At 51.7% G+C, this 115343-nt stretch carries 86 protein-coding genes and 1 tRNA gene (2 of these 87 running past the window's edge); 49 read left to right on the forward strand and 38 right to left on the reverse strand.

What is annotated here, in order from left to right; genetic code table 11:
- On the forward strand, nucleotides 1–337 hold the end of the coding sequence (locus SH302x_RS26055; protein ID WP_479365971.1) for an ATP-binding protein. The gene continues 1958 nt to the left of window position 1, outside the view; the window shows 337 of its 2295 coding nt (coding positions 1959–2295); the start codon falls outside the window, past its left edge; the stop codon is at nucleotides 335–337.
- Between the two features lies 1 nt (nucleotide 338).
- Here SH302x_RS26055 and SH302x_RS26060 read toward each other — a convergent pair whose 3' ends face one another.
- Entirely contained in the window at nucleotides 339–1517 is a 1179-nt protein-coding gene (locus SH302x_RS26060) for a hypothetical protein (protein ID WP_479365973.1), read from the reverse strand.
- 135 nt (nucleotides 1518–1652) lie between these two features.
- On the opposite strand from SH302x_RS26060, the gene SH302x_RS26065 reads away from it, so the two are divergent.
- The gene (locus SH302x_RS26065; protein WP_479365975.1) at nucleotides 1653–1787 is read left to right on the forward strand and encodes a hypothetical protein; all 135 of its coding nucleotides are present in this window, start codon (nucleotides 1653–1655) and stop codon (nucleotides 1785–1787) included.
- 115 nt (nucleotides 1788–1902) lie between these two features.
- Entirely contained in the window at nucleotides 1903–2604 is a 702-nt protein-coding gene (locus SH302x_RS26070; protein WP_479365977.1) for a zinc metallopeptidase, read from the forward strand.
- Nucleotides 2605–2619: 15 nt separating this feature from the next.
- Here SH302x_RS26070 and SH302x_RS26075 read toward each other — a convergent pair whose 3' ends face one another.
- Nucleotides 2620–3651 carry a DUF6807 family protein gene (locus SH302x_RS26075; protein ID WP_479365979.1) on the reverse strand — a complete coding sequence of 344 codons (1032 nt, stop codon included), beginning with the start codon at nucleotides 3649–3651 and terminating at the stop codon, nucleotides 2620–2622.
- 391 nt (nucleotides 3652–4042) lie between these two features.
- Here SH302x_RS26075 and SH302x_RS26080 point away from each other — a divergent pair, with 391 nt between their 5' ends.
- The 6 genes from SH302x_RS26080 (at nucleotide 4043) to SH302x_RS26105 (ending at nucleotide 12539) form a co-directional block, all read left to right on the forward strand.
- On the forward strand, nucleotides 4043–5806 hold the full coding sequence (locus SH302x_RS26080) for a permuted SH3 domain-containing protein (protein ID WP_479365981.1): 1764 nt from the start codon (nucleotides 4043–4045) through the stop codon (nucleotides 5804–5806).
- Between the two features lie 48 nt (nucleotides 5807–5854).
- A complete protein-coding gene (locus SH302x_RS26085; protein WP_479365982.1) occupies nucleotides 5855–6670 on the forward strand; it encodes an ABC transporter ATP-binding protein in 816 nt (271 codons plus the stop codon).
- Nucleotides 6671–6767: 97 nt separating this feature from the next.
- Entirely contained in the window at nucleotides 6768–8090 is a 1323-nt protein-coding gene (locus SH302x_RS26090) for an ABC transporter permease (protein WP_479365983.1), read from the forward strand.
- Nucleotides 8091–8220: 130 nt separating this feature from the next.
- Nucleotides 8221–9438, forward strand: coding sequence for an arsenate reductase/protein-tyrosine-phosphatase family protein (locus SH302x_RS26095; protein WP_479365984.1), 1218 nt, complete (start codon nucleotides 8221–8223; stop codon nucleotides 9436–9438).
- Between the two features lie 10 nt (nucleotides 9439–9448).
- A complete protein-coding gene (gene rpiB, locus SH302x_RS26100) occupies nucleotides 9449–9925 on the forward strand; it encodes a ribose 5-phosphate isomerase B (RefSeq protein WP_479365986.1) in 477 nt (158 codons plus the stop codon).
- Nucleotides 9926–10052: 127 nt separating this feature from the next.
- Nucleotides 10053–12539: a M48 family metalloprotease gene (locus tag SH302x_RS26105; RefSeq protein WP_479365988.1), complete on the forward strand. Its 2487-nt coding sequence runs from the start codon at nucleotides 10053–10055 to the stop codon at nucleotides 12537–12539.
- Between the two features lie 42 nt (nucleotides 12540–12581).
- Here the strand turns inward: SH302x_RS26105 and SH302x_RS26110 are convergent, their stop codons facing one another.
- Nucleotides 12582–15665, reverse strand: a complete 3084-nt coding sequence (locus SH302x_RS26110) for a family 43 glycosylhydrolase (RefSeq protein WP_479365989.1) — start codon at nucleotides 15663–15665, stop codon at nucleotides 12582–12584.
- 190 nt (nucleotides 15666–15855) lie between these two features.
- Between SH302x_RS26110 and SH302x_RS26115 the strand changes: the two genes are divergently transcribed.
- Complete coding sequence (locus SH302x_RS26115; RefSeq protein ID WP_479365991.1) at nucleotides 15856–16467, forward strand: Uma2 family endonuclease; 612 nt, start codon at nucleotides 15856–15858, stop codon at nucleotides 16465–16467.
- On the opposite strand, the gene SH302x_RS26120 is transcribed toward SH302x_RS26115, so the two are convergent.
- Complete coding sequence (locus SH302x_RS26120) at nucleotides 16464–17903, reverse strand: UdgX family uracil-DNA binding protein (protein WP_479365992.1); 1440 nt, start codon at nucleotides 17901–17903, stop codon at nucleotides 16464–16466. The two genes, SH302x_RS26115 and SH302x_RS26120, sit on opposite strands and share 4 nt — an antisense overlap.
- Nucleotides 17904–17921: 18 nt before the next feature.
- Nucleotides 17922–19184, reverse strand: a complete 1263-nt coding sequence (locus tag SH302x_RS26125) for a putative DNA modification/repair radical SAM protein (protein ID WP_479365994.1) — start codon at nucleotides 19182–19184, stop codon at nucleotides 17922–17924.
- A 222-nt stretch (nucleotides 19185–19406) separates the two neighbouring features.
- Here SH302x_RS26125 and SH302x_RS26130 point away from each other — a divergent pair, with 222 nt between their 5' ends.
- A complete protein-coding gene (locus tag SH302x_RS26130) occupies nucleotides 19407–20246 on the forward strand; it encodes a phosphoenolpyruvate hydrolase family protein (RefSeq protein ID WP_479365996.1) in 840 nt (279 codons plus the stop codon).
- Complete coding sequence (locus SH302x_RS26135) at nucleotides 20243–21445, forward strand: Tm-1-like ATP-binding domain-containing protein (RefSeq protein ID WP_479365998.1); 1203 nt, start codon at nucleotides 20243–20245, stop codon at nucleotides 21443–21445. The genes SH302x_RS26130 and SH302x_RS26135 overlap by 4 nt, the downstream gene beginning before the upstream one ends.
- A 70-nt stretch (nucleotides 21446–21515) precedes the next feature.
- On the opposite strand, the gene SH302x_RS26140 is transcribed toward SH302x_RS26135, so the two are convergent.
- The 5 genes from SH302x_RS26140 to SH302x_RS26160 all read right to left on the reverse strand — a co-directional run bounded on the left by SH302x_RS26140 (nucleotide 21516) and on the right by SH302x_RS26160 (nucleotide 28053).
- Nucleotides 21516–22061 carry a rhodanese-like domain-containing protein gene (locus tag SH302x_RS26140; protein WP_479366000.1) on the reverse strand — a complete coding sequence of 182 codons (546 nt, stop codon included), beginning with the start codon at nucleotides 22059–22061 and terminating at the stop codon, nucleotides 21516–21518.
- Between the two features lie 204 nt (nucleotides 22062–22265).
- The gene (locus tag SH302x_RS26145; RefSeq protein WP_479366002.1) at nucleotides 22266–23426 is read right to left on the reverse strand and encodes a response regulator; all 1161 of its coding nucleotides are present in this window, start codon (nucleotides 23424–23426) and stop codon (nucleotides 22266–22268) included.
- 30 nt (nucleotides 23427–23456) lie between these two features.
- Nucleotides 23457–25079 carry a sensor histidine kinase gene (locus tag SH302x_RS26150; protein ID WP_479366003.1) on the reverse strand — a complete coding sequence of 541 codons (1623 nt, stop codon included), beginning with the start codon at nucleotides 25077–25079 and terminating at the stop codon, nucleotides 23457–23459.
- A gap of 12 nt (nucleotides 25080–25091) precedes the next feature.
- The gene (locus SH302x_RS26155; RefSeq protein ID WP_479366005.1) at nucleotides 25092–26243 is read right to left on the reverse strand and encodes an HD domain-containing phosphohydrolase; all 1152 of its coding nucleotides are present in this window, start codon (nucleotides 26241–26243) and stop codon (nucleotides 25092–25094) included.
- Nucleotides 26236–28053, reverse strand: a complete 1818-nt coding sequence (locus tag SH302x_RS26160) for an ATP-binding protein (protein ID WP_479366006.1) — start codon at nucleotides 28051–28053, stop codon at nucleotides 26236–26238. The genes SH302x_RS26155 and SH302x_RS26160 overlap by 8 nt, the downstream gene beginning before the upstream one ends.
- 386 nt (nucleotides 28054–28439) lie before the next feature.
- Between SH302x_RS26160 and SH302x_RS26165 the strand changes: the two genes are divergently transcribed.
- From SH302x_RS26165 to SH302x_RS26175, 3 genes are all read left to right on the forward strand, one after another.
- Nucleotides 28440–29681 carry a PQQ-binding-like beta-propeller repeat protein gene (locus tag SH302x_RS26165; RefSeq protein ID WP_479366008.1) on the forward strand — a complete coding sequence of 414 codons (1242 nt, stop codon included), beginning with the start codon at nucleotides 28440–28442 and terminating at the stop codon, nucleotides 29679–29681.
- An 11-nt stretch (nucleotides 29682–29692) separates the two neighbouring features.
- On the forward strand, nucleotides 29693–30715 hold the full coding sequence (locus SH302x_RS26170; RefSeq protein ID WP_479366009.1) for an aldo/keto reductase: 1023 nt from the start codon (nucleotides 29693–29695) through the stop codon (nucleotides 30713–30715).
- A 205-nt stretch (nucleotides 30716–30920) separates the two neighbouring features.
- Entirely contained in the window at nucleotides 30921–31841 is a 921-nt protein-coding gene (locus SH302x_RS26175) for an alpha/beta hydrolase (protein ID WP_479366010.1), read from the forward strand.
- A 75-nt stretch (nucleotides 31842–31916) separates the two neighbouring features.
- On the opposite strand, the gene SH302x_RS26180 is transcribed toward SH302x_RS26175, so the two are convergent.
- Nucleotides 31917–35396 (reverse strand): protein kinase domain-containing protein, encoded by a 3480-nt coding sequence (locus SH302x_RS26180; RefSeq protein WP_479366011.1) that lies wholly within the window; start codon nucleotides 35394–35396, stop codon nucleotides 31917–31919.
- Nucleotides 35397–35424: 28 nt separating this feature from the next.
- The gene (locus tag SH302x_RS26185; protein ID WP_479366013.1) at nucleotides 35425–37089 is read right to left on the reverse strand and encodes a DUF8689 domain-containing protein; all 1665 of its coding nucleotides are present in this window, start codon (nucleotides 37087–37089) and stop codon (nucleotides 35425–35427) included.
- 294 nt (nucleotides 37090–37383) lie between these two features.
- On the opposite strand from SH302x_RS26185, the gene SH302x_RS26190 reads away from it, so the two are divergent.
- The 4 genes from SH302x_RS26190 to pncA all read left to right on the forward strand — a co-directional run bounded on the left by SH302x_RS26190 (nucleotide 37384) and on the right by pncA (nucleotide 41536).
- A complete protein-coding gene (locus tag SH302x_RS26190) occupies nucleotides 37384–38529 on the forward strand; it encodes an EAL domain-containing protein (RefSeq protein ID WP_479366015.1) in 1146 nt (381 codons plus the stop codon).
- Nucleotides 38530–38701: 172 nt separating this feature from the next.
- Complete coding sequence (locus tag SH302x_RS26195; protein WP_479366017.1) at nucleotides 38702–40198, forward strand: nicotinate phosphoribosyltransferase; 1497 nt, start codon at nucleotides 38702–38704, stop codon at nucleotides 40196–40198.
- On the forward strand, nucleotides 40195–40881 hold the full coding sequence (locus SH302x_RS26200) for an NUDIX hydrolase (RefSeq protein ID WP_479366018.1): 687 nt from the start codon (nucleotides 40195–40197) through the stop codon (nucleotides 40879–40881). Before SH302x_RS26195 ends, SH302x_RS26200 begins: the two co-directional genes overlap by 4 nt.
- Nucleotides 40871–41536: a bifunctional nicotinamidase/pyrazinamidase gene (pncA, locus tag SH302x_RS26205; protein ID WP_479366020.1), complete on the forward strand. Its 666-nt coding sequence runs from the start codon at nucleotides 40871–40873 to the stop codon at nucleotides 41534–41536. Before SH302x_RS26200 ends, pncA begins: the two co-directional genes overlap by 11 nt.
- 133 nt (nucleotides 41537–41669) lie before the next feature.
- Here the strand turns inward: pncA and SH302x_RS26210 are convergent, their stop codons facing one another.
- Nucleotides 41670–42311 carry a glycosyltransferase family 2 protein gene (locus tag SH302x_RS26210; RefSeq protein ID WP_479366022.1) on the reverse strand — a complete coding sequence of 214 codons (642 nt, stop codon included), beginning with the start codon at nucleotides 42309–42311 and terminating at the stop codon, nucleotides 41670–41672.
- Between the two features lie 294 nt (nucleotides 42312–42605).
- Between SH302x_RS26210 and hisI the strand changes: the two genes are divergently transcribed.
- Both hisI and SH302x_RS26220 read left to right on the forward strand, forming a co-directional pair.
- Nucleotides 42606–43016: a phosphoribosyl-AMP cyclohydrolase gene (hisI, locus tag SH302x_RS26215; RefSeq protein ID WP_479366023.1), complete on the forward strand. Its 411-nt coding sequence runs from the start codon at nucleotides 42606–42608 to the stop codon at nucleotides 43014–43016.
- 603 nt (nucleotides 43017–43619) lie between these two features.
- Nucleotides 43620–43934, forward strand: coding sequence for a hypothetical protein (locus tag SH302x_RS26220; protein WP_479366024.1), 315 nt, complete (start codon nucleotides 43620–43622; stop codon nucleotides 43932–43934).
- Nucleotides 43935–43963: 29 nt separating this feature from the next.
- Here the strand turns inward: SH302x_RS26220 and SH302x_RS26225 are convergent, their stop codons facing one another.
- Complete coding sequence (locus SH302x_RS26225) at nucleotides 43964–45133, reverse strand: GNAT family N-acetyltransferase (protein WP_479366026.1); 1170 nt, start codon at nucleotides 45131–45133, stop codon at nucleotides 43964–43966.
- Between the two features lie 177 nt (nucleotides 45134–45310).
- Nucleotides 45311–45856, reverse strand: coding sequence for a peptide-methionine (S)-S-oxide reductase MsrA (msrA, locus tag SH302x_RS26230; RefSeq protein ID WP_479366028.1), 546 nt, complete (start codon nucleotides 45854–45856; stop codon nucleotides 45311–45313).
- 171 nt (nucleotides 45857–46027) lie between these two features.
- Between msrA and hisH the strand changes: the two genes are divergently transcribed.
- Entirely contained in the window at nucleotides 46028–46645 is a 618-nt protein-coding gene (gene hisH, locus SH302x_RS26235; protein ID WP_479366029.1) for an imidazole glycerol phosphate synthase subunit HisH, read from the forward strand.
- 136 nt (nucleotides 46646–46781) lie between these two features.
- Here hisH and SH302x_RS26240 read toward each other — a convergent pair whose 3' ends face one another.
- Nucleotides 46782–48464, reverse strand: a complete 1683-nt coding sequence (locus SH302x_RS26240) for a M28 family peptidase (protein WP_479366031.1) — start codon at nucleotides 48462–48464, stop codon at nucleotides 46782–46784.
- A gap of 198 nt (nucleotides 48465–48662) precedes the next feature.
- Here SH302x_RS26240 and SH302x_RS26245 point away from each other — a divergent pair, with 198 nt between their 5' ends.
- Nucleotides 48663–49238, forward strand: coding sequence for a hypothetical protein (locus SH302x_RS26245; protein WP_479366032.1), 576 nt, complete (start codon nucleotides 48663–48665; stop codon nucleotides 49236–49238).
- A 283-nt stretch (nucleotides 49239–49521) separates the two neighbouring features.
- Here the strand turns inward: SH302x_RS26245 and SH302x_RS26250 are convergent, their stop codons facing one another.
- Nucleotides 49522–51498 (reverse strand): S9 family peptidase, encoded by a 1977-nt coding sequence (locus SH302x_RS26250; protein ID WP_479366034.1) that lies wholly within the window; start codon nucleotides 51496–51498, stop codon nucleotides 49522–49524.
- 120 nt (nucleotides 51499–51618) lie between these two features.
- On the opposite strand from SH302x_RS26250, the gene SH302x_RS26255 reads away from it, so the two are divergent.
- Entirely contained in the window at nucleotides 51619–52554 is a 936-nt protein-coding gene (locus tag SH302x_RS26255) for an archaemetzincin (RefSeq protein ID WP_479366036.1), read from the forward strand.
- Nucleotides 52555–52579: 25 nt separating this feature from the next.
- On the opposite strand, the gene SH302x_RS26260 is transcribed toward SH302x_RS26255, so the two are convergent.
- From SH302x_RS26260 to SH302x_RS26270, 3 genes are read right to left on the reverse strand one after another with little or no spacing between them, the layout of a single operon-like run.
- Complete coding sequence (locus SH302x_RS26260) at nucleotides 52580–53563, reverse strand: hypothetical protein (RefSeq protein ID WP_479366037.1); 984 nt, start codon at nucleotides 53561–53563, stop codon at nucleotides 52580–52582.
- Between the two features lie 48 nt (nucleotides 53564–53611).
- Nucleotides 53612–54094, reverse strand: coding sequence for a hypothetical protein (locus SH302x_RS26265; RefSeq protein ID WP_479366038.1), 483 nt, complete (start codon nucleotides 54092–54094; stop codon nucleotides 53612–53614).
- A complete protein-coding gene (locus tag SH302x_RS26270; protein WP_479366039.1) occupies nucleotides 54091–55311 on the reverse strand; it encodes a hypothetical protein in 1221 nt (406 codons plus the stop codon). The genes SH302x_RS26265 and SH302x_RS26270 overlap by 4 nt, the downstream gene beginning before the upstream one ends.
- A 333-nt stretch (nucleotides 55312–55644) precedes the next feature.
- Here SH302x_RS26270 and SH302x_RS26275 point away from each other — a divergent pair, with 333 nt between their 5' ends.
- Nucleotides 55645–56460 (forward strand): 3-keto-disaccharide hydrolase, encoded by an 816-nt coding sequence (locus tag SH302x_RS26275; protein WP_479366040.1) that lies wholly within the window; start codon nucleotides 55645–55647, stop codon nucleotides 56458–56460.
- A gap of 15 nt (nucleotides 56461–56475) precedes the next feature.
- On the opposite strand, the gene dgt is transcribed toward SH302x_RS26275, so the two are convergent.
- The 4 genes from dgt to SH302x_RS26295 all read right to left on the reverse strand — a co-directional run bounded on the left by dgt (nucleotide 56476) and on the right by SH302x_RS26295 (nucleotide 63106).
- Nucleotides 56476–57612 (reverse strand): dGTP triphosphohydrolase, encoded by a 1137-nt coding sequence (dgt, locus tag SH302x_RS26280; protein WP_479366042.1) that lies wholly within the window; start codon nucleotides 57610–57612, stop codon nucleotides 56476–56478.
- A complete protein-coding gene (gene lnt, locus SH302x_RS26285; RefSeq protein ID WP_479366043.1) occupies nucleotides 57596–59425 on the reverse strand; it encodes an apolipoprotein N-acyltransferase in 1830 nt (609 codons plus the stop codon). The genes dgt and lnt overlap by 17 nt, the downstream gene beginning before the upstream one ends.
- A gap of 80 nt (nucleotides 59426–59505) precedes the next feature.
- Nucleotides 59506–62448: a phosphoribosylformylglycinamidine synthase subunit PurL gene (gene purL, locus SH302x_RS26290; protein ID WP_479366045.1), complete on the reverse strand. Its 2943-nt coding sequence runs from the start codon at nucleotides 62446–62448 to the stop codon at nucleotides 59506–59508.
- Nucleotides 62449–62749: 301 nt separating this feature from the next.
- Nucleotides 62750–63106 carry a hypothetical protein gene (locus SH302x_RS26295; RefSeq protein ID WP_479366046.1) on the reverse strand — a complete coding sequence of 119 codons (357 nt, stop codon included), beginning with the start codon at nucleotides 63104–63106 and terminating at the stop codon, nucleotides 62750–62752.
- Nucleotides 63107–63657: 551 nt separating this feature from the next.
- Between SH302x_RS26295 and SH302x_RS26300 the strand changes: the two genes are divergently transcribed.
- Complete coding sequence (locus tag SH302x_RS26300; RefSeq protein WP_479366047.1) at nucleotides 63658–65184, forward strand: PAS domain S-box protein; 1527 nt, start codon at nucleotides 63658–63660, stop codon at nucleotides 65182–65184.
- 19 nt (nucleotides 65185–65203) lie between these two features.
- Nucleotides 65204–66574, forward strand: coding sequence for a sigma-54-dependent transcriptional regulator (locus tag SH302x_RS26305; RefSeq protein ID WP_479366048.1), 1371 nt, complete (start codon nucleotides 65204–65206; stop codon nucleotides 66572–66574).
- Nucleotides 66575–66578: 4 nt separating this feature from the next.
- Here the strand turns inward: SH302x_RS26305 and SH302x_RS26310 are convergent, their stop codons facing one another.
- Nucleotides 66579–67451: a prephenate dehydrogenase gene (locus SH302x_RS26310; protein ID WP_479366049.1), complete on the reverse strand. Its 873-nt coding sequence runs from the start codon at nucleotides 67449–67451 to the stop codon at nucleotides 66579–66581.
- 152 nt (nucleotides 67452–67603) lie between these two features.
- Here SH302x_RS26310 and SH302x_RS26315 point away from each other — a divergent pair, with 152 nt between their 5' ends.
- Nucleotides 67604–68098, forward strand: coding sequence for a hypothetical protein (locus tag SH302x_RS26315; RefSeq protein ID WP_479366051.1), 495 nt, complete (start codon nucleotides 67604–67606; stop codon nucleotides 68096–68098).
- Between the two features lie 317 nt (nucleotides 68099–68415).
- On the opposite strand, the gene SH302x_RS26320 is transcribed toward SH302x_RS26315, so the two are convergent.
- Nucleotides 68416–69708: an outer membrane beta-barrel protein gene (locus SH302x_RS26320; protein WP_479366052.1), complete on the reverse strand. Its 1293-nt coding sequence runs from the start codon at nucleotides 69706–69708 to the stop codon at nucleotides 68416–68418.
- Between the two features lie 592 nt (nucleotides 69709–70300).
- On the opposite strand from SH302x_RS26320, the gene SH302x_RS26325 reads away from it, so the two are divergent.
- Complete coding sequence (locus tag SH302x_RS26325) at nucleotides 70301–70594, forward strand: membrane or secreted protein (RefSeq protein ID WP_479366053.1); 294 nt, start codon at nucleotides 70301–70303, stop codon at nucleotides 70592–70594.
- 255 nt (nucleotides 70595–70849) lie between these two features.
- Nucleotides 70850–72061 (forward strand): DUF1559 family PulG-like putative transporter, encoded by a 1212-nt coding sequence (locus SH302x_RS26330; protein WP_479366054.1) that lies wholly within the window; start codon nucleotides 70850–70852, stop codon nucleotides 72059–72061.
- Nucleotides 72062–72116: 55 nt separating this feature from the next.
- Here the strand turns inward: SH302x_RS26330 and SH302x_RS26335 are convergent, their stop codons facing one another.
- Entirely contained in the window at nucleotides 72117–74777 is a 2661-nt protein-coding gene (locus tag SH302x_RS26335) for a hypothetical protein (protein WP_479366056.1), read from the reverse strand.
- A gap of 167 nt (nucleotides 74778–74944) precedes the next feature.
- Here SH302x_RS26335 and SH302x_RS26340 point away from each other — a divergent pair, with 167 nt between their 5' ends.
- The 5 genes from SH302x_RS26340 to SH302x_RS26360 all read left to right on the forward strand — a co-directional run bounded on the left by SH302x_RS26340 (nucleotide 74945) and on the right by SH302x_RS26360 (nucleotide 81072).
- Nucleotides 74945–78103 carry a hypothetical protein gene (locus SH302x_RS26340; protein ID WP_479366057.1) on the forward strand — a complete coding sequence of 1053 codons (3159 nt, stop codon included), beginning with the start codon at nucleotides 74945–74947 and terminating at the stop codon, nucleotides 78101–78103.
- 79 nt (nucleotides 78104–78182) lie between these two features.
- A complete protein-coding gene (locus SH302x_RS26345; RefSeq protein WP_479366058.1) occupies nucleotides 78183–79244 on the forward strand; it encodes a tetratricopeptide repeat protein in 1062 nt (353 codons plus the stop codon).
- Nucleotides 79245–79347: 103 nt separating this feature from the next.
- Entirely contained in the window at nucleotides 79348–80109 is a 762-nt protein-coding gene (locus SH302x_RS26350; protein WP_479366059.1) for a MotA/TolQ/ExbB proton channel family protein, read from the forward strand.
- A 24-nt stretch (nucleotides 80110–80133) separates the two neighbouring features.
- On the forward strand, nucleotides 80134–80577 hold the full coding sequence (locus SH302x_RS26355) for an ExbD/TolR family protein (protein ID WP_479366060.1): 444 nt from the start codon (nucleotides 80134–80136) through the stop codon (nucleotides 80575–80577).
- A 9-nt stretch (nucleotides 80578–80586) separates the two neighbouring features.
- Nucleotides 80587–81072: an ExbD/TolR family protein gene (locus SH302x_RS26360; RefSeq protein ID WP_479366061.1), complete on the forward strand. Its 486-nt coding sequence runs from the start codon at nucleotides 80587–80589 to the stop codon at nucleotides 81070–81072.
- A 31-nt stretch (nucleotides 81073–81103) separates the two neighbouring features.
- Here the strand turns inward: SH302x_RS26360 and SH302x_RS26365 are convergent, their stop codons facing one another.
- From SH302x_RS26365 to SH302x_RS26375, 3 genes are read right to left on the reverse strand one after another with little or no spacing between them, the layout of a single operon-like run.
- Nucleotides 81104–82189, reverse strand: a complete 1086-nt coding sequence (locus SH302x_RS26365) for a methyltransferase (RefSeq protein WP_479366062.1) — start codon at nucleotides 82187–82189, stop codon at nucleotides 81104–81106.
- Nucleotides 82189–84129 carry an ABC-F family ATP-binding cassette domain-containing protein gene (locus tag SH302x_RS26370; protein WP_479366063.1) on the reverse strand — a complete coding sequence of 647 codons (1941 nt, stop codon included), beginning with the start codon at nucleotides 84127–84129 and terminating at the stop codon, nucleotides 82189–82191. The genes SH302x_RS26365 and SH302x_RS26370 overlap by 1 nt, the downstream gene beginning before the upstream one ends.
- Nucleotides 84130–84148: 19 nt before the next feature.
- Nucleotides 84149–84613: a RidA family protein gene (locus SH302x_RS26375; RefSeq protein ID WP_479366065.1), complete on the reverse strand. Its 465-nt coding sequence runs from the start codon at nucleotides 84611–84613 to the stop codon at nucleotides 84149–84151.
- Nucleotides 84614–84759: 146 nt separating this feature from the next.
- On the opposite strand from SH302x_RS26375, the gene SH302x_RS26380 reads away from it, so the two are divergent.
- From SH302x_RS26380 to SH302x_RS26420, 9 genes are all read left to right on the forward strand, one after another.
- On the forward strand, nucleotides 84760–85038 hold the full coding sequence (locus SH302x_RS26380) for a hypothetical protein (RefSeq protein WP_479366066.1): 279 nt from the start codon (nucleotides 84760–84762) through the stop codon (nucleotides 85036–85038).
- A gap of 22 nt (nucleotides 85039–85060) precedes the next feature.
- On the forward strand, nucleotides 85061–85870 hold the full coding sequence (locus tag SH302x_RS26385; RefSeq protein WP_479366067.1) for a TatD family hydrolase: 810 nt from the start codon (nucleotides 85061–85063) through the stop codon (nucleotides 85868–85870).
- Between the two features lie 429 nt (nucleotides 85871–86299).
- Nucleotides 86300–87415 carry a DNA polymerase III subunit beta gene (gene dnaN / locus SH302x_RS26390; RefSeq protein WP_479366068.1) on the forward strand — a complete coding sequence of 372 codons (1116 nt, stop codon included), beginning with the start codon at nucleotides 86300–86302 and terminating at the stop codon, nucleotides 87413–87415.
- A gap of 52 nt (nucleotides 87416–87467) precedes the next feature.
- Nucleotides 87468–88436 carry a deoxyhypusine synthase family protein gene (locus SH302x_RS26395; RefSeq protein ID WP_479366070.1) on the forward strand — a complete coding sequence of 323 codons (969 nt, stop codon included), beginning with the start codon at nucleotides 87468–87470 and terminating at the stop codon, nucleotides 88434–88436.
- A gap of 98 nt (nucleotides 88437–88534) precedes the next feature.
- Nucleotides 88535–89101 (forward strand): sigma-70 family RNA polymerase sigma factor, encoded by a 567-nt coding sequence (locus tag SH302x_RS26400; RefSeq protein ID WP_479366071.1) that lies wholly within the window; start codon nucleotides 88535–88537, stop codon nucleotides 89099–89101.
- Entirely contained in the window at nucleotides 89098–90750 is a 1653-nt protein-coding gene (locus tag SH302x_RS26405) for a LamG-like jellyroll fold domain-containing protein (RefSeq protein WP_479366073.1), read from the forward strand. Before SH302x_RS26400 ends, SH302x_RS26405 begins: the two co-directional genes overlap by 4 nt.
- A gap of 74 nt (nucleotides 90751–90824) precedes the next feature.
- A complete protein-coding gene (locus tag SH302x_RS26410; protein WP_479366075.1) occupies nucleotides 90825–92042 on the forward strand; it encodes an alpha/beta hydrolase in 1218 nt (405 codons plus the stop codon).
- A 38-nt stretch (nucleotides 92043–92080) separates the two neighbouring features.
- Nucleotides 92081–93445, forward strand: a complete 1365-nt coding sequence (locus SH302x_RS26415) for an alpha/beta hydrolase (protein WP_479366077.1) — start codon at nucleotides 92081–92083, stop codon at nucleotides 93443–93445.
- Between the two features lie 570 nt (nucleotides 93446–94015).
- Nucleotides 94016–94672, forward strand: coding sequence for a hypothetical protein (locus SH302x_RS26420; RefSeq protein ID WP_479366079.1), 657 nt, complete (start codon nucleotides 94016–94018; stop codon nucleotides 94670–94672).
- Between the two features lie 144 nt (nucleotides 94673–94816).
- On the opposite strand, the gene SH302x_RS26425 is transcribed toward SH302x_RS26420, so the two are convergent.
- Nucleotides 94817–95104 (reverse strand): hypothetical protein, encoded by a 288-nt coding sequence (locus tag SH302x_RS26425; RefSeq protein WP_479366080.1) that lies wholly within the window; start codon nucleotides 95102–95104, stop codon nucleotides 94817–94819.
- 62 nt (nucleotides 95105–95166) lie between these two features.
- Nucleotides 95167–95478, reverse strand: coding sequence for a hypothetical protein (locus SH302x_RS26430; RefSeq protein WP_479366081.1), 312 nt, complete (start codon nucleotides 95476–95478; stop codon nucleotides 95167–95169).
- 290 nt (nucleotides 95479–95768) lie between these two features.
- On the opposite strand from SH302x_RS26430, the gene SH302x_RS26435 reads away from it, so the two are divergent.
- Together SH302x_RS26435 and SH302x_RS26440 are read left to right on the forward strand one after the other, a co-directional pair.
- Nucleotides 95769–97076 carry an esterase gene (locus SH302x_RS26435; RefSeq protein ID WP_479366082.1) on the forward strand — a complete coding sequence of 436 codons (1308 nt, stop codon included), beginning with the start codon at nucleotides 95769–95771 and terminating at the stop codon, nucleotides 97074–97076.
- A gap of 126 nt (nucleotides 97077–97202) precedes the next feature.
- Nucleotides 97203–99293: a DEAD/DEAH box helicase gene (locus tag SH302x_RS26440; protein WP_479366083.1), complete on the forward strand. Its 2091-nt coding sequence runs from the start codon at nucleotides 97203–97205 to the stop codon at nucleotides 99291–99293.
- A gap of 383 nt (nucleotides 99294–99676) precedes the next feature.
- Here the strand turns inward: SH302x_RS26440 and SH302x_RS26445 are convergent, their stop codons facing one another.
- From SH302x_RS26445 to SH302x_RS26455, 3 genes are all read right to left on the reverse strand, one after another.
- Complete coding sequence (locus SH302x_RS26445) at nucleotides 99677–102517, reverse strand: hsp70 family protein (protein ID WP_479366084.1); 2841 nt, start codon at nucleotides 102515–102517, stop codon at nucleotides 99677–99679.
- A 104-nt stretch (nucleotides 102518–102621) separates the two neighbouring features.
- Entirely contained in the window at nucleotides 102622–104106 is a 1485-nt protein-coding gene (gene tig, locus SH302x_RS26450; RefSeq protein WP_479366085.1) for a trigger factor, read from the reverse strand.
- 109 nt (nucleotides 104107–104215) lie between these two features.
- Nucleotides 104216–104288: transfer RNA gene (locus SH302x_RS26455), tRNA-Gly, on the reverse strand.
- Between the two features lie 343 nt (nucleotides 104289–104631).
- On the opposite strand from SH302x_RS26455, the gene carA reads away from it, so the two are divergent.
- The 3 genes from carA (at nucleotide 104632) to SH302x_RS26470 (ending at nucleotide 112969) form a co-directional block, all read left to right on the forward strand.
- Nucleotides 104632–105762 carry a glutamine-hydrolyzing carbamoyl-phosphate synthase small subunit gene (carA, locus tag SH302x_RS26460; RefSeq protein WP_479366086.1) on the forward strand — a complete coding sequence of 377 codons (1131 nt, stop codon included), beginning with the start codon at nucleotides 104632–104634 and terminating at the stop codon, nucleotides 105760–105762.
- 485 nt (nucleotides 105763–106247) lie between these two features.
- Entirely contained in the window at nucleotides 106248–111383 is a 5136-nt protein-coding gene (locus tag SH302x_RS26465; protein ID WP_479366087.1) for a DUF1549 domain-containing protein, read from the forward strand.
- Between the two features lie 116 nt (nucleotides 111384–111499).
- Nucleotides 111500–112969, forward strand: a complete 1470-nt coding sequence (locus SH302x_RS26470) for a DUF1501 domain-containing protein (protein ID WP_479366089.1) — start codon at nucleotides 111500–111502, stop codon at nucleotides 112967–112969.
- Between the two features lie 211 nt (nucleotides 112970–113180).
- Here the strand turns inward: SH302x_RS26470 and SH302x_RS26475 are convergent, their stop codons facing one another.
- The 3 genes in view from SH302x_RS26475 to SH302x_RS26485 are tightly spaced (at most 17 nt apart) and all read right to left on the reverse strand, a layout consistent with a single transcriptional unit that may run on beyond the window.
- A complete protein-coding gene (locus SH302x_RS26475) occupies nucleotides 113181–113966 on the reverse strand; it encodes an SDR family NAD(P)-dependent oxidoreductase (protein ID WP_479366091.1) in 786 nt (261 codons plus the stop codon).
- Nucleotides 113967–113983: 17 nt separating this feature from the next.
- On the reverse strand, nucleotides 113984–115117 hold the full coding sequence (locus tag SH302x_RS26480) for a hypothetical protein (RefSeq protein WP_479366093.1): 1134 nt from the start codon (nucleotides 115115–115117) through the stop codon (nucleotides 113984–113986).
- Nucleotides 115117–115343, reverse strand: the end of a protein-coding gene (locus tag SH302x_RS26485) for a 6-bladed beta-propeller (RefSeq protein ID WP_479366095.1). It continues 901 nt past the right edge of the window; only the last 227 of its 1128 coding nucleotides appear in the window; its start codon lies off the right edge, out of view; it ends in the stop codon at nucleotides 115117–115119. Before SH302x_RS26485 ends, SH302x_RS26480 begins: the two co-directional genes overlap by 1 nt.

Genomic DNA, 115343 nt, shown 5'->3' on the forward strand with positions numbered 1-115343 from the left:
ATCGAGGGGCTTACTCACGGCAGCCGAAATCGAGCCGTCTTCAACGCCACGCCACGAGTTCGCAAAGCTGGAAGAGCAATTGCAAACCATCCTCATGGAACAACTGCCAGAAGAATTGGAAATGATTGACGCAGCTTATCGTACTCAGGATTACGATACGATTCGCGTGGTGTCACATCGCGTACGTGGAAACGCCGCCAATGCTCGAATGGATTCGATTGCGAGTGTTGCTTTGCAACTTGAATCTGCGGCGACGGAAGGCCAGTCGGCGGCAGTAGGGCGCGTGATCCATTCGCTTCACGATCAATACGCTCAACTACGATCCGGTCGGGAATAGATCAGTGGGTCGTGCCGGCGAATCGTCGTTCGTAGTAGATGCGTAAGCCCTTGAGTCCATGATATAGCCCGCCGCATTCGAGCGGTTGGTCTTTGGTTGCTTCCAGCATTTCACACAACCGAACAACGGCACGCTCTAGCCACGCTGCGTCGATCTCATCATCCCCAAGCGCATAGGCCGCGACTTCGATCTGATGTCCGGTTGCAGATATCATCAACGATAGATCGGCGGAGGTACCTGGTCGTTGAAAGTAATTTGCCGACAAGCTGCCATCGCTGTTTTGAAATCGCTTCATCGTCGAAAGCGCGTTTTGAAGTGCTTTCTCGGCTGCTTGGAATGCAGGCCGATCGGCGTAGTTGTATTGCCTGGCGCTTTTAACAGCACGAGCCAAGCCCATCAATCGATGCGAACCGCCGCAAGCACTTTCGTTGATGTCCTGTTCCGCTTCAAATTCGACCAGCGTATCGATGTCTACGGTTGTGTTGTCGATAGCAACCCAAGTTTGCTTCTCGGGACGATACATTGCCGCAGCAGCCAACGTCCATGAGTATTCGTCCATGGGATTATTGGTGACATCCAACAGCGTTTGATCAATCCAGTCTGCAAACGTATGCTCGCGGCCGGCAACCATAATCTTTCGATCCAGCGGAACATCGACCTGAGCCAAATACCCTATCCACTGATCGACATGGCCTTGGCTGCGATACCCTCCGGCTTCCAAACGCGCTCGCACACCAACACGACCATCGCCCAGCGGAGTTCCTGGATAGAGTTCCCAGCCCGCTAGTTCGCCGCCGTCTAACAGATAGTCGAGCGCTGAAACGCGTTGATCGCCCACTTGCAGCGGCAAATCGGCCCCGTAGGCGACCAAACCATGCAGGACTTGCCAAGCGGCATTCCGATCGACCGACAACAAGCGGTGATTCAAGTTGTACTGCAGCGTAGCGGCGACTAGATCTCGCACGTTGGCCTCTGGCGAGGTCGACCGCGTGGCCGCAGCAACCGGTCGCTCTGACTGCGTTTGCGTTTGCGACGACGAATCTGGACTGCGCGAGCAACCAAAGCTGCAAAGCGCTAACAACGTCAATAGACTGCCCGTGCAAGCGACACGGGACTGAGCAAGTCGGCCGCTAAAAACGCGGCGGTTATGACGCTTCCGAACATTTCGACTCGTGAACATTTGGCAAACTGGACGGGTGAAAGTTAGTCGGATGAAAGGCAGGTGTGGTCGCTTCCTGGACATCGGCATGAAACGCTCGTACGAACCGCCAAGACCCAACGATAAGCCAGTCACTGAATTTCGCAAGCGTGCAAAATGGCAATTCGAAAGATTCGCGTCCTGTCGGCTAAACTCGATGGAAAAACGCAGGCGATGCCTGCCAAAATTGCGGCATGCCGATTGCTATTTAAGGTTCGCTGGTATCCGTCGCAGTTAGACTGCGTTGCGTAGCACCATTTGTTTTTGAAGTAGTGGACAAACCGCTATGATGCAGTGCACGTAACATTAGCAAAATCCTCCGTGGCAAAGTTGTCTTCAGAGAAAATTTAGAAAGTTTGGTAGTCGAATGATTTTTGATCCGCTATTGATGATCATGTTGGCGCCGGTTCTATTGCTGGCGTTTGCCGCTCAGGCGTTGGTGAAGAGTCGATTTGCGTGGGCGTCGCAGATTGCGGCTAGGATGACGGGAGCTCAGGCGGCGCGGCGAATTCTGGACGCTCATGGGCTGCATGATGTTCAGATTGAAGCAGTCGCTGGTGAGTTGTCGGACCACTATGATCCACGCACGAAGGTGGTTCGGCTGAGCTCTGGCGTGTATGGCACCAACTCGATGGCAGCGGTTGGAATTGCCGCGCATGAAGTTGGACATGCTTTGCAAGACGCTAGAAATTATGCCCCCCTGGTGATCCGAAACTTGGCTGTCCCGGCTGCTAATTTTGGCGGCAACCTAGGCTCGATTTTCCTGATGATCGGGATGACCATGTTGATCAGTGGTATGCCGCTGGGTCGATACGCAATGTTGTTGGGCATTGTCATGTTTGGCGCGACCGTCGCGTTTCAACTGATCAACTTGCCAGTGGAATTCAATGCCAGTTCACGAGCCAAGACGGAGCTTGTTTCGCTGGGTATCGTATCAGGACCTGAACTCGGAGCGGTGAGCAAAGTGCTTAATGCCGCTGCTTTGACTTATGTTGCCGCCACCTTGCAAGCAGTCATCACGCTGCTCTACTACATCATTCGTTTTTCGCAGTACTCCGATCGGCGTTAGGCCGATTGAGGTCGGCTATTTATGCCAAGCGTTCCATTGTTCATCCAGCCAAGCTCGATCAATCGGCTTGGCCGTGGTGAGGTAACGATATTTGGCCTTATAGGGCCGCTCCTTGGTTAATTCAAAGGGGGCTTCTACGCAGGGCGAGAAACAGAAATATGGTTTGGTAGGGTGCAGTCGGACCGCTTGTGGTGCGCGAAAGTTGCCGATGTGAGAGAGGACTGCAATCGTGGCGACCTGGTCGTCTGACGCGGTCGGCTTGCCGTCGGTATCGAGCGATACTCCTTGGATAGCCACCCATTTGGTATGCGTATGGTTACCCTCAATACGATCCTGCATAGCATCGTTCACCATGTTTGCGCCGTAATAGGAAAAGCTTGGATTTGATTTCGCAAAGCCATCTTCGGGTTGCAGCCAAGCGACTGGTCCTCGATACGCTTGCCCTCCGTAGATGTACTGCTCAATTTCCAGCGGCAAGGGCGTGAGTGCCGTTTGAGTAGACTCGATATCGAAGTAAAAATAGTCCGCGTGACTTGCGTAGGCCGTGATGATCCAGTGTTCTCGCAAAACGTCGACCATCGGTTCACCCATTTTCTGGTGCAGCAGATCGACTTCGATTCGTACCTGAGTTGGCGTTTGGTCGATACCGGTCACTTTTTCGTGAGAGACCCGGCCGGTACGTTTGGCCAAATTCCAGAAATCGACCTCTTGGCCATCGTAGCGCGTTTTGGTCCAAGCGGAAAAGATGCCCTGTTGGTGTTCGTGATCGGCAGGAAAGCTGGCCGTGACACAGGCCCCGTCGGGCGTGAGGACGGGGTGCAGAAAGCCGCTGCGTTCAAAGATCGGATCGACGCTTGGCGGAGCTGCGGGGGAGGCGATGTTGTAGGTAAATACCTGCTGGTCGTCGGCGTAAACTGTAATCGAACGATCATCTTGCTTTACACGTAATGATTCAGCGGTCGCAATTTGCGGGAGGATGGCGGCCAATAGCAGGCTAAAGACGCCCGTGATTGGAGCCATGAGGAAGTTGGATTGCAAGGTTTCCATTGGGAACTCCAGGTTGGTAGAGAACGGGCGTTTCTACACTGATTTCAACGATTCGAGCGATTCTTGGAGCGCGACGGCACGTCACGCGAAACTATTAAAGCCGCCACGTGTTGTGAAGCCCATTGTACACGGGGAGCGGACAGTTGTTTCACGAATGACAAACTTCCGATGTAGCAATGGGTTCCCGGTGAGTTATACTTTTAGTGTGAAGTTTCCAGGTCGCTGGCAATCGTTGGTCCTGCGACTTCCGCCCGCCTAAACGCAAAACTGGTCGCTGCCAGCAAACGAGCTTGCCGCCTGTAGACAGCATTGCTCCCGATGTTGCCCCCCGAAAGCGGCGGACGAATGAAGATTTCCCCCACCTTATAAAATCAGTCTTAGAATGATTCACATGTTATACACAGACAATCGTAACCGAAACGGTGGCACACTTTTAGTCGTCCTTGCTTTTGTCGTGGTCTCGGCGATTGGCATAGGTGGCTGGATTTACTACCGCCAGATGGACGGTTACACCGCGATGGAAAACGTTCCCATCACAGAACGCGCCATCATCGGCCCGTTCGACCATATTGTCTTGGAGCAGGGCGAAGTCGAAAGCAGCAGCAACAACGAAGTCAAGTGCTTGGTGAAAGCACGCGGCAGCACGGGCACGCCCATCCTCTGGGTCATCGACGAAGGGTCCTATGTGAAGAAGGGTGACAAGCTGTGCGAACTAGATTCCTCGGCCCTCGAAAACGAAATGAAGGGGCAGCGTATCGTGGTAGGCGCTTCGGAAGCTTTAGTAATCAGCAGCAATGCTGCGCTGCAGCAAGCAGAGATCTCCAAACAAGAATATTTGGAAGGTACCTATGAAACGGAACGTCGTCTCATTGTTAGCGAGATTGCAGTAGCTGAACAAGAGATGCGCAAGATGGAATTGTCGCTCGCCAGCGCGGAACGACTGGCCGCAAAGGGCACCTTGCGACCGCTGCAAATCCAAGCGGAACAATTTGCGGTCCAGAATGCGAAGAACGTGCTTGAGTCTGCTAAGGCTCGCCTGGATGTTTTGGAAAATCTGACCAAGAAGAAAATGTTGGTGCAACTGGAAAGCACCATTGAAACCGCTCGTGCCAAGCTTGAATCCGACCGCAGCACGTTGCTGGAAGAGCAGCAGAAACTGGACGAACTGAAACAGCAAATCGCCAACTGCACCATTTACGCTCCTGCCGAAGGCCAAGTTGTTCATGCGAACCAACGTGACCGCCGCGGTGGTTCGGAATTTGTTGTCGATGCCGGCGCAATGGTACGCGAGCTACAAACGATCTTCCTACTGCCAGATCCATCTCGCATGCAGATACGTGCCAAGGTCAACGAGTCGCGAATCACGTTGATTCGCGAAGGCATGCCTGTAAAGATTGCGGTTGGTCAGCAGCAATTGGTCGGCCGCGTCAGCAAGGTCAACAAGTACGCTGAAGCAGGCGGCTGGATGACCACTTCTGTGAAAGAGTATGCAACATTGATCGAGATTATGGATCCGCCTCCCACGATTCGCACCGGCATGACCGCCGAAGTACGCATTTTCGTCGAACAGATCGAAAACGCCCTGCAAATTCCTGTGCATGCGATCTATGAAACCAAAGGCCATTATGTTGTCATCAAGCAGTTGTCAAAAGACAAGTACGAAGCTGTCGAAGTGGAAATCGGAGCCACCAATGATCGTTTTGTGACCATCAAGTCGGGACTCCAAGAGAACGACCAAGTTGTCTTGAACCCGCGCAAGCACCTGAACTTGGTGGTGATCCCTCAGTTTGAAGAAGTTTCCGACCGTGAGCAACTGCTGAAGATCGGCCAGTCGGCTCCTCCACCATCGGCGACTGATGGCGAACCCGTTGTCGGCGGACCTGGCGCTCGTGGCCCTGGTGCTGGTGCGGGTGGAGCAGGCGGACCTGGCGCCGGTGGAGCAGGCGGACGTCGCGACCCTGCCCAGATCGTCGAGATGATTATGCAACGCGTCGATGTGGATGGCGATGGCAAGATTTCCCGAGACGAAGCAGCCGCTGATGATCGCATGTCGGCCCGCTTTGATGAACAAGACTTGAACAAGGACGGATTTTTGGACAAGGCGGAACTGACTTCCAGCATGCGATCCTTTGGTGGTGGACCGCCACGGCAATAGGCCATCGTTCCTTCATTCCCCGACGTCCCACTTCCTTTAGTGCCACCCATGCCAACCACTACGACAGCCGCCGCCAAATCCACCGCTCAGGCGACAACTCCTGCCGCGCAGGATTCTGTGACGAAGTACGCATGTCGCGTTCGTGACTTGCAGAAAACTTATGTGCTAAAGAGCGAGACCGTTCGCGCGTTGCGGACGGTGACGTTCGATGTGCCTGAAGGCGACTATGTGGCCATCATGGGCCCTTCTGGATCTGGGAAAAGTACCCTTTTGAATTTACTTGGTTGCCTCGATACTCCCTCGGCAGGCTCGTTGCTTCTCGGCGACGACGACGTGGCGAAAATGAGCGATGACCAGTTGGCCGAGATTCGTTCACGCCGAATCGGCTTTGTCTTCCAAGCTTATAATTTGATTCAGCAATTGACCGTGGTTGAGAACATCCAAGTGCCGTTGTTCTACCAAGGCAAACTTGGACCAGCCGAAATGAAACGCTGTACGGAACTCGCTCGCATGGTGGGTTTGGAAGGTCGCTTAGGCCACCGTCCAGCACAGTTGAGCGGGGGGCAACAGCAGCGTGTCGCGATTGCTCGATCGCTGATCAATAACCCTTACTTCATTCTGGCGGACGAACCAACAGGAAACTTGGATTCCCGTACGACCGAAGAGATCTTGCAGTTGTTTAAGCGATTGAACGATGAAGGACGTACGATCATTTTGGTCACTCACGAAGATGAAGTGAGCCGCCGAGCCAAGCGGGTGATTCGACTCAAGGACGGGTTGCTGCAATCGGATATACAGAACTCGGAAGAATCGCGAATTGCAGCAGCCGAACACGCCTTTGCGAACTTGCCGCCGGAAATCTAGCTCAACTTGGTTAGAGCTTGAACCAACGAGTCGAGCTCGCATTCATCCCCCCACCCCCATTCGACGTACCAATTAAACCCAAGCCTGCGACAATACTATGATTTGGCTTCGAACATTAAGCTTAGGTATCAAGAGTTTGTGGCTGCATCCTATGCGTTCGCTGCTGACGGTACTTGGTATCTTCATTGGCGTGGCGAGCGTGATTTGGCTGTTGGCCATCAGCAAAGGCATTGGCGATGAAGCGCGTCGCCAGATTGAAGCTTTGGGTGCTGACACCATCATGGTGCGCTCGGTGAAACCGCCTTCTGAAAAGATGGCCACGGAAGGAATTACTCCTTACGGTTTGACGCGCGACGAATTCGACATGCTGGTTACGACGATTCCAACGATCCAATCAGCGATCCCCATTCGCGAGATGCGTCGACAGTTCCAGTACGGCAACAAGATCATGGACGGCAGGCTGGTCGGTTGCACGCCAGAGTATGCTGAAGCGAGCAAGCTGAAGATAAGCCGCGGGCACTTTATCACCGACGCAGAAAACTTTCAGATGGCGACGGTGTGCGTATTGGCTGCGAAAGTTGCCGAACGACTGTTTCCGCTGGAAGATCCGATTGGCAAACGCGTCTACTTACCCGAAAGCACCGACTACTACCTTGTGGTAGGAATTCTAGAACCGAAGAATGCTTCCGCAGCGATCGGTGGTTCGATGTCCGCTCAGGATTTTTCGAACGACATCTACATCCCAATCCGGACGCTGCAGCAACGTATTGGCGACATGGTCGTAACGCGTCGGTCCGGTTCGATGGATGGCGAGATAGTCGAATTGAATCAGATCACGTTACGCGTGGGCGACGTCGGGGACGTCAAACGTACGGCAACGTTGGTCGAACAAGCCTTGTCGTTTCATGATCGAATGGAAGACATCGCGGTGGTGGTTCCCTTGGAGCTGCTGGAACAAGCTCGCACGACGCAAGCGATGTTCATGGTTTTCATGGGTATGATCGCAGCCATCTCCCTGTTGGTTGGCGGTATAGGCATTATGAATATTATGCTGGCCACCGTTACGGAACGGACTCGCGAGATTGGAATCCGGCGAGCGTTGGGAGCCAAACGCGCCGATATCGTGCGGCAGTTCTTGATCGAAACGAGTGTACTGAGTGTTGTGGGCGGGATCAGTGGCATCCTGTTCGGGTTACTGTGCGGGCCGGCGATCCGACTTGCGCGTTGGCTGGTTGGCGAGTTCGCTCCGAACACCCTTGCGGCCCTTCCTGATGTGGTCCGAACCGTGCAGCCAACTATTGTGCCGGAATCAATCCCTGTCGCTTTCTATATCTCGCTGGTGGTCGGGATTTTGTTTGGCATTTACCCAGCGATTCGCGCCGCACAAATGAATCCAATCGAAGCACTTCGCCACGAATAATCCGATCCGGCTTGCGCTGCTAGACAATCTTGCTATCCTGTAACGGTCACCGTGTTGCACCGGGAAGCCGCTGAAATGACCGCGAAGCTTTGCCCGTGCATTGTTACCGCCCATTTAGAAAACAGGATTCATGGCGAAGGTACTCGATTGGAAAAAATCCGATGACGTCCGCGACATTGTTCACTTGAGCGTACAGGCCTTGGCGGAAGGCCATGTGGTCATTTTACCTACATGCACTACGTACGTGGCTGCGGCCTTGGCCACCCATGGCCCTGCGATGGACGCTTTGGCGGCCATAGGTGCCTCTCAAGCGACTGGGGGTCGAGATGTGGTCAACAACCTCATGGTGCCTAAAGCGGCCTTGGTTGTCCGAAATTCACAGGAAATGTTGGACTTTAGCCCCAGTGCGTGCGCCACAGCCCAGCGGATCGCCAAACGAGTGTGGCCGGGCCCCACGCATATTCTAGCTCCGGGCACCCACGTCGATTCATTGCTCCGTCGACTTGCGGACCAGACCTTAGATTTGATTGCCAACCAGTCTGGCGAGGTTCGCTTGTGCCAACCGGCTCATCAAGCGATTCAAGAAGTAGCCAGGATGTCCGCTGGCCCTCTTGCTATTCTGCCGCTGACAAACCCTAAGGACGGAAGTCTGGCGGTAACTTCCGAATCGGTCGCGGGCAGTGCTGCAGCAATCCTGGTAGATAGTGGTCCGTCGAAATACCAAGGTCGCCCCACGGTAGTTCGTATTTCCGCAAATCAATGCCAGGTCATCCAAAGCGGCGTAACGTCTCAGGCCGAATTGCAAAGCGTAAGTCGTTTCTTTGTCATGCTGGTTTGCACGGGAAATACTTGCCGGTCTCCGATGGCCGAAAAGATGCTTGAAGCGAAGATTCGAGAGACTTTTGCCCGGTCAGAAAAACAAGCGGCAGAAAAACACGTGGCGACCAAGCCCAACACTAGCAAAGACGACCAGTTTTTGCCCGTTTACGTCATGTCAGCCGGCATTGCGGCTGGTGGCGGCCCGGCGTCTCCGCAAGCCATTGCCGCCATGCAGGAGCGAGGACTGGACCTTCTGGACCACCAGAGCTGCGCCGTGACGGAAAAAGAAATTGGGTCGGCAGACTTGATTTTGGCGATGACTCGCAGCCATTTGCAGACGATAATAGCTCGTTGGCCAACCGTAGCGGATAAAGCTTTTTTGCTTTGTACCGACGGTATCGATGTAACCGATCCGTTTGGCGGTCCGGTTTCCATCTACCGCGATTGCGCCGACAAAATTAGCGAGTATTTAGACAACTGGATAGAACGATTATCTTCTATGCCATTGCCCAAGTGGCGAGAAGCTTAACAGGGACATCATGCGAATTGCATTAGGTAGCGACCACCGCGGTTACCAAGTCAAAAACAAACTGATCAGCTTGTTGCAAGGCGATGGCCATGAGGCAGTCGACTTTGGCACGCAGAACGACCAGTCTGTGGATTACCCCGATTACGCATGCGAAGTTGCGAAAGAAGTCGCTTCTGGCCGCGCCGAACGAGGCGTGCTGATCTGCGGCAACGGCATTGGCATGGCGATTGTCGCTAATAAATTCGTAGGTGTCCGCGCCGCAGCTTGCTGCGACGAAGTCATGGCGGAAATGAGCCGTCGGCACAACGATGTCAACATTCTTTGTTTGCCAGGTGACTTGATTGGCGACCGCCCAATTGTCGACTTGGTACGTATTTGGCTAGCGACCGAGTTTGAAGGTGGACGGCACCAACGCCGCATTGAAAAGATTGTTCACCTAGAGAGCGAACTTTCCGATCGCAATCAAGAGACGACCCGCGTTCTGTAAACCTTGGCTGTGGTAACTAGCGACTGATGAAAAATCACGCCGTTATGGCCTAGTGAATCGCCCGAGCTGAGCGATTACAATTGCACGAACCCACGAAAGTGATTTTCGTTTGCAAAGGTTTAACGCCATGATCGCTACTCAATGTCCAGGTTGCTCCAAACAGTATCAGGTGAAACCGGAACTGGCGGGCAAAACCGCAAAATGCAAAAGCTGCGGCACTCGTATCAACATCCCAGCTTACACTGCGACTTCTGATGACGGAAATTTCGTGCCTGCAGGGGCTGATTTCATGGCCAACGCTCGCCCCACTGGAGAGGTAACACGAGCTACGTTTGCGCCTCCGGCAGAGACGGTTGCAACCGCTTGTCCCAATCCGTCAAAGGAACGATCGGTCGCCAAGCTATCAATCCCGTCAGTCCAACCTGTCAGCGATCCGCCATCGCTTGGCCAACAAGAATTGATTGCAGCGATCCAACAACCGATCGCAAAAGTCCGGGTCACGACACAGTATCGCGTTGGACTTTTTCTAGCAGCAATCCTAATGGTAATCTTACCACTAGTTTACCTAGGACTGGTTGTGGCAGTGAGCTATGGCGTTTATTGCCATGCTGTTTACAACACGGTGATCATGCAAGCCAACGTTCGCGGTAAAGGCTCGTTTATACTATTGCTACTTTACGCGGGCCCATTGGTCGCGGGCGTGCTTCTAGTGATCTTCATGATCAAGCCCTTGTTCGCTCGATCTGTCAATATTGAAAAACGCCGCTCGCTCACTCGGCAAGCTGAGCCGAAACTGTTTGCCTTTGTTGATCGCTTATGCGAATCAGTACATGCACCCAAACCAACGCGTATCGATGTCGATTGCAATGTGAATGCGTCCGCTTCGTTCCGTCGTGGCATGTTAAGCATGTTCGGGAATGATCTGGTATTGACCATTGGTATGCCATTGGTCGCTGGCTTAAACGCTCGAGAGTTCGCTGGTGTACTGGCGCATGAGTTTGGGCATTTCTCGCAAGGGTTCGGAATGCGTTTAAGCTACATCATCCGTTCGATCAATTTTTGGTTTGTAAGAGTCGTCTACCAGCGGGACTCATGGGACCAGCACTTGGATGACTGGGCACGTGGAACCGACATTCGGATTGGTATCATTTTTTACTTAACGCAAGCCATGGTTTGGGTCACGCGACGCATCCTGTGGTGCCTTATGATGCTAGGGCATATTGTTTGTTCCTTCTTGATGCGCCAGATGGAATACGATGCGGACTTGCATGAATGTCGCTTTGCCGGCTCCGATACATTTGAATCCACCGCGAAAAAACTGCGGTTGATTTCAGTAGCCTTTGAACAGTCGATGTCGGATCAGCGTGAGTTTTACTTGGATGGCAAACTGTGCGATGATATACCGGGTTTAACGAGGCTGAACTTCGACGGATTAGACCCTTCGCTGACAGCGAAACTGGAAACGCTTGTAGCGAACGAACGGACCGATTGGACGGCCACACATCCCAGCGACAAAGACCGAATCGCAGCCGCTAGAAGGGAAAATGCGCCAGGCATTTTTCGGTTAACTTCCGTCGCGAGCGACCTCTTCTCTCACTATACGGCCATCTGCAGAGGTGTAACTCAGGACTTCTTGTCGACGACCCTGGGGCGATCCTACAACCCAAAGATGATCGTCGAATTATCAAAATTGACCGGGCAAAAAGCTCAATCGCAGAATAGCTACCAGGCGCTCGGCGAAATGATTGGTCGAGGATTCCGCGTGTTACGGCCACTCGATTTCTCTGCTATTCAAAGCGAGCCCAAACCGTCTGCTCAAGAGTCCTTTGAACGCCTTAAATTGGCTCGCAAAACGATGTTAGAGCACCGCGATGATTACTTAGTCTTCTCCAAAAAACTAGATGAATTCGATGACCAATGGATCTCGGTCAATCAAGCGGTAACCTTTTTAGAACTGGATGCGACTCTAAACCAGAAGAACTATCCGTTTTCCGTCGCTTCTGCTGCTGCCGCTCGGGACAGCGAGAACACGATTCGAAATAAGCTCCGCGAGATCTCGACCCAAATGCGATCGTTCGAAGCGACACTGGTTGATCGCATTCTGTCTGCCGTTCGTTTGATGAAGGCTAAACAAGTGCAGGAGAGACTAACAGATGCGCACGCCATGTTCCAGTCCGCTCACAAGGCCATGGATGCTTTATCAGAATTGCAAAGCCAAATTGCCAACTTCTTTTTGGCACGCAATCAATTCTCATCCATGGCCCCAATCTTAAGTGCGGTGGCGGCCGAGGAAGTATCTGCGGAGGTGTCAAGCAAGTTGCTCAGCCAGAGCCGACTTCTTTGTGAAACAATGATGACGATGTCGCGATCCTTGCAGCAGTCGATGTTTCCATTTGAGCATGCCGACGGCGAAATCCCTTTAGCGACCTATCTTATTCCCAACGTGCCCAAAAGTGACGATCTCGAAAGTGTGGCCAACGATGTCCAAAAACTGCTGGAGCAATTCCAATTCTTGTATTTCCGATGTGTCGGAACATTGTGCTCCATTTGCTTAAATGTCGAAGATGCGCTGGGCCTGGAGCGTCATCCGCCGATTGCTGAGCCGGCCCCATAGGCGTTGGGCCCTGCTGACCTCAACAATCAAGTTCCGCAGAAATCACTCTAGTTCTCGGATGCTCAGATCGGTGAATGTCGCATGCGCATCGACAACTCGAAAACCTAACAGCCCTGAATCATAGGTTGAATCGCTGGCCAGCAAGACTTCGCGACCGTTGTGAGTCACCTTCACATTCGAACCCTTTAGGTCCACTTTCAACCGTTGTGGCTGAACAACGTCGATATCCGCCGATGCTCTCGCCAACTCAGTCCACGCCAGACCATTCGTCTTGCCAAAGATGACGAGCTTTGTTTTCGGTATCAATCCAACAAAGTAGCCACGCTGCGCATCGTACCCAATCGAGTTGCCCGTGGTGCGCAACAACACGCCTGCGTCACGTGCATCGACGACTCCACGAAAGTCAATGGTAACTTCCACGGCAAAATCCCTTGGTAACTTGCGATCAAGAATAACCTTCTCGCCACTACGAAAAGCATTGATGGGGTCTTTTGGCCTACGCCCCAAATGCAGACCATCGTCTCGCCAAGCAATCATCTGATGATGGCCATAGGGGGACCATTCGGAGTCCTCCGGATTGCTAGTCGTAAGCTTGCTTTGGTAGGGAAGTTTCGCTTCTTTCAGTTGCATCTCGCCGGAAGGTCGCTCCAGAGGCACTCCCGCTTCCACCGGGCTATTGAAATTTGGATAGCCATCGGAGTCTAGCTTCATCGGTTGCACGAAGATAGCGCGTGCCCAACCAGGTTGCCGATCTCGTTTCGCGTGAAAGACATGCCACCATTGCAATCGGTCCGGTGATTGGACAAAGCACGAATGGCCAACGCCGTACGTTGCTTCGGTCGATTCAAAGACGGGCTGATTGTGTTTCGTCCAGTGATTTGGATCCAACGGATTGCTGCCAGTCAACTCGAGCCTACCAAGCTTGTAAGTAGGCAGCCACGAAGCCGCACATGAGTAGATGACAAAGGTGCGATTATTTGTTTTCAGTACTTGTGGCCCTTCATTCAGTCCACGTCCTCTGCCCGCATTCTCAGTGAACTCCCAGGGGAAATCGTCATTGGAGCAAATCTTGACGCGAATCGAACTTAACTCCGTGGGGGACTTCATTTCGGCAACGTACAAATATTGTCGATCGCTACCTGGTTGGTCCCATCCCGACCAAATCGCATAGCGCTTGCCTGCATGCTCCAACACGGTCATATCGATTGCCCAGATAGGTTGCCCGGCCTTGTCGCCGGTTTGAAATGGGCCAGCCAAAGAGTACTCACCTAACGGATTATCATCTTTAGAAACCAACACGTAAGCGAGATGGTTCTCGTTCTTGCCATCGGAAGCAGCAAAGTAAATATGCCATTTACCATCCAAGTAATGCAATTCGGGAGCCCAAACCTCACGCGAATAAGGACCAGACTCAGGAGCTTGCCAAACGGTATGCTTTGTTCCCAACGACGTTAATCGGTCACTGGAACAAATGCTGATCGCGCGGTTGCCTTCAGAAAAGCACCATAAATATCTTTCGGCGTTTGGATCTCGCACCACCCAAGGGTCAGCTCCTTCGCCGATCGGATTCACAAACTGCGATGCCGCCAGGGCTGCAGTTGAATCTGTTTGTGTATTAACAAAGCTTGGATCGCCTGCGTCTTTTGGCAGATTGGCATTCCAATCCAATACTGCGACTCGCAAACGCTGAGCTTCCTTCGCGTTTCGGGAAGCAAGATTAACCGATTCGGAGGGATCAGCCTGCAGATCATACAGTTGCGGGCGACTGCCATCGTAGTTCATTAAGAATTTCCAACGTCCATCGCGAACAGCCAAATCGGGATTATCCCCTGCTTCAGTCTCGGGCGCATCACCCGGCCGATCAGGCGGCCTGCGGAAAAACAACGGTGCTGCTCTTCCTTCCACCGAGTGGCCAAGCAACGTTTGAGACACATCTTCACCATCCAGCACGTGGTCCTCTGGCAGTGCTATTTTGCCTATGGCATACAATGAGCGATTCACATCCATCGCACTGAGGACTGAGCGATCATTCACAGTCCCAACCGCGCTTGAATTGACAAGGCCTGGCCCCCAAACAATCAAAGGAGAACGAATTCCACCTTCAAACAGCCACGCTTTATGGCGTCGCAGTGGATCGCTTTGCCCCGCACCTGGCTCAGGACCATTGTCTGAACAGAATACAATCAAAGTATTATTCACCAGCCGCTCGTCATTGCGAATACGATCAAACAATACACCCAACTGCTGGTCCATTGCTTTTAAGACGCCTTGGTAAAGTTGCCGCTTGCCGTCGCCCCATTGATTCAGTGGTGGGAAAAAAGGTGAATGCACATCGTCAGGCCAAAGGTTGACGTAGAAGGGCTGGTCTTTCACTTGGGCATGATCGATAAACTCAATTGCTTCTCGAACGAATCCTGAAGTAATCTCCGAACGTTGCATCCAAGTAAAGGGCTGACCAAGATTCTCCGCTGCTTCCCAGATGCGTCCTGGCATGTCGTCTCCCGGCTTTAACGTTAGCGGCAGCAGTTTGGCCCCCATGCCTTCGAAGTTGGTGAGGCTGCGATCAAAGCCGTATTTCTCAATCGGCGGCGCATCGTCGACGTCACGCTGGCCACCCATATGCCATTTGCCAAAGTGACCTGTCGCATATCCGCTAGCTTGCAGTCCTCTTGCAACCATCGGAGCGGCAGGATCCAGCCACGGCTCGACACCTCGATCTCGATTGCGCTGACGATTGTCGAGATAGGAAGTAATCTTCCATCGCTGCGGGTACTGTCCGGTTGATAGCGCTACTCGAGATGGTGAACAAATCGGCGAATTGACATAGAACTGTGTGAACCTCAGGCCTTCCGCTGCCAATCGATCAATGTTCTCTGTCTTGACCGCTTGGCCGCCGAAGCACGATAAATCAGACCATCCCATGTCATCGATAAATACGACTACAATATTGGGTTTGGCGGCTAACGAAATCGAGCCTGTAAGCAACAACAAACCAATGGAGAGAATGAAACGCATGATGTTGGGCTCAATGTGGAGAGGCAAAGCGACCACTGGACGACCAGCGGATGCAGAAGAACGAAACAGTCCACTATATCCTAACTGCCAGTAGGCAATCGGCTCAACCACTGAACTTATTGGCCTTCCTACGATTTTGCGTCAATGTGGTCGTGGAAAATTCGCAACTGACTACCACCGTCTGCAAATACTCAGTACGACCATCCATCACAAAGCGGACTTTGGTTTTCCTGGCCAGCGGCAAGCAAATGGCTATAATCTAGATAATGCGTTAGAGAAACCAGCCACCAAGGGTCTTTCAATGAGTTCTGCTGAAGTACCTAAGTTCGCAACGGTCGACAAGTATCTCGCTGAAGAAGAAGCGGCTTTGACCAAGCATGAATACATCGACGGTTGGGTGCGGGCCATGATAGGAGCCACGGTACGCCACAATCAAGTGAAGACGAGCTGTTTAATTCAGCTTGGCATGCAATTGCGGGGTCAACACTGTCGGCCGTTCGACTCCGACATGAAGCTTCGAGTTCGCCATCAGGGTTCCAGCAGGTACTACTACCCCGATCTTCAAGTTGTCTGCGATTCAAGTCCACCTAGCGCTGTTTACCAAGAATTTCCAGTGCTGATCATCGAAGTACTTTCCTCTTCCACCCGACAAATTGACTTGGATGAAAAGATGAATGCGTATCTGCAGATTTCATCTTTGGACTACTACATCGTGCTTGAGCAACATCAGCCGTTTGCGATTCTTCTGCGCCGCACACCGGCTGGCTTTTTGCGCGAGGTCTATGCAGGGCTCGAGGCACAAATCGAATTGCCGATTCTTGGTTGCTCACTAAAACTGAGCGATGTTTACGAAGGTATTGAATTTACGCCAACCTGCGTCCAAGAACCCGAGCCTGAGTATGAGACCTCTTAGGCATCTACGCAAGCTCGAAGGTCCGCAACCAGATGATCGAACATCTGTTTGGCTTTGTCTTTGTCAGGAACTCGCAAGATAGCCGAAGGATGGTAGGTTGCGAGCGTTGATTCGCAGTATTGGGTGGCAAGCATTTGCCCACGCTGCCGTGTGATAGAAAAGTCCCGACCAATCACCGCTTGCGCAGCGGTTGCGCCCAAGCAGACCAATCGCTGGGGCTTGATCAATCGCAGTTCCTCCACTAACCAAGGCTTGCAGGCGGTGATCTCGCGTGCCCCCGGCTTGGCATGCAATCGCATCTTTCCTCGCTGCTGAAATTTAAAGTGCTTGACCGCGTTGGTCAGGTAAACGTCGTTGCGATCGATGCCCGCCAGTTCAAGAGCTTGGTTGAGGACCTCGCCAGCGGGCCCGACAAAAGGCTCGCCCGCTAAATCCTCTTTATCGCCAGGCTGCTCACCGACCAGCACAATCCTAGCTTGGGGGCTTCCGACGCCGAAGACGGTCTGCGTTGCTGGCTCGTACAGCGGGCAGCCTTTGCAACCAGCAGCCGCCGATCGTAATTGTTCAATCAATTGTGCTTCTGGCGGAATAAAATCGCGAGCGGAGTTACGAAACCCTTCACTGTTTTTGAGCATTGCTTCTACCCGTTGCGGAGCCTCTGCCAACATGTCTTCAATGATGGCTGTTTCTGGCAACGTCGGCCAGTGCCGCACCGGCATCTCCTTGACCATCGCTTGCCACTTGAGCCGCGCAGGATTAAAGATCGACCGATAGTACGTCAGCCAAATAGACTCCAAATCATCCTCTTGGCTTGCAACATACGATGCAACTCCAGGACCAAAATGCAATTGATTCAGATCCCATGAAACGCTTGCATCGGGCGTTAATATCGTCCAACGCATGCAACGAAAGCGATCTGCGAAAAAGGGAGCCACACGGCGGACGATGAAGTGATCTGGCCGATGGAATGCAATATAGTGCTCTACATCGTCGATTCTCGCGCTACGAAACCGAACGAAGGCTTTCATTTTATGCGCATCGCGAGTCACCGCCTTTTGCATCCTTCGAAGCTTAAGGATGTCTGAGTCCGATTCGATTTGCAGCAAATGCGGTTGCTCGTACGCGATTCGCCACAGTACTCGATACATCAAGTTCCACCGCGATGCGTCTCGATGGATAGACACATCCGTAAGCAGCTCCAACAAGGCTTGTGGCACACCAATCGTTCGCGAATCCAACGATACGTTGCCATTCAACAGCTCATCTAGCCTCTCGATGCATGCTTGACGATCAAACAGCGATGCTTGGCTCAAGCTGTCAACGGTAAAGTGGACTGCCATTGGTTCGACTTGTGTTTGGAGCAGTTTACGCGACACAGACCGCCAAGCTTCAAAGTCATCCACTTGAAACACATACAATGCATTACTGGGTTTCATCGCAAACAGCCTCTGCACTTACACTTCGCCAGAGACTGCCGAAGAATGCGCGTCAAATAGCAGCAACTGCTGTGGCTTGGAAGTCAACTTTTTGGAAAGATCCAGTCGATCTAGGTCGCGCGTGGCACCGTTCCAATCACTTGTCAAAACAAAGGGGGCAACCTTTGACCATGAAATCCGTAAACGCTTAAGGTCGTCCATGGTTAACGCATGAAAACGTCGAATCTTCAAGATTCGATCGACGCTGCGAATCCCCAATCCGGGTACGCGCAGCAACTGCTCGCGCGTAGCCTTATTGATATCGATCGGAAAGAAGCCGCGATTGTATAGAGCCCATGCTGTTTTGGGATCGACGCTCAGATCTAGGTTCGGAAGGGAATCGCTTACGATCTCGTCGACTTGGAAACCATAAAACCGCAACAGCCAATCCGCTTGATACAAACGATGTTCACGAATCAATGGTGGTGTCTGTCCCGGCAAGCGTGAGTCCGCATGGGGGATGGGGCTGTATGCAGAATAGTAAACGCGTTTTAGATGGTGAAGGCCGTACAGTTGGTTCGCGGTTTTCAGAATGTCGGCGTCGGTTGAAGCTGTCGCACCCACGATCATTTGCGTCGATTGGCCCCCAGGAGAGAATCGCGGCGCTTTGATCCCTTTGGCGTGATCGGCCCGATTTTCTTCGACGCGTTCTTTAATGTGCTGCATCGCGCTTTCAATTTCCGGTCGCTTCTTTTCCGGTGCTAGCGTCTGCAAGTCCACTAACGTCGGAAGCTCGACGTTCACACTCAGCCGATCCGCGTACAATCCTGCTCGATCAATCAAGTCTTGAGATGCATTTGGGATGGTTTTAAGGTGGATGTAGCCACCAAAAAACTCTTCTTCTCGCAGCTTCCTGGCGACTTCGACCAGTTGCTCCATGGTATAGTCGGGAGACTGGATGATCCCTGAGCTTAGAAAGAGACCTTCGATATAGTTTCTCTTGTAAAACTCGATCGTCAGAAAGACAACTTCGTCGACGGTAAACCGAGCTCGTGGCGTGTTGCTGGTAATGCGATTGACGCAATATTGGCAATCATAAATGCAATAATTGGTTAGCAGCAATTTAAGCAGAGAGATGCAGCGTCCATCGGGGGCATAGCTGTGGCAGATACCGATAGCGGTTGTACTGCCTAGCTTGGCTTCCGGCCGCTTGCCCGTACTGCCGCTTGAAGCACAGGAGGCATCGTACTTGGCTGCGTCCGCGAGCACCGCCAGCTTTTTAGTAAGCTCGTCATGAATCATGGCAATGCTGACACCATAGCAATTCTATCTACCTACGATCGAAAACAGAACCGTCCTTAACCGCAGTTCGCAAGCTCGCATAACAGACCTTTCTGATAACCCGAGCGGATGTCAAATGCAGGCCTCGTCTTCTGGCAGGACTTGGATTCTAATACGAGGGCCGTCATTGATTGCATGCTCCGAAGCGAGCGAGTTTGTTTTCCAGATCTTGATTCAACCCCTATGAGTACAACCACTTCGAAACGACAAACGATCTTAGAAACACTTCGAGCCAAACGAGCAGCGAATCTGCCCATTATCGGCGCTGGCGCAGGAACAGGCATTTCGGCAAAATGCGAGGAAGAGGGCGGCGTTGACTTGATCGTAATCTACAACTCCGGTCGCTATCGCATGGCAGGTCGTGGGTCCTTGGCAGGCCTGCTTGCCTATGGCAACGCTAACGAGATCGTAAAAGAGATGGCTCATGAAGTTCTAACCGTTGTCAAGAAGACACCTGTCTTGGCCGGTGTCAACGGCACTGATCCTTTCATGCTGCGTGATCACTTTTTGAAAGAGTTGCGAGATATGGGTTTCGCAGGCATCCAGAACTTCCCCACGGTGGGCTTGATCGACGGAGTCTTTCGCCAGAATCTGGAAGAGACCGGCATGAGCTATCAACTGGAAGTTGACTGTATCGCGGCCGCTCGCCAACTTGATTTGCTAACCACACCCTACGTGTTCCAGGTGGAAGATGCACGGCAAATGACCAAAGCAGGAGCCGATATCATCGTAGCGCATATGGGACTAACCACCAGTGGCACGATTGGTGCGCAAACCGCTAAGACGCTTGAGACTTGCGTCGCGGAGGTCCAAGCCATCATCGATACCTGCAAATCGATTCGACAAGATGTACTTGTGCTCTGCCATGGGGGGCCGATCGCAGCACCGGATGATGCGTTGTACATGTTTGAACGATGCAAGCAGCTCGATGGATTCTATGGTGCCAGTTCAATGGAACGTCTACCTACAGAGATTGCCTTAACCGCTGAGATCCGAAAGTTCACTTCGTTGAGGCTGCCATGAAGACGATTGCAGTTATCGGAACACTCGACACCAAGGGTGCGGAGCATCAGTTCCTGGCCGAGCAAATTCGGGATTTAGGCCACAAAGTGCTTCTGATCGACGTTGGCACACTTTCAGAACCAACCGTTGCACCGCATGTTAAAAGGCATGAAATCCTCGGCAAAGAATCCTCATTTGCCGATCGTGGCCAAGCGATTGAAGCGATGTCCGCGAGCCTACCAAGCTTTCTGCGTACACTGTTTGATGCAGGAAAGTTTCATGGTGTGATCGCGATGGGGGGAACTGGCGGAACAGCCATCGGTACCGCTGCCATGCGTGCGCTTCCCCTGGGTGTTCCAAAGATCATGGTATCGACGGTAGCCAGCGGTGACGTATCCCGCTATGTCGATATCAGCGACATCGTGATGATTCCAAGCATCGTGGACGTGAGCGGACTGAACCGCATTTCGCAGACTGTGTTTCGCCAATCGGCGGCCGCAATCGTTGCAATGGTGAATAGCTCTAGCAATTTACCGACATTAGAACAGCCTAAGCCTTTGGTCGTCGCTTCCATGTTTGGGAACACCACCCAGTGCGTCGAGCGAGCGAAACAAAAACTAGAACTGCTGGGCTATGAGGTATTGGTATTCCACGCAACAGGCACCGGTGGACGCACGATGGAAGCACTCATTGATTCGAGACAAGTATCAGGTGTGCTCGACATTACCACTACGGAGTGGGCTGACGAACTGGTAGGAGGAATATTACGCGGAGGTCCTAACAGGCTGGAAGCGGCGGCTCGCGTCGGCATTCCAGCGGTTATCGCGCCCGGGTGCCTCGACATGGTCAACTTTGGCCAACGAGCAAGTATTCCTGAAAAGTTTCGCCATCGCTTGTTCTATCAACACAATCCGCAAATCACCTTAATGCGAACGACACCGGAGGAATGTCAGCAGTTGGGACGGATCATAGCTGACAAGCTTAATCGGTCGACGGGTCCCGTCCGGTTTCTCTTTCCGACCAAAGCGATCAGTGTTATATCTGCACCCGGACAGCCCTTTCACGACCCACAGGCCGATGCAGCCCTGCTGGATTCTCTGAGACAACATCTGCGGGAGGACATCTCCCTTGATGTTTTAGATCTGGAGATCAACGACCCACGCTTTGCCGACCACTGCGTCGAGACTCTACAGAGTTTAATATCGCAGCCAAGTCATTAATCCATGTTCGCTGAAGCCAAACTATCATTCATTGGCGTCGCGAGACAGCTTCAAGCTGGAAGGTTTGATTCTACGAAGTTTTGCAACTTGCCGATTGGCTCTGATTCCACGGCATCTTTGCCAACAGATTAATCATCATGCAGATATCTGTCACGCCTGCGAATAACAACCCAGCGCCAACAAATCCTGAAAGCAAGAAGAAATACTGACTGACCGTGAAGCCAAGCAGAACTCCAATCAATACTAAACTGCCAGCGATCATTCGCATCTGCCGATCAAGCGATATGGATTTCTGACCACGTACGACAGGGAATCCTGCTGCGACCCATGCGCTCGTGCCTCCCTCCACATTGACAACATTGTCGAAGCCGGCATCCATGAACTTCTTACATGCCATGCTGCCTCGAGATCCGCTTTTGCAAATCACATAGAGAGGTTCGGACGTCGAATCGTTACGAGCAGACATTACACTGGCGGGATCCAAGGAGTCCAAAGGGATATTCTTGGCTATCGGCGCATGGACTTCTCGAAACTCAGGCGGCGTGCGCACATCAATGAGATCAATCGTGGAACGATTCGTGATGTCTTGAAGCTCTGATACAGAGATAGTTTTCATGTTGATTGCCTTCCGCGTACGATCCGAATACTAATTTCAATATATCGGCTTCTCCTCCATCGGCAACGCAGGATCGATCCATAGCAAAAAACAACCAAAAGTATTGAATCCGTCCGTCAGCACCAACGACGAACCAGAAACAGCTTGGCAACCAAGACGACGCGGCCCGGCGAACAGTAGCTTTTGGGCATCATCCTATCGCCTCTAGATGAGGCTTTCGTAGACGCTCTGCGCCGCCCCAGAGGAACCGGCAGGCAACTCTCGTTGATTGACGATGAGATCTGCTAGGCACACCGTTTCTACTGGACCGAAGGCCTCTGATGTTAGCACCGAGATGTCATGATGCAGTTCAACAGCGGAGACAACTTGGCTAGGTAGCCCCCACAATCGGAGCAAATACGCGCCGAGTTGCGCATGATTGAAGCCAAATAGATCCTTTTCAATGATGTCAAGCGGTTCGTGATACGCATTTGTCAACTGAATCAACGTTTCGTAGCCATCTGGGTCGCATTCAAGCTGAACAACTTTGCCCAGGTCATGCAAAATGCCCGCTGTCGTAGCAGCCGACTTCCAGCCAGCGCTGTGGGGCTGCCCTTCCGCAATCGTGTTCGCGATTTTCCCGCATTGGAGACTATGATTCCACATCGCCTCTATTGCATTCTGCGTTCGGATCGAATCGGAATTGGTGCGAAAGACGCCAGCGGCCAGTGCCACATGCTTGATCGTATCGATCCCCAAGTATTGTACCGCACTAAAGATGTCCGATACGCTGTACATTCGGCCGAAGAACGAGGAATTTGCCAACTGCATTACTTTGGCAGATAGGGCCGGGTCAGCAGAGATTATTTCATCAACTTGCTTCAGCGTGCAAGATTCTCTTTCGGCGCAATCCTGTAGCTGAGAATAAACGTGAGGCAGACTTGGCAGATTTCGCAAGCCCCCGATGTAGCGTTTAATAGCGAAATCGAACGGGCATTTGTCAACTAAGTTGACGGCATCCTCTAACTGCGATCGGATTGCTTCGTGCGAAATGGGTTTATGCAAAAACTGGTGCACGAGGTTGATCGCTTTGGCTGCAGACTGGCGATCAGCGTAGCCCGACAAGACCAACCGAATCGCTTCCGGTCGAACGCGTGCAGCATGCTCCAATACAGCAGCGCCATCGATGCCCGGCATCATCATGTCACTGACGATGATATCGTAAGTCGTTGTATCCAGCTTTTGAATTGCTTCTTTTCCCGAAGCGGCGAAATCTAATTCCCATCGCGTCGCATCCTTGCGAAACATGCGCCGAATGGAATTCAAGACATCCAACTCGTCATCGACGAAAAGGATCCGAGGTAATATGGCTTGTTGAATCTGCATGGTTTCACGTCATTTGAGAAGCGGGGAGTTTTAGACATTTGAGACAGTATTGATGAGAGCTGGGGAAACGATTGAACCGACAACTGCTTTAGGAAAGCTTTCGCCTGTTGGTTTTTGTATCGGTAGCTCTAGGATAAAGCTTGCACCTTGGTCGACGCCATCACTGTGCACCGAAAGGCTTCCATCCAGTTCCTTGGCTGCTAATGCTCCACTGTGCAACCCAAAACCATGTCCGGTACGCTTGGTGGTAAAGCCATGAGTAAACATCTTTGGCAAGTTCTCTTGGGCGATCCCAATTCCGGTATCTGTGACGTGAATCTGTATAGTTCGGCTGTCTCGCCGGATGAGATCAACGCGTATCTCGCGTTTTGTTACCCCTTCATTACATACCGACTCTTTCGCATTCTTAATCAGATTCACGAGAATTTGCAGCACTTTGTGTTTATCGGTCACGATCTCTGGCACTTGTTCAAACTTCGTCTCCAATTTCACATGGTGTCGCATAAGCGACGTATCGTTAATCTTGATTGCGTCGTTGATCAGTTCGCATAGCCTGACTGGCTCATGCAAGCTGGACGAGCAGGCGAAGTTCTGCTGCATACTGACGATGCGCTTGATATGATCTACGCTTTCCAGAAGCGACTGCAATTCGCTGCGCACCTCTGTGGCGTCCTCTTGCAAAGTATGAGCAATCTTCTGCAAGAACTCAGGCAGTTTCTTGCCGCGAGGATCTGCGGCAAAGAAGGCGGGCAAGTCAGACTGGGCAAGCAGCAAATCTGATATCTTCGTGATGGTTTGAGCACGATCGTTCTTCAATCGATCACCGATCACTTGAGCGGATATCTTCACGCTGTTTAAGATGTTACCCACGTTGTGCAATACTCCTGTCGCGACTTCCGCCATTCCGGCAAAGCGAGAAACCGAAGCCAGTTCACTGTAAAGCACTTCGCGCTCTTTCTGATTGCGTTTTTGTTCGTCAAGTACCCTTTCTAACCATTCCTGAGTCATTTCAAGTTCGTCGGTTCGCTCCCGAATGTACGCTTCTACCGCAGCATGTTCCGCATGCCGTCTGCGCCTTGATGCAAACAACTTTTTGACTAAGTTGTTTCTGCCAAGACTCGTTCGATAGATGGTGACATAGCCTAAAATAGCGATGAGGAGAACTGCGACATTACCGTACCCGACCGCTTTGCCATGGGAGAAGGCCTGCATCACAAACAATGCTAGCAGGCCAAGGAAGACGCCGCGGATAATCCACTTCAGTTGCAACGGAGAACTAAACTGAGACAGCGCCATGACAACGACGTAATACTGCAACGCCGGGATGAGTAAACTATTCGAATAGCAGTTCAGTGAAACAGGCGTCGCGATCACAAAAGCCCCCAAAGCGCCGATTTGGAATGGGAGCCTTCGTGCAAGCATCCCGCCAACGGCGGCCGAAGCGGCAACAGCTAACGCCACGAAAACATGGTTTATGCTGTGGCTAGAAATGGATAACGTGGCACCCAACCATTGAAGACAAAGTATCACGCCGCAGGTTGATAGCAGTAAGGTAATCAGACGCGTTTGCCTCGGACTCACCGACTGCCGATAAAAGCGGTTCAGCAAATTGATAACTTCCGACTGTTGAACAGCTTGACTTTCTTTTGTCATTTACAAAACCCTCTAGAGATTCATACTCTCATGGTAGCGGACGGAAATTGGCTCGCGAACGCCGCGTCCTCGTGAGAAGCCCAGCAGTTTTTCGATCAGGGCATGATTCAAAATGCGACCCGCCGGGATCAAGATATCGCCATGAGAACTTGTGACATCTGCATCCAGAATCATGCCCGTTCGCAGTTCGCGAACGCCGACTACGGCATGCTGAATTCTCAAGTTAAATATCTCAGCCAGGTAGCGAACCAAGGCGGGGTCATACAAATTGGCAGAAGTCTGAATCCTTTCTAAGGCGGAAGCTTGATTCCCAAAATGATGACATGCAAGATCGAAATCAAACGCGATCTTTAGGATCCGAGCCCCAATGGGAATCTTGTCGCCCACGGGACCATCGCTCGTATAGCCCGAACCGTCATAACTTTTATGTTGTAAGCGAATGATCTCACTGACACGATTTAGGCGTGGGATTCGTGCTACTAAGCGACTGCCCGTCTCCGCATGCTGATAAAATGCGTCGGGGGCCGAGTTCAGATCAATATCCCCTGACAAGTACTGCTCAACCAACGAACTTGGTGTAGCGATAAAGCCAAGCTGACAAAGGCAGGCTGCAAGCTCAATCTCCCATCGATGCTCTGGCGTCAGCCGATCACAGAACTGACCAACTAACTGACGAGCATTACTCGTGCGTCCAAAGACATCTGGCCGAACGATACTCAAGACATCCGACATCACACCGACGCTAGCGGCCAGCGTACTACTCAGCAGTTCCTTCTCGCTAACAAGCATTTGGTGGTAGCGCAGCGACTCATTCAGCACTTTCGTAAGCTGATCGGTATCTACTGGCTTGTTCACAAATCGAAAAATGGAGCCCTCATTAACCGCACTGACAGCCGTCCGCTGGTCAGCATTCCCTGTAAGCATTACGCGGACAGAATCCTTGGCTACCTTGCGAACCTTCGCCAAGAACTCAAGACCATTCATATTGGGCATCTGCATGTCTGAGACGACGACCCCATACGGGCCCTTCTTCTCTATCAACTGCAGGGCTTCCGCACCACTATTAGCCGTATCCACCTGAAATGTTTTTCGCAGCGTCCGTTTGTTTCCGTCCAACAACAATGGTTCATCATCCACGAATAGAACGCATTCCGAGTTATTCATGGGAAACCTCCTGCAGTCGTGTTTCTTCGAATCCGCCTTGCGCATTCTGATCGGCAGGGATCGTCTTCCTCAACGGCAGTGAAATGAAGAATGTCGTGCCATCGTCGGGATTGGATTCAAACCAAATATTCCCTTGATGCTTGTCTACAATAACTGACCGTGCGATCGCCAAACCCTGGCCAGTGCCTTTACCAACCGGCTTGGTTGTAAAGAAAGGATCAAAGACCCGATTTTGAATCGATGCTGGTATCCCGGCCCCAGAGTCCTTTATGGTGATCCAGACGTCATCTGTCCGCAGTTTCGTTTCGATTCGAATTCTTCCTTTGCCACCCGATTTGACTTCCGCTGTCTCTGCAATTGCGTGAGATGCATTGATTATCAAGTTGACGAATACTTGATTGAGATCCGCAAGCAGGCAAGGCACTGATTCAATGTTCGGATCAAAGCTGGTCTCAATCGTGGCGACGTACTTCCATTCGTTCTGCGCAACAATCATGGTTGACTCGATCGCTTGGTGGATATCCGTCAGTTGCTTCTCCTCGGTACCAGGATGAGAAAACTGCTTCATCGCATTCACAATTTTCGCAATGCGTTCTACGCCAGATAACGTCTGCGTTAGAGTCTTGGGAATCTCCTCTTCGAGATACTCAACATCCAACGAATCAATCAGTTCTCTGATAACCGCAGTTTGTGGTAGAAGATCTGATTTAAGCTCGCAACCAACCAACAATTCCAACAATGATGATTGGATTTTCTGAAGATCTGCGAAACTGCTTTCCAAGAATCGTAGATTGTCTGCAACGTACTGCGTTGGGGTATTGATCTCGTGGGCAACACCGGCTGCTAATTGTCCAACTGCCTCTAGCTTTTGCGCTTGAGTCAAATCGCAGCGCATGCGTTCTCGCTCGGTTTCGTCGCGCACGATAATGGTAAAGCTTCGATTGCCATCGACTTGCACCTCGCCAATCGTCCAATGCATTGGAAATTGCGAACCATCACTCCGTACGCCTAGAAGGTCCATCGACAATGGATAGCTCGACCCTTGGCCGCCCAACAGATTTTCCAGCGTTGTCGGTGCAGTTTGTCGAGGCGTTTCGATTAGCTTGAGGACCGAGCCGCTGAGCAATACCTCGTCGCTGTAGGCGAATAACTTCAAAGCGGCTTGGTTGATTGTTTCGATCAAGCCATTTTCAGAAACAGTGAGGATGCCATCGGGAGCTGTACTCAAGATCGCTTGCAAGCGACGTTCGCGTTCTTCCATGCCCGCTGCGCAGTCGGTGACTTCATACTCCAAGGCCGATATCTTCTCGCCTAGCTGGTCTGCCAAGCGACGTTTCTCTACTAATGCAGCAGCAAGCTGGCACACTTCAGCATTGTCAAACGGCTTTTTAAGCACTAACCATCGATCGTTGTTGCCAAGCCGGCCTACCACCTCGTGCCATGAGTAGTCAGAGAATGCGGTGCATATCACAACATGCAGATGAGGATCTGCTTTCCATAACCGTTCAATGGTTTCTAGCCCATCCCATCCTGGCGGCATACGCATATCGACAAATGCAAGTGCGAAGGGCTGCTCGCGATCAATAGCATTCTGGACCATCGCGAGCGCTTCCTGTCCTTGGTAAGCCGAGAATAGCTCATAGGTCGGAGACTCTTCTGTTTCCGCGGAATCATCGCCAAAGAACTCTGAAGCAAGCGCGTCAAGTTCCGCGTTCCCGCGTTCTCCGCCAAGCACTTTCTGATAATCTTTGTGAATTGATTCGTTGTCATCAACAAGAAGGATCCGGCGATTGTTTGGCGTCTTTTGCATGGCGAGAGCAATCGGATAAAGGCATGATTTGTGACGCGCTCTTGCGCTTCACCATTGAAATCCATAAGTTTCTTTCCCTTGGGTTTCCTCCATGTCTTTCTGGAAGCTGCGCGGATTTCAACCGATCAGCAGCAGCAGTAGCGATCATTCCGATTCTGCGGGCGAGGAGCCCTTCAGTGCGACTTTCGCTATCTTTAAGAGCATCTAAGGAGAAATTAACGCGATTTGGTTTTGGCGCTTTTTCCGAGTCACTGCAAGGAATTCGCAGCTTATGGGCTGCTACAAGACAGTCGCATCCCTGATCGTTGTGGCGCGTAGCCCAACCGCGACAGTCAATTTTGTTTACAATCAAAGCGACATTTCATTATCTTTATTGGGTCCCTCATATGAAAATTTCAACTCCACTAATTGCCGCGATCTGTCTGTCGGTTCTCAGTTCTTCGCTTTGGTCCGATGACTGGACGCAGTGGCGTGGCAATCAGCGCGATGGCAAATCTGCTGAAACCGGTCTCCTGGATGCTTGGCCTGCTGCTGGTCCGAAGCTGTTGTGGCAAACGAACGATCTTGGGAGTGGCTATTCAACTCCAGCATCCGCCAATGGCCTGGTCTATCTCATATCGAACCAAGGAAATGAGTTTGAAGAACTGATCTGCCTGACGCTTGCCGATGGTTCAATTCATTGGCGTCGCAAGATTGGTGCAGTCGGTATTAACAAAGGTCCGCAATATCCTGGCAGTCGCTCGACTCCCTCGATTGTCGATGGCGAACTATTTGCATTAGGCTCAAGTGGCGATTTGGTTTGTTTGGAAGCGAGTTCCGGCGAACTCAAATGGAGCGTCAATATCCAACAGCAATTCAGTGGTAGCCCTGGAGCTTGGGCATATACCGAATCTCCGTTGGTCGATGGAGATCGAATCATTTGCACTCCTGGTGGTAAATCCGCTACGGTGGTCGCTTTAAATAAATCTAATGGCGCTTTGATTTGGAAAGCGGCAATCAGCGAAGGCGACGACGCCAGTTATTCATCGCCTGTCGCAGCGGAGATCGAAGGTGTCAAGCAATACGTCATGTTTTTGGCCAAAGGAGTTGCTGGTTTAGATGCCGCTACTGGCCAACTGCTGTGGCGCTACACCAAGACCGCCGACGAAGCAGCCAATGTGCAAACTCCGATTGTTGAAGGACGCTTTGTTTACACTGGAGCCAGCCGAGTCGGCGGTGGCTTGGCTGAAGTTTCTGGCGGTCCTTCAGAACCAAAGGAAGTCTACTTCAACAAATCCATGCCGACGGGAATGGGCGGCGCAGTGCTCGTTGATGGTTACTTATACGGTGCTTCCGGAAGCACCTTAATCTGCATCGAGTACGCCACCGGCAAGCGGATGTGGCAGGACCGCAGCATCGGAGCTAGCTCAATCGCTTACGCAGACGGCAAGCTTTACTTGCACGGCGAAGACAACAGAATCGCGATGATCGCGGCCAATCCCAAAGCGTATCAAGAACTCGCTCGATTTACCCCTCCCAATGCACCGGACCGCGGTCAAGCCAAAGCATGGACTCACCCCATCATTGTCGATGGCAAATTGATTATCCGCGATGTCGGCAGTGTTTGGTGCTTTGACATTAAAGGTTAAACAAATCGCTTATGAAGTATCGATATCTGGGCCGCTCAGGTCTGCTAGTATCTCGGGTCTGTCTGGGCACGATGACTTTTGGAATGAAGGATTGGGGATGTGATAAAGCAACCTCCATCCAAATCACGCAGAAGTTTATCGACCAAGGCGGTAACTTTATCGACACAGCGGACATGTATAGCAGCGGTGTATCCGAAGAGTATGTGGCAGCGGCCATCACCAATCGCAGTCGTGATGATTTGGTCATTGCGACCAAGTGCTGGTTTCGTATGGGGGCTTCACCCAACGCTAAAGGACTTTCACGTAAGCACATTATGGAAGCTTGCCACAATAGTCTGCGCCGACTGAAGACCGACTACATTGATCTGTACCAGTTGCATGGCCCAGACCCGCATACGCCGATAGACGAAACACTGCGTGCGATGGACGATCTTGTTCGTAGTGGCAAAGTTCGATACATCGGTTGCAGTAATTTCTACGCTTGGCAGATTGTGAAGGCCAATGCAGTTGCTAAGCAACACGGTTGGACCGCCTTGATCTCGGCTCAACATTTATACAACGTACTTCGACGGGACGTGCAGCGTGAAATCTTGCCTGCTTGCGAAGACCAGGGCTTGGGCATGATGTGCTGGAGCCCCTTGGCCAGTGGCTTGCTCACTGGAAAATACGACACGTCCAAGCCGCCGGAAGCAGACTCTCGTATCGGCATTCGCGCAGCCATCGACGTACCACGTTATTGGAACGACAACAGTTTTAAGATTATTGAAGAGCTCAAAAAGGTCGCACGTGAAGTCCAACGAACGCCAGCGCAAGTCGCGTTGGCATGGTTGTTATACGACATCCGCGTCACGAGTGTGATTGTCGGATCACGACGTCTGGAACAGATTGACGAAGGCCTTGCGGTGGGTGACTGGAATCTCTCCCAAGAGCACTACCAACGCTTATGTGATGTCGTTCCTTTCCACTATGGCTATCCGCATGAATGGATCGAGGTCACCAAAGGGAACACAACGGGGCACGAAACTACGCTCTAAGGCGAGCGGCAGATGAAACGTACCGAGCGCAGTGGAATTGTTTCCTGCCGCTCGCCTAAAGAACCACACCAAACTTCATTTTTTAAATAACGTGTTTTAAAATGGGAGCTAACCCTTTCGGCGCGAGTCGACTTCATTGGTTTTTTGCCTCGCCGGAAAGGGTCGGCCTCCTTTTAAAACACACACTGACAAGGCGGAATGTTTTATGCGAATAGCTTCGTTGATCGGCACGTTATGGCTATTGATGCTAGCCTGCGATACCAACTTGAAGGCGGAGAATCCCGATGAGGTCATCAATCTTTGGCCCAATGATCCTCCTGGCGAAAGGATGAACGTTGGCCCAGAACAAGACATGACCAAAGACACCGATGCGTTGATCTCGGGTCGACGCATCATCAAGCTGGGAAATGTGGTTACACCTCAAGCCCACGTGTACCTACCACCGGCAAACATTCGCACTGGTGCATCGGTCGTAATTTGCCCTGGGGGCGGTTTCACGATCCTAGCATGGGATTTGGAGGGAACCGAAGTTGCTCAGTGGTTAACCACGCAAGGAATCACTGCCATCGTCTTGAAGTATCGCGTGCCCACCAGAACGCAGGAGGTCAGTTGGCTGGCACCAACTCAAGATGCCCAACGTGCTATCAGCATTGTTCGAAGTCGTGCAGAGGAATGGAACTTAGATAAATCGAAAGTTGGCATCCTTGGTTTTTCGGCTGGTGGTTCGACTGCCATGAAGGCGACCTTCACCGACAAACGTCATTACGACATCATCGATAAAGCGGACTCCGAATCCTTTGCAGCCAACCGCGCGATCCTGATTTATGCTGGGGGTTTGCCGGATAAAGCTGACGACGAAACCGGCTCGAACTTTTCCATTACCTCGCAAGCACCTCCGGTTTTCATGGTGCATGCCTTCGACGACTTTGTACCCGTCCAAGGTACCGCGAATATGTTATTGGCCATGAAGAAGGCCGGCGTCGCCTGCGAATTACACGTTTATGATGCCGGCGGTCATGGCTACGGTTTGCGTTATCGACACGACATGCCCGTAACCACTTGGACTAAGCCTTGCGAAGACTGGTTACGTCGCGCTGGCTGGATCTATGATAGTGCCGCAAAGTAAGCCCGAGACTTGGCAACGGCTGTCACTGGTTTGGACAAGGAAGTATTGGCAGACTAGTCCCATGCGGCGGCAATTTCAATTCAGTGAAGGCCACTCAACATCAATGCGAGTGAAAAGTCGCTGAGCGAGTTCAATACGATTGCCGTTCAGGGGCCACAGAGTATGCAAGACGTCGTCCAGGTGAATTTGCTCTCCGTCTAAAAAGAGGCTAGGTGAATCCACTAGATCAGAGTAGACGATCGACAGGGTGTCCAGCATCTCTTTGGGCCAAAGGCAAGCCGCGTTGTCCTCCGCATGACACTTTGGCACTACCAGTACAAGGCGTTTCGCACTGCCCTCGGTTAACAGCGTTGCGCTAGTTCCTCGAATAGCCTCACTAATCGAATCCAACGTTAACTGCGTTGAGACTTTCTGGACTTTCCCGCTGCTGGAAAGCGTGCCATTCTTGATCGCAGACGCAACAAGGTTTTCATACGCGGTATTCGATAACGTTTCGAAGCTTAATGCATCGCGAGTGGTCTCCATTCGATCGGTATCGTTCATTCCAGCGCTGGTGTCCGTTTGCGGCGACGACTTGCTCTTGAGATTTGCATCCCAGATCCGCTGCAATTGCTTTGTTGCAAGTTGCGCGATTTGTTGATCCAGGCCGTTCTGCACGCTAATACGTGTCTTTTTCCAAATCGCAGGCAAAGGAACATAAGCTTGCTGCACATTCTGGTTCTCGTCGATTGGGAGATTGAGTTCAGCAGCCAGCTTGAGGTACACGCCCTTGATGTTGTTCCGTAGAAAGCGCACTTCATTGCGCCATTGATCTTCCAAGGTTAGAACTAGCGCCGAAATTCTTTGCAAAAGCAACGAAGCCAAGTGGTGGACCGACTTTTGCACGGCTAATGTCGCCAGTTCACTGTTGAGCTGAGCTAGTTCTTCAGGCGAATAGTTGCTGTTCTGCAATACCTCACGTGAGATCACCTGCCAACGATCTGCAAATCGGCCGCTGACCACCTTCAGTGATTCAGCATGGCGGTTGAGATGTTGAGAGATCCGTGTCAGTAACCAACCCATGAAGTTCAGGTTTGCGTGATGGCTGAGCCAATACTTTTCGATTTGGCTTAGAACTGCTTTTAGCGATTGATCAATCAGCGCACTGGAGATAGCGGTACACGATTCATAGCTGATGCCGAGGGCGACTTGGACTTCATCTAAAGCTACATTTGCATTGCTGGAGACCAAGGCCTCCATCGAAGCCTCGAAATCAACGCCCTGAGGCTGGTTGGTGGCAGAAGGAATTAGTTTCTCAAAGCAAGTCTTTACCCAAGCTTGCGCGTTCCAGCCTACATCGCGAAAAAGATCGTCACAGAACAAGTCAATGGCCTGAAGCGTCTTCTTCATATGCAGCGGGCGGGTTTGTCCAACTGTCCCTGGACTCGAGGAGAACTCCAGTTGCTCATGCGTGAGCCCGACTTCTAATGCCGAATGCCAGTTCAGCAAGACTTCCAATAGCCAATGCTTGGCAAGCTGCGCCGGCAAGACATCGCCGGTCAGTTCAATATGAGTTGAACTAAAGGTGCGCAACCAAGGATGAAAGTCTTGCTCTTGCGCCAGATCTCGATTGCGTAGCTCGAGTCGCGCTTGCTGAAATGCTTTTCCAAAAGACGAAAAAGCGTCATGGCATAGCAACTCCGCCGCGTTGGCGATGGACTGCTGCCAATCACCGGTGCAGCCCAACCGCCCACCCTGCAACAAATAGACATCATCCACAGGGGGGGCGGAAAGCGGAAATGCTTCCAACGATGGCAGGTCAGGGTGCAAACCCGTTCGAATGTAGTATTCCAACTCGCGCAGGCAGGCGACTGCCGATGCCGCCGCCAAATCGTACGCCGCGTTCTCCTCACTGCTACCAGTTGTCAGGATGGTCGAAATCGTGGCATGATCTAGATTTTTCAATTCGTGCTTGAGTTCTGCAATTAAACGTCGCGCCAAGAATCCGATTTCGGCAACGATTGCGCTTCCGGTACCGCCGTGCGCAGACGACACAATATAGACGTTGACTCGATGGGACAGCCCTAATTCTTGTGCTCGACCAAGTGCACTGGCAATAGCGCTACCGATCGTTTCGTAACACTGGTAACCGTGGTCCAAAAATGCGAGCAAGCCAAGTGACCGAACGCCTTCGGTAGTTCGCGAACGGGGAATGTTGTATAGCCAGCGACGGGATACCGGCGAAAAAAGTTCTTTCGATTGCTCCTTGTAGTACTGTGGCATCTTGAGTGGGATATGCAGTAACTCAGACGGCGCCAATGACCATGGATGTGATGAATCCAAGAATGACTCGATGGCATGCTGGTCCGTATCGATGCCCAACCAACTGGTTGCCAAACTAGCGTGATCTATGTTGTGATGCGAAAGTTTTTGCTTTGTTGCGACTAACGCTTCGATGCCCGTTCGACCTAAGCCAATAAAGACGCTGGCCGTGTCGCACGCAAAGTCTCCACTGGTCTGTAAAGGCTGCAGTGTCCTAATGTCCAAAGCGCTCTGGGTAATCAAGCAGTCTTCTGTTTGAAGTGGTGCATCCTTCGACCGCTTCTGATTCGTCGTCTTGTTGTGCAACTCATTCATCCATTGATTGCGCACTGGTTTGAATGCGGCTTGCTTTGGAGTGGCCAACTGGCGAGGACGGACAGCCACTCGAACAGGATTGGCCTGTGGAGCATTACTTGGTTCTGCCGGGCTTTCCTTATGCTCAGCGGCCCGAATCAGATACTCAACCATCTCGCGACAACTTGAGAAACGCTGCGAAGGCTTTTTACTGAGTGCCTTTGCAATGACGGGGCGATCATGAATCGGCAACGATTCTAAGTTGGGGGCCTTGTTGAGGTGTTCAGTGGCTAGCTGGGCCGTGGTTCGCCCTTGAAAAGGGAACTGCCCCGTCAACATTTCTTGATAGACAATCGCAAGCGCATACTGATCGCTATTTCGTCCGGGTCGTCCATCGAACATTTCGGGCGCTGCATAGGTAGGAGTCAGTCCCGAGATCAGAGAGTTGTTCGTTCGCTGTAGGTCTTTGATGAGCCCAAAGTCCGCAAGCTTGATACGGTCTGCGACGAACAGCAGATTCGCGGGCTTGACGTCCAAGTGCTGCAGATCAAACTGCTGACAAATGTAATCGAGTGCATCGGCCGCATCGGCCAGATGCCTTAATAAGCGGTCGCGTGGAATACCGCTCAGCCCCTTCTTGCGCATCTCGCAGAACCGATCATGCAGTGATCCGTCGGCTAACTCGGTGACTACAATCAACTGGCCGTTCACGATCTCAATGCGTTCTAGCGACAGAACGAAAGGATGGTTCACTTGTCGGATGCGCTGCAGGGACTTCAGTTCGTTGGCCGCCCGGGAGTCGTCGATACTCCCAAAGACAAACTTCAACGCTTTCTTGAGACCGCCTGGAGCGTCAGCCAACCAAACTTCGCCAAAGCCGCCCGAGCCAAGCTTTTCGCGCAGCACGTAGCCTGGTATCGGTTCGAAACCTGCTTCGGCAAATGCGACTATCGACGGCATAGTAAATCTCTAAAAGGCCAGTGCGAACTTACTGGTTAGGAATCAGAACGGTGGGCCCACCAACAGTCAGTGGCGGGCTTGCAAGCGGCATCGAAGGTGCAGGGGTTTTCGGCGTCTCATTCCCATTACCACCCTGCGGCCCCTGGGGTACTACTTGCGGCCCTTGGGGTACTACTTGCGATAGCGGCGCAGTAATCGATTTCCGAGGGATCGATCGTGGGTTGATGGGTTGGCTGTGTTGCGATCCAGGTGGATGCGCTGAAGTTTGAGCATATGCAGGATTCACCATGGGGCGTAGGTTTTGCGGCGCAACATTTCTACCGGGAATCGCATGCGGCACGTTGGTGGTTGTAGGCAGAATCTTCGGACCGAAATAGTTTCGGCAAGCAATCTCCAAATAATCCAATCGCAACTCAACCAGTTCCTCACGGTAGGTGCAGATTGAAGCAAACTGGCTAAGCAAATCGCGAGGATGACACCGACGAAAAGGCCGTCCCGCTTGCAGATATTGCCGATCAATAAGCTGGTCGATAATCTCTTCACGCCATTCAATATTCATCGCTTGGCAACTACGGCGAAACAACTCGACAAACTCAGTGCGAGTCGGACTGCCAATCTCGATCTTGAACGGTACTCGGCGCAGAAACGCTTCATCTACTAGTTGCTCAGGCTGTAGGTTTGTCGAGAACAGAATGGTTTGTTCGAAAGGAACCGTAATCTTCTTCCCGGTAGGTAACGTCAAATAATCGATTCGATTTTCAAGCGGTATAATCCAGCGGTTCAATAGTTCGGCCGGTGCAATCCTTTGGCGGCCAAAGTCGTCGATCAACAAGCAACCGCAATTACTTTTAATCTGCAGCGGAGCTTCGCTGGTGTTGCTGCGTGCATCGTGACGCAATTCTAAAGACTCCATCGTCATCTCACCTCCCACGACGACTGTTGGTCGTGAGATTCGGATCCACCGCCGATCGTGTTCCTGAGCGGCGAGAATCGCTTGGCCTGACTTCGAGTTCCGCGACGGAATGTGATACGCTGAATCAAAGACTTTAATAATCTGCCCGTCGTCAATAATGGCGTGAGGAATCCAAATTTCGGAACCTCGACATGCAGTTAGGCACTTGGCGAGCGTTGTCTTACCGTTACCTGGAGGACCAAATAAGAAGATCCCTCCGGTCGAATTGATCGCTGGCCCCAACAAGTCCAGCCAAGTCGACTCGTACGTAATGTTCGATAGTGCCATCCGCAACTGCGATTCGGTTACCGGCTCAAAATGAGTCGCTTGAGCTTCAACGCTCAGGCAGTAATCCACTAACGGAACAGGCGCTGGCCCCGTGTAACTGCAGGTTTTTTGATAGTTCAGCGCCCGACGATGACCATTCTCTGTCAGCGAGTAGTAGAAATCATTCAGCGGCGCGGGCCTCGCATGCGTCACAACCTGCCGCATCCGCAAAGTCGACAATTGTTGCTCAATGATTGGAAACGATAGCCCAACCTTCTCAGACAAGTTTCTTCCGCTGAGTGTTCCTGAATTCAAAAGCATTTGGCACACAATGCTTTCCAGAATCATCTCCGTGATCCCAGCTTCTTCCAGCGTACGCGGTTCGCTGGGCCAAAAGGCATCCTCGTTCATCACAACGGGCAGAGCATCATTGATGACCGATGCCGTGTCTCGATGCTTATATTCGTAACTCATAGAGATTTCGCTGAAGAATGAACTGCCAGTGGGGAAGCTACCTGTGTCTTGTTCGATCGGAACATGTGGTAAAAGCTATGAGTGGAAGACTGAAAATTCCGAAAATGCTGGCCAGTCGATGGTTTGCAACCTAGGCTCCAATGGTTTGCCGTTCAGACGGGAACTCGGAGACAAATGCTGAAGGACGCACGATCGTTAAAATCCGCAGAAAGACAGACGTATTGAAGCCTATCAAATGTTCACGACGAAATAGTGAAAGAAGCCAAAGGTAGATTCGCTCAAAGGCGCTCAACAATGCATTCTGTCCTCAATGGAAAACTCTCAAGACCGTTAACTCGAGCGACTCAGGAATCGGGTGCGCAAAAGGTATGGATTTTGGCTGCCGTCGGCGGCGACACCTCCGGTAGCGATCCGCTGACCGTCGTGTACCCCACCCCTTTTACCGTTGGCCGCAAGCCGGGCATGAGTCTGCAAATCAACTCACGAACCGTCTCCAGCCAACATGCGGAACTTACGATCGAGGGCGGCTCCTTGTTTCTTAAGGACCTTGGCAGCACCAACGGCACTTACGTTAACGGCCAGAGAATTACCGGCGGCGTACTGTTGAACGGGGAAGAGTACATCCAATTTGCCGACGTTGCTTATCGACTGCGCTGCGACGCCCCAGCCACCGCAATTCATACCGAATGCCAAGACGTTTGCGACCAAGCACTGGCACTGGTGCAATTTGATCGTCTGATGCAAAACCGGTTGGTAACGCCATTCTTTCAACCAATTATTGAGATGAATACCGGAATTATCTTGGGTTATGAAGTCTTGGCCCGCAGTCGTTTGGTTGGATTGGAAAGCTCTTATGCCATGTTCTCCGCTGCAGGTCGGTTGAATATGGAATCGGAACTGAGTGCCATGCTGCGATGGGAAGCACTCAACCAAGACATCGATATCCCTGACGATCACGATATTTATCTGAATACACATCCGCGCGAACTAGAAAGCGCTGACCTGCTGGATTCAATGCGCAAATTACGGGAACTTGCGCCGAATCGATCCATGGTGTTGGAGATTCACGAAGCGGCTATTACAAGCCCAGAACAAATGCGATCGCTACGTTCGGCACTGGCCGACATCAATATTCGCATCGCCTATGACGATTTTGGGGCCGGCCAGAATCGCTTGGCAGAGCTGTGCGAAGCGCCGCCAGACGTGCTGAAGTTTGACATGGCCTTGATCCGTGATATCGACCGTGCGCTTCAGGAGCGAAAGCGGATGATCGGTTCACTTGTTTTGATGGTGAAAGACCTTGGCATCAAAGCTTTAGCCGAGGGAATCGAAACTCAGGGCGAGGCGGAGCAATGCGCGTCGCTGGGCTTTGATTTAGCACAAGGCTATTACTTTGGCCGTCCAGCCCCTCCTCCCAGACTCTCTTCGTCTGCGAATTGACGCTGGCAAGCATCGCTTATTGAACTTCTGAAGCTCAACGGTCTTGCGAAGTTGGAGGTAGTCGCGTGACATACTTCCGTATGAACGCTTGACGCGGCGCGATTCTAATTCCTATCCCCACTTGCCTAGCGGCTTGTTAGTGTAAATAATACACTAACAAAAGGGGATAAATATGCTGAGCAACAATGACTTGACTTTGTTGACCGATTTGTATCAGTTGACCATGGCTTATGGATACTGGGCACGAGGTAGGGCGGAGAGAAGGGCGATCTTTCATCTTTATTTTCGTCGCTGCCCATTCCAAAGCGGTTATGTCGTGGCAGCGGGATTGGCTCCCGCCATTGATTACCTGAGAGCATTTCGATTCACAGAAGAACATGTTGCTTACCTGGCAACACTTTCTGGCAACGATGATCGCCCTCTGTTCCCGCGGGATTTTTTGCTATATCTTCGCGATTTAGAACTCAGTGTTGATATTTTTGCAATGCCTGAGGGCTCGGTGGTATTTCCCAACGAACCACTGCTGCGAGTCGAGGGCCCAATACTGCAATGTCAATTGCTTGAATCGACGCTTTTGAACATCGTGAACTTTCAGTCGTTGATTGCGACCAAAGCTTCGCGTATTGTGACCGCTGCGCAAGGCGACCCGGTCCTGGAATTTGGACTTCGTCGTGCCCAAGGCGCTGATGGTGCTTTGGCTGCGTCTCGAGCTGCTTTTATCGGTGGTTGTTCGGCGACATCCAATGTCCTTGCCGGAAAGCTTTTGGGGATACCCGTGCGAGGCACTCACGCTCATAGTTGGGTCATGTCGCATGAGTCGGAACCCGAGGCCTTCGCTGAATACGCGTCGGCCTTACCCAACAATTGCGTATTTCTAGTGGATACCTACGACACTTTAACGGGCGTCAAGAATGCGATTGAAGTGGGTTGCAGGCTTCGGAATCAGGGCTACCAGATGGTAGGGATTCGACTGGATTCTGGCGATTTAGCTTGGCTGAGCCAACAGGCTCGCAGTTTGCTCGACGCAGCAGGTTTTCACAAAGCGGTGATCGTCGCAAGCAATGATCTTGATGAACGATTGATACAGAGCCTGAAGCTACAACAAGCCAAGATTTCCATTTGGGGAGTAGGAACCAAACTGGTCACCGCCTATGACCAACCAGCTCTGGGGGGCGTTTACAAATTAGCCGCAATCGAAAGTGGTACAAATGAGGACGAAAGTGAAGCAGACAACTGGCGGCCAGTACTTAAGCTTTCGGAACAGCCTCTTAAGACATCCATACCAGGTAGACTTCAAGTTCGTCGGTTCTACCATCCCGACAAAACTGCACTCGCTGATATGATCTTCAGCGAGTTCCTACCACCCGAATTGTCGGCGACCATGATTCACCCGCAAGACGTAACTCAGCAACGTCGATTTGATTCCACTATCGCTTACCGTGACCTTTTGACTCCAGTTGTATCGGCGGGGAAAGCAGTCATCGAATTACCTAGCTTGTTTGAATCGCAAAAGTATGCCGCCCAGCAAGTATCAACGCTGCATGAGGGGATACGACGCTTCGACAATCCGCATTCCTATCCGGTTGGATTGGAGACCAAACTGCAAGCGCTCAAACTTCGATTGCTGCAGAAGGGCCGTGACACTGGGCTGGAGTCTATGGAAAAGTGAGTTTCACCTACCAATTCGCTAGACCTGCACTGAGCGTCGATTGCGTGGTATTCGGCCTTAGCGAAGATCAGTTGCTTGTGTTGTTGATTCAGAGAGGACTGCCGCCATTCCGCGGCAAGTGGGCGTTGCCTGGTGGATTCGTGAAGGTTTCGGAGACATTGGCAGATGCTGCGAGACGCGAATTGCAGGAGGAAGCAGGCGTGACCAACCTTTATCTCGAGCAACTCTACACCTTTGGAGATGTGCAGCGAGACCCTCGGGAGCGAGTGGTCTCTGTTGCCTTTTACGGACTGGTACGACGCTTGGAGCATCCGCAAATTGCGGGGAGCGACGCGCAGGCTGCTGATTGGTTTCCCGTAGATCATCTGCCGTCACTGGCCTTTGATCATGACGAGATTATTTCTATGGCGCACCAGCGCTTGCGAGCAAAACTGCAGTACCAACCAATCGGTTTTGAATTACTTCCAAAGAAATTCACCCTCAGTCAATTACAGGGACTTTATGAAACTGTCCTTGGACGCACTCTGGATAAACGCAATTTCCGAAAGAAAATTCTTTCCATGGACTTGCTGAAACCATTGGCAGAGTATTCCGCTGGCGCACATCGAGCCGCTCGCCTTTACTCTTTCAATCGAACACGCTACCAGTCGTTATTGAAGAAAGGCTTTCACTTTGAAATCTGATCTAACGCCACGCATGAATCAGCCCAAGAAATACTGTCGCGCGGCTTTGCTCCTCGTCGATATACAAAACGACTTCCTTCCAGGCGGAGCGTTAGCTGTCCCCCAAGGGAACGAAGTCATCCCGGTCGCTAATGACCTGATGCGGCTCTTTGATTTTGTTGTGGCAACTCAAGATTGGCACCCGAGCCACCACCAAAGTTTCGCTAGTCAACATCCAGGGCTGTCCATTGGAGATCAATTTGAACTGCATGGACTAAAACAAATCGCTTGGCCGGACCATTGCATTGAAGGCACATCAGGAGCCGAACTGGCTCCGGACCTCAAGCATGAATACATCCATCAGGTGGTACGCAAGGGGCAGGATGCTGGAGTCGATAGTTACAGTGGCTTCTTTGATAATGGTCGTCGCAGCAATACGGGCCTAGAAGCCATTCTGCGAAAGCAACAAATCGACACTGTTTATGTGATGGGTTTAGCAACTGACTACTGTGTCTTGTTCACTGCATTGGATGCAGCGCAACTTGGATTCAATACCTTACTAGTTTTGAATGGTTGCCGGGGAGTTGAGCTACATCCCGGTGACTGCCAGCGAGCCGTAGAACAGATGAAGTTGGCTGGAATATCGGTAGTCCATTCCGACTCGGTTTTGCAATGAAAGCGATCTGCCTGCGCATGCTCTACATGGTTGGCAAACGAAAGGGTCAGTGCCCGTTTTAAGACCCGTTGTTTGGACAATACATAAGTATCCAGACAAATGCAAAACGCGGCATGAAGACCATACAACACGCTTACAGGATCGCGGACTTCACGCGACGCTGCATTTCCAGATGCGAGGCATTCGCAGCCGCTCCAGCCGAGGAGATCGCGTCTCGACGCAGCATTTGCAACTGGCCTTCGGCGGTTCGCTTGGCGATCGATTCGATCGATGGCGCCGATGGTAATGCATTAGGCGTGCCCGCTTTGCCAGCCGCAGCAGCTTGGTTTCCAAACTTGCGTTCAAAATCTCGAGCGAAATTGGTCAAGCTATCCAAGAGCTCTTGGTCAATCTCGTTGTGGTAGGTTCGGACCTGCGCCATAACCAATTCTTCGTCGCTACGCAGATCCCATAGCTGACGGAGTCCTTCCATGTCGATGGCTTGATAGGACTCTTGAACAAATACCAAATCACCCGTCACGTGCGGCAGTGCGGATTGGACAGCAGCCTTAGGTCCAACCGGCCTAGCGGTTCGCATCACACGTAGTTGCGGATAAGCTCGACGCAGTTCATCTAGCACCTCGCCGGTCGCGTCGGCGGAACCATCGTCGATAACAAAGACCTCGATCTGATGGGTTAGTTCAGCTAGCTCCTCAAGTAGATTTTCGATATGAGCAGCCGCGGACGACTGCTGATTTTGGAGCGGCATGACAACCGAGAGCGTTTGAGCATTCATCTTGGATTTCAACCTGTCAGACTTACCACGGATAGGGGGAGCTGCTTGAACTGATGCAATAAACAGTTTTACGTATCACCCAAGAGCCACTTTGAGCGGTACAAGCTGCAAATCGATCATTTCAAGAGCCGGAAAGAGCGTATCGGCCGTTCCACCGCGACATGATTTTGGTGAATGTGAACCTCATGCAGCTCTTCCCTATCTAGTCTTCGGCGGTCAAAATGCGGTGAAGTCAATGTTTGATTTAGAGTGAAGGTTTTACAGTTCATTCCGATTAGTCGCGAAATTACAACCATGTCAGATAATCCCAACAGTGGCAGTGCAGCGCCAGCGATTCCCAATTTTGCTAAAGGGGAGGGTGGCCTGTTGCCTGCGATCGCTCAGGATGCAGAAACCGGTCGCGTCCTCATGATGGCTTGGATGAATCATCAAGCTTATCAAGAAAGCGTTGATACAGGCATTGCAACCTATTATTCACGATCACGTGGCAAGCTATGGCGAAAGGGCGAAAGCAGTGGCCATGTGCAAACGATCCAGTCTATCCAAGTCGATTGCGATGCAGACTGTATCTTGATGCTGGTCCATCAGGTGGGGGCGGCTTGTCACGAAGGTTACCGAAGTTGCTTTTTCCGTAAGCGACAAGGTGACGATTTTGTGATTCACGAATCGCAAGTGGTTGACCCCAAAACGGTCTATGAAATTTAGGACGCGATGAAGAATGTGCGGGATAGCGCGGTCACGCTAGGAACAAGATAATTGTAAGAATTTCAATCCGCTGATTTCCGATAACATTGGCACGGCAGCCGAATTGCACTCGGTGCGGCGGCCAAAGTTCGAACGGATTCATATAGGATGCCTACTTTCGCTCTAACAAGCTGATCACGGCTTGGTGGTGGCGACGGATTGCGAGCGGCGTTCCCTTCATTTCATTAACCGTAGATTCAATCCGTTCCTATTATGCTCCAAATCTCTATTGAAGCCTTCTCATTTTACGCGGCCTTCCTCTTCTGCTTTCTGTGGATTGCCATCGCGATGATCTGGGTCAGCCCGCGACCGGCGTAGATTTCACGCCTTCAGTCGACCCGATTTGCCAGCACCACTGGCGGCCTGACTTCATTGCAGGTCCAAATTTATCACCGATTTTTCTCAATTGTCTTTGCTCGTGACCAGACGTGTCCCTGGGCTCGCGATATTGATACTGCCGAGGTTGATCCACTCATGGTTTAAAAACAGCTCATCTGCACCTCGACAAACTCCTTTTACCATACTTCCATCACACAACGAGAATAGAACGAACGGATAACGAAAATGGCAAAGTACTACGTACAAAGCGGCAATTTGAAGATGGTCATGGATGCCAGCGACGTCACCGGTGCAGCTCTTTGGGCTATCCACAGCACACTGGCTGAACTGTCGTTTATCTACGAAGGCGACGAGTTCAGCGAAGCGGAGCAGGTAGACCAAGTCTTGATGCAAGCACTGATCGAACTTGAGCCAACCATCCTAGTTTCCGAACTGGGCTTTAATCGTGCAGACGCCCAACAACTGGAAACCTACGACATTGCGATGCAGTGGCATCAACTGGCTAAAGCTCTGACGCGGTTAGAAGACAGACTGCGTTAAACGGACGCGTGGCCATTGCGGATGCATGGCTATTGATAACGTCTTGCGCCAAAGTTCGGAAACACTTTACGAACCAAACGCTTGATGACTTCGCGGCAAGGCAACGCCTTCCGCTTCATCGCGATACAATAAGCTAACTTACTGTAGCGCCATCGAGCCCTCGAAACATCAATGCGGCCAAACTGGACGTCAGATACCGTATCGGTCAGCTTTGTTTTGTAAGGCTGCTCACCATATCCGAAATCAATTTGCTTGATGCCCACAGCTTCCGCAGATTTGCAAATCTCCAGAAATAGTGCCGTACCCGGCGAATAGGCATGATACTGCGGATCGTACACCGGGAACCAATAATGTAGCAGTTCGCCTTCGACCATACCGATATGGCCAGCAACCAATTTGTCACCTGCAAACAAAGCGGAAGTAATGCCGCGACAGTTTGCAACGGCGGTCTCTTCGGAGAACAGCCTGCCAAACAATTGATGCACCCAATCAACCGACAACAAATCAAAGATGTGTGTGCGTCGATATTGAGATCGCTTCATCTCGATGATTTGTTCGCGGACACTGGCATCGCGGCAATCGAACTCCAGACGCATAGCGCCAAGATCTTTGATCATTTTCTTCGTCTTGCGGCGCTGCTTGAAAATCGTTTCGCGTGCGTGTTCCAAGAAGGCAACATAACCTTGCGGATGCCTCTGCATATCGGCCAAATAAGTGCACACCGTTCCATAGCGATAACGCAGAATCTCATCGGTCGCTAAAGCTATCGAGTGAAAAGTATAACTCTTCAAACCAGCCTGCTTCAGCACCTCCAAGTAACTGATGGTCCCTTGCTGTGGATCAAACAGCAGTCCGTGCACGTCATTAAAAGCCCCCCCCATCGGAACGGCATGCCCAAATTTGGACAATTGAATCGGCAAGAACCCGATGAGCTCCGAATCACGATAAATGACGATCACGCGTGCATCGTTACGAGCTACCGCCGCTGATTCAACAAAATCTAACGAAAAGAATGGGCTGTGAAACGACGCGTCCGCTTGTCGAAGTCGGTTCCAAGCCCTGCGGTGTTCTTCACTCAACTCATTGACCCGAAGCACGTTGACATTCAAGTCGCTATCGGATCTGTTCAGCATGTGGATAACTGCAGGCTGAGTCTCAGCCAATGTTGCGTCAGGGGATGCAGGGGCAAGCAAGTTCATTCCAAACCGCAGGGAATACGACACACAGACCATTCAAGCGTTCACGTATGAACGAGAATCGAGTTCCACATATGATATATTTAGCGGACGAATGAACGAAAGGATTTCACCAAGAAATGCTCCGATTTCTGCAATATTGCCGTTACAGCCCGACTCATCGAAACATGAAGAATCGCATCAATCCATTGCTTTTTTCAATCGATTGCTGAATAGCTTTTGTGCTTTATCGACTTTCTCACGGACGACGACTTGGCAGTAGCCATTATGAGGATTGAGATTGAAGTAGTTTTGATGGTAGCTCTCAGCCGGATAGAACGGCCCGAGTGGAGAGAGCTCCGTCACAATCGGTCTTGGGTAAACTCCAGCCTGATCTAGCGCGGCTATCGTTTCGCGTGCAATTTTTTCCTGCTGCGGCGAATGATAGTAAATCACAGAACGGTACTGCGTACCTCGATCGGCCCCTTGTTGATTTAACGTCGTCGGGTCATGCGTTTTGAAGAAAACCTCTAGCAATTCGGCAAAGGTTATGCGTTCTGGGTCAAAAGTGATCTGCACCACCTCGGCATGCCCCGTCCGTCCTGTGCAGACCGCTTCGTAGGTCGGATTAGCTAATGGGCCTCCTGAATATCCGGAAACTACTTGCAGGACGCCTTCCATCCGCTGGAAGACCGCTTCCACGCACCAAAAGCAACCGCCACCCAATGTCGCAATTTCTTCAGCCATCTGCACTTACCGTTTGTCACTTGAAAAGGAATCGAATCGCCCAAGTTTATGATACCGGTTTCGACAAGAGTTGCGTCACAAAGATTGAACCTTTCCGGCGATTGTGTACTCTTGCCACTTGTACTAACATCGCATTCACTTTCCGGGAAACTCCCCTTTTAAGACGACTTCATGGCCGGCAACGTAGCAATCATCGATTATCAAATGGGTAACCTCCACAGCGTCCAAAAAGCGTTAGAAAAGGTAGGGGCCACCGTTGTCGTCACTGACGACCCAAACACGATTCGGAAGGCTGACCGCGTGGTGTTGCCGGGGGTGGGTGCTTTTGGCGATGCAATGCGCGAGCTCAGCTCCCGCAGTCTGGTCGAGGTCATTGGCGAGGTCACCCAATCGGGCAAGCCGTTCTTAGGAATCTGTTTGGGCCTGCAACTGCTATTTACACAAGGAGAGGAGGGAGGAGTTTTGCCTGGGCTGGATATCGTCGCGGGAACCGTTCGCAAGTTTGAAATTGACCAAGCTCTCAAAGTTCCACACATGGGCTGGAACAGCGTTCAAACACTCCAGGATAACAACCCACTGCTGGGTGCTAGCCATGGCGAACCCTACTTCTATTTCGTGCACAGCTATTTCTGTGACCCAACGGATCGAAGCGTCGTGTGGCTGGAGTGTGATTATGGCGGCAAATTCTGTGCAGCCATCCGTCGTGACAATATCTTTGCGACCCAGTTTCACCCAGAAAAAAGCCAACAAGTTGGGCTCGATCTTCTCAAGCGTTTTATCGAACTGTGATTATACGGCGTCCAATCAAAAGGCTTCTATGCAATAGCTTCCAGAACGCGTACTCCATCGGCCTGCAGCTAAACGCAAATGCCATTCGAAAAAGCGGAAGTCGCGAGTTCATAGTACCGCCCTTAGATGGATGTTCTCATTTGCCGACTTGCTCGATCGCTGCCTTGCGAGCGGCTTCGAATTCATCGCCGCGATTCCACTGCTGCATCTGATCCGCATCAGCGATCCGTTGCGTGACCTCTAAGAGCAATTCTGCGTCTTCGACCATGCCGCTCAAATCCCAGTTCGGATCATACTCGTCGCTGGGCTGATGATAAGTTTCCTTTGTCCAAGCGTCCAAGCGTTCTCGGCCCCAATTGTCGGGCTTGCCTCGCACCGTCGTTCCTGAATGCAGATACAAGCCAGGAACGCCAATCTTCGCAAGTGAGAATTGATCGGAGCGATAGAAGTAACCTCGATCGATAAACTGGTCGGGCACGACTTGCCTATTCTGCAACGAAGCCACCTCGGACACCAGCGCATCCAGCGAACTTTTCCCGTGCCCCACGACCTGAATGTCCACGGTACGCCCCAGGAAGTTCAATGAGTCCATATTGACCAGCCCTGCAATCTTTCCGGGCGGCACCGTGGGATGAGCAGCATAGTATTTCGACCCAAGTAGACCTTGCTCTTCCGCCGCAACCGCGGCGAATAGTAGCGAACGTCGTGGCTTGGTGGTCGCTTGTGAAAAATACTCTGCCATGGCCAATAGAGCCGCCGTCCCCGATGCGTTATCGATCGCCCCATTGTAAATTCCATCTCCCGACGCATCTCGCTTGGTCGCCAAGCCAATGTGGTCATGATGAGCCATCAGCACTACGTATTGGTCTGCAAGCGTGGGATCGCTGCCAGGCAATACCCCCAGCACGTTCGCCGTATCAAGCTGAGTGATGTTGCAGCTTAACTCCATTGAAGTCTGCAGCCCTAAGCCAACCGGTTGAAAGTCCCGGCGGTTAGCGGCCGCTCGCATCGCATCGAGATCTTTCCCCGCTAACTGGCAGATTCGATAAGCTGCGCTCTCGGTTACCCAGGCTTTGACTTTAACTCGGGGCGACGTATCCTCTCGCAACTCCGATTCTTCTCCCGACCACGATGTTTGTACTACCGAGAACGGGTAACCAGCCGATGGCTCGGTGTGAATAATGATCGCGCCAGCCGCACCATGCGCTGCCGCATTAGCATATTTGTAGTCCCAACGTCCGTAATACAAACGTCGTCGACCGCCAAACAAATCAGGATCATCCTCAGGATCATTGTTCATGACCAACACGATCTTGTCGCGAACATCGGTATTGGCATAGTCATCCCAATCATATTCGGGAGCCGTGATGCCATACCCGACAAAGACAATCTCCGACGACGGCAGGCTCACTTGAGGCAACGCCATCCCGCTGACGGCAATGAATTCGTCATGTTGCTTCAACTCAATGGAATCGGTTTTGCCGACGATTTGAATCGAAGCGGGCTGCTGCGTCGTGATTCCGACCAGCGGGACCGCTTGCGTCCAAGTTCCTCCTTCGCCTCCGGGTTGCAGCCCAAACTTCTGAAACTGCGTCGACAGATACAATTGCGTGAGATAATCCCCTCGCGTTCCAGGCCCGCGACCTTCTAACAGATCGTCAGCCAAGAATCGAATGTGCGACGCCAGCGTCGAAGAGCTGATTCTGCCGGCAATCGAAGCCTCCTGATCGGACTGCCCCCGCACCTGGAATGATGGCAAAACAGCCAAGGTGGCGGCCAAAAACAGTTTCAACGCAAGTAGCTTAGTTATCTTTTGCACAGGTTCCTCCTCAAGGATTTCAAAATAGGCAATTAGTATCTTATGCGCAAAGACATCTCAATGGACTGGTTGTAGCGAATTTTTTAAATGATCCGAAAATATCGCAAGTTATGCGGCCTCCTGCTTCGATAACTGATTGTAGTCCTGCGTTCGACACACAGGCTGATGAGTTCCATGCCGGATAGGGTTAGATCGACGATGTCACACAAATTCGGACGCACAATCACGGGTCTAGTTTTAACTGCGATTGCTTTGAGCAGCACAGGTTGTGTTGGCTTGACCAACGGATTCCACCTAGGTCCTCTGGGAATCCCAGTTCCAATCTCGCCTTATCTGCAAGATCAGGAAGAACTAGAATTCCACATCCATGAACGATACGCCCGCGTGCCCATCATGGGACCATTGACTGCTGGCGGACCAGTCGCCGCACTGGATCCACCTAGCGACGACGAAGTGATGCAAGCCCTGGAACGCGCTCGCCCCGTTCGCGGTGGTATTCCATTGCTTAGCGAAAAGCAACGCAACAACGTGCGGATCGTGAAAGAGAAAATCGTGGATTACATCGATCCACCTCGCTTCATCCCGCTGATTGGTTTCGCTCAACTGCACCACGCTCACTACAAGTGTACTGTTTACTTTGAAGAGCGTTTGATCAACGGTTGGCCTGTCCCGTACACCTTAGAGGATAACGAGACCATTGAAGTGATCTATATTGACCATAACCACTTCCACATGTGCGGCGATCCAGATACCGGTGCCAGCAGCCCATACTAAGCTATTGAATTCACGCAGTTAAAACGGACAACCATCAGGCAGACTTGGAAACAAGCCTGCCTGTTTTCGTTTCCATTGGCTCGCTAGTTCGATTAAGCGTCATTCGCAGGCGTAGGCGGCTCTGCTTCTCGTACGATAGCAGTTGTTATTAACTTTTTTGCTACGTGAAACTGCGGGGGCCGTTTAACCGCGTGGGCATCGCCCCGCGTTAGCTGTGTCCGTTAACATAGACGCGGCCCGATGGGCTCGCGGTTAAACGACCGAGTTAGCGTTACCGCTATGGCTACTGCAACAAATACTGCTCCACGAATTTGATCGTAGCATAGAACTGAAAATCGGCGTTATTCTTTTTGCGAAAGCCGTGGCCTTCATCGGTAGCCATAAGGTACCACAGCGGTGTTCCGCTAGACTTGACTTTTGCCGCCATTTGCTCGGCTTCACTTAGTGGCACTCTTGGGTCATTGCCGCCTTGTACAATAAACAGCGGCTTACCAATCTTGTCCGCATTGTTCAGCGGTGCGATGCGCTCAAAAAACTCCGCTATCTTCGGATCTCGTTCATCCCCGTACTCCACCCGCCGCAGATCACGACGATAGCTCTCGGTGTTCTTCAAGAACGTCCCGAAATGCGAGATCCCTACCACATCCAACGCACAGCGAATGCGATCGTTATATTCCACTGCGACGGCCAGCGTCATGTAACCGCCGTAACTGCCGCCGGTGACCATGATGCGATCGGCATCCAAATTCGGCTGCTCTGCGATCCAATCGAGCAATGCTCCGATGTCCCGCACCGAGTCCAGACGCAATTCCGCATTGTCTAGCTTGAGAAACGATTTCCCAAAGCCCGCTGAACCTCGCACATTAGGATAGATCATGGCAATGCCCAGCTCATTCAGAAAGTAGTTATTGCGCCCCAGGAACGTCGGCCGCGCCTGGCTCTCAGGACCTCCATGAATGTTAATGATTACAGGTCGCTTGCCGGTAAAGCTTGCGGGCGGGGCGTACAACAACCCGCTGATGGTCCGTTCATCGAAACTCTTCCACTGAATCAACGCCGCTTCCGACAATTGATCCGCAGATAGTCCCCCCAATTCGCTTTCCGTCCAGCGATCGATTGTCCGTTTGGCAATATCAATGGAGTAAACATCTGCTGTACTCTTGGCAGAAGCGATCGTCAACGAAAACTCCGGCAAGTTTGGATGCCACTCACCGAGCGATATAACTCCATTGGGAAGTTGCTCCGCGACGGCCTTCCACGGATCTGAAGCGGCTGACAAGGCCTGCAGAGCTTGATTGGCAACATCGTACACATACAGCCGTGAGATGCCCGCTTCATTGGCGACCAGCGCGATCTGTTTCCCGTCGGGCGATACTTCGAAACTATCGACATCCCATGTTAGGTCGTTGGTAATGATCGTTTCTTTATTGCTTTGCAGATCACGATAGACCAATTGCTGAAACTCACTGTGCGCGTCAGTCGTGTAGTAGATGCCACTGCCATCGGTATTGAACTGCGCCCCCGAATAAGCCACATCGGGTTTGTCTTCCGTGATCGGTTTCAGCGATCCGCTGGATACATTAGCCAAGTGCAGCCTTGAGCGGTTAATCGACAAGGACTCGAGCACCAGCAATTGTTGATCATCGGGCGACCAGTCGCTGACGGACCAGCCACCGCCGGCGAGCTCCAACAATACACGATTCGAGTCCGGCTGGCGCGGATTCATCATCCAGATATCGCGATCGGCTCCATTGCGAGCCGTCGAAGAATACACACATTGGTCACCGGCATGATTCCAAACGGCGCGACCGTTTTGAGAACGCTTGCCATCGGTCAGAAGGGTGACGTGGTGATCTTCCATATCGAAGCGATAGAGTTGCCAAAACTCGTTCCCGCCAGCATCCCGACTGAACACAAAGTAATCAGCCGCTTGCGGATTGATCGTCGCGGAACTTATCGGTTCGTTGTAGAAGGTCAACTGTTTGCGAGCGCCACCCGGTTGGTCCACTTGATGCACTTGGTTGGAATTGCCGAATCGAGTGCCGATCAGCATTTTCCGCTGCGTTGGATGCCAAGAAAAAAAGGACGCTCCGCGAGCTTCCGTATAAGTTCGTACGCGGTCGGCTAATTCTAACTCAATCGGCGGGATACCTTCGACAACCAAGTTCTCCGTTGGACGGATTTCTTGACTTGCCGCATCGCTGTGCAGCAGCCAACAGAACGCCAGGATCAAGCAGGGATGATAGATTCGTTTTGACATAGGTTTTCCGAATTTAAGGGCAGGTCTGTGATCACGTGCACCGCAAGGCGGCCGTCGCTGAGTTCGATTATACTCAAAGGCTTCTTGCGACGTTGCCACTTCATACGTTAGTCAATTGAGATGCCTTCCTGCGACTACACACGACGACACTATCTGCTGGTCATTCTTGCAGTTTGCTGGGGGCAGATTTCTCTACTCACTGCGCAGGACAACGATCGAAATGCCAGACAGAAGTATCGCTCGGTTGCGACGATTGTCGAACGGTTACAGGAACTGAATCAACCTTTGCCTGCGGTTCAGCCCGGCGATTGGCTGAAAAGCAACCCAGAAAAGAAACAAACCTTTCGCGACTATGTGGAATCGAAGCCAGTCACATTGGGAGCGACTCGAAATCGCCTATACATTCAACCGATGGGCGAATTGAGTGAGTCCGAAGCAAATTCCGTCGCGCTGGCCGCGGAATTTTTGGGGATCTACTTCCAATGCTCGACGCGGGTATTGCCGGCGATTGCACTAAGCGATATCCCTAGCCAGTACCAAAGAACCATCGCTGGAACACAAACTAGGCAACTGCGAACGGATTACTTGTTGCGTGAAAAGCTGGTTCCAATACTGCCCGCCGATGCGGTGGCTATTCTCGGACTGACCAATCAAGATTTATGGCCCGGTGAAGGCTATAACTTCGTGTTTGGTCAAGCGATGTATCGCGAGCGAGTCGGTGTCTGGTCGCTACACCGCTTGAGCCTCGCCAGCGAATCAGAAGCAGCAAACCCCGTTCTTCTACAGCGGTTATTGAAAGTCGCCTCGCACGAGACGGGTCATATGTTTTCGATGCCGCACTGTGTGCTTGCAAGGTGCAACATGCAGGGCAGCAATTCGCTGGAAGAATCTGACCGGCAACCGTTACATCTATGCTCCAATTGCGAGGGCAAAATTATGTACGCCACAAACGCCAATGCGAAAAATCGGTTTGAAGAGTTGCTGGATTTTTGCAAGAAGCATGGCTTACACGACGAGGCTGAGCACTATGAAAAGGCTCTTCGTGTGCTTCGTTGACAAACCATTCTTGCTTGCCTGAGCACTACTTGGCCTTCACGAAGGCCTCCAATTCCTTTGCGGTGTAGTCCTTTTTAATATCCATCCACTGGATCTCCTGGTCACCAAAGGCATGCCAAGTATACGTCTGGTGGATCAAAAGTTCCGCAGCGGCATCATGGCTACTCTCCTCATCTAACGAGACGTGCCCCCACTCTTCACTGCGCGCTCGCATCGGTCGAGCAACTCCATCGATCGTCTCGTAAAAGTATTCGATGATGCGTTTTACATTCTGTTTTCCCTTGAAGGAATTTGCAAAGGTATTGCGTTCAATAGCCCCAGACTTTCTGTTAATCACCACTTCACTTGCAATATCCTCACCTTGTTCGCCGATTGCTTTGTACGTCAACCAGACCGAGTCTCCCGAACGCTTGGTCACCTTCTGGATCTCGCTGACCCATTTTTGTTCTGAAGCTGATTTTTCCAATGAAAATGTCTTAAGCCGAACTCGATTGCTTAGCGTCGCCAAAACTGCAGGAATAAAAGCAACATCTTGCGAGTAGCGAATCGCAGACTCCGCGTCGACCTTCTGCGAATGCCATGGGTAATTAAAGTCGTACCGACTGCGTTCCAGGCCATCATGAAACAGGCACACGTAAGGTCGCTCTCGCGTTATTTCCTTGGTCGACATTTTAGTCGCGTCGGTTGGCTGACCCTCAGGAACCACTTGATGAGTGGTGGAATACATCGCGAACGTATATCGTTTTGCATCGACATCCAGTTGCTGCCTTATTGTTTGCGTTTGGTCATAGCTGACAAATTCGCGATCCGAGATGCCTTCTCGTGGAACACCTATCGTCTTTGTTTCAATCGTTACATCGTAGCGAGGAAAGGACATCAGATGGGTTTCGTAGAGTAGCCTCAACTCCCGATACTCTTGTTCCGAAATTTTCTCCTCGTCGCCGATTGCATTGGAAACTAGACCAAGAATGAGTAGCATGATCGCTGTAGGAAGTATATTGGTTCGCATACAAGTCCCCTTAAGAAAACAGAGCGAAAGTCCAAATCGGAGCGAGCATCAGCCACCATACCCATCGCCATAATCGTCGCCCCCTCCATATCCGCTGGGCATGCAGTTATGTTGACTGCCATATGGAGACTTGTTTTTGTGCAAATTCATCAACCAACCAGTCTCTGGAATGCATTGATACGTTGCGGGCCCTGTAGGATCGCATGTGCACCGCATGACTTGTCCGCACAGGATATGATCGTGATAAAGAATACCGGCATACCCCGCCTCATCCGCATTCTTCCTCCGGATCGACAAAATGGGGCTGTCACCATACTCGAGAACTTTGTAAGCGAAACTACAGACGTGCTTGTCCTGTTCTTCCGAGTAACGGCAGTCCTGCACCTCGCCACAAAATTTTTTCTTTGGACCATATAACTTTTCACAAGTATCCTTGTCGTCCGCTACCCAACAATCCTCTGCGAGACAATTGTGAGATATCGCGCAAGCAGCTACAATAAAGCCGCAAAAAACAATCAATAACGTCTTCATTTGAGACCTCCAAAAAGAATAGTAACCTTCTGAACCCGACTGAAACTGCCATACGTGACCACGAACTCAAGCTCCGCACGCGCCGGGATAACGCTTCGCTCTTGGCCATTGTTTTTCATCAGCAGCTCGCGATTAACTTTACACTCCAAACGATAAACTCCTTGAGACAACTGCCTGGGCTCTATCTGAAACGCCTCTCTGGCAAGCGGCTGCTGTTGCTGATCTCGAACGCTTTGCAAAAGCATCTTCAGACTTCCATCCGCATGCCGCTTCAGCGTCGAGGATTGTATTCGCATAACCGCCCACGCACTCCACCGGCCGTCATCGTTGCTGGTTAGCTGCAGTTCCGATGGAGCCAGTTCGACCGCGACAGGGTTCAGAATCGTGATGCTGTTGCGGACCACGCCTGGACGCCCCTTGACCGTAACCTGAAGGACATCGGAAATCCCATCCGGAGGTATGTCTCCTGACTTACACATCCCTACTACAAACGCTTCCCCGTGTTTGTCACCGTTTTCAAACTTCCAATTCAAATATTTCAAATCGCCTTGCGGTTCAAGCGACACCTGCGCTAACGTGACAGGCGCTGTTATGCGAAATGGGATTCGAAACTCTTGCAGCTCGTCCGCCCCCACATCCTCGATCGAGCCTGTGGTGCGAAAAATCGGACTCCATTCCAAGAAGGAGGCGACTCCTTTGACATCTGCCATCAACTCCAATTCGATAAACCGCAGCTTGCCAGCGGTCGCCAATCGAACTCCTATTGTCTTCCCACCACCGGACTCATTGACATCTATGTCAACAATCACATCCACCACAAAGGATTCACCGAGGGGGACTTTTTGCTTGCGGACGCTTACCTTGGTACATGAACAACTGCGAGAAGCAGACAGCACTTCAAATTCATGTCCTGTCTCGTTTTTCAAAATCAATGAGATTGCCTTCCGTTGGCCAACTTCCAGCGCTTGAATGGGTATGTCTGTCTTTAAGTACTCCGCATCGGTTGCATGCAGTGGCCATTTGAAGGACTCCGTAGGAATTTGCTCAACGGATTCTTCGCCGCTTGCGATCGTTGGATTGCAAATCGATAGTCCCACCCAAACCAAACACAAGAGGACAGCTCGAGCTACCACAGCACTTGGCAACCGTCGTGAGTGTCTTGTAAGCGGACCAGCCGCGCAACGTACGGCTGAGTCTTCGCCTGAGCTTGAACTCATTGCCTGTTCATGGCTCAAAGAGAGAGAGAGAGAGAGCATGGCTTCATCGCAAAGTTCCAACTGGCCTTGGAAAAATCGGTATCGAGCACAGGCGATGGCAGTGCGGCGACTTACGACGCCTTATCACGTTCGAAAGTGCACTGATCCCCCCGCCACCAGTTCTTTATAACGTTCGCAAGCGGCTAGTCAACGAAATTTTTGACGATTTTGTGACTTGCTGCAAACCTATGGGAAACCCGATGCCTTGCGTCCCACCTATCCCGCACCCGGACTATCATGCTAACATCAAAGCTTTCACAGCTTGTTCCACCCGCCATCCCGCCGAGGTCTCCTATGTTTCAAACCCACTTCTTTCGCTCCTTGCGGTCGCTGTCCAGTCTTTGCGTTCTTGCGGGCGCGTCCTACGGCTTAGCAAACCAAACTCTATCCCAAGAGTACCTGAACGGCATCGAGTGGAAAGAACCACCCGTCGTGACTCCTGGTGCAACCAATGACGCACCGCCGTCCGATGCAGTCGTCCTATTTGATGGCACGGATTTTTCGCACTGGAAAAATGCTTCCACGTGGAAGATCGAAGAAGGAAATATGATTACTGGCCGAGGGCCTATCTCGAGCGTTGAGGAATTCGGCGACTGCCAAGTCCACATCGAGTGGTCTGCTCCCACACCCGCAAAAGGAAGCGGTCAAGGTCGCGGCAATAGCGGCGTGTTCCTGATGGGTGAGTACGAAGTCCAAGTGCTCGATTCGTACGAGAACCAAACTTACTTCGACGGCCAAGCTGGTGCGATCTATAAACAAACTCCGCCGATGGTCAATGCGATGCGAAAACCCGGTGAGTGGAACACTTACGACATCTTCTGGACCGCTCCCCGGTTCAATGAAGACGATTCGCTGAAGTCACCGGCTTATATCACGGTGGTCCATAACGGCGTTTTGATCTTGAATCACTTTGAATTGAAAGGGGACACACCATTCAACCGCCCGCCGAAGTATGTTAATCGTGGCGATAAAGGTCCGATCTCTTTACAAGACCATGGCAACCCCGTTCGTTATCGTAACATTTGGGTGCGCGAGATCGTTCCCGTCGAAGGCGAACAAGTTCGACCTCCGTTCATTCGTCGCGGCGATGTCGAGACGCCGATCGAGTAATCGAGTTGGTGCGAACTACCAGTCGATCGCTTGAGGACGCCCCATTTCGACCAAGTGCATGTAGCTGTCTTCGCAAAAGCGATCGGTCATGCCGGCCAGATAAGTGCCAACGGACCGATGAACACCGTGGGCACTTGCCAGTTCTTGGAAACGCGGCGGCAGTCGCCCAGGATAAGCGACCAGCAGATGAAACAATTGTTGCAACCGCGTCGCCGCTTGCTCGCGAACAGCTATCAGCTTGGGATGCCGATAAACATTGGCAAACAGAAACGACTCAAGCTCCTCACGCTCTTGTTCGATACTCCGCGGCATCTCTAAGCGAACTTGTTGTTGCTGCAATTGCTCCGATGAATATCCTTCGCAACTCTTTAGCAGCTTGACATTGCCTCGCAAGAAATAGCCAACTTGCGTTTCAATCATCGCATGGACCAGAAATTGCCTTGAAACATCGCTCGCCGCAGCGGCCTTCGTTTGCTCGACAATACTACGACGAATAAAGCTGATTTCCATAAGTTGTTCTAATGTGATCAAGCCTAACTGCAAGGCATCGTCAACATCGTGTGCATCGTAAGCCATACTGTCAGCCGCATCGACCACTTGCACTTCCAAACTGGGTGCAGGCGCAAGGGGTCCTTTATTGGCGCGATGCGTTTGACCGGCCAAAACTTCATGCGTTAGATTCAAGCCTGGGATGCCCGTGTAACGCGTTTCAATTTGCTGGATCAATTGCAAAGCAAACGCATTGTGCGAGAAACCGCCGTGTTGTTCCAGGCAGCGATCCAGTACATCTTCGCCGCAGTGGCCATAAGGTGGATGTCCTACATCGTGCAAGAGTGCTAAGGCTTCGATAAGGTCTTCATTTAAACGCAATTGACGGCCAATCGTTCTGGCAATAGAGGCGACCTCGTGCGTATGGGTCAAGCGTGTGCGGTGATAGTCACCCATATCGCCGGTAAAGACTTGCATCTTGCCGCTCAGCCTACGAAAAGCAGCACTGTGTAAGATACGATCGCGATCGCGTTGAAAAGGGCCACGATACGGGTGATGTGTTTCGGGATGAACGCGTCCTCGCGACTGGGCGCTAAAGGTTGCGTAGGTGGCTAATAGAGCTTGTTCGCGATCAAGCCAAATCGTCTCAGGATGGCTGGGCATTTGCAGCAATAACACTCCTTCGTTCTCGATATTGTTTTACTTGATATTGCCACATCATGCTGATCAAACTCAACAAAACAATAGCAGCACATAAACGGGCTGGCCAGTCGCCAATCGTTTGCCAAAGCCCCCAACGGTTATCGGCTGTCGGCGTGGCAACGATCGCTTCAGGAGCCATTTTTACTGACTTTGCTTTGATGGTTCCATTGCCTGAAACCCAAGTTGAAATCCCAGTGTTCGCCGCCACCAAGAATGGCCGTCGATTTTCTACCGCTGTGAACACGGCACAAGCGAAATGATGGTCTAACATCGAAGAGCCACGGAACCAACCATCGTTGGTGACGCTGATCAAGATATCCGGCGGCGTGCCAGCTTTAGTAAGTTGAGCTGTTTGGTCCTGCATTGCCTGCGGAAGCATATTTTCGAAGCAGATGCTAGGAGCGATCTTGACGCCATCGACTTCAAAGGCTCGCCACTGCTGGCCGACACCCAGTACGTGCATGCCTAGGGCTTTATAGACAGCGGGCCACTTTTCCGCAAACGGAATGTACTCGCCGAACATAACCAGTTTTCGCTTGTGATAGAAGTCAACCGGTCCGGCTGTTTTTGGTTGGAACACCGCGGCGTTGTAGATCTTAAATTCATCGGTGCGTACATGATGCAGCGAAATACCCAACAAGAGCGCGGGCAAGTTTCCCGGTCGCGGATCGGATACATCTTTGCTGATGTCTACTGCTTGTCCACCGGCGATTATTTGCATCCATTTTAATTCCGTTTCGTTTTTGCGTTGGTAGCGACGAGCATCATCATACAGCGTCTGCATGTCACCCACGATCTCGGCAAACTCGTTGGGCAACTTCTTGCCGTCCCAATCAAAATATGGGTCTGTGTGCGTATAGACCGATTCAGGCCACACCACTAAGTCTAGATCGGGGTGCTGTTGGCCGGTGATCAAGGTCAGTTCTCGATAACGCGTCCAGGCATTGACGGCGCGTTCTTGCGAGTATTCGAACCGCGTCTCCGAGTTTTCTTGAATCAAAGCGACCTTTAGTAATGGCTCCCGCGTTGCTTCCAGATCTGTCCCCTGTTGGTATTCGAAATAGCTGTAACTGAAAGCTGCCGCCAGTACGAAAACCTGAAGACTAAAGCTCCGCGGAGAGAATGACCGAGCCGGTTTAGTATCCACATCAGTGCTTGTTGCGACATCCAGCGATCGCGATATTGCCCCCAGTTGAATTGCAAAAGGGCCTTCATCTTCGCTTGGATTGCGAACGATCGCTTGTACCCAGCTCATGGGCCGCATCAATTCGAAAATCGCAGTGGCGGCTAGGACGTACAATCCGCTTAGCAACTGCGGTCCGATATGCGCTGCTAATTGAATCATCACCGGTTGTTCCGCCATCGCATGGGACAACAAGCAACCACCGAAGCCTGTCAACAAGTAGCATCGAATCAACTCGCACCCCGCCCAGGTCAGCGGCGCGGCCAATGCCAAAGGCCAGCGCCAGCGATGCACCAGATAACGCGACACAAAGACAAACAGCGGGATATAGACTGCCAAATAAAGCGATAGCGCGATCCAACCTGCGTACAGTGGCCAGTAGGCCAATCGTATCCCTTGCAGCAGCCCTAGCCACGCCAGCGCCGAACCCATGTAGATCCATTTGTAGCTGTGCTTGGGAAGCGATCTGTCGGCGGCAATCAGTGCCAACCAACATAGAATCGCCAGAAACAACAGCGGCGATGCCCCGAGTGGCTGGAACGCGGCCCACATGCAAAATGCACCGAGCAGTGGTAGTAGCTTGAAACTCATCGGTCGCTAGGTGCTCACAAGATGGAAGTGAAAAAGGCGATGCCCAACATGTTAACCTATAACCTTGCCAGGATGTGCACTTAGGCCCAGTCCAGCGGTTTGAGCCAAGTTTGCTTTAGATTCGCAAGCGATTGATCCACAAGCCGATCCTGAGAAACACCGATCAGCAGTTTCGCGGTATCGTTGGTCATCCCAATGCGAGTACATGGTAAATCATGCATGAGTTGTTCAAAAGCGGCAGCGTTCTGAGGGGTCACTTCGCAGATAAAGCGGCTATTGGACTCTGAGAATAAAGCGGTCCAAGGATCGATAAACATGGTCTGGCAGATGGTGTGTAGATCAACTTCTGCGCCGACACCACCGCCGAAGGCCATCTCAGCAATTGCGACAGCCAGACCACCTTCGCTGCAATCATGACACGAGCGTACCAAGCCCCTTGTGATTGCGACATGCAATGCTTTGAACAGTTTCATCGCTTGGCCAGCGTCCACTTGAGGTACTTTGCCCCCACGGTGGCCGTTAAGCAAGGCCGCCATGGAGCCGCCAAACTCTTCGCGTGTCACCCCCAGGCTATACAGCATATTACCGGGCGTCTTCAAATCCATCGTCACCGCTTGACGTACATCAGCGATCTGACCAATAGCACTGATCAACAGCGAACACGGGATCGTGATGGTTTGTTTTTGACCGCGGTCATCGAACCATGAGAACTCGTTGTTCAACGAATCCTTACCGCTGATAAACGGAATCTGCCAAGCGACCGAAAGATCGTGACATCCCAGCGATGCTCGCACCAAACCGCCCAGCGTTTCGGCGCGTTCGGTGTTGCCCCAACAGAAGTTATCCAAGATAGCAATCCGGGCAGGGTCAGCTCCAACAGCTACACAGTTGCGGACAGCTTCATCGATCGCCGAGTGTGCCATGTGATAGGGATCGTAGTCCCCATAGTTGGGGTTCATGCCGCAAGAGATGACCAGACCACGTTTGCTCTTTAGTTTGGGTTGCACGATCGCGGCATCGCTTGGTGCATCGCACAACGGACCCACCAGTGGCTTAACGACACTGCCCGCTTGGACCTCATGGTCGTACTGGCGAATGATCCAATGTTTGCTGGCGACGTTAGGATGTGCAAGAATTTTCAGCAGCGTTGACTCGCATGCGGCTTGATCCTGCGCGGCCCATTGAACGCCAACGACGGGTTTGGGTTCGAAGATCGCTTGACGAATGACGGGTGGTCGCCCGCCATGCAAGAACTCCATCGAAAGGCATCCGACTTCTGTGCCACGATACATCAATCTCAATTCGCCGGTGCCTGTGAAAGTGCCCAGGCAAGCTGCTTCTACACCTTCGCTGCTGCAGAGCTCTTGAAAGCGATCCCAATTCTCGGGTGGGACCGCTAAGATCATCCGCTCTTGAGCTTCGCTGATCCAAATTTCGGTATACGTCAAGCCATCGTACTTCAATGGTGCTTGATCCAAGTGGACTTCTGCACCTAACTCTTCGCCCATTTCGCCGATCGCGCTGCTGAAGCCACCGGCTCCGCAATCGGTCACTGCGTTATATAAGCCTTGGTCGCGTGCTTGCAACAAGACATCCAGCACCATCTTTTCCGTGATTGCATTACCGATCTGCACTGCACCGCCGCTGATATCTTCGCTTTCCTCGGTCAGTTCAACGCTGCTAAAGGTTGCGCCGTGAATACCATCACGTCCGGTTCGACCGCCGATGGCCACGATTAAATCGCCAGGCTTGGCACTCTTTTCAACTTTGTTGACCGGCAACATGCCGACATTGCCACAATAGACCAGTGGATTACCCAAGTAGCGATCATCAAAATAGACCGCGCCGTTGACCGTAGGAATGCCCATGCGATTCCCATAATCGCGGACTCCGGCGACCACGCCGTTGATCACGCGCCGCGGATGCAAAACACCGGGTGGCAGTTTGTTGGGATCGGTATCGGGATGAGCAAAACAAAAGACATCGGTGCTGCAGACAGGTTTTGCGCCCAAGCCGGTACCCAGTGGATCTCGGATGACGCCGCCCAGGCCGGTGTTCGCGCCACCGTAAGGTTCGATGGCTGATGGATGGTTGTGCGTTTCGACTTTAAATACCACATGATCTTCATCGTCAAACGTCACGACGCCCGCGTTATCTTTAAAGACGCTGACACACCAATCTTGATCGCCCAGTTGTTTACGAATCGTGTTGGTCGCGGCAAAGATGGTTTCTTTCAGCATGCTATTGAATTGACGCTCGCCATTTTCATCGCGATAGGCGATACGACCACCCAGCGTTTTATGGCTGCAGTGCTCGGACCATGTTTGAGCGATGGTTTCCAGTTCGATATCGCTGGGCTCGCGACCAAGTTTGCGATAGTACTCTTGGACCGTTTTCATTTCAGCCAGTTGCAAGTAGAGTTGGCCTGATTTAGAAAGCGTCTGCAGTTGGTCGTCGCTCAGCGAGGTAATGCTCACCGTGACGGGCTTAAGTTCATAGTGGCTGGAGATATCCAAGCTCTGGATAGCAAGCGGACCGACGATCACTTGTTCGATCGAATCGTTCGCCAAAACCCGCTTGACCAGCAGATTGACCTCTGAGGCACTTGCTCCGCGTACCCAGAACTTACGCAACGTACGGACGGCCGTCACATGCTGTTTGATTCGGCCCAGCAACTTCAGAGTGCTTTGCGCGACGGGATCCATCACTCCGGGTTTGGGTAAAACGTGGATCAGCGTGGTATCTGGATCGTTAGATAGTCCGTTGAGTTGGGGGCATTCCAGCAAGGAAGCATGGCCGACCGATGCGGTGACCGTCTGTTCGGTGATGGGGTCGGCCAGCAGAGAGGCCAATGTCGCTTGGTTTTTTTCGCCGACCAGGTCGCCTTGGAGAAGGAACCCGCGAGCCGCGTGGATCGATAAATTCGGGGAAATTCCAAGTTCCAGGGCACTTTGAACTGCCCCCGCACCCAAACGGTCAGCTTCACCACTGGCAGGGTGGATATCAATTTCCCACAGAGTCACAGACGATTTTCCTTCAAAAACGCAGCCAACTATTCCAAACGCGGCAACCGGTCGGTCGCTCGCAGGCTCAGATTGTGGCAAACTTTACCGTCTCTGATAAGGAGTCTCTGAAGATTGTCAGAGAGATGCTGAAGAAATCTCTTTCGCCACCGATATTCGGTAGGTCCGGAATTGGGCTCTCAAGCGGTGATCAGATCAAGAGAACCTTGTTTGGCTGGCCGGTGGCAAGCCGACTCGGCAACCTTTTGCTGGAAGGCTGCCGAGGACAAATCTATTTAACTACCCATGCGTTCGACCAACATCAGCGGCAATACTGATTTTGAGTTCCTTGCACACTGCCGACGCGTACCGGAGCGGGCGATACGATTGCCGGTGCAGGGGACGAAACAATGGGAGCCGGTGTTGAGTACACGCGAGCGGGCGCTGCCACTACTTGTGACGATGGCGTCAAGGCGCGCATCGGAGCCTGCTGATAGGATCGCGGAGTCGCATTCCGTGAAGACATCATCGTAGGTGTGGAAGCTGGCACACGTTCAAAGAAACCATGTTGGGGACTAAACTTCCGAGAGATCGGATCGCGAACTCTCATGGACGATTGAGCCTCTAGCGAGTTCGAAACACTAATCACCAACAACGCGCTTAGTAGTAAACGCATCATGCTATACCTCATCTCTTTCGTTCAAGCGAACATGGATAAGCGGTCTTGGAGAGGACATTATCCGCTGAAACAATTCTTTGCTCCTTCGCTGCTATAATGCAGCGCGAATGCCAAATCGTTCTGGAGCCAACGCTCCGCATGCCAACATCCTGATCGCAACGTCAACGATCACTTGCGAAAGCCTCAGAAATTCAGGCTATAACGCGAACTCCTGTTGCTACGTCGTCAGCGAAGTTTTTTCGTAGTTTGTGTTTTGAATTTTGCCACCATCGCTTGGGACTAGTTAAGGCGGAAACTGCAGTCGTAACCTGTCAACTTGAGTTGACACTTCGGTTGACAGTGGGCGGGCCGCAACGAGTTCGAAAGCTTGAATACCTTGCTTGATGTGAAATACCGCTGAATTCGAAGCAATGCTACGAACCAGTGGCTGCTTTCAAGCGAAAGGAAGCTTAGGCGACAAGCTGTTGTGGTTAACGATAACGGCGTCCTAGTAGTCAAGTACTGCTAGCACAGTAAGGCTTGCGGATACAAAGCAGTCAGGCGGAGATTGCATGAGAACTGAAACAGATATTTCCATTGAGCGATGGATGCAAGCTCCTGCGTCGATCGGGTTAGTGCTCGTACGATTGAGCGATCTAACGATCATAGCGCATAACGCTGAGGCAGCGAGGCTGTATCAATGCGACGCGGAGGATCTATTAGGTTCTTCCATTTTGAACTGGAGTGTGGAACCGGCCGAGACATTTGCTGCTTTACATGCGGCCAAGGATTCGCCTCGCCAAGTATCGGGGCATCGCAAGCACCGACGATCGGACGGAAGTGTATTTGCTGCCAGTGTCGCCTTTTCTACGATCGAATTAGACCACGATCATCTGATATGCAAGTTCATTTTGGATGGCACGCGAGCTTTTGCCAACGAGCAGCTTCTGCTTGAAAGTCATGAGCGGTTTCGGGCGGTAGCGGATTACACATATGACTGGGAGTCATGGATCGACAACGACGGCAAACCGGTCTGGATCAATCCGGCGGTCGAGCGCCTAACTGGCTATTCAGTCGACGAATGTTTTCAGATGGAGTCTTATCCGCTTTCGATTGTGGCTCCAGACGATCGATCGATGTTCGCGCAACTGCTCGAGGATGCTCGCGCAGGTTCCTCTGGCAACGATGTCGAGTTTCGCATTGTTTGTAAAAGTGGACGTACGCAGTGGTTTGCTGTCTCCTGGCAATCCTTGAAGAATTCGTTTGGATTACCAAATGGTTTTCGCATGAGTAAGCGAGACATCGAGGATCGAAAGAAGATTGAAGAACAGTTGCGAAACTACATGACCGACTTGGAGGAACTGGCCGAGGTTCGATCCAAAAAGATTGTGGAACTAGAGCAACGCAAACTGCAGATTGAGAAACTAGCCGCCATTGGTCAAATGGCCGCTTCGGTTGCTCATGAAGTCAACAATCCACTGGCCGGTATCAAGAACGCAGTGCGCTTGGTTCGCGATCGAGAGCAGCTTAGTTCCGCCAGTCAAGAATTGCTGGGCTTGGTCGATCGCGAGTTTGAGCGAATCACTGCCATACTTTCGCAAATGCATCGATTGTGCCATCCTGCATTGTCGCCTGTGAAATCTTTTGACCTGACAGAACTTCTCGATGACGTAATTCGGATGGTGGAAACGCAGACGTTTAGTAAGAACATCACCATCGAACGATTGGAGCACGCTGGGCAATTGGTACTTGAGCAACATGATTTAGAAGTTCGACAAATCTTACATAATCTACTTTTGAATGCCTGTGAAGCTTCCTACCAGGATGGGCAAGTACTAGTGGAAACTTGCGTCGATGAAAACGGCGATGTTGCCATCGGGATTCGCGACTTTGGAACGGGAATAGATCCAAAAGTTCGGCCTCATATTTTTGAGCCTTTTGTAACCACAAAGCTTAATGCGGGTGGAACCAGCTCTGGGCTTGGTCTAGCGATCTCCTTGAGTTTGGCGAGCGCGGTAGGAGGTTTGGTTGAGACCGATCCTAAAATCACCAACGGCGCTCGATTTGTTTTTCGTTTGCCTATCAAGAAAACTCCTTAGAAGAGTAACGGAGTACGCTATGCCTCGAGTCTTGTTGGCCGACGATGAGTCGTTGTTTGCTATGACGACTGCGAAGTTCCTTGAATCGCATGAGTACACCGTCACATGTCGACCGGATGGATTGCGAATTGAAGAAGACCTGCGCGATGGTGACATTGATCTGGTGATCGCCGATTTGGATATGCCAGGCAATCGCAGTTTGGAACTGCTGTCTTATTGTCGGAATCAATTTCCTAGCATTCCTGTCGTGGTGGTAACCGGCAGACCATCCCTGCCAACGGCGATTGAAGGCATACGGTTGGGTATTCATGACTATATGCTCAAACCGATCGATCTCGACGATTTACTGCACACACTTCAGCGAGCGTTGAATGTTGCGGAAAGTTCGATGGAAGTCGATGACCGATTTTCCGAGATCTTAGGCACCAGTGCGGCCGTTGAGGAGTTAAAGCGACAAGCGGACCGCATCGCTCGCAGTCAGGCGACAGTGTTGATTCGCGGTGAGAGCGGCACTGGAAAAGAGTTGCTGGCCAGAGGAATTCACCGCTACAGCAGGCGAGCAGAAAAACCGTTTGTGGTAGTGGATTGCACCTCGATACCAGAAACATTGTTGGAAGCGACGTTGTTTGGCCACAAGAAAGGCGCTTTTACGGGCGCGGATCGCGACCGAGTGGGGCTGGTACCGTCTGCGAATGAAGGAGTCTTGTTCTTGGATGAGATTGGCGAGTTGCCCTTAACCATGCAGGCCAAATTGCTGCGCCTGCTGCAGTTCGGAACCTTTGTGCCCGTCGGAGCGACGCAGGAGCAGAAAGTCGACTTGCGCATTCTCGCGGCAACCCATCGCGATCTGCGAAGCGAAGTTCAATGCGGGGCTTTTCGTTTAGATTTATATTACCGACTATCCGTTCTAGAAATCACCTCTCCGCCTTTGCGAGATCGCTCGGAGGATATCCCACAACTTACCAACTGCTTTCTGCAGACCGTTGCCTCGCGCGATCAGATTGCGATTCCAGAGATTGAACCAGCCGCGATGGAACTGCTCTGCCAGTATCCTTGGCCAGGAAACATCCGCGAACTTCAGAATACCATCGAGCGATGCGTATGCCACTGTTCTTCCTCACGCATCACATGTCACGACGTGCGAGCGATTTTGACGTTAGCTGCGAGTCCTGTAGGAAGCCAGGGCCATGGTTCGCTACCATTGTTTTCAGGCCCAGCCAATGTTTCGATGCATGACTTTCAAACCGTCCACGAAAAAGGATATCTAGAAGAATTGATGAAGCGAAATCGAGGCAATGTAGCCAAGGCCGCAAGAGAAGCGAAGATGACGCGGCAAGGATTGCACAAAGCGTTGAACCGTTTAGGATTGTCCGCTGCTGAATACCGTTGAGTGCTCACGCTTCAGCGGATTTGCGGTTGGGCAAGTAGCTATCGCGAACCAACTTTCCATTCCTCAGCATCTGCTCGATCGCATCAAAATCTCCTTGCTCCAATTGTGTCAGCGTAGCGTGGCAGGCGGCCGATAACGACTTCAGGACCGGCAGTATGTTGGCGACATTCTCCTCGACAATTTGTCGCCACAACACAGTGTCGCCTGCGGCCACGCGCGTCGTATCCGACCAGCCCGTTCCGACCAGAGGCAACAACGCTTGAGGCGTATTGGCTGCAAGCAGCGAAGCCACCAAATGCGGCACATGGCTGGTAATGGCGAGAGCCGCGTCATGCTGTGGTGGAGTCATCTCGACGACGTTTGAGCCGATAGACTTCCAAAAGCAAGCTGCTCGACGAGTTGTTTCTGGCAAAGTCCGTTGCGAAGGCGTCAGCACCGTGCAACGATTGACAAACAGATCGGCGGTGGAAAACTCTGCTCCTGCTTTTTCACCTCCCGCGATCGGGTGACTGGGGCAAAACATCGGGGCGAAAGCATGTGTTTCGGAGCTAACCGCGATCGCTTGTTTGGTACTGCCCACATCGACCATTAGGCAGGTTGGGGAGACGCAGGCTTCCACTGCTGCCAACGTTTGGACGATGTGCTGCACTGGAGTGGCTGCTATTACCAAGTCGCAACCGTGTGCGGCCTGGGCCAAATCGCAGGAAAAACGATCGATGATATGGAGCTGTGCGGCTTTCTCCAATTTTTCGGACGATCTTCCCCAACCGCAGACCGATTCCGCCAAACCCCTAGCTTTGAGCGCTTTAGCGATTGAGCCACCTAAGAGCCCTACGCCCAGGATGCAAACGTTCTTCCAAGTGGTCTGAGTCGTCATGTTGAGGTACAAGTAGGTGAAAATCAAAGGAAGCGAGCCATGACGAACCAACGCTAGCCGTTCAAAGCTTCTTAAGTATAAAGCGTGTCCACCAGATTCGGCAGGCAGCTTTTTAGCGACAACCTGTTATAATTGGAAGAAGTGTCATTGGGATGAGGAAGCCACGGGTCCTGAATATAGGTGAATCGATTATGCGTCGCTTGACGTTGAATTTTGTGATTGGAACTTGCATCGCGAGCTTGATGCTCAGCGGTTGCGATACTTCGACCTCGAACGACCCGCCCGCGCCAGCCGCAGAACCAATCGCAGCGCCGATGGAAGCTCAAAAAGCCGGGGTCGGGGTCGGCAAGCAAGGTTCGGCCATGCGCGCAGATGACTCGATTGCCGCCAAGATGGTCACCAGTTCGGCCCGCGCGTACTTTGACGTCAAAGAAAAAGTCATCTTCGAGAACCAGCTACCCTATGCACTTAAGTTATACAAAGCGCAAGACAACTTTGGCAAAGGTCCTGCGACGCACGAGGAGTACATGAGCAAGATTGTGCGTGCGAACAATTTGCAATTGCCCAAACTTCCCGAGGGCATGCAATATGTCTACAAGCCAGATATCGAAGAGCTGTGGGTCGAACCGATCGCTGGGCAAGAGTAAGAGTCTGTCCCGAAACCCGAGAAGTAGAATGGGCTTCTAGCCCGTTTGTAGAATGGGCTTCTAGCCCGTTGAGAGTTTTGGGCTAGGCTCTAGGTATCCCAGTAGAGCTTGCTCCAATAGAAAAACCCGCTTGGTAACTGCAAGCAGTTAGTCAAGCGGGTTCTATGTTCTACCCAGGAGTTCGCCTACTTAGCCAAGGCTAAGTTTTCCTTAGTGTTGCATCGGAATCAGGCTGGCTGCGGGATGCCAGCCTGATTCGTATGGGATGCTGTTGATGGTGACAACTTCAAGTAGTCCTGAGTCGTCATGTCGTCAGCTTAGTAGCTGAAGACGATGTCGTTGCCGAACACAGCGTACGAGCTGCGGTCTGCACCGTTGTTTTGCTCGATCAAGCCGATTCGCTCGCGGTCCCAAATGAATCGCATTTCAGGTCGCCATACGATGTTCGCATGAGGACGATAGTTGAAACCAATGGTGTAGTTGTAGGTATCGGCATTTCGAATACCTGCAGCACGAGTATCGCCGTTGGTAACATTGAAGTACTCGAAACGTTGACCGAATGCCAAGCAATCGCTCAAGTTATAAATCAAGTAGTTGATGTTACCGTAGGTGTTACGACCACCGTTAGGATTCAAAGGATCGGCTGCGTTCAGATAGTCCGTTTGGACGATATGCGTCAAGCGATCGGTCACGCTGGTTGTCAAAATCCAGCTAAAGATCTCGCCACGCTCAGCAACGCCACCACGATCGTTGAAGCGACCCAAAGCAGTCGTGAAAATCAACGATTGGTAGTCGTTCAGTGTGCGACCGAATCCACCGATGTAAGCGTCACCATTGTCTTCGAAACCACTATCCCAACCTGTAACCCAACCATTCCAAATGTTGGTATCGTCGTCGATTTGGTAGTTAGTCAAAACACCGGTGTGGGTGAATGGCTCTGCGTTATAGAATGTGAACTGGCGGCTATAGAAGAAGTTACCGGTAGCAGCAACAACTTCGTTACCAATGATGGTAAAGAACTTACCAACCTTAGCGGACAGGTTGCCATAAGCAACTTCACCGTAAGCTTGGGGCATGGCATGACCGTATTGGCTGCCATTGTCCCAACCAGTGTCCCAGTGACCGTTGTCAACGCCGAAAGCTTGGGTGTCAGGAGCATCGGTACCATATAGGTAGTCAACGCGTCCACCGAAGCCAAGACCACAGCTACCGTCAGCTATTTTCTCAGCATACAACCATTGTTGAGCGAGTTGAACTCGTCCATCATAAGTATCGAATTGTGCGGTGCGTGCAGTGTGGTAACCGACGGCTGTCCAGCCACCGATATCCCAACCGCAAATGCCGCCATCGCACAACTTCCAAGGCTCTCCGAGGCAGCAATCGCCCAGACCGCCAAGCAGTCCAAGGCCAAGGCCACTTCCACAACCCAAGCTGTCACAGCCTGAGTCACAGCCAATGTCGCACGAAGATGCAGATGCTGCTGGTGCACATCCACACGATTCGCTAAAAGATACAGTTTGATACGGGCTACGGCCTTGTTGGCCAAATGCCGAACCCGCAAAGCAAGCGCTTGCTATCAATGCACTAAGCGCTAATTTGCCAATTTTCATGTTCTGGAACTCCTATCCTGAACTACTTGAACGCTCGGGTAGTGGCAACTCGGCCGACAAACAAACTATCTAGCCGTGCCATGGATTATCTGCGTACTCATAGATAGTGCGTTGCATCCGTGCCATTTGAACCGTTCAGAACCGTTCAGCGTGCTAAGAAGCTAAAGCCCATCCATCCATGGACGCGTTTCAGGTGTTAGTATCGGGGAAGTGGCCTCATAAAAATGACGGGAGTTTCCAGCAATCCTGTTGTTCCGGTCACCCAAGACCGATGGACTGGGTAAACTTTAACGCTGGCGCAGACCCTGCGGCTGATCACACACCCTGTTCGCCGCCCGTCAACTACCGCCGCTCCCTTAATTGGCTTCTTGATGCGTCAGCCGAACCAATCTTGTGGTCTGTATGGCGAACATCCTAAAACGTAGCGGATTGAGTTGCTCCCGGGCTGAAGCTGGGTTGGCAACGCAACCGATGTTGTCAATGACAGCAAAACTAAATGGCATCCAGCCCGATGCCAGCCTCGATGCAATTTAGTCTGACATGTAGGTCGGTCTGGCATCTTGCGAATCAAGCGCCCGAAAGGATTCAACTCATGCGGACCACTCTTCCTCTATTAGCATTACTCACAGTGTGCTGTGCCTTTGCAAATGGTTGCAAGAGCGGCAATTCCTCGTTTTTGCGATGGGGCGGCAGCCCCCAAGGGCAGGGGACACTGGAAGATCAAAAGACCCGGGCGACTGTTTACGACCCATTTCCGATGAACGACACTGGTCCTGAAATCGTGGGTGCCAGACCTCGTGGATTCACCAATCCACTTTCCGAGCCGATGCGTAATGAAATGAAGGCCACGCCCAAGAGTCCTTGGACTCAGTATCCAAATTATTAAAATCTAGCGTTTTTTTTGGGCCCGATTGTCACCTTATTGCACTTTGTTGCGAAACAAGGGTCGCTTTCTAGCATGCCGCTGAGTATAATTGGCGGTTCGAGCAGGCGCACAATAGTCCACACAGCGTTTTCGGATCTTGACGGCTTCGCCACGGTAGCCCGCGTCCAGGTTGTGACCTATAAGTTTTAGTAGCTGCGTCCCCGCACAAAGTCCCGTACATTTTCTCATCGAGTTCCCAACAAGGAGCAAGGGCGTATGTCGCACAACAAATTTAATAATCAACGCGGTTTTACGTTGGTGGAACTGCTGGTGGTCATCGCGATCATCGGCGTGTTAGCCGGTCTTCTGTTACCGGCCATCAATGGTGCCCGCGAATCCGCCCGCCGCTTGACCTGTTCGAGCAACATGCGGCAACTCGGGATCGCCGTGAAAGGCTACGAGACTACCTACCGCGTGCTGCCGCCGGCTGGTAAAGGTATTGACCGCGCCCGTTTTGCTGCCAACGAACCTTCATTCATTATGGCGGGGCGGTTCGCCTCTGGCTCTCGATTCGAGACGTCACCTAGTGTGTTCCTCGCAGTCCTTCCTTATCTGGATCAAGCAGGACTGTACGACCAATACAACTTTGATTTCGAGTACATGGATCTCCGAGCAAGCTTGAATGCAAGCGGCACACAGGATCGTCGATTCGGAAATGTTGGCACTGCCACTACCGACCTTAAGCTGCTTCGCTGCCCATCCAACCCTATCGTTAATATGCGTGACCCATTTTTCTATGGAAGTACGGACTACGCAGCGACCGCCTACACGGACATTTCGCCAGGCCCGGCCTACATAGCGGGCGCACCGACGGCGGGTGCCCGATATCCTGCATCGACGCAAGAAGGGGCCTTGGGGTTGTTTACTAGTCCGTCATCCAACATTGTGGATGGGGCCAGCAACACAATTCTCTTTATCGAGGACGCTGGTCGTGCACATGTAGACCAGGGTTGGCGCAACCTTACCCAATCGGCGAACATTAACAGCCGAGTGAGTCCTACTGCCGCATTGCAGGTGGGAGGCGGAATTACAGCGGCCGATGTATGGGGAGCAATGCCAGCCGAAGGCAATACCTCGCTGCGTCACTATAGCGTTCATCGCTGGGCTGATTCCAATGCAGCCGCAATCGGTATCAATGGTCAAGACATGCCCGCCGGAACCGTGCCTCCAGCACTTATCAATAATGCAAAGAATCCCTTGGGTGGCAAAAGCGATGGCTCGGCAAACTATAACGAAGGCAATTGTCCTTGGTCACACCATAACTGCGGTAATAACCAAGAAGCATTTTCCTTTCATACCGGTGGCGTCAACGTTGTCTTAGTCGATGGTAGCACTCAATTTGTCTCCGAAAGCATTGATCCGGCCACCTTGCGATTTATCGTTACGCGTGCCGAAAAACGCCAACCGGCGCAGTTGCCTTTTGAATAGCCTGCGTTTTTATCAGTCTAAGGCGTAAAAAACCGTTCCGACGCTCGTTGCAACCTTAATTGCGGCGAGCGTTTTTCTTTTGCAGCTTTCGATATTGAGTCAGCATCCTCGCGATCCCAATTGCCAGAATGACCATCATACCAATGATGCCAAACGTAAAGCCTATGATTCGCGTAGACAAGTAATCGGGCTTGGCCGCCATGTATCGCAAGGACTGGCCAACCACCAAGGGTGAGACTTGTCGGACCGGCGAGTCGCTTCGTTGGGCCGTCTGCTGAGTCTCATAGCTCCATAGCCGGTAGAATCTTCCGGTGAATTCAATAGGAGCACTGGTATACCACGTTTCCGACGTTTCATCGCTGGTAAGGTTGCTGGCTTGATCTGGCAGCAAAAACGGCGGCAGTTCGCGCAGTACGATTGTGGTTGGGAACTCGCCATCGAAGACTAGCGGTTCGTCTCCGGGTCGCGCAACCAGCTTGATCGATCGTTTTCCGATATCACACAGCGCATTGATTTCATAGTAATGGTCTGCACCCAAGTGCCCTCTGGACGCTTTGGAGTCAACGCTGATGCGTGTAATTCGCACCGTTCTGGCTTGGCCTTGGACCAGGACGCCGGTGTTGGCGGCGGGTTGTTGCAGGCAGTCAACGATCGACCCTGCCGACGATCCCACAGTGGGTTGTTTATGCACCGCATGCATGAGTCCAAAAAACGCTGGGCCTTCGCCCGCTTGCAACGACGTCTTTTGCAGTTGGCTGGCACCATCCAACAGTGACAAATCGAAGCCAGCGGATGCTAGGCCCTGCAGTTTTGCATCGATGGCCGGCTGCAACTGTGAAAGCTGCTGCGGCGTTGTGTTGGGCGGAAGCACCCAGTCAACCTTATCAGCGAACCAGATTGGCAACTCGGAAGTGCTCCGCGGATCGTTCACTTCCACACCGAAGATCTGGCCTGCTTGCATCAATTCCTTCTGGTTTTCCCAAGCTTTAGGCAACGATGCCACATAGGCCACCGCGTTTCCAGTGCCAGATGTTAGCGTTTCGGCCGCTGCGCCCGTCGTGATACTCAAACGATAGATGCGTTGCAGTTGAGTACTATCTGCGAGCTTTGGCGACAGCTCGATCGCCTCTGCCGCATGGACCAAGATCGGTTCTTTCTTGATTGTCGCCCCTGAAACCAGTTTCAAGCTTGGTGCCGCACTCAAATCCAGCAGACTCGATTTGCTGCGTTGGATACCCAGCAGTAGTTGGACCATTGGTCGAATCGCTGAATCGTCGTCAAGCGGTGCGATCTCCGCCGGCGGTGCGATCTCCCCCTGCGGTAGGTTGCCTGACAAATCCAGCCATGCTTGCAGCGGCCCAGTCACCAGCAGGTCCAGTGCTTCCTGGATCGCCAATTGGCGGTCTGGGGATTGCCAATCGTAGGTGGATGGTGGCAAGAAGAAATTAGGCTCAAAACGGACCAACGCCTCCCTGACTTTAGCGACGTTCGATGCGGCGGTGGCCTGCGCACCAGCAGGAGCCTCTGCTATAGCGCGGTGGTCGACGGCAATCAAGACTGGAGCGACCTCGATACCGCCGACTGATTTATAGGCGAGCCGTTTGATGGGGAACGCTGCGAACTCGTACATTGTTTCGCTTTGCGGCGACCACTCCCGTTTGGCTTGGTTTGTGATCGTAGGCATATATAAACAGATCGGAGTGCTGCCCACTTGCTCGGGCTTGATCCATAAGACGTGATAATCGAACTGCCCCAGCACCGTTTTCTTCGTGACGAGTGCATCGTCGGCGCGCGCGATGGACCCTCGCAGTTTGACCAAACGTCCTCGCAAAGAGCTTGCCTGCTTGGTCAGCAAAGGGACGTCGATCAATGGTAGGTATCGATAGATATCACTTTGGCCAGCGCCGGTATCGGTGAGAATGGAGAGCGCCTTCTGGCCCCGCTGGATAGCTCGTGCAAAGGGGAGTGATTCTTGGCTGCGCCAGGTAGCGGCATCGATAAAGCGATCCAGTAGAACACGATCCAGAGCCATAGAAAGGGCTGGCGCGAGAGTCGAATCTGGCGAAATCCTGTCCGAGCCAGACTCGCGAAACAGTTCCCATTCCTTCGCGAATCGAGCAATAATCGACCCGTCGTTTCCGTTGGAAAGATCGACGTTCGAAGGTTCCGGGCCACTGGCTTCGGAATTCAAGCGATCAATGGCCAACTGCCAGTCGGCCAATTGCGAATCGATACGAGCGTGAAAATCGCTGAGTTCGTTTTGGGGCGTCGGCTCGTTTGGGTCGGAGTTGGCTCCTGACAGGTTATTGCTTTGCGGCTCCGCTGGAAGTGCTTCCGGAAAATAAGCGATGGCTAGCTCCTTGAGTTCATCTCGGCTAGCCGCCTGAAGCAAAGCGTGCCAAAGGCGTGCCAATTCGACTTGCTCGCCCAGATCCAATTCGGCAGCAACCAGTTCGTCAGGTGCCATTGCGGCTGGAAGTGTCGATTCCAGTGTGGGATCTGCGGGTGGTTTGGATTCTGCGGGTGCGAGACCGATAGCCTTGAATGCTGGCTCGTATTTCTTCGGATCGTTCAACTGTTGCATGCACATCATCACCAGGAAGAGCAGCAGGACTAGTCCGACTATTTTTCGCGATCCGTGGGATTGCGTGTACGCTTTTCGGCCTAATTCGCGCTGTCTGTCAGCGGAGTACCATCGATCTCGAGAAAGTCGCACGGGTAAATCCTTAGGGTCACGAAGTGAAATGAATAAACCGTGAAATGAGTGAACGATCCCAACTCATGAAGTAGACTGAAACTTGCGATCGCTTAATGGATTATTTTCGAGCAAGTTCGTGTTATACTTTTGACGAACGCATTGTTAACCGACGAAAGGCTACGATCATGAACTATCGCAGTTTCCATCACAATCCAATCTCTTGCAATAGATTCCTGGCGTTACTTTTATTGGGTTGCACCGCTGGGTTTGGCATTTCTGGTGGTTCGGCACATGCGGATATTCCGGTCGAGCGGTTTCTCGTTCGCCTGCAGGAAGAACGTTTGCATAGCTTGGCGGCCGATTATTTGGAATATCTTAGGTCACGCAACTTATTGCCCGAACGTCTGAACAAAGACTATTCTTTGACCAAATTGGAGGTCATGCAGAGCGAGTTGCCAAGCCTTGCTTCCCAACAGAAACGCGATGAACGTGTTGCGGAGCTGCAACAAGGGTACAAGTCATTTCTTGCAGATCAGCCCGCCCATCCTCGACGAGGTGAGATACGAGTCAAGCTGGCGGACTTGTATATCCAGCAAGGCCAAAGTTCAATGGATTTGATCTCGCGCACCGCACAAGAGACCGAGAAAGATTCCTTGCGTCAAAAGTCTCGTGCTGCGTTTCAGGAAGCAGAAAAACTTTTTGACGAAGGCGTGAAAGAGATCAGCCCCGAACTGAATAAAATGATCGGCGCCAAAATCGATCCGTCCGACACCGCGGCTATTGACCGTCGCGAGTACATGAAGGGCGAGTACCGAAAATCGCAAATCATGATTGGGATGGCTCGCAAGTTGGTGGCCGAAACGTATCCTGAAGATGCAAAAGAACGCACCGCTTGGTTGGAAAAGGCCGAAAGCCAATTTAATGAAGTGAGCTCCAAGGCATCGCGGACAACCGAGCCCGGCACCTATTTTCTCAGCGTACTGTATCGCGGCCAAACCCAAGCGATGCTGAAAAAGACTGCGGAAGCGACTGACAGTCTATTGCGAGTCGCTGATCAAACCGAGGGTGGTGTCTTTCGTGCCATGCGCGTGCAAGCAACCGCATCGCTCATTCGACTGCTGGCGACCAAGACCGAAGGCAAGTATGAAGCAGCCATCCAGAAAGGGGATATGTTGCTGGCAAGTCAGCAACAATCCGAAAAGGAGACTCCCGATTGGCAGGACTTGCAATTGGCTATTCTAGAAGCCAAGAACGCTTGGCTGGATGTCCTAAAGAATGATCCGAAATCGGAGTCCAAAGCAAAGGTACTCACTCGCGACCTGCGGACGGAACTTCAAAAGCTCGCTCGACTGCAAACGCCTGTCGGAGCGAAGTCTCGAGAGCTGCTCGCTGGATTTGGCATCGAAGTGCAAGCTCCTCAAGATGTGAAGCTGCCTCGCGTACGAACTTTTGCGGAAGCTTACAAGGAAGCCAATGACCGGGTGGATCGTTGGCAGCAAGACAAATTGACGGCGCAGATTCTTGAGACGCAACTCCAAGACAACACGCAAGACAAAACGCAGATTTCATCCCAGCTAGAAAAGCTGAATGCTAATTCGTCGAATCTCCGCAATCAGGCCGTTCAGCTTTATCAGCGATCGCTGCAACTGTTCAACGTCGCTGAAGATTCACGTCAGGATCTGGCTACCGCTCGGTTTCGACTGGCTTTCTTGCTTTATAACGATGAACGCTACAGCGACGCTGCGGTCGTTGGTGATTTGACGGCCAGGACCAATCGCGGGACGCCTCAAGGTTTGAATGCCGCTCAAATTGCGATTGCCTCGTATCAACAGTTGATGACGACGGGAGACGAACTTGGCAAGCCTACCGAAGCGTTGCAGCAGTTCGCAAGCTTCATGTTAGACGTCTGGCCGGAAGCTGAAGCCGCCGAAGCCGCTGCTTCAGCTCTACTGAAATCCGCGTTGGAAGATCGCCGTTGGGACGATGCTGTCGCCGCCTTGGCCTTTGTGAAGAGCCCTAACAAGAAAACGCAAATCGAACGCGACATCGGCTACATCTTCTACACGCAGTATCTTCAAGCGACCGAAGCGGCGAGGAAGGAAGGGCAAGCCGTCGATTCCGAACAGTTGATCTCGATCCGCGATCGAGCGGAAGGTTTGCTGAAAAGCGGCTTATCGGGTCTTGCCAAAGAAAGCCTCGATGAACGCGCTGTTGAAGCGGGATTTGCATTAGCGGCGATCCATTTGCAAAAGAATGATGTTGACGCAGCCATGCAAACACTTAACCAATCATCCACCGGACCACTTACCGTTATTGAATCGGAATCCTTGCCCTTACGACCCATGGTTCGAATGGAAGTGTTGCGTCTAGGCTTGCAAGCTGAGGTGACACAAGCAATCGCCAGTGGTCAGTCCTTAAATCCAGCGAGAGTGGAAGCGATCGTTGGAAGCATGCAAAAAGTAGCTGCTGAAAGTCCGGAGAACAAAGTTCTGCTTACCAACGCGCTGATCGTTCTGGCAAACGATTTAAAAGCGCAGCTTGCAGATAAGAAATCGAACGATGAAAAGCAGAAGTTGGGGTCGAGCCTCAAAGTGTTGCTCGCACAATTGATCGATGTCTCTGCTGAGCCTGGTATGCTCGAATGGTCGGCTGCGGTTCTCAGCGAATTGGGCTCGACGGTTGGCCAGCAGCCAGGGCTTAAAACCCTCTCGGATGAATTGAATGCTTCCGCAGAGAAGGGCTTTACCAAATTGATCGGACTAGCAAAATCCAATCCCGAAGTCCTGAAGTCTGGCAATCGCAAGCTGGAAGACTTGCAGTACCTTCTAGCCCGCACCTATACAGCCAACGCAAAATATGCTGAGGCTGCTGAGATTTATTCATCGATCCTCAAAGGTAACAGCATGATGCTGCTTGCCCAGATCGATGCCGCCATGAATTTTCAACTGTGGTCGCAGGACCGCGATGCAGAACTTTTGAAAAAGGCGATCTCCGGGTCTGAACCCGATCCGAACAAGAAGGGTAAGAATCTGATATGGGGTTGGGGACAAATATCGATTCTGCTGTCGCAGAGCATGAGCAAGCAGGAGTCGTTGAAGCCCTACTTTTTTGAAGCTCGCTATCAACTGGCCGTTTGTCGTACGAAGCTGGCGAGGATCGAAGGCGACGCTGGCAAGCGGGTCAAGCTGTTCGAAACTGCTTTGGGCGACGTGCGATCGACCATCATCAACTATCCTGAACTTGGCGGCGATGAATCAATCATGAAAAAGTACGATGACCTGACGCGAAGCATCCAAACTGAACTCAAGCAAGAACCAGTTGGTCTAAAAGCGTTTGGCAATTAAACAAGCTCTCCTTGTGACCAAGTTAACTCCATCGTTTAAAACCACTTAACAACAACAAGCAAATAGACGGACATCGGTTATGGTATCTCGAGCAATCTCTCTTCTACATGGCCTAGCGTGGCTAAAGACCTTCACGATGCTTTCAGGTGTGTTGGTCTGCTCCCTTTCCGCTATCGGGCAAGACAAGATTTATCAAACCGCTGGGACAACGCTCAGTGGCGAGATTTCCAGTTTATCGCAGGACGAAATTGTCATCAGTGTTCGTGGCAAGCCCCAGAACGTCGCGACCAACAGTGTGTTGCGTGTTTCATTCGACGGCGAGCCCAGCAGTTTCACCCGTGCCAAAGAGTTTGCATCGCAGAAACAATGGGAACAAGCCGAAGAGGAATTGAAGTCGGTCGATCCTAAGTCGTTGGGCTCGCCCAATCTTCAACAAGATTACTTGTTTTACCGCTCGGCGATTGCGGGACAATTAGCTCTGGCAGGCAAAGGCAGCCCCAACCAGCCAGCCGCTGGACTGCTGGCTTATGCGCGAGCCAATCCTAAGTCGCATCACTTCTACACTTTGTGCGAAATCGTTGGCTCTCTGGCGACCTCGATGAACTCTTATGCTGATGCAAAGAAATATTATTCTGCGATCGCAAACGCCCCTTTTCCCGAGTACAAATTAAAAAGTGCTTACCTTGTAGGAACGGTCGCGCTGGCCGAGGGGAAGCCTGACGAAGCAAAAGCAGAATTTGAAAAAGCCAAGTCGTTAACTGCTACGGATCCGATTGGTCAACGCTTCCAGAAGCTAGCCACCGTGGCTGTCATTCGAACTGACATCGCCAAAGGTGATGCTAAGGGCGCGGTCAATCAGCTTTTGAAACTTGCCGAAGCCAGCGACTCTGCGGACACATCACTATTTGCAAACATCTACAACACGTTAGGGGAAGCTCATTTGGCGCTGTCCGAACCGAACAATGCCAAACTAGCCTATCTTCATACCGATTTAATGTTTTCCAGCGATGCCGAGAAACATGCGGAAGCTTTGTATCACCTGGGACGATTGTGGGAGCAGACGGGCGATCCGCAGCGAGCGGTCGACGCCCGAACGCGTCTCAAGGAACAATATGGCGGCAGCATCTGGGCAAAGAAATGACCAAACCGTAGCAATTTCTTCGACCTGCAACCTAGTTTAGATTATTTTTGTATAACGTTGCTGTCCGATAGCAACGAGTATCTTTCAGTCCACGGGAGGCATAATGCCCGACTTCACGAGCCTACGATCAAAGTTTAAGAATCTTACTGCTGCTTTTTCTGCTCTTACCGCCGGGTGGTTGCTCTACACTCCCACTGTTTTTGGCCAAGACGGGACTGAGTCGGCACCAACTGCCACCGAAGAAAACGTTCTGTTCGCTTTCTACAAGAACCTTGGACCAATCTACTTCTTCGCATTCTTGATCATGTCGTTCCTACTGGTTGCACTACTGGTCATGGGCATCCTCGCGGTGCGCAGGGCTAGCTTCGTACCGACCGATTTGATTCAGGGAGTTGATGAAAGTTTACAAGCGGGCGATCCACAGGCCGCTGTTGACCTAGTACGAGCCGACGAATCGTTCTTGGGACAAATCGTTAGCGCTGGCTTGACGAAATTGTCGGTAGGTCGTCCACAAGCCATGGAAGCCATGCAGGTCGTCGGCGAAGACGAGACAATGAAGCTGGAGCACAAGCTGGGCTACCTCGCGCTGATCGGCAACATCGCTCCGATGGTTGGACTATTGGGTACCGTAAACGGGATGATTATCTCCTTCGGTAAGATTGCCAGCAGCCAGCAAACGCCGAAACCGTCCGAGTTGGCTGGCGGTATCCAAACAGCTCTATACACCACAATGGTTGGTTTGATCCTAGCGATCCCCGCTATCGTTGCCTACAATCTTTTGAAGACCAGACTCCAGCGAATGATTGCGGCTGCCGGCAATGAAGGCGAAGCGATGTTGGATCGATTCTCCGAAGTTGTTCGTTAATCGTCCTAACAAGAAGTTGCCGCCATGCGACTGAAGAATAGAATATCCAGCGAAATTGCCGAAGCCGATATGACACCCATGATTGACATGGTGTTTCAGTTGATCGCGTTCTTCATGGTGCTGGTTAATTTTTCTGTTGATGAACAAAACCAAAAGGTTTCGTTGCCCCAAAGCGAGTTAGCCAAACCTGCCGAGGGTAAGGTCACGTTCCCCATCGTGATCAACCTGGACACCAATGGCACCATTTATATGGGAGCCAACACGACAACCGTCGAAGCGATTCGGCCGCTGCTCAATAACGAAGTCGCTGTGCTGCGATCAGAAGGCAAAGAAGCTAAAGATGGAAACGTGATCATCCGAGCTCACAAGAATGCGTCTGGCGGTACAGTCCAAGACCTAATCACCAAATGCCAAGAAGCTGGCTTCGAAGCGTTTGCGTTACGTGTCAAAGAAGAAGATCCCAGTTAGTTTGAGATTATGAAATTTAGAAATAAATCCGGCAACGATCGAGCAGAACTACAACTAACATCGATGATCGATGTTGTGTTCTTGCTGTTGATCTTCTTCGTGATGACGTTCAAAATTGCAGCCCAGGAAGGCGACTTTAGCATCCGAATGCCACTGGCGAACACGGGCAGTGGTGCTCCTGACGAGAATATGGATTTGCCGATCAAGTTGCGTCTCAAGGCCAACAGCGACGGAGAATTGGTCGATATCACGGTTAATGACAACCGGTCATTTGGCAACGACTTCGACGCCCTCCGTGGCTACATCTTGCAGTTGACCGGCGGTGCGACTGGCCCTAGCGGTTCTGATGGCCCTGAAGTCGAAATCGATCTCGACTACAACTTACGATATGAGTATGTCATTGCTTCGATCACCGCGGTGACGGGCTACCGCGATAGCAACAGCGAAGTTGTCCGATTGGTGGAACGTATCAAGTTCGCTCCGCCTCGCAAGTAGCATCTATCTACACGCCAAGTCGAATGCCATTCTAGATGCTGAATTCGGGCTTTACACCCGAAGCGATCCAGTAGCGCCGCGATTCAAAGACTTCCACTTCGTCCAACATGTTGGGCAGATTCTCCCGATACCAGTTAGGTTGCTTGGTCACCAGTACCAATCTTCCGCCCGTTCGCAACGCTTTAATGGCTACCTGTAAAAAGTGCTCGGCTATACGGAAATCGGCGAAGTAAGGTGGGTTCGCAAGCGCCATATCAAAACAATCCGACTTGCCAATGTCACCATCGTGGTTCAGTTGCACTTCTAGATTTTCAATACCGTTCATCGCGATGCCGCGACGCACACAATCAATCGCCCGAGCATTACTATCGATTGCAAAAACTTGAGCACTTGGCTCCCGCATGGCGACTGCCAATGCAACGGACCCACTTCCACACCCAATCTCGATCAGCCTAGCTTGGGGAAAGACATCCACGGAATCTAACAATTGTCGCGCACCGTTGTCCAATTGACGATGCGAGAAGACGCCGGGCCGCGTGACAAACTTGATCAATTGATCGCAATCTTTAAAGCCAAGTTCGCAACTGAAGTCCTTCAGTTTCTTGAGCTCTTTGTCCTTCTTGACAAAGTAAACCATGGCGTCGTCAAACGAGCGAACTTTGACGCTCTTGTCGAAAGTTTTCATTTGGTCATGCAGCCAACGGTCTTTTGCGTTATCCACCGACACAACCAAATGCCCACCCATTTTCAAACTCGCGTATGCTTGCTGCATCGATTCACGCGATAACTCCGTTTCACCGCTGACAGAGAGCGGCATCAAAGCGAGATCAAAGGTCCCAGTTGGCCAATCCGCTTGGCAAACGATCTGCAGGTTGGCAGGATTGGAGGAATGTTGTCGAGCTTGATGTGCTTGATAGGCGTCGATATACCAGCAGACTACACTGGCTTGCGGGCGCTCCAAAGCCAGCGCCTCGGCCGCCTGCCCTCGGCCAGTCGAGATCGCTGCGATACTGTCTGCTGGGAGGTCCCGAGCGATTTCCAGCAAGCGCTGCTCTTCGATGCGCGGCGGCAACGATACATTTGCCGGAGCTAATTCCGATTCGGGCTGATTACTCATTAGTTCAGTTCCAATGCTTCTTCAAAATGCGCGTACAATTGTGATAGTTCTTCGTTCTTGGTCTCGATTAATGCTTGAATCTCTTTGACGCGTCGGCCATCGCGTAATACTGCCGGGTCCAGCATTTGTTCTTGCAGGCCGCTCAGTTCCGATTCGGCCTTCTGGATGTCAGCTTCAATCGCTTCCACTTTGCGATAAGGGAATTTTCGTTTTGGTTTGGTTTTGCTGGTCGAAGACGCAGCGGGATTGCTGCTCTCCAGCAACGCTTGGTTGGAACGTGCCTGGTGGCTGCTCAATCCGCCGCTAATTGCTATTTGATCTCGACGGTCAGCAATCGCCAGGCCTTGCTTTTGCATATGGCGGTAGGTTTCGTAGTTTCCTGGCACAATTTTGGTTTGGCCATTAGCAATTACCAGTACATTTTGCGCGATTGCGTTGACTAAATAGCGATCATGAGTGACTAGCAGCACAGTCCCATCATAAGCCGCGATTGCTTGCTGTAGTGCTTCGCGTGACCACAGGTCGAGGTGATTGGTCGGTTCGTCCATGATCAAAAAGTTGACATTTTGAGCTGCCAGCCAAGCGAGCATGGTCCGATTGCGTTCCCCCCCCGACAGCGATGACAACGTTTGCTGAGCCATTGCTCCGGTGATGCCAAAGGCCGCTAAGAAGTTTCGCCGCTGCAAATCATTGTGGTCCACACCCGGGATACGAATCGCTTCCATCGGAGTTTTATCAAGATCTAGATCGCGCAGCAGTTGGTCAAAATATCCAATCTTCACGCCTGATCCTATCGTCACCGTACCGCTGTCAGGTTCGAGTCGTCCCAACAAGCTTTGCAGCAACGTAGTTTTACCACTGCCATTACTGCCCAGGATTGCCCATCGACCACCTCGCTCAATCTGAAATTTCAGTTTTTCAAATAGCTTCAACTCGCCATACGATTTACTTAGATTTTCGCAACGCAGTACGATGTCTCCGGTACGAGAAGCGCTAGGGAATCGGAATTTTGGAACATGAATTTCGCGAGGTGCTTCGATTCGTTCAATCTTTTCTAGTTTCTTACGACGATCTTCCGCTTGAGTTGACTTCTGAGCGGCGTGATTGCGACGTACAAAATCTTCGAGTTTGTCGATCTCTAGCTGCTGTTTCTCAAAAGTGCGTCGTTGGACTTCCAAACGTTCCGTCTTTTGTTTTACGTAGGCCGAGTAATTTCCTTTGAACGACTCCAAGCGACCATCGATCAACTCGATTACTTCTTGAGCGATCGCATCCAGGAAGTATCGATCGTGAGATACCATCAGCAGGGCAGAGGAGGTCTGTGCAAGTGTTTGTTCTAACCACTCGGTAGTTTCGATATCCAAATGATTGTTGGGCTCGTCCAGAATCAATAGGTCGGGTTCTTGCAAAATGGCGCATGCCAGCAACAGACGATTCTTCTGTCCGCCACTCAATCGATTGGCCGGCGTATCGAACTGTGTGTTGGTGAATCCGATGCCATTCAGCACTCGTTCAATGCGATGTTCCCAGGCGTAAGCGTCGCTGTGTTGCAGTTTGGCTTGCAGGTGATCATATTGTTCCAGCAAATCGGCTCGTTGCTTCTCGTCGGAACTGCTGGCCAGTAGCTGCGTGATTTGTTCCGCTTGCGTAAGCAATTCGGTGAGCGGTCCGAGCGCTTGTTTGGCTTCGCTCCAGACGGTGGCATCGCTTGGGAAGGAGACATGTTGCTGGACATAACCTATGGTCGCTCGGGGTCGCACATCGACGCGGCCTTGATCGGCTTGTTCCTCGCCGGTCAGGATTTTGAGCAGCGTAGATTTGCCTGCTCCATTGGGCCCGACTAATGCGATATGTTCATGAGCTTGGATCTGCAGACTAACGCCGTCCAGAACGGTGTTATCGCCATAGGTTTTACTGATGTTCTGAATATCAACTAACACGATCTAGCCGAACTGGAGGTTAAGGCTTGATCTGGAAGATACCCTCGATCTCCACCGCCATCCCGCCTGGCAGATCGTTGGTCCCCAAAGCGCTGCGAACTCCGATGCCTAGATCGTTGCCCCACAAGTCAACAAATAGCTGGCTGCACCCATTGATAACCGCTGGCTGCTTCCCGAAATCATTCGTACAGCGTACTAAAGCCAACAGTTTGACCACTCGAACCACTCGGTCCAGCGACCCCAGGCCTGCTTTCAAGGTCGCTAGCATCGCCAAGCCCGTTTGCCGCGCCGCTGCCTGACCGCCTTCCAGACTCAAATCATCACCCACGCGTCCTAAATGCAGCGTACCGTCGGGATTCAGCGGTCCATGGCCGGACAGATAAGCTAAATCGCCGACGATCAACATCGGTTTGTAGAGTCCCACTGGTTTAGGAGCCGGTGGCAAAGTGATCTGTAATTCAGCTAAGCGTGAATCAGCCGACATGGTCATTCTCTCACAAAAACGTTAGACTTTTTCAAAGGGTTGCATTGTCTAGTGAATTTGCAACTCTCGCAAGGTTACAATGGGAGTGATCGCCTCTTTGAGGCCCAATCACCTGCCGATTACCGTTTTTCATTGAAAATTGACCGATGACCCAATCCAAGAGTCAAGTTCTCCAAGAAACTTTTTTGACCGTCCGGGCAAAACTACTGGAAATCGCTGCGACGCTCGACCGTATCGATCGCGCTCCCGCCGCCGATGGAAAGATTGAGGATGACCTTCGCTTTATCAAACTAAGGCAGGGCATCCACCTTTTGTTGACCGACGCAACTGACCAAGAAACCCGAGCTGAACTGATGCAGTTGCTCTTTTCTCGATCCTATGAAGAGGATTGGGCAGAGCAATATTCGCTGAACACCAAACGTTAGACTTCCAAGAGAAATAGCAGGCATGGACTACATCGATCCCCACATTCACATGGTCTCTCGGACTACCGATGACTATGAAACGATCGCTCGCATGGGTTGCGTGGCTTTGAGTGAACCCGCTTTTTGGGCGGGTTTTGATCGTGGCAGCGTTGACAGCTTTCGCGATTACTTTCGTCAGTTGACCGTTACCGAACCGGCCCGTGCTGCTCAGTACGGTATCCAGCACTTCACGTGGTTATGCATCAACGCCAAAGAAGCGGAGAACGTTTCCCTGTCCCGCGAAGTCATCGCGATGATCCCCGAATTTCTGGACAAACCCAATGTGTTAGGCATCGGCGAGATCGGACTCAACAAGAACACGAAAAACGAAGCCACCATTTTCCTGGAACACATGGAACTGGCTATCAAGCATAAGCAGCAAATCCTGATACATACTCCACACTTGGATGACAAGTATCAAGGCACTCGCATGATTTTAGATATGCTCAATGGCGATTCCAGAATCGATCGTTCTCGCGTTTTGGTCGATCACGTGGAAGAGCATACGATTCAACGAGTGCTCGAAGACGGCTACTGGGCAGGGATGACACTGTATCCCGTTACAAAATGCACTCCCCAAAGAGCTGCTGATATGATCGAAATGTATGGTCCCGAGCGTTTGATGGCCAATAGTGCTGGGGACTGGGGCCCCAGCAAACCATCGGCTATTCCCGACTTGATCATGGAGCTTCGCCGCCGCGGACATTCTCGCGAGCTGATTCAGCAGGTAGTGTTTGAAAACCCAAAGAAGTTCTTTTCGCAGTCCAAGGCCTTTAAGCTAATTGACCGTTAGGATCATTCCGATTTTCCTTGACGGTGGATAACGTGTTGATGCGGTGTCGATGAACGTTGACTTACCTGATCGTTACTGACAGCCCGTTGGCTGGCTCTGCTTGGGCCAACAGTTACCGACAGGGATATCGACGCTCGCTCAACAGTCCTTGAACCGGTTTCCCACACCGCAAAAGCCGTCAGTATCCAGCCTTAAACCTTGATTTTACAGATGGTTAAGGCTGCTCTAGCGGTCGTCTGTGAACGCCGGCTTCGATCACTCTACAAACAACAACAGATTTAAAAATAAGAATTAGAAGAACACACCCAGCGCTGGCCAAAACGAACCGCTGGTGCGACGTGGAAGTGGCCTCAAAGCCCTTGCAGGATGGCCAATCTATGCGAAACTTCTGGCTACCGCTGTGTAGCACTCTCGGACTGAAAGACCAACATGAAGATCCATTTTAATCGCGAAAAGTTTCTGGCCGCTTTCCAGATCACCGCTGCGGTTGCACCCGTGCGATCACCCAAGGAGATCCTCAATTTTGTCAAGCTGGATACTACCAGTGGCAAAGCGATTATGATGGCCACCGATCGAGAGGCTGGCGTCAGAATCGAAGTCGATGAAGTAGAAATCGAGCGGCCGGGAAAGGTCCTGCTTTCGGTCCAAAAGATGGGGAACATCCTTCGCGAAAACGGTGAAGAGAAACTGACGATCGAGGTATCGGAGAAAGAGGTCAACGTCACTGGTCAGAACGCCGAGTTCCATCTGCCGATCGCTAACGCGGACGAGTATCCCACCGTCAGCGGCTTTGGTGAGGAAGCATACTTTGAGCTGCCAGCCAGAGCGTTTCGAGAACTGGTACGCAGAACCGTTTTCGCTACAGATACCGAAAGCACGCGTTATGCATTGGGTGGCGTGTTGCTGGAAGTGGAAGGGGACACGATCACAGCGGTAGCCACCGACGGACGACGATTGGCATGTATGACTTCCCAAGGCAAATCGATTAACGGTTATCAAACGGTTGGAGCAACGGCTATCGTCCCAGCAAAGACATTGACATTGTTGGAACGATCACTTGGAGATGGCGACGAACTGGTGCACATCGCAGCTCGAAGCAACGACATCGTAGTTCGGAATGCGAAGTGCGAGATCTTCTCTCAATTGGTAGAAGGTCGTTTTCCAGCGTGGCGGCAGGTGATACCCAAACGAGAAAATAGTACTGTTATAGAATCCATCGCTGGCATCATGGCCAATTGCTTGCGACAAGCTTCCATTGTAGCTGACCCTGACAGCCGAGGCGTCGATTTCCAATTTGAGAACGGTACGCTGGTATTGAAAGCAGCCACCGCTGACGTAGGTACCTCACGAATTCAAATGCCGGTCGCTTATGATGGTGAGCCAATTGGAATTATGCTGGACGCGAAGTTTGTCGGCGAGTTCTTCCGAGTCTTGGAGCCCGACAAATTAATCCAAGTGGACATCAACAGCGACAAAGAACCAGCGATCTTCAAAGCGGACGGTTGTTACCAGTATGTCGTCATGCCAATGGCTCGCGACCGTTAACATTTCAGAGCGTCCTACCGTTAATAACACTTACTCAACGGAGTCCAAGCTGATGAACGTATCAGATTTTATGCAGCGGCATTACCGCCACTTTAATGCTAGGGAAACGCTGTCCGCTGCGGAAGGTTTCAAGACGTTTATAGATCAAGATCAGGGCAAGATGTTCCTGGCGATGGCCGGAGCCATGAGTACAGCCGAGATTGGCGTAATCCTCGCGGAAATGATTCGCCAAGACAAGATCCATGCGGTTAGCTGCACAGCGGCTAACTTGGAAGAAGATCTCTTCAATCTGTTTGCTCACGATGAATATAAAGTCATTCCCGACTGGCGAGCATTAAGCATAGATGACGAAGTAGAACTGCGAGATCAAGGTTTCAACCGCGTCACGGACACCTGCATCCCAGAAACGGTCATGAAGCACATGCAGAGTCGCTTGACCAAATATTGGGTGGAATGTGCCGCCCAAGGGACCAGCCTCTATCCTTACGAGTTTATGTATAAGCTTCTGGATGAGGAAGATCTGAAGCAGCACTATCAAATACCCATCGAACATTCTTGGGTCAAAGCCGCCAAGGATAAAAATATCCCCATCTTCGTACCGGGTATCGAAGACAGTACGTTGGGTAATATGTTTACGGCACGGGTAATGGACGGCACGGTGAGCAGTCATCGAGCCATGCGGAGTGGAACCGAGCAATTGCAATACTTGACCAACTGGTACGAGCAAACCAGTGCAGCTTCACCCATTGGCTTTTTTCAAATAGGTGGCGGCATAGCAGGCGATTTCGCGATATGTGCCGTACCGATGTTGATTCAAGATTTGGACCGGGAAGATATTCGACGTTGGGAATACTTTTGCCAGATCAGCGATGCTGTGACATCTTATGGCGGATACTCCGGTGCGGTTCCCAACGAGAAGATTACTTGGAATAAGCTGCACCCGAACTGCCCCAAGTACATGATCCAAAGCGACGCCACGATTGTAGCTCCATTGATCTTTGCCTATGTCCTAGGCCTCTAAAATAGGGGAGGGGGCTTTTCGTTTTACTGCCTCTTTTTTCTCGCTTTTTGTTGTCCAAATTCCCACATTAAACGGAAGTAATGCAAGGGGATTCAACGATGACAACCAAACCAGTGGCCCATATCGCACCGAGCGAGGCGAGCGCTGAGACGCAGCAGGCATTTCTTACGCTTTTCTTGCGAAGCGAGCGAGAGGTGCTGCGCTACATACTAGCTTTAGTGCCCAATCTGGTTGATGCAGAAGAGATACTGCAGCAAACGGCATTATCCCTATGGGAAAAGTTTGATTCTTATGATCCGTCGCAACCGTTTGCACCATGGGCGTGTCGGTTTGCGTTAAACAAAACGCGGCAGTGGGTAGAAAGCCGTCGTCGTTGGCAGATGCTGCTAAATGATGGATTAGCCGACCAACTGTTGCGTCGTCGTGAGGTGCTAGGAGTCGAGATAAATGCAAGATTGAAGCACTTGGACAGTTGCATGGGACGTTTGCCTAAAGAGCAAAGATCGCTGATTGAAGGATACTACTTTGCTCGTGAAGAGGTGACCAGTCTAAGCCGATCGACAGGACGTAGTGTGGCAGCTACTTATAAACTGTTGCAGCGGGTTAGGCAAACACTTCAGTCATGTATTGAGAAGGCTGTTGAGAAGGAGGGGTACGTATCGTGATTATTCGATATCCGTCGCGGGATTTTGATGAAGCGGTAGCCGCGGTATGTCACGGCACGCTGACGATCGAACAAGCCACTGGCCTAAATCAACTGTTGCTAAATGACATTGAAGCACTAGACGAGTACATCCTACGGACTTCTGTTCATTCGCAGTTAGCATCTGATTCAGGTCTATTGGTCACGTCGTCGCTGAACAGCGACGCCAACGCTGCTGCAAAGCGAACCGGGCCAGCGATAGTGGCCAGTCAACGGAAGGATTCATCGCGGAATCAATGGACGCACGTGCTGGGGTGGGCGTTAGGTTTAGCTGCAAGTGCAGTCATAGCGATGATCAGCATTAGTAAGTTGGAAAAACGCGAATTCGACACGGCCGGAGGAACGACTAAGGCAGTCGCGATGCTCAACAGCGTAGTAGGCGCAACGTGGGATAAACAATATGCAACTCCGACGCAAGGAGCACCCCTAGAGCCTGGACGATTACGTCTAGAGTCAGGGCTAGCGCAAGTCGTGTTTTATAGTGGAGCACGAATTGCATTGGAAGGTCCAGCAGAACTGGAAATCATATCACCTAAACGAGCTGTTTTTACTAGCGGTCGCTTGACCGCAGATGTACCGTCACAAGCTCAAGGGTTTCGAATAGACACGCCGGTTCTCAACATAACCGATCAAGGTGCGACATACGGTCTCAACGTCAACGAACACTCATCGGAATTGCATATGTTTGGTGGACAGTTGCAATTTAAAAGTCAACAGGCAGAGGCGCCTCAATCCTTAAAGGAAGGGGAGGGTGTCTTCGTTGAGTATTCGGGTGCTACACATTTTGTGTCTTCCAGCCCAGCGAATTTCACTTCACTGTTTGCTCTGCATGACAAATCAAAAGAAGCGGCAGCTTTACGATATAGCCAGTGGCGAGCAGCCAGCGATAGGCTCAATGATGATAAGAGTTTACGAGTCCATTTCGATTTTTTGCAGAGTCCACTGTCGGAGTGGGATTTAAAGAATGCAAGTCGGACTCAGTTGGAACAATCGGATGCAACAATCATAGGTTGTGGACGCATCGACGGTCGATGGCCATCCAAAACCGCGTTGGAGTTTAACTCAGTGAATGACCGAGTCCGACTGCATGTACCCGGTGATTTCACAAGTCTAACACTAGCCGCCTGGGTTCGAGTCCAGGGCTTAGATCGCAAGTTCAGCTCGTTATTGATGTGCGAAGGATTTGAAAAAGGGACGATCCATTGGTTAATACGCAAGGACGGAGTCTTGGGATTGACCATTATCGGCCCTCATGATGACTTTCAGATAGTTGCCAGTCCGCCTAGGCTCACATTGGATCAATTTGGCATGTGGGTTTTTCTGTCAGTGGTGCTGGACGGCGATCGTCGACAAGTCGCGCACTACGTCAATGGAGAGTTGATCGAGAAGCAGCCTTTAAAGATCAATCCACCCTTTCGAATTGGGTCGGCTGAACTGGGAAACTGGAACTCAGAAGGTTTTCCCGGTAACGATGCCACCTTGATTAGAAATTTCAGCGGCGCTATGGATGAATTCCTACTCTTCGATCGAGCTTTGATTCCGCAAGAAATCAATGAACTGTTCAGAGTTGGAACACCGCAGGAAGACTTAAGTTATTCGGGTATCAACTGAACGTTTAACGGAAAGGAGAACTCAGAAGGCGGGATCGGTTTTTAAGTTCGAACAAACGATGAATAGGTAGAATTATGAATTGGAATAAGTCAATAGTATTTTTAGCGATGGTGTCTCTTGGTGCAGTGTGCATCGCGGAAGAGAACCCAGCGGTAGATGACTGGAAACCGTCGTCAATCAATCAAAAGGGTAAGGACTATCCTCAAGTCAACTCAGAACGCCGGGCCAAATTTCGTGTAATGGCTCCTGAAGCACAGAGTGTCTCGGTCAGTCTAGGTAATGTAGCGCTCACCAAAGGCGAAGATGGTGCATGGACCGGAATAACAGCTCCGTTAGACGAAGGCTTCCACTACTACAGCATTAAGATAGATGGAGCAGATGTACCCGATCCAAATAGTCTGTATTTTTTTGGATCCATGCGCTGGGGAAGCGGAATCGAGGTGCCAGCAGCAGACCAGGATTTTTATGCGATCAAAGAAGTTCCCCATGGGCAACTACGGGAAATTCTTTTCTATTCGAAGACAACAAGCTCTCATCATCGAGCGTTCGTTTACACTCCCGCGGAGTATGAACTGAACCCCGATAAAAGGTATCCAGTGCTGTATCTGCAACATGGTTGGGGCGAAGATGAGAATGGTTGGGGAGCTCAAGGCCATGCGAACTTGATCATGGATAATTTAATCGCGGACAGCAAGGCGAAGCCTTTTCTGATCGTGATGACCTACGGCATGACCAACGATGTGCCACGCGGAGGTGGAGCGAGACGCGGACCTCCTAGCGCTGCGCCGGCAGGTGGTGGGAGTGCCACGGCCGAAACGCCGGCCCGCGGGCGAGGTGGGATGCCTGGTTTCGATTTCGCGAAGTTCGAAAGTGTTCTATTGAATGATCTGATACCTTACATCGATTCAAACTTTCGCACTTTGGATGACCAACCCAACCGAGCCATGGCGGGACTGTCTATGGGAGGGATGCAGACACGAAATATAGCGCCCAAGAATCTTGATAAGTTCTCGCATATCGGCATCTTCAGCGGAGGCAGTATTAGCGCTGACGATGCAGCAGGAATTGATAACTTCAAAGAGAAGGTCAAGCTGGTGTTCGTTGGCTATGGAAGCAAAGAACTGGGCGGAAATCGTCGTGGCGGATTTGGAGGAGATCCTAAAGAAAATGCCGAGGCCTTGAAGGCAGCAGGGGTCAATAGCCATTTCTATGTTTCAGATGAGACCGCACACGAATGGCAGACTTGGCGAAGATGTCTATATCAGTTCGCGCCACTTTTATTTAATGATTAGTTACGATTTATTTAACCCTCTCAAAGATATACTCTATCATGAAACGATTTATTGCAATCTTTACAGCCATGGTGCTATCAAGTTCCGCACATGCAGCGGACCTTACTGGCACTTGGAACGCCGAATTTGAAACACAGCGAGGACGTCAGTCTTATGTGTTTAATTTAAAGCAAGACGGTACAACGGTGACTGGAAATGCTACTGCAACCACGGACGGCCAGAAACGCGATGTCGATCTGAAAGACATCAAGCTTTCGGGAGAAACTTTAACGTTCACAGAAGTTCTAGCGGTACAAGATCGCGAGATCAGTATTACCTACACAGGGAAGCTGAGCGGCGACGAAATAAATTTTGAAAGGAAGGTCGGGGAATTCGGAACATCAGAATCCATAGCGAAAAGAGCCGCAGATTCCAACCCAGCGCCTGCAGTCGCCGCGCCGTCGACACCTAGCAACCCTAGTGCTGGAAATGCACCGGGACGTGGACAGGGCTTTGGCCCAGGCCGTGGACCAGGTGGCCCAGGCCGTGGACCAGGTGGCCCAGGACGTGGCCCTGGAGCGGGCGGCGGACGTGGTGGATTTGGCGGATCGATCGAGATTGGGCCTGACGACAAGCCCGCTTTTGATAATCCGGTCGAAGGGTTCGACAAACGCCGTGACAGTATCGAACACGGCAAGTTAGAGAAAGTTGAATACGACTCCAAAACGGTGGGTGTCAAACGTTGGATGCAGGTCTATACGCCACCGGGCTACACCAGCGACAAGAAGTATCCGCAACTCTACCTCCTGCATGGCATCGGTGGCAATGAAAAGGAAGAATGGACTCGACAAGGAGCCGCGACAACCGTTCTAGATAATCTTATCGCTGACGGAAAAATCGTTCCGATGGTGGTAGTTTTTCCAAATGGTAATGCAACTGCAAGTGGTTCAGAAGAAGGCAGCCGTAGCCGTGAGAGTGGTTTTGGGGGATGGGGCGAACCGTTTAAGAAAGACTTGCTGAACGATATAGTACCGTTTATCGAATCGAACTATTCCGTGATTGCCGATCGCGAACATCGAGCACTGGCGGGACTGTCGATGGGTGGTGGTCAATCATTAACGTTCGGGTTGGCCAGTCTGGACACTTTTGCTTGGATAGGTGGATTCTCTTCAGCCCCAAATACCGGTGCGCCAAGCGATCTTGTACCTAATCCGGAAAAGACATCCAAAGAGCTGAAACTTCTGTTTGTTTCTTGTGGAAATAAAGATGGGCTTATTCGCATAAGCCAGGGACTGCATGCTTACTTGAAGGAAAACCAAGTTCCCCATACATATCATGTGGATGAGCATGCTCATGATTTCGAGCATTGGAAGAAGTCACTCTACCACTTCTCGCAACTGATCTTCAAAACCGAACCTCAGTAGAAATTTTAAGGTTTGTGTTCCTTCCACGGAACGCGATGCAATTCATCAAACCGGTGTGATTCTCACCCGGTTATAGTCCTAGGCGCCGCGAATAAGCCAGCCGGAGTTCCCGCTTGGGAGTATCAAGTACTCAGCAGCGACGAATTGCTCAGCGTCGATGGTAAGCCTGGACCGACCACAAACGAATTCCTTGCAGAGCGGCTGAATTTACGGGGTGAGGAAGGGTGGGAATTCACGGGTATCGTCGCTCTGGATAGCTGGGTTTTTAGACGTCCTGTAATTGGCAACTAGTAATTGTCCGCAACCGGCGTTTCAATGCGCCACTCGTCAGAGTGTTAGGCTAGGCTTACGGCGTTCGATTTGCCACACTGCTCCAAGTATGGCAACGGAGCGGACGCCTCAATGAAGTCAACGGCACGGATCATCCATTTTTGCCGACCTTTCCAACTCTGTAACTTCATCGTTTCCTACACACATCTTCATCGAAAGGACAAATTGTCCGTTTTGGCGGGCCGTATAATACTGTCGCGTTGGGTGTTGTACTTAAAAGTCCTTAGGAAAGGTCGTGTCATGAAGTTAGCAAACTTTCTATCCCTTCTGGCTATCGCAACGATTGTGAATTTAGTCGATCGTACAGAAGCAATCGCACAGCTCGCATATCACCAAGCAAGCTTTAGCTCCTATGCTCTTGCTGAGACGGACGCAGGCAGCGAGTATGCATACGAAATTGATGAGAGTGAGAACATAACCCCACCAGATTCGTATACGTTTACTGAGTACGGGCAAGCACCGGGGTACAGTTCAAGCGCAACGGTCGGCGTCGAGCATGCTTCAAAATTGACCAACAACACGATCAATCTGTTTGGTAAAGCTTACTCATATGTTGCCGACGACTATGGGTACGCAGCCTGTTCCGCAGACTCAGAAGTCAGCAGCTTTATTCGGTTCACCGTGACCCGACGGGCGCGGATCAATCTTTCAGGAAGCCTTAACCTGGGCGGTAGTTCTTTACCGGAATGGTCCTATAGCTCCTTTGAGTTGCGTAGAGAAAACGGCCCCATGATCGCGTCAAGCAACGGTGGTACGTTCTCATTCTCCGGACCGCTACAGCCAGGCACTTATGTTATCGCGGTTACGCAGCGCGTTCTGCGACAGATTGATTTCAGCGGCGGGGATGTATACGAGAACAGTTTCGGAACCTATAACGTCTCAATGACCGCAAGATAACGATAACTTGCGAATGCCGTACGCTCTGTGTTCGTTGGAGCATCAACAACAGTTACTTCCGTATCTCTTGCGAGCAAAACTTTATTGTTCTGTCATGGGGGCGGCCAAATGTCTTGATGCTTATCGAACACAGAGGCGAGTTAATCATTCACGGATGCGACTCTGCCAACCAACGGGCTGAGTCCACGCTTTCTGGCGTGGGCTTTCGGACGTTGGATTGGTGGGCGTTTTATCGCTCGTGACCGTTGCACGTAGATATAGCTCGTCGCCGCTCAGTTGGTAAGTTGCGGTCAATCCCGTTACGGTGGCAAAGACCTTACCAACGTCAGCTGAATAATCGAGCAAGGCGGGTGATGGCTTCTCTGTTTCTTGAACATCGCGAGTCCTAGTGGACTGATCAAAGCCGACTGGCGTGCCAATGAACTGGGTCACGAAAGTTGCATCGCCATCGGGCTTGATCTGAAGTGTTAGTGTGCCACTGCTAGCGTCAAAATCTAGCCGCGACCGGGGGATGCTTTAATTTTGCCATGGTAATTATGGCTGTCATCGGTAGCTAACCCGAAAAGCGGAGGTGCACCAAACTGGCTTAATCGTAGCGTACTAGTAATGTCCCACAGCGTTTCCAAACTGTGGCGTCGATCGCTGCCCAAGTCTCCGTCTCCTTCAACTCCATTCCAGACCTCGAAGAACTCGTCCTCAACCAGAGCTGCCAAGTCCTCGGCAGAAATGCCTTGGGCATGGGTTTGCTGCACATAGAAGACATCAGCATAAAGCAACATAAAAAGAACAGTTGACATACGTTTCATTCGCGTGGCTCCATAAATTGAGGCAGCGGCTTGTTAATTCCGCGAAACCTCTCGTATCATTCCTTGTGTTGGGCGTTTAAGCGCCATCGAATAGGCCGCCGTTCAACAATTCTCGAAATCTTCAAGTGTTTTTGCTGCCCTGGTGTCTGACCCATCTCCGGCGAGGAAAAAACAATGAAATCGACTCGCCTCCAAAGGGGGCAGTCCTCTTTTTAAATCAAGTAAGTTGGAATTTGGTACAATTCAGAATCCGTTTTAGAACAACCTATGGTTCAAATAGAGACTATTTCATGATTCATCGTCGTTTGTCAAAAATTGCGATCGTTGCAATCGCTTCTGCCTTTCCATTGAGTGATGTCATTGGTCAAGCGACCAACCCGCAGCCGGAAGCTAGCAGCAGCACTGATTCAACCTCACAGTCTAAATCGACCGCTGATACTCCGAGTGTGCCAGCAAGAGGCGGCATCATCTCCGATGGCGGCGGACGCAGCATTGACCTAGCCTCACCGATCGTTGATTCCGAACGTCGCGTAACGTTTCGTGTGAAAGCACCGTTAGCAAACTCGATTGCTTTAACCAGCGATTTTCAGGAGGAGACTCCATTGGTAAAGGGTGATGACGGTATATGGAGCTTGACCGTTGGTCCCATTGTGCCGGATATCTACTACTACAATTTTGTGGTCGATGGCGTTCGAACAGTAGACCCAGGAAACAGTCTGGCAAAGATTGGATACTACACCAGCACGCTTACCAGCGTTCTCAACGTACCTGCAGCAGAACCGACGTTTTACGATGTCAAAGATGTGCCGCACGGTGAGCTTCGAACGCATGTTTACAAGTCGAACTCAAACGGCGTAGTTCGTGAGCTGAATGTATACGTGCCACCAGGTTATGACGCCAATACGCAGAAGCATTACCCAGTGTTATATCTTTTGCATGGCAACGCAAATGACCATAACTCTTGGCAACGATATGGCAGAGCAAACGAAATTCTTGACAATTTGCTCGCAGAAGGCGCTATGGAGCCCTTTTTGGTCGTCATGCCATTGGGATATGGCAAAGCAGCGGTGAATGGCGATGGGCATGGAATTGCGGCAGACGCTGGACCGGATAATCGTTTGACCAACGCGGCAGGTGGGTTTGGCGGTGGGCCTGATTTCTATGAGCAGGATATCTTAAAGGATGTCATCCCGATGATTGATGCCAAGTACCGCACGATAGCGGACCGCCGAAGTCGAGCGATCTTTGGCTTCTCCATGGGCGGCGGGCAAGCGGGACGCATCGGACTTGGAAATTTAGATACGTTCAGTCGCGTGGGTATCATGAGCGCTGGGCTGGGCAGGGGTGGAGATACAGGGGTTGTTGCGGACATCAGCAAGGACGTCGCTGGCACCAATGCAAAGCTTGATTTGTTGTGGATCGGTTGTGGTAAAGATGATTTTGCCTATCCCGGTGCAAGCAGTTTAGCCCAGTCCTTAACCGCCGCCGGGATCGAGCACACTTTTGTCGAAAGCGAGGGCGGGCATCATTGGAGAGTATGGCGTCGCTACTTACACGAAGTTGCTCCGAAGCTATTTCGCCAATCAGAGAATCAATAAAATCTCGGCTTTTTTCACTTTTCTCCTAGGCGGATCGGTTTCAGCCTAGTAGACTTCTGCCTCAAACGGAGTTTTTGAAGTTTACACAGCTTCAAAATGTGTCGGCTCGGGTAGCCGAAATGGGTCTTGCCAACATTTGTCGCGGCGATTTTCCCGCCAACTCCATGCGACAAGTCTTCTTATACATCGTTTGGTTTCGCTAAATTGCGACCGAAAACGATTCGTGCCACGAAGCAACGTCGCAATCCTGTGTTTTACACTGACTGCGTCGCTTCGTTTTATCAGCCCCGCGTTTTTAACGCTCTGTGGGTCTACGTACCGATCGGCGCATTTACCGACGATAGGATTTTTATGTCGATGGACATGAGCATTGAAACAATGCAAGACGAGATGAATGAATTGGAAATCAACGATCCAGCCATGATCGAAGATAATTTAGCTGAAGACAACTTGATTGCCGATCGCCTAGTTGAAGACAACTTGGCTGAAGTGCAAGTCCCCGAATCTGGCTTTCGAGCGCTTGGCCTGCTTTCCGAAGTAGTCGACGCAGTCGAAGCATCGGGCTACACCGAACCCACGCAAATCCAAGCGGAAATCATTCCGCACATGTTGGCTGGTCGAGATGTGCTGGCTCAATCACAAACGGGTACCGGAAAAACTGCCGCGTTCGCGCTGCCGATCCTTTCCAAAATTGATTACAGCCGCCGAAAGCCGCAAGTTCTGGTGCTTGCCCCTACTCGAGAACTGGCTATTCAAGTCGCTCGTTCATTCGAGACCTATGCCAGTAACTTGGATAACAACTTCAATGTTGCTGCGATCTATGGCGGACAGGACTACGAGATCCAGTTCCGAGCTTTACGCCAAGGCGTACAGGTGGTGGTTGGGACGCCCGGTCGCGTGATTGATCACGTCAATCGCGGGACATTGGACTTAAGCACCATCGATTGCTTGGTCTTGGACGAAGCCGACGAAATGTTGAACATGGGCTTCTTGGAAGATGTGCAGTTTGTCTTGGAGAAAGCTCCAGAAAATCGACAGATTGCTCTGTTCTCCGCAACGATGCCCGAAGCGATCCAACGGATTGCCAACGACTACCTGCGCAACCCAGCCGAAATCAAGATCCGTCGCAAAACGATGACGGCGGAATCGATTCGCCAACGAGCAGTTTTTGTTAGCCCTCGCGATAAATTGGATGTGCTGACACGGATTTTGGAAGTCGAACCTACGGACGGCGTGATCATCTTTACCAAGACTCGCGAGTCGACTTTGCAAGTGGCCGAGCAATTGGTCCAGCACGGTTTGAAGGCCATCGCACTCAACGGCGATATGCCGCAACGAGTTCGCGAACGAACGATCGAGCAATTGAAGTCTGGGCACTTGAACATTCTCGTGGCTACCGACGTGGCCGCTCGTGGGTTGGATGTGCCTCGCGTGAGCCATGTATTCAATTACGATCTACCTAACGACAGCGAATCCTACGTTCACCGCATTGGTCGAACAGGTCGAGCGGGCCGCAAAGGCGAAGCAATCATCTTCTTAACGAGTGCTCAACGTCGTAAGCTGCGTGTTATCGAGCAGATGACCAAGCAGTCGATCGAAGAGATGAATCCACCATCGGTCAAAGAGATCAATGCCAAGCGCATCGAACGCTTTCAACAGCAGATCACCGAAGCAACGACGCACGCGGACATAGCGTTCTATGAAAAGCTGGTCACCGAACATAGTGAGAAGAGCGGGCAGAGCTTGGCTCAAATCGCTGCAGCTTTGGCGTTGCTAAGCCAACAGGGACGCGAGTTCTTGATGCCCGAGAGGCAGTTGGCGCGCAAGCCCAGCTTTGACGAAGGTTCCTCCCGGCGAGAACGCGGTGATTCGGACGATCGTCCTCGTGGCGGTCGCAACGAAGAGCGTCGCAGCGGACGCCCAGAACAAGGCATGATACGATATCGCATCGAAGTCGGCCGACGTGATGGAGTTCGGCCAGGTAACATTGTCGGTGCAGTCGCTAACGAAGCCGGTTTGGATAGTGCGTTCATTGGGCAGATTTCGATTTACAACGAATTCAGCACGATTGACTTACCCGACGGCATGCCACGCGAGATCTATCAAGTACTTCGCAAGACTTGGGTATCTGGCAAGCAACTGCAATTGAGCTTGGACACCAAAGCTGGTCCCGGCAAAGAACGCGGTGGCAAGCCGCGCCGCAGCCGTGAAGACTAAGCAGTTGCGAGTTCCCTTGCCATTTAAACTCGGCAAAAATCGTTTAACCGCGAGCCCAACGGGCCGCGTCACTATCGGGCGGATTGGTTTAACCGTCAGCCGCTAGGCGTACGCGAGATACTATTCAACACGCGTGGGAGCCCGGACATCGAAAGAGCCCACACCGCCGCGTTGATACTCTAATGCGAATTCCCAACGAATAAAAAAGGACGACGAATACAGCTCTAGGTCATTCGTCGTCTCCTTTGATTCGTTGGACAATTGTCATTCTAGCCACTCACGCATTGCATCCGCTGCCGTATGGGCAAGAGTGAGAGAACTGCGGCTGGCAACCGCACAGCTTTACGATGCAAGTGATCTCAAGCAGTGGCGGACACCGAATTCTACATTCCTTTGATAGAGATACCCAGTGGCAGTGATTCGCCGATGATCTCATTGGTCTCTTCGACACTCATTGTAAGCACTGATTCAACTTGAGCTATCTGCCGATCCGTTGCTTGGTGCTGTTTCAGAGCCTGAATCACTTGACGGGTCGCGGCGGGTGATAAGTCTCGGAAGCGATCGCCAGTCTTGCGGGCCACTTGGACCAACATAGAGTTCAATGCAGCGGCCTGAGCCTTCGATTTGAAAAGCGTTGGCAAAAGGCTTTCGACAGTCTCCGGTGCCAGTACATGGTTTAGGGGTGCATACAACGGTAAACGCGTTGCAATACGACCAATGGACCATAACACAATCGTGCTTATGGAGTTTAGTTTTTCTTTTCCGCTGGCCTGAATCAACGCATGCAATAATCGCAACTTCGTGGGAGTATCCAGAAGTTCCAAAGAAGCAGCCAATCGTAACAGCTCGCTCACGTAGCCAACCGACGCACCGGCGAAACTGCCTTGCAAGTATTTCATAATCGCTGCTTGATGCTCTTCGTACAAGGCACGCTGCTGTCCTGCGGTGAAGCCGCCAGCGATGCGTCGCCACAAGATGATCGCCTCAGGAACGTTCGCTTTATTTTGCAGCTTGCCCTGCACCGCACGCCAGGTTTGGGCTACTCGCCAATCGTCAGCGGCGAGTCCAAATCCTGGGCGGAGGAAGTAGCCCATCAAGTTGAGCCATCTAGCCTCGGAGTCAGGTCTACGATGAGCCGCTGGATCGAGATCCATTAAGCTCAGCCAGAGTTCACGCAGCAAGGATGCGGCCCATTGATTGCGAGGGAAGCCGAAGATTTCCGATAGCTGCTGCATGAGGACCTTGGTAGAAGGCAGCGACTGATCAGAATGAAAGACCGACAGCAAGTGATCCTTGGCGACTTGAACCAAATCGTCGCTCAAGATGCCTTGCCTTTCACCAGCCCCTAGATGATGCTGCCTGTTGGTCTGCACGGTGGATCGAAGATCAAACTCCAGTTTCCAGCGTTCATGGACATTGGCTTTATCGGAAGACTCCGGTGCAACCGTTTGTAAGTACAGTTGCAAAGTCCCAATCTCCGATAGACGGCTTTCAATCACAGCCGTTGTTTGAAACGCTTTACGTCGATTAGCAACTTGCAAAATGGTTTGGATTGGTGGCAAGTCCAACATGGTGTCCGCATTGTAGGTCGCTAAATCACCCGGTTGGTCGGTCAATTGTGTGCTACTGTAATGCAACGGGAACTGAACCGGTTGCCCTAACTGCACTTCGACGGGCAATTGATGAAACTGATAATGTTCTAACGTCTGAGCGCTGGCAGGCATGACGCACATCACTCGATGTGGAGATCGCTGTACGGTCAAGAAGTAAGCTCGCGCCAGCCGAGCATCAATGCGGATGCCCTCCCGATTGCCCAAGCCTTGGCCGCGTTTCACCATCGCGAAATAGGCAGCCCCGCGAGAGACCGCCAGATCCAGTGACTCGCTTTCCAATTCACGACATTTCCAGTCCGTATGATCGGAATACCAGTCGTTGATCTGGTCAACAATTCGATCGCGGATCAGTTTGGACGCGGTGACGCCTCCGTTGAAAAGAATCCAGTCGGGTCTGGCCGCTTGTTTGTCGTTTTGCCGTGTCGGGTCGGAAGCATCTCGACCAGCGAATCGATGGGACCAAAGAAAGTGCGCGACGTGACGCGTGATCGCAGGATCTTTCGCGTAAGGCAAACCAAACTCGCGAAAACCTGTTTGAGCTTCTTCGGGTTTGGCATCGTAGGCAACCAGCGGAAAGAATCCATCCAGCAACAATCGTTGGACGTCGTCGGCTTGTAAGTTGAACGATCGTCCGGCATCGACCAGTTTGCGGCCTGAACCGGCGACAAACAAGGAGTACTCCTTCGGTGCCGCTTCGGCCAGCAAGCTTTCTTTCGCCGCCCGACAGTTCATCCGCAGCGATTCCCACATGCGAGCGTTGAAGTTCGCCGCCGTATCGCCGCTTGCCAACTGTTCTACGTGAGCGGCTAGTGCAGCGTCTAAGTTATCCCCCCCCAACAGCAGATGTTCGCCCACGGCCACACGATGCAGGCCGTAGGTCTGCTCAAGCTCAACGCCCGCAGTTGGCTGGTTCTGAGCGGCTCGCACACGGATCAAGGTAAAATCCGTAGTTCCACCGCCGATATCGCAGATGAGCACCGTCTGGCCAGCAGTAATCAACGTCTCCCACGACTCCTGGTGCCTCGCCAGCCAAGCATAGAAGGCGGCCTGCGGTTCCTCGATTAAAAGAATGTTCGACAGGCCTGCCTCACGAGCCGCTTCAATCGTCAATTCTCTAGCCACCTCGTCAAAGGAAGCGGGAAGTGTGATAACGACATCTTGCTGAGCCAACGGCGCATCGCGGTAAGCTGCGTCCCACGATTTGCGAATATGGGAAAGATAATGGCTGCATGCTTGGACGGGCGACATTTGCTCAATGTCTGAATCTGCATGCCAGGGCAGCAGTTTCGCTTGACGGTCAATGCCGCTGTGACACAGCCAGCTCTTGGCCGAAGCGATCTGACGTTGTGGTTGATCGGAACCACGCGCCCTCGCGTAGTGGCCTACGCAAAAGCTGGGCTGCCGAGCCTCGTTGGGCTCAAAATGATAAAGGAACGACGGCAACGTCGTTCGCTGCTCAACGGTACTAGCGTCGACCAACTGCGGAATTAGAAATTGTTGGATAGCCGGATCAGACGCCAGCGAATCCACAAACGCCACGGCACAGTTGGTTGTACCAAGGTCGATACCAACGCAAAATCGAGCGGGAGGAGCGGGCTGAAGAGCGTGCATTTGAGCGGTCAGACAAATAAAAAAGGTACTTATGTTGGTTCATAAGTACCTTCGCTGGTGATTTGAAGCGGTTCAAGGACTCAACCGCATCGATGTTGGGATGATTAGCGTTCCAGCTTGACGGTCGAGTTCTCTTTTTGCTCGACATCGGAGGGACGCTCGTCATACTTCGCGACAGGTAGTTCCGCAGCAGGTGGAGCAACGAAATAGTCGACTGCGGATTCAGCAGGTGCCGCTTTCAAGAAAGAAGTGTCTTCCACTTCCTTCACATTTCCAGCTTCCGTAATCTTTGCGATCACTTGGCGTTCAATGATCTGATTGCGGATAGCGTCCATTTGGCCGGTACGCTCGAGGTTTGCTCGCATCTTGCGTACAGTGACATTGGATTGAGCGGCGATCGCTTCGATTTCGGCGTCGTACTCTTCAGCGGTTGGTTCAATCTTCAGTTCATCAGCGATCTTTTCCAGCAAGAAGTGCTCTCGCAGGGCTTGGATCGTGATATCCCGTGCATTGCGACGCATAGCGTTGACCGCAATCTTGATCTCGTCGTCGCTGGTTCCATTACGACGAAGTTCCAGAACGCGGCGTTGCAATTCGCGGTTAGTCTGGCGATCTACCAAAGTGTTTGGCATTTCCCAGTTGCTGTCTTTGAGCAGCAAGGTTGTGATCTGATTGCGAATGCTTTGCTGTTGTTGGAACTCTTGTTGTTGGCTCAGCTCGCTGCGGACAAAATCTCGTAGCTCGTCGACGGACTCGAATCCGAAATTCTCTAACAGATTCTGGGATAGATTCTTAGGATCGATTCGCGTGATCGACACGACAAAAAATTCAGCTTCGACACTCTGCCCGCGGAAGGCTTCGTTGCTGGCAGTGTCCGAAATGGTCACGGTCGTGGTGCGGCTGTCGCCCTCTTTGGCCCCAACCATCAGGTTGCCAAACTCCATGACTTGGCAGTCCGAGAATGACAGGGATTCGCGAAGCAGAACCGATTCTTCTTCCATCTCGCCGATGACCTGACCATCCATACGGAAAGTAGCGCGAATGGTCAGCTTGTCACCTAATTGCGCTTCACCATCCACCGCTTCGCCCTCAGCGAATCGCGACAGGGTGCGTACCATTTGTTGATCGATTACGTCGTCGGTCAAATTGAAGGTAGGCTTGGAAATTTCCAGACCTTGCCAATTTGGAGTTTCGAACTCTGGACGGACTTCCAGCGAAAATTCGAAAGTGAAATCGCCCGCATCCGGCAGTTCGACCGCGCCGTAGTCCATGTCCGGTTCGCTGATGGCCGAAATGTCGCCACCTTCGGTGATCTGCTGCAGGGCCATCATCACCAGATTGCTCTTCACTCGCTCGCTCACTTGTTTGCGAAAGCGATTTTCGAGCAATTTCCGGGGCGCCTTGCCCACTCGGAATCCAGGCAGTTCTGCTTGAGGAGCGATCTCGTTAAACGAAGCTTGAAACTGCTTGTCGATATCGCTGCGCGGGATGGTCACTACAAAGTGGCGTTCGCAGGCTCCTTTTTCGGAGACCTTCACGTCGAGAGCCAACTTTTCTTCCTGAGTTTCGATAGCCGTATCGCTTGACATAATGAGGGGACTTAAAAGCGAAAAATGATAGTACTGTTGAACAGATTGCGAATCTACGCGGTCGTAATGACCCTATAAAAAAAATGGACAACCAGTATCGGGAATGAAGAGCGGGTGATGGGATTCGAACCCACGACAACAACGTTGGCAACGTTGTGCTCTACCAACTGAGCTACACCCGCAGAACCTATTCAACCGTCTGATTGTCCAACACAGCTTTGCCTGGCTTCCTGCCACTTCCGTTAGCATTCATGTTCCGTCGGCAAAGTGCTCGCCACGCACCTGACAATCGGTGTAAACCAATCGCCAATGACGGCAGCGAAGATCGGGATTATAGACCTACTCTTTTGCCTTGCAAGAGCGAAGCACGACCATCCGCTAGATTTTTACCACGATTTGCTGGGCCAGATTGCGGCTTTTCGAAGCCGGATTCATGGAATAACATAGGGTCTACATGGCATTCTGAATTACCCGGCTATCTTGCGTAATGCTAGCACAGCCGTTTCCTCTACCCAAATCAACCTCGTGAGCCAATCAGCCCAGCCCGCCAAGTTAGCGTTAGAAGACGGAACGATCTATCTTGGCACCTCTATCGGCAGCCCCGGTGAAATCGACGGCGAAGTCGTCTTCAATACATCCATGACGGGTTACCAGGAGATTATGACGGATCCTAGTTACCGCGGGCAGATCGTCACCATGACTTACCCGATGATCGGTAACTACGGCGTCAATGACGATGATTTGGAGTCGGCCAAGCCTCAGGTCGCAGGGTTTTTGGTCCGTGAGGATAGCCGAATTCATAGCAATTTTCGCTCGAGCCAGTCGTTCCAAGACTACCTTCGACTGCACAACATCGTGGCGCTTGCTGGCATCGATACCAGAGCCTTGGTGCGGAAAACGCGCACCGCAGGAGCATTGCGGGGTATTCTATCGACATCGGATTTGAATGATGAGTCGCTGGTGGAAAAGGCTCGCAAGTCACCGGGGTTGGTTGGCCGCGATTTGGTTCGAGAAGTGATCCCGCAGCAAAAACGTCGCTGGGATGAACGTCTGCACAATCTGGTCAGCATCGACGAAATTGGAAGTCAGCGCGACTCGCGACCACGCGTCGTTTGCCTCGACTTCGGCATGAAGTGGAATATACCTCGCCATCTAGCCAGCCGTGGAAACGACGTGGTGATCTTGCCTGGAACAGCGACGGCCGACGAAGTATTGGCTGAAGAGCCCGATGGAATTTTTCTGAGCAACGGTCCTGGGGACCCCGAACCGCTGACATACGCCATCAAGACGATCCAGCAAGTGCTGGGTAAAAAGCCTGTGTTCGGCATCTGCCTAGGACATCAGTTGTTGTCTCTGGCGAGTGGTGCAAAGACATATAAGTTGAAGTTTGGTCATCGCGGCGCGAACCAACCAGTACTTCAAGTCGGGACAGGTAAAGTGGAGATCACTTCACAGAACCATGGCTTTTGCGTGGAAGAGGAAAGTTTGCCCGATACGCTTGAAATCACTCACCGCAATTTGAATGACAACACGATCGCTGGAGTGCGTCGCAAGGACGTGAATGCCTTCAGTGTGCAGTATCATCCCGAAGCATCTGCAGGTCCGCACGACAGCAGCTATCTTTTCGATCGCTTTCAAGAAGCGATTCAGCGATAATCATCAAATGCAAGCCATCTGTTAGATCCGATTCGCGGGCGGTGAATGAATTACGAATTGAGCTGCGAATGCAGCGGGATTGGGGAAAGCGAAGCTGGGCCTGGTGCCCAGTCTTCGCAATAGTATTGGTGTGCTAACCGCATTGCTGGTGTGTCTCAGCAGTAGGCCGGAAACAAGCAAAGCAATTCTGGCGGGACTTCGGTCGCTTAAGGTAAGTAACGTGGATCGACACATCGCTCATTGCCAATGGGCTTTGCTCAGTTCCGGCAATGGGCAAGCGCGACCTAGTTACCGGCCTACGGTCACGAAGGTGGCTAATGGCAATCTTTCGCCAAATTGACGCGCGTTAAGGCATGAGTTATTGTTAAGTGTCCCACCTTAGTAGCTTTTCGGCCCGCCATGCCGTTTAGCACCCACCCGTTGGCGAGCAATCGATCGGGGTTTCTCCGCATCCGATTGCCTCACGCTTTTATCATAGGTCTACCATGCCGCTTGCCCGCCTATGCCGGAAACTATTGTCGACGCTCTGCTTTGCAAGCTGGGTGACATTGGCCCTCGCCCAAGAATCGCCGCCAACGGTCAGCTTTCAAAGCGATATCTTGCCGATCTTTCGCGAGAACTGCTTAAGCTGCCATCAACCAGCGGCACAACGTGGCGATTACATGATGACGGATTTCGCTAGGTTGCTGCAAGGCGGTGAATCCGGCCAAGCGGCCGTGGTTCCGGGAATGGTCGAAACAAGCGAACTTATGCGCCAGATCACTCCGCATAATGGCCAAGCCGAAATGCCAAAGAGTGCCGCGCCGCTGTCTGCCGACCAGATCGCGTTGATCGGCCGCTGGATTTCAGAAGGGGCACTCAATGACTCCAGCGATCAGCAGACTAGCTACTCTTTAACGACTCCGCCTCAATACGCGCGGCCTCCAAAGGTGACTTCAATTGATTATTCTCCCGACGGCTCGCTGCTGGCAATTAGCGGTTATCACGAAGTCTTACTTTATGATGCAAATACGTTCGATCTAAAGCATCGATTGATCGGTTTGAGCCCTCGGATTGAATCCGTCAAATTCTCGCATGATGGAAGCCGGATCGCAGTAGCCGCTGGGAAACCATCGGTCAACGGTGAACTGCAAGTGTGGCAGGTCGCTGACGGTTCGCTGCTGCTGAGCAAGTCGATCACTAGCGACACGTTGTTTGGAGTGAGTTGGTCGCCCGACGACAGCTTGATCTCGTTTGCATGTGCCGATAACACGGTCCGTTGTGTGCGCAGTGAGAACGCTGAACAAGTGCTCTTTCAAGGTGCACACGATGACTGGCCACGCACTACCGTCTTCTCGATCGCAGGAGACCACCTGATTTCTGCTGGCCGAGACATGACCGTCAAGCTCACAGAGGTTGCTACCCAACGCTTTGTCGATAATGTCACGAGCATCACACCCGGGGCTTTGCGCGGTGGGATTAATGCCTTAGCGAGACATCCAGCACGCGATGAAATCTTCGTTGGGAGTTCCGACGGTATCCCCAAAATTTATCGCGTCTTTCGACAAACCGCTCGACAGATTGGCGACGATGCGAATTTGATTCGTCGCTTGCCGGAGATGCCAGGCCGCGTTTTTGACGTTGCCATTAGCGACGATGCGCAATTTCTTGCGGCAGTCAGCTCGCTGGATGATCGTTCTTACGTTCGAGTCTGGAAATACGAAACGCCTGAGAATGTGCCTGAGGATATTAACAAGATTCAAGCAAAACGAGTTTCCAGTCGAACGGCTCAAGAGAAGCAGCAGTTGGAGGCGTTTGTGAGCGCTGAGCCAACGCAGGTTGCCAAGTGGGATATTGAAGCGGCCGCTTATGCCATCGCGCTGGCACCCAACCGAAGGGTTAGTATTGGCGGTGCTGACGGCAAGCTTCGGACCTGGAACATTGATGACCAACAGTTGGTCCACGAACGATCGATTGTGCCAGCAGGTTCGCTGCAAGTTGGCGACCAGCAATTAGAGTTGCAGACGGTCCGTGAGCAATTTCTCGCAAAGGCATTTTCCGCAGAACAAAGAACTGCACCGGAAAGCGAGCGTAATCCCGAGGTATCAAGCAGAATCGACGTCGCTCGGATTCAATCGATTCAAGCGGAACCGGCCAAAGTTGAACTACGCAATTGGTCAAGCTATGCTCAATTGCTAATTACCGCGACGCTTGACGATGGTAGCCAGGTTGATGTCACTCGCGATGTGCAATTAACTTCACCAAATGAATTGATCCTTTATCACGCCACGGGCTTCATCGAACCTAGAGCAGCCGGTGACGGGCAAATACATGTTGGAATTGGTCAGCACGAGTTGCAAATACCGTTGCACGTGGGTGCTACCACGATCAGCGAAGTTGATTTCGCTGGCGATGTGAACCCAGTCCTCTCACGGATGGGTTGTAACCAAGGCACCTGCCACGGATCGCAAGCAGGCAAGAACGGGTTCAAACTGTCGTTGCGAGGATACGATCCCATTTATGATATACGTTCTTTGACAGACGATTTGGCGGGTCGGCGTATTAATCTTAGTTCACCTGTGGACAGCTTGATTATCAGTAAACCCTTGGGATTGGCTCCCCATGCTGGCGGTGTTTTGATGCAGCGGGGAGACCGTTACAGCACCATCATGGAACAGTGGATTGCGCAAGGTGCGATCCTGGATGTGCAATCCAAGGAGCAGCATAAGGTGGTTCGCTTGCAAGTAACGCCCCAGAATCCTGTTGTCGCCGATGCGCAGGCATCGCAGCAGATTCGCGTTCTAGCGACCTATGCGGATGGTTCAACGCGTGATGTTACGCGTGAATCGTTCATTGAAAGTGGAAACATGGAGGTCGCTCAAGTGGATCGGTTTGGATTGGCCACGGCAATCCGACGCGGCGAAGCTCCATTGCTTGCTCGCTATGAAGGGACCTATGCCGCTACCACTTTGACGGTGATGGGCAACCGCGAGGGATTTCATTGGGCAGGGGCCGAAGCTTGGACGCGTCTGGATGCATTGGTTGCTGAAAAATGGCAACGGATGAGAATCCAACCCAGTGGCTTGTGTTCTGACAGCGATTTTATCCGCCGCGTGCACTTGGATTTGACCGGCTTGCCGCCCAGTGCGGAGCAAGTGACGGCTTTCATGAGCGACACAACTACCACACGCGAAAAACGGGACTTGTTGATCGATCAATTGGTTGGCAGTCCGAACTATGTCGCCCACTGGACCAACAAGTGGGCAGACCTGCTTCAGGTCAATAGCAAGTTTCTTGGCAAAGAGGGTGCGGCAGCGTTTCGGCAGTGGATCACCGAGCGTGTGAACGCGAATATGCCATATGACCAGTTCGTTAAAGAGATCTTAACTTCGACTGGTTCTAATCGCGAGAACCCGGCCGCCTCGTACTATAAGATACTACGTACGCCCGAAGACACGATGGAGAACACGACTCATCTGTTCTTAGCCGTCCGTTTCAACTGCAATAAATGCCATGATCATCCGTTTGAGAAATGGACGCAGGATCAATACTACGAGACCGCTGCATTCTTTGCCCAAGTAGGACTCAAAAAAGATCCTGCCAGTGGCGACCAAAACATCGGTGGGACGGCGGTGGAAGGAGCCAAACCGCTGTATGAAGAGGTCTTTGATAAAGGCGAGGGGGAAGTTGTCCACCAGCGAACGCAGCAAGTAGTCGCCGCCAAGCATCCTTTTCATTGTGACTACACCAAGTCAGAGAATGCATCGCGCCGCCAGGATCTCGCTCACTGGATTACAAGTCGAGATAACGATTACTTTGCTCGCAGTTACGTGAATCGATTGTGGGGTTACCTTCTGGGGGTTGGGCTGATTGAACCGCTGGATGATATTCGAGCAGGAAATCCACCTTCCATACCAGCGGTCTTGGATGAACTGGAGCGGGAGTTTGTAGAAAGTAACTTTAATATCCAGCATATGATGAAGCTGATCTGCAAGTCGCGTGTCTATCAATTAGACGCTGGTACGAATGACTGGAACCATGACGACGATCGGAACTATTCACACGCGACGGCACGTCGATTGCCAGCAGAAGTCCTGTACGATGCGGTGCATTTTGTGACGGGCACACAGTCCGCTTTCCCAGGCGTCGACAAGGGCACTCGTGCGGCTTCGCTTCCCGATGCCGATGCGGGATTGCCCGATGGCTTTTTAAACAATCTTGGTCGACCTGCACGTGAAAGCGCTTGTGAATGCGAACGCTCCAGCGAACTGCAATTGGGCGCGGTCATGGCTCTACTGAGCGGTCCTACGATTGGCAGCGCGATCTCGGAAACAAACAACGCGTTGCACCAACTGGTCGAACAAATTCCTGACAATGCCGAATTGGTCAATAAGCTGTATCTACGCGTGCTGAATCGACCGGCAAGTCAGGCTGAAATCGACGCCTGTCAGCCTGTGTTTGAACAAGTCGCCAGCGATCACGAAGTTTTGCGGAGATTGCTGGAGGAAAAGGAAGCGTGGTGGGTCAGCCAACGCCAGCAGTTGGAAATGTCCAGGTTGCAAAACCTTGCTGATGCACAACAGCGACTAGCGATGCGGCAAACAGAAATTGCGGATCAACAAGCTCGCCAGGAAGCGGATCGTAAACAACGCGAAGAGCAAGCGCTCGCCGCAGTTGAAGTCCATCGGACTCAATGGCAAGCGAACTTGGATGCTTGGTTAACTGCCAAATCCTCCAGTACTCGCTGGGACCTGCTGGCACCCATTTCCGCCACGGCGACCAACGGCGGAGAGCTTAGGCCGCAGGCGGATCGCTCCATCGTCGTCAATGGAAACAAAGACAAAGGCGTGTATCACGTGACAGCTCGGCCCGCCTTGGACCAAGTTACTTCGATTCGATTGGAGGCCTTAACAGCGCCCGATGTACCTGGCGGTGGACCAGGGTTACCTCCCAATGGTAACTTCGTTGTCACGGAGATCGAGTTGTTTGCTGGTCCAGCGTCGGACGCTAGCACCTGGCAGAAGATCAAGCTGAAAGAAGCGAAGACCGATTTTGATCAGGCTGGTTTTTCCGGCGGTGCGGCGATTGATGATAAACTGGATGACCAAGGGGGCTGGGCGATCGCCAACGCGGGGGGGGCAGAACACTGGGCCGTCTTCGCTTTGGAACAGCCGTTAACGTTACCCAAAGATTGGGTGATCCAGGTACGATTGCATCAATTCCATAACGCGGCAGACCATCGATTGGCTCACTTCCGTTTGTCGGCTGCTAATCACGACGGCGATTTAGAGGTAGGCTTGTCCGAAAACCTACTCGCCCTGCAGTCCACCTTGCCAGCGCTACGCAGCGAATCTCAAATCGAACAAGTACGCAATTATTTTATCCGCACCGATAGCGAGTACCAGCGATTGCAGAACATCGTTGCTGAAGCCAGAAAGCCACTGCCGATGGATGAGCAAGTCCTTGCGATTCAAACTTCGATTCAACGGTTGGAAAAGCCGATAGCGGATGACGCTGGTTTGGTCCAGCTACGGGCAGACTTTGAACAAAGTAAGCTTCAACTCGACAGACTGCGGGTGACTGCGGCAGAAGATATTACTTGGGCTTTGATCAACAGCCCGGCGTTTTTGTTCAACCATTGATAGTAGGCAGTCCAGCGATGTGGTGCATCGCTGGAATCAAAGTGAAATAGTATTCCAGTTTTAGTTTTTATCCGGTGTGCGGCTCTTTAGCGAGTTGCTACCCAAGGAGTTCAGCCATGTTTCGAATCCTCGGTGCACGTGGAAAAGATCTTTGCGATCAACATTTGAAGGTCGATCGTCGAGATGTGTTGCGTTTGGGCGGCGCGGGCATGTTTGGGCTATCGCTGGACAATCTTTTTCGTCTGCAAAAGGCGACTGCGAATGAAGCCGTCGGTGGCGGACCTGGCTGGAACAAAGCCAAGAATATCATCTTAGTCTATCTGCAAGGTGGTCCCAGCCATCTCGATCTGTGGGATCCAAAAGAAAATGTTCCAGATAATGTGAAGTCAGTCTTCCAGCCAATTAGCACAAAGATCCCCGGTATCCAATTCACCGAGATGTTGCCTCAACTGAGCCAATTGAATGATCGCTTTACGATGATTCGTTCGATGAGCTACACGCCCAATGGCTTGTTCAATCATACAGCGGCGATCTATCAGATGATGACCGGCTATACTACGGATAAAGTGAGTCCCTCGGGACAGTTGGAACCACCATCGCCAAAGGATTTTCCTAACTTTGGTTCCAATATCGTGCGACTGCGGCCAACCGATACGCCGATGCTGCCCTTTGTCATGTTGCCGCGACCGCTGCAGGAAAGCAATGTTGTCGGTAAAGGGGGCACGGCAGGGTTCCTGGGCAAAGCATTTGATCCGTACACTTTGTATCCGGACGGCGATGATATGGATATGAACAAAATGGAGCGAATCAATGTCAGTGATTTGCAATTGCGTCCTGAAGTGTTCTCGGTTCGTTTGCAACGCCGAGCCGCGTTGCGCGACGTGATCAACCAACAAATGCCGAAGATTAACGCAGCCGTCGAGAACTATCAGTTGGATAGCTACTTTGACCAGGCCCTATCGCTGATTGTGTCGGGGAAAGCTCGTGATGCGTTTCGCTTAAGCGATGAATCGGATGATTTGCGCGATCGGTATGGTCGCAACACGTTCGGACAGAGCTGCTTGTTGGCGCGGCGGCTGGTCGAAGCGGGCACGCGCGTGGTTGAGGTGGTTTGGCCTAAGGTCGCTAATAGTGACAACCATTCTTGGGACCAGCACACCGACCTGTCGCGTCGCATGAAGAACCAATCGGCTCCGATGCTAGATGCGGGGCTTTCAACGTTGATCGAGGATTTGGACCAGAGAGGGCTGCTGGAAGACACATTGCTGGTTGCCGTCGGAGAGTTTGGGCGAGCGCCGCAGCGCGGAGTCAGCACCAGCGGCAACGGGAATTCGGATGATGGTCGAGATCATTGGCCTTATTGCTATACGGCGATTACTGCCGGGGCTGGTATGAAACGGGGCTATGTTCATGGTCGCAGCGATGCCACAGCGAGCGCTCCACTCGAAGATCCATTGCATCCGGCTGAGCTGCTAGCAACCATTTACCATGCGTTTGGAATCGACCCAGAAACGATTGTGTACAATCATCTGAACCAGCCGCGAGAGTTGGTAAAGGCAAAAGCGGTTACCAAGCTATTCGGCTAGGGACGTATCGCGTTCAAACGACGCGACCTTGTTACCGGCCAACAAAGAAAAAACAAAAGGCGGACCTGACGAACAGATCACGCCTTTCGGGCAATAAACCGCGGGCGGCAATTGCAGTGAATCATTTAAAATGAGCTTCTATAGTCAACTGTAGCTCAAGTTTTTGCGCGTGTGGCACCGAACGAAATTTTTTAATTATTTTGTTACCGGCCTACAGATAATCGGGTTGCTGCCAGGCCGACATACCGCCATCGACGTAGATCGTCTGCCCATGGATATGGGATGCAAGATCGCTCAGCAAAAACGCGACGGTTCCGCCGCAGACATCGGCCGTCGGGACTTGGCCATTGGGCGTATGCAGTTGCATCCAACGCAATGCCTTTTCATCGTGTGAGAGCACTTGGTTCGTCAAGGGCGTTCGCACCAAACCGGGGGCCATCGAATTTACGCGGATGTTGTGCGGTGCTAGGCTCACGCACAGCGAACGCACCATACCGGCGACTGCTGCTTTACTGGCGTCATAGGCAGAATGATTCGGTTCGGCCAGCAGGCCGTTGACACTGCCGGTGAACACAACGCGGCCTTTGGTTCCAGCGGCAATCCAGCGCTTAGCAAACGCTTGCGTGATAAAGTAGCCAACTTGTACGTTCAGAAAGAAAGTTCTTTCGAAGGTCGCTTGGTCCATTTCGAGAAAGGGCTTGTCGATGAAGACGCCAACGTTGTTGATCAGGAAGTCAACGGGGTACGTCGCTTGATTGACTTCTTCCGCGATTTGCTGCAACGTTATCTCGATAGGTTGCGTTAGGTCACAGTACATCGCTTGAACTCGGACAGAGTGTTGCGTACAAGCGGCGATGGTACGTTCTGCTTCGTCGTCGTCTCGCAGGCCCTGCAGGATTAAATCGCAGCCAGCGCTGGCCAAGGAATGAGCGATGGCCCCACCCACCCCTTGAGTGCCGCCTGTAATGAAGGCGGTATGGCCGCGCAGGTCAATCATAAGGTCGCTCCCAGGGACTACTTGCGAAAGAAAATCGACAGGGGAGTGTTCTGGCCATCATCCAAGGTGGCTCGAGATCGAAGCAAATCTTGCTCAACAATCAACTTGCTAGGACCTAGGCGTCGGCGAAGACGAAAGAAGCCGAATCGACGCGTGGTTACTAGCCAACCATCGGCTTCGGAGCCAGCCAATTGCACTTTGGAGTACAGCGGCCAAGCGTTCCAGGCTGAGGCCAAAAAAGCAGGCTCCGCGTTCAAGTCAAACCGCTGATCCTTACCAATCATTTTGAAGAACCATGGCAACACCAGGACCTTCAAATAGTAATGCACACGTCGACTCACCCAAAAGAAGATCAAGCTGCACAAAAACAAAATCGTTACATCAAGGGCTGCGGCCGCAAAGGGACTGAAGCAATAGATCGCCGCCAAGGCACCTGAAAAAGTTTTATTGGCAGCTTCGAAAATCGCGTCCAGCGCGGGGACTGGCGTTAACCAGACCAGGAATTCAAAGAACAATTTAATGGTTCCAACCACAATTAAATTCAAACCGGCAAATCCGGCCAACAGAATATCCACCGGCAGCGAAGCAATTCCCGCTACCGCAACCGGTAGCATCGCAACTTGCGTTTCCGCTTCTCCGCCAATGTTGCCAAACAATCGCATGCAGACCAAAATCAGAATGACGGAATAGGATTCTAATCGATCCGCAACCAGCGCGATCGGCTTGCTGACCTTGGATAGTCTTGGCAGGCTGGTTACGACGGTGAGGACGGCCATGGCCCAAAACAGATACGGATTCGCCAGGGGACCAGAGTCCGAAAAAAGGCTACTGCGTTCCTTCAACCAGTCGGGGCCATACGTCGCCACACCCGTTAGGCACGCCATTCCAAAAAACGGTGACAGAGCGATTGGTGACAGGGCGCCTAGCCAGTCGGTGGTCGCCACGCTGTTGGCGATCACCTGAGCCCTTTGGAGTGTGACTTGGTCATCCGCCGTAGGGCTGGCGATGATATCCGGTAAACTTTCCGAGTGATCGGGTAGTGACGAATCATGGGGCAACTCGCTGGTTTGTGCTTTCAATGCTGCAACGTCGATGGACAACAAGCTGCAGCATAAACAAACCAAGCAGACCAACCATCTCCAGCAGTTCATTAGCTAACTCGTTCTAGCTTGGTGACTCGACCGGTATCGACCCATTCCGCGACATAGATGTTGCCTTGGAGATCAAAGCATGCATCGTGAGGATGAACAAACTTGCCGTCAATCCACTGTGAGGGATCTTTGCGAATCAGTTTGTCTTTGTCCGCAGTTAATCTCGCGACGTCGTCGCCCAGAGTAACAATGGTCTTGTTGTCTTTATCAAGGATAGAAACACGAG

This window comes from Njordella calcicola (genome assembly GCF_056494125.1).

What these genes read in the sequence shown, in the direction of transcription:
- SH302x_RS26060 (WP_479365973.1), bottom strand. Translation starts at nt 1,517, where the DNA reads ATGTTCACGAGTCGAAATGTTCGGAAGCGTCATAACCGCCGCGTTTTT.
- SH302x_RS26065 (WP_479365975.1), top strand. Translation starts at nt 1,653, where the DNA reads ATGGCAATTCGAAAGATTCGCGTCCTGTCGGCTAAACTCGATGGAAAA.
- SH302x_RS26070 (WP_479365977.1), top strand. Translation starts at nt 1,903, where the DNA reads ATGATTTTTGATCCGCTATTGATGATCATGTTGGCGCCGGTTCTATTG.
- SH302x_RS26075 (WP_479365979.1), bottom strand. Translation starts at nt 3,651, where the DNA reads ATGGAAACCTTGCAATCCAACTTCCTCATGGCTCCAATCACGGGCGTC.
- SH302x_RS26080 (WP_479365981.1), top strand. Translation starts at nt 4,043, where the DNA reads ATGTTATACACAGACAATCGTAACCGAAACGGTGGCACACTTTTAGTC.
- SH302x_RS26085 (WP_479365982.1), top strand. Translation starts at nt 5,855, where the DNA reads ATGCCAACCACTACGACAGCCGCCGCCAAATCCACCGCTCAGGCGACA.
- SH302x_RS26090 (WP_479365983.1), top strand. Translation starts at nt 6,768, where the DNA reads ATGATTTGGCTTCGAACATTAAGCTTAGGTATCAAGAGTTTGTGGCTG.
- SH302x_RS26095 (WP_479365984.1), top strand. Translation starts at nt 8,221, where the DNA reads ATGGCGAAGGTACTCGATTGGAAAAAATCCGATGACGTCCGCGACATT.
- rpiB (WP_479365986.1), top strand. Translation starts at nt 9,449, where the DNA reads ATGCGAATTGCATTAGGTAGCGACCACCGCGGTTACCAAGTCAAAAAC.
- SH302x_RS26105 (WP_479365988.1), top strand. Translation starts at nt 10,053, where the DNA reads ATGATCGCTACTCAATGTCCAGGTTGCTCCAAACAGTATCAGGTGAAA.
- SH302x_RS26115 (WP_479365991.1), top strand. Translation starts at nt 15,856, where the DNA reads ATGAGTTCTGCTGAAGTACCTAAGTTCGCAACGGTCGACAAGTATCTC.
- SH302x_RS26120 (WP_479365992.1), bottom strand. Translation starts at nt 17,903, where the DNA reads ATGAAACCCAGTAATGCATTGTATGTGTTTCAAGTGGATGACTTTGAA.
- SH302x_RS26125 (WP_479365994.1), bottom strand. Translation starts at nt 19,184, where the DNA reads ATGATTCATGACGAGCTTACTAAAAAGCTGGCGGTGCTCGCGGACGCA.
- SH302x_RS26130 (WP_479365996.1), top strand. Translation starts at nt 19,407, where the DNA reads ATGAGTACAACCACTTCGAAACGACAAACGATCTTAGAAACACTTCGA.
- SH302x_RS26135 (WP_479365998.1), top strand. Translation starts at nt 20,243, where the DNA reads ATGAAGACGATTGCAGTTATCGGAACACTCGACACCAAGGGTGCGGAG.
- SH302x_RS26140 (WP_479366000.1), bottom strand. Translation starts at nt 22,061, where the DNA reads ATGAAAACTATCTCTGTATCAGAGCTTCAAGACATCACGAATCGTTCC.
- SH302x_RS26145 (WP_479366002.1), bottom strand. Translation starts at nt 23,426, where the DNA reads ATGCAGATTCAACAAGCCATATTACCTCGGATCCTTTTCGTCGATGAC.
- SH302x_RS26150 (WP_479366003.1), bottom strand. Translation starts at nt 25,079, where the DNA reads ATGACAAAAGAAAGTCAAGCTGTTCAACAGTCGGAAGTTATCAATTTG.
- SH302x_RS26155 (WP_479366005.1), bottom strand. Translation starts at nt 26,243, where the DNA reads ATGAATAACTCGGAATGCGTTCTATTCGTGGATGATGAACCATTGTTG.
- SH302x_RS26160 (WP_479366006.1), bottom strand. Translation starts at nt 28,053, where the DNA reads ATGCAAAAGACGCCAAACAATCGCCGGATCCTTCTTGTTGATGACAAC.
- SH302x_RS26165 (WP_479366008.1), top strand. Translation starts at nt 28,440, where the DNA reads ATGAAAATTTCAACTCCACTAATTGCCGCGATCTGTCTGTCGGTTCTC.
- SH302x_RS26170 (WP_479366009.1), top strand. Translation starts at nt 29,693, where the DNA reads ATGAAGTATCGATATCTGGGCCGCTCAGGTCTGCTAGTATCTCGGGTC.
- SH302x_RS26175 (WP_479366010.1), top strand. Translation starts at nt 30,921, where the DNA reads ATGCGAATAGCTTCGTTGATCGGCACGTTATGGCTATTGATGCTAGCC.
- SH302x_RS26180 (WP_479366011.1), bottom strand. Translation starts at nt 35,396, where the DNA reads ATGCCGTCGATAGTCGCATTTGCCGAAGCAGGTTTCGAACCGATACCA.
- SH302x_RS26185 (WP_479366013.1), bottom strand. Translation starts at nt 37,089, where the DNA reads ATGAGTTACGAATATAAGCATCGAGACACGGCATCGGTCATCAATGAT.
- SH302x_RS26190 (WP_479366015.1), top strand. Translation starts at nt 37,384, where the DNA reads ATGCATTCTGTCCTCAATGGAAAACTCTCAAGACCGTTAACTCGAGCG.
- SH302x_RS26195 (WP_479366017.1), top strand. Translation starts at nt 38,702, where the DNA reads ATGCTGAGCAACAATGACTTGACTTTGTTGACCGATTTGTATCAGTTG.
- SH302x_RS26210 (WP_479366022.1), bottom strand. Translation starts at nt 42,311, where the DNA reads ATGAATGCTCAAACGCTCTCGGTTGTCATGCCGCTCCAAAATCAGCAG.
- hisI (WP_479366023.1), top strand. Translation starts at nt 42,606, where the DNA reads ATGTCAGATAATCCCAACAGTGGCAGTGCAGCGCCAGCGATTCCCAAT.
- SH302x_RS26220 (WP_479366024.1), top strand. Translation starts at nt 43,620, where the DNA reads ATGGCAAAGTACTACGTACAAAGCGGCAATTTGAAGATGGTCATGGAT.
- SH302x_RS26225 (WP_479366026.1), bottom strand. Translation starts at nt 45,133, where the DNA reads ATGAACTTGCTTGCCCCTGCATCCCCTGACGCAACATTGGCTGAGACT.
- msrA (WP_479366028.1), bottom strand. Translation starts at nt 45,856, where the DNA reads ATGGCTGAAGAAATTGCGACATTGGGTGGCGGTTGCTTTTGGTGCGTG.
- hisH (WP_479366029.1), top strand. Translation starts at nt 46,028, where the DNA reads ATGGCCGGCAACGTAGCAATCATCGATTATCAAATGGGTAACCTCCAC.
- SH302x_RS26245 (WP_479366032.1), top strand. Translation starts at nt 48,663, where the DNA reads ATGTCACACAAATTCGGACGCACAATCACGGGTCTAGTTTTAACTGCG.
- SH302x_RS26250 (WP_479366034.1), bottom strand. Translation starts at nt 51,498, where the DNA reads ATGTCAAAACGAATCTATCATCCCTGCTTGATCCTGGCGTTCTGTTGG.
- SH302x_RS26255 (WP_479366036.1), top strand. Translation starts at nt 51,619, where the DNA reads ATGCCTTCCTGCGACTACACACGACGACACTATCTGCTGGTCATTCTT.
- SH302x_RS26260 (WP_479366037.1), bottom strand. Translation starts at nt 53,563, where the DNA reads ATGCGAACCAATATACTTCCTACAGCGATCATGCTACTCATTCTTGGT.
- SH302x_RS26265 (WP_479366038.1), bottom strand. Translation starts at nt 54,094, where the DNA reads ATGAAGACGTTATTGATTGTTTTTTGCGGCTTTATTGTAGCTGCTTGC.
- SH302x_RS26270 (WP_479366039.1), bottom strand. Translation starts at nt 55,311, where the DNA reads ATGAGTTCAAGCTCAGGCGAAGACTCAGCCGTACGTTGCGCGGCTGGT.
- SH302x_RS26275 (WP_479366040.1), top strand. Translation starts at nt 55,645, where the DNA reads ATGTTTCAAACCCACTTCTTTCGCTCCTTGCGGTCGCTGTCCAGTCTT.
- dgt (WP_479366042.1), bottom strand. Translation starts at nt 57,612, where the DNA reads ATGCCCAGCCATCCTGAGACGATTTGGCTTGATCGCGAACAAGCTCTA.
- lnt (WP_479366043.1), bottom strand. Translation starts at nt 59,425, where the DNA reads ATGAGTTTCAAGCTACTACCACTGCTCGGTGCATTTTGCATGTGGGCC.
- SH302x_RS26295 (WP_479366046.1), bottom strand. Translation starts at nt 63,106, where the DNA reads ATGATGCGTTTACTACTAAGCGCGTTGTTGGTGATTAGTGTTTCGAAC.
- SH302x_RS26300 (WP_479366047.1), top strand. Translation starts at nt 63,658, where the DNA reads ATGAGAACTGAAACAGATATTTCCATTGAGCGATGGATGCAAGCTCCT.
- SH302x_RS26305 (WP_479366048.1), top strand. Translation starts at nt 65,204, where the DNA reads ATGCCTCGAGTCTTGTTGGCCGACGATGAGTCGTTGTTTGCTATGACG.
- SH302x_RS26310 (WP_479366049.1), bottom strand. Translation starts at nt 67,451, where the DNA reads ATGACGACTCAGACCACTTGGAAGAACGTTTGCATCCTGGGCGTAGGG.
- SH302x_RS26315 (WP_479366051.1), top strand. Translation starts at nt 67,604, where the DNA reads ATGAGGAAGCCACGGGTCCTGAATATAGGTGAATCGATTATGCGTCGC.
- SH302x_RS26320 (WP_479366052.1), bottom strand. Translation starts at nt 69,708, where the DNA reads ATGAAAATTGGCAAATTAGCGCTTAGTGCATTGATAGCAAGCGCTTGC.
- SH302x_RS26325 (WP_479366053.1), top strand. Translation starts at nt 70,301, where the DNA reads ATGCGGACCACTCTTCCTCTATTAGCATTACTCACAGTGTGCTGTGCC.
- SH302x_RS26330 (WP_479366054.1), top strand. Translation starts at nt 70,850, where the DNA reads ATGTCGCACAACAAATTTAATAATCAACGCGGTTTTACGTTGGTGGAA.
- SH302x_RS26340 (WP_479366057.1), top strand. Translation starts at nt 74,945, where the DNA reads ATGAACTATCGCAGTTTCCATCACAATCCAATCTCTTGCAATAGATTC.
- SH302x_RS26345 (WP_479366058.1), top strand. Translation starts at nt 78,183, where the DNA reads ATGGTATCTCGAGCAATCTCTCTTCTACATGGCCTAGCGTGGCTAAAG.
- SH302x_RS26350 (WP_479366059.1), top strand. Translation starts at nt 79,348, where the DNA reads ATGCCCGACTTCACGAGCCTACGATCAAAGTTTAAGAATCTTACTGCT.
- SH302x_RS26355 (WP_479366060.1), top strand. Translation starts at nt 80,134, where the DNA reads ATGCGACTGAAGAATAGAATATCCAGCGAAATTGCCGAAGCCGATATG.
- SH302x_RS26360 (WP_479366061.1), top strand. Translation starts at nt 80,587, where the DNA reads ATGAAATTTAGAAATAAATCCGGCAACGATCGAGCAGAACTACAACTA.
- SH302x_RS26365 (WP_479366062.1), bottom strand. Translation starts at nt 82,189, where the DNA reads ATGAGTAATCAGCCCGAATCGGAATTAGCTCCGGCAAATGTATCGTTG.
- SH302x_RS26375 (WP_479366065.1), bottom strand. Translation starts at nt 84,613, where the DNA reads ATGTCGGCTGATTCACGCTTAGCTGAATTACAGATCACTTTGCCACCG.
- SH302x_RS26380 (WP_479366066.1), top strand. Translation starts at nt 84,760, where the DNA reads ATGACCCAATCCAAGAGTCAAGTTCTCCAAGAAACTTTTTTGACCGTC.
- SH302x_RS26385 (WP_479366067.1), top strand. Translation starts at nt 85,061, where the DNA reads ATGGACTACATCGATCCCCACATTCACATGGTCTCTCGGACTACCGAT.
- dnaN (WP_479366068.1), top strand. Translation starts at nt 86,300, where the DNA reads ATGAAGATCCATTTTAATCGCGAAAAGTTTCTGGCCGCTTTCCAGATC.
- SH302x_RS26395 (WP_479366070.1), top strand. Translation starts at nt 87,468, where the DNA reads ATGAACGTATCAGATTTTATGCAGCGGCATTACCGCCACTTTAATGCT.
- SH302x_RS26400 (WP_479366071.1), top strand. Translation starts at nt 88,535, where the DNA reads ATGACAACCAAACCAGTGGCCCATATCGCACCGAGCGAGGCGAGCGCT.
- SH302x_RS26410 (WP_479366075.1), top strand. Translation starts at nt 90,825, where the DNA reads ATGAATTGGAATAAGTCAATAGTATTTTTAGCGATGGTGTCTCTTGGT.
- SH302x_RS26415 (WP_479366077.1), top strand. Translation starts at nt 92,081, where the DNA reads ATGAAACGATTTATTGCAATCTTTACAGCCATGGTGCTATCAAGTTCC.
- SH302x_RS26420 (WP_479366079.1), top strand. Translation starts at nt 94,016, where the DNA reads ATGAAGTTAGCAAACTTTCTATCCCTTCTGGCTATCGCAACGATTGTG.
- SH302x_RS26430 (WP_479366081.1), bottom strand. Translation starts at nt 95,478, where the DNA reads ATGAAACGTATGTCAACTGTTCTTTTTATGTTGCTTTATGCTGATGTC.
- SH302x_RS26435 (WP_479366082.1), top strand. Translation starts at nt 95,769, where the DNA reads ATGATTCATCGTCGTTTGTCAAAAATTGCGATCGTTGCAATCGCTTCT.
- SH302x_RS26445 (WP_479366084.1), bottom strand. Translation starts at nt 102,517, where the DNA reads ATGCACGCTCTTCAGCCCGCTCCTCCCGCTCGATTTTGCGTTGGTATC.
- tig (WP_479366085.1), bottom strand. Translation starts at nt 104,106, where the DNA reads ATGTCAAGCGATACGGCTATCGAAACTCAGGAAGAAAAGTTGGCTCTC.
- SH302x_RS26465 (WP_479366087.1), top strand. Translation starts at nt 106,248, where the DNA reads ATGCCGCTTGCCCGCCTATGCCGGAAACTATTGTCGACGCTCTGCTTT.
- SH302x_RS26470 (WP_479366089.1), top strand. Translation starts at nt 111,500, where the DNA reads ATGTTTCGAATCCTCGGTGCACGTGGAAAAGATCTTTGCGATCAACAT.
- SH302x_RS26475 (WP_479366091.1), bottom strand. Translation starts at nt 113,966, where the DNA reads ATGATTGACCTGCGCGGCCATACCGCCTTCATTACAGGCGGCACTCAA.
- SH302x_RS26480 (WP_479366093.1), bottom strand. Translation starts at nt 115,117, where the DNA reads ATGAACTGCTGGAGATGGTTGGTCTGCTTGGTTTGTTTATGCTGCAGC.